Origin of the sequence: Pseudoalteromonas apostichopi, from assembly GCF_030297135.1 — a bacterium.
GTDB lineage: Bacteria > Pseudomonadota > Gammaproteobacteria > Enterobacterales > Alteromonadaceae > Pseudoalteromonas > Pseudoalteromonas apostichopi.
Window position 1 is genome coordinate 1,839,596 of record NZ_AP028065.1, and the last position, 115,343, is coordinate 1,954,938.

The 115,343-nt window shown below is 41.5% G+C and carries 101 protein-coding genes, 3 tRNA genes, 3 rRNA genes and 1 riboswitch (2 of these 108 running past the window's edge); of the genes, 56 read left to right on the forward strand and 51 right to left on the reverse strand.

Annotation, left to right across the window (positions count from 1 at the left end; translation table 11 throughout):
• Positions 1-471 carry the 5' end (the start) of an ATP-binding protein gene (locus QUE86_RS08210; RefSeq protein WP_250661503.1) on the reverse strand. Its footprint begins 2,895 nt before the window's first position, so the window shows 471 of its 3,366 coding nt (coding positions 1-471); the start codon lies at positions 469-471; its stop codon lies beyond the left edge, outside the window.
• 178 nt (positions 472-649) lie between these two features.
• On the opposite strand from QUE86_RS08210, the gene QUE86_RS08215 reads away from it, so the two are divergent.
• Positions 650-2,932: a penicillin acylase family protein gene (locus QUE86_RS08215; RefSeq protein WP_178926460.1), complete on the forward strand. Its 2,283-nt coding sequence runs from the start codon at positions 650-652 to the stop codon at positions 2,930-2,932.
• Here QUE86_RS08215 and QUE86_RS08220 read toward each other — a convergent pair.
• Positions 2,925-4,025 (reverse strand): GGDEF domain-containing protein, encoded by a 1,101-nt coding sequence (locus QUE86_RS08220; RefSeq protein WP_175580476.1) that lies wholly within the window; start codon positions 4,023-4,025, stop codon positions 2,925-2,927. The two genes, QUE86_RS08215 and QUE86_RS08220, sit on opposite strands and share 8 nt — an antisense overlap.
• 263 nt (positions 4,026-4,288) lie before the next feature.
• On the opposite strand from QUE86_RS08220, the gene QUE86_RS08225 reads away from it, so the two are divergent.
• Positions 4,289-5,821 (forward strand): carbon-nitrogen hydrolase family protein, encoded by a 1,533-nt coding sequence (locus tag QUE86_RS08225; RefSeq protein WP_130050058.1) that lies wholly within the window; start codon positions 4,289-4,291, stop codon positions 5,819-5,821.
• The gene (locus QUE86_RS08230) at positions 5,821-6,138 is read left to right on the forward strand and encodes a DMT family transporter (RefSeq protein WP_130050057.1); all 318 of its coding nucleotides are present in this window, start codon (positions 5,821-5,823) and stop codon (positions 6,136-6,138) included. The genes QUE86_RS08225 and QUE86_RS08230 overlap by 1 nt, the downstream gene beginning before the upstream one ends.
• A 46-nt stretch (positions 6,139-6,184) precedes the next feature.
• On the opposite strand, the gene QUE86_RS08235 is transcribed toward QUE86_RS08230, so the two are convergent.
• Positions 6,185-7,063, reverse strand: coding sequence for a DMT family transporter (locus QUE86_RS08235; protein WP_175580477.1), 879 nt, complete (start codon positions 7,061-7,063; stop codon positions 6,185-6,187).
• A gap of 235 nt (positions 7,064-7,298) precedes the next feature.
• Between QUE86_RS08235 and QUE86_RS08240 the strand changes: the two genes are divergently transcribed.
• Entirely contained in the window at positions 7,299-7,682 is a 384-nt protein-coding gene (locus tag QUE86_RS08240) for an MAPEG family protein (RefSeq protein WP_286256512.1), read from the forward strand.
• Between the two features lie 79 nt (positions 7,683-7,761).
• Here QUE86_RS08240 and QUE86_RS08245 read toward each other — a convergent pair whose 3' ends face one another.
• The 3 genes from QUE86_RS08245 to QUE86_RS08255 form a co-directional block, all read right to left on the reverse strand.
• Positions 7,762-8,967, reverse strand: a complete 1,206-nt coding sequence (locus tag QUE86_RS08245; RefSeq protein WP_250661506.1) for a M56 family metallopeptidase — start codon at positions 8,965-8,967, stop codon at positions 7,762-7,764.
• 9 nt (positions 8,968-8,976) lie between these two features.
• The gene (locus tag QUE86_RS08250; RefSeq protein ID WP_167658808.1) at positions 8,977-9,351 is read right to left on the reverse strand and encodes a BlaI/MecI/CopY family transcriptional regulator; all 375 of its coding nucleotides are present in this window, start codon (positions 9,349-9,351) and stop codon (positions 8,977-8,979) included.
• 69 nt (positions 9,352-9,420) lie between these two features.
• A complete protein-coding gene (locus tag QUE86_RS08255; protein ID WP_130052216.1) occupies positions 9,421-10,107 on the reverse strand; it encodes a pseudouridine synthase in 687 nt (228 codons plus the stop codon).
• A gap of 81 nt (positions 10,108-10,188) precedes the next feature.
• Here QUE86_RS08255 and QUE86_RS08260 point away from each other — a divergent pair, with 81 nt between their 5' ends.
• The gene (locus QUE86_RS08260; protein WP_063700650.1) at positions 10,189-10,494 is read left to right on the forward strand and encodes a DUF6482 family protein; all 306 of its coding nucleotides are present in this window, start codon (positions 10,189-10,191) and stop codon (positions 10,492-10,494) included.
• Between the two features lie 47 nt (positions 10,495-10,541).
• Complete coding sequence (locus tag QUE86_RS08265; RefSeq protein WP_178926466.1) at positions 10,542-10,949, forward strand: GNAT family N-acetyltransferase; 408 nt, start codon at positions 10,542-10,544, stop codon at positions 10,947-10,949.
• Between the two features lie 14 nt (positions 10,950-10,963).
• On the opposite strand, the gene QUE86_RS08270 is transcribed toward QUE86_RS08265, so the two are convergent.
• The 8 genes from QUE86_RS08270 to lptM all read right to left on the reverse strand — a co-directional run bounded on the left by QUE86_RS08270 (position 10,964) and on the right by lptM (position 17,121).
• Complete coding sequence (locus tag QUE86_RS08270; protein WP_130050052.1) at positions 10,964-11,323, reverse strand: HopJ type III effector protein; 360 nt, start codon at positions 11,321-11,323, stop codon at positions 10,964-10,966.
• A 9-nt stretch (positions 11,324-11,332) separates the two neighbouring features.
• Positions 11,333-12,445, reverse strand: coding sequence for a retropepsin-like aspartic protease family protein (locus tag QUE86_RS08275; RefSeq protein ID WP_239976700.1), 1,113 nt, complete (start codon positions 12,443-12,445; stop codon positions 11,333-11,335).
• A 66-nt stretch (positions 12,446-12,511) separates the two neighbouring features.
• A complete protein-coding gene (locus tag QUE86_RS08280; RefSeq protein ID WP_286256522.1) occupies positions 12,512-13,222 on the reverse strand; it encodes an HAD-IA family hydrolase in 711 nt (236 codons plus the stop codon).
• 12 nt (positions 13,223-13,234) lie between these two features.
• Positions 13,235-14,188 carry a tyrosine recombinase XerC gene (locus QUE86_RS08285; RefSeq protein ID WP_178926468.1) on the reverse strand — a complete coding sequence of 318 codons (954 nt, stop codon included), beginning with the start codon at positions 14,186-14,188 and terminating at the stop codon, positions 13,235-13,237.
• Positions 14,185-14,796 (reverse strand): DUF484 family protein, encoded by a 612-nt coding sequence (locus QUE86_RS08290; RefSeq protein WP_130050048.1) that lies wholly within the window; start codon positions 14,794-14,796, stop codon positions 14,185-14,187. The genes QUE86_RS08285 and QUE86_RS08290 overlap by 4 nt, the downstream gene beginning before the upstream one ends.
• Positions 14,793-15,623 (reverse strand): diaminopimelate epimerase, encoded by an 831-nt coding sequence (dapF, locus tag QUE86_RS08295; protein WP_130050047.1) that lies wholly within the window; start codon positions 15,621-15,623, stop codon positions 14,793-14,795. Before dapF ends, QUE86_RS08290 begins: the two co-directional genes overlap by 4 nt.
• A 64-nt stretch (positions 15,624-15,687) precedes the next feature.
• Positions 15,688-16,941 (reverse strand): diaminopimelate decarboxylase, encoded by a 1,254-nt coding sequence (gene lysA / locus QUE86_RS08300; RefSeq protein WP_130050046.1) that lies wholly within the window; start codon positions 16,939-16,941, stop codon positions 15,688-15,690.
• Positions 16,942-17,121, reverse strand: a complete 180-nt coding sequence (lptM, locus tag QUE86_RS08305; protein WP_130050045.1) for an LPS translocon maturation chaperone LptM — start codon at positions 17,119-17,121, stop codon at positions 16,942-16,944.
• A 148-nt stretch (positions 17,122-17,269) separates the two neighbouring features.
• On the opposite strand from lptM, the gene cyaY reads away from it, so the two are divergent.
• From cyaY to add, 8 genes are all read left to right on the forward strand, one after another.
• Complete coding sequence (gene cyaY / locus QUE86_RS08310; protein ID WP_036974421.1) at positions 17,270-17,593, forward strand: iron donor protein CyaY; 324 nt, start codon at positions 17,270-17,272, stop codon at positions 17,591-17,593.
• The gene (locus tag QUE86_RS08315; RefSeq protein ID WP_130050044.1) at positions 17,590-18,246 is read left to right on the forward strand and encodes an alpha/beta hydrolase; all 657 of its coding nucleotides are present in this window, start codon (positions 17,590-17,592) and stop codon (positions 18,244-18,246) included. The genes cyaY and QUE86_RS08315 overlap by 4 nt, the downstream gene beginning before the upstream one ends.
• A 21-nt stretch (positions 18,247-18,267) precedes the next feature.
• Positions 18,268-19,158, forward strand: coding sequence for a DUF2914 domain-containing protein (locus QUE86_RS08320; RefSeq protein WP_130050043.1), 891 nt, complete (start codon positions 18,268-18,270; stop codon positions 19,156-19,158).
• A gap of 36 nt (positions 19,159-19,194) precedes the next feature.
• Positions 19,195-20,133: a hydroxymethylbilane synthase gene (gene hemC / locus QUE86_RS08325; protein ID WP_130050042.1), complete on the forward strand. Its 939-nt coding sequence runs from the start codon at positions 19,195-19,197 to the stop codon at positions 20,131-20,133.
• A 1-nt stretch (position 20,134) separates the two neighbouring features.
• Positions 20,135-21,955, forward strand: a complete 1,821-nt coding sequence (locus QUE86_RS08330) for a uroporphyrinogen-III synthase (protein WP_130050041.1) — start codon at positions 20,135-20,137, stop codon at positions 21,953-21,955.
• On the forward strand, positions 21,952-23,061 hold the full coding sequence (locus QUE86_RS08335) for a heme biosynthesis HemY N-terminal domain-containing protein (protein WP_167658814.1): 1,110 nt from the start codon (positions 21,952-21,954) through the stop codon (positions 23,059-23,061). Before QUE86_RS08330 ends, QUE86_RS08335 begins: the two co-directional genes overlap by 4 nt.
• Positions 23,062-23,091: 30 nt before the next feature.
• Positions 23,092-25,788 carry an ATP-binding protein gene (locus QUE86_RS08340; RefSeq protein WP_286256538.1) on the forward strand — a complete coding sequence of 899 codons (2,697 nt, stop codon included), beginning with the start codon at positions 23,092-23,094 and terminating at the stop codon, positions 25,786-25,788.
• A 103-nt stretch (positions 25,789-25,891) separates the two neighbouring features.
• Positions 25,892-26,893, forward strand: coding sequence for an adenosine deaminase (gene add, locus QUE86_RS08345; RefSeq protein ID WP_130050038.1), 1,002 nt, complete (start codon positions 25,892-25,894; stop codon positions 26,891-26,893).
• 9 nt (positions 26,894-26,902) lie between these two features.
• On the opposite strand, the gene QUE86_RS08350 is transcribed toward add, so the two are convergent.
• The 4 genes from QUE86_RS08350 to QUE86_RS08365 form a co-directional block, all read right to left on the reverse strand.
• The gene (locus QUE86_RS08350; RefSeq protein ID WP_286256541.1) at positions 26,903-27,319 is read right to left on the reverse strand and encodes a CBS domain-containing protein; all 417 of its coding nucleotides are present in this window, start codon (positions 27,317-27,319) and stop codon (positions 26,903-26,905) included.
• Between the two features lie 145 nt (positions 27,320-27,464).
• Positions 27,465-28,178, reverse strand: coding sequence for an NAD(P)H-flavin reductase (fre, locus tag QUE86_RS08355; protein WP_167658816.1), 714 nt, complete (start codon positions 28,176-28,178; stop codon positions 27,465-27,467).
• 87 nt (positions 28,179-28,265) lie between these two features.
• Positions 28,266-29,732 carry a 4-hydroxy-3-polyprenylbenzoate decarboxylase gene (gene ubiD / locus QUE86_RS08360; protein WP_286256542.1) on the reverse strand — a complete coding sequence of 489 codons (1,467 nt, stop codon included), beginning with the start codon at positions 29,730-29,732 and terminating at the stop codon, positions 28,266-28,268.
• An 82-nt stretch (positions 29,733-29,814) separates the two neighbouring features.
• Positions 29,815-30,105: an MliC family protein gene (locus tag QUE86_RS08365; RefSeq protein WP_250661515.1), complete on the reverse strand. Its 291-nt coding sequence runs from the start codon at positions 30,103-30,105 to the stop codon at positions 29,815-29,817.
• A 113-nt stretch (positions 30,106-30,218) separates the two neighbouring features.
• On the opposite strand from QUE86_RS08365, the gene QUE86_RS08370 reads away from it, so the two are divergent.
• Both QUE86_RS08370 and QUE86_RS08375 read left to right on the forward strand, forming a co-directional pair.
• Positions 30,219-31,124, forward strand: a complete 906-nt coding sequence (locus QUE86_RS08370) for a DUF808 domain-containing protein (RefSeq protein ID WP_286256546.1) — start codon at positions 30,219-30,221, stop codon at positions 31,122-31,124.
• 108 nt (positions 31,125-31,232) lie between these two features.
• Entirely contained in the window at positions 31,233-33,191 is a 1,959-nt protein-coding gene (locus tag QUE86_RS08375) for an alpha/beta hydrolase family protein (RefSeq protein ID WP_286256548.1), read from the forward strand.
• Positions 33,192-33,469: 278 nt separating this feature from the next.
• On the opposite strand, the gene QUE86_RS08380 is transcribed toward QUE86_RS08375, so the two are convergent.
• The gene (locus QUE86_RS08380) at positions 33,470-34,426 is read right to left on the reverse strand and encodes a tetratricopeptide repeat protein (protein WP_286256550.1); all 957 of its coding nucleotides are present in this window, start codon (positions 34,424-34,426) and stop codon (positions 33,470-33,472) included.
• Between the two features lie 187 nt (positions 34,427-34,613).
• Between QUE86_RS08380 and dbpA the strand changes: the two genes are divergently transcribed.
• Positions 34,614-36,002 (forward strand): ATP-dependent RNA helicase DbpA, encoded by a 1,389-nt coding sequence (gene dbpA, locus QUE86_RS08385; protein WP_130050031.1) that lies wholly within the window; start codon positions 34,614-34,616, stop codon positions 36,000-36,002.
• A gap of 9 nt (positions 36,003-36,011) precedes the next feature.
• On the opposite strand, the gene QUE86_RS08390 is transcribed toward dbpA, so the two are convergent.
• Entirely contained in the window at positions 36,012-36,593 is a 582-nt protein-coding gene (locus QUE86_RS08390; protein ID WP_130050030.1) for a DNA-J related domain-containing protein, read from the reverse strand.
• Positions 36,594-36,751: 158 nt separating this feature from the next.
• Here QUE86_RS08390 and QUE86_RS08395 point away from each other — a divergent pair, with 158 nt between their 5' ends.
• Positions 36,752-39,586, forward strand: coding sequence for a tetratricopeptide repeat protein (locus QUE86_RS08395; protein WP_286256555.1), 2,835 nt, complete (start codon positions 36,752-36,754; stop codon positions 39,584-39,586).
• Here QUE86_RS08395 and QUE86_RS08400 read toward each other — a convergent pair.
• From QUE86_RS08400 to trxA, 3 genes are all read right to left on the reverse strand, one after another.
• On the reverse strand, positions 39,559-40,809 hold the full coding sequence (locus QUE86_RS08400; protein ID WP_130050028.1) for a methyl-accepting chemotaxis protein: 1,251 nt from the start codon (positions 40,807-40,809) through the stop codon (positions 39,559-39,561). The two genes, QUE86_RS08395 and QUE86_RS08400, sit on opposite strands and share 28 nt — an antisense overlap.
• 162 nt (positions 40,810-40,971) lie before the next feature.
• Entirely contained in the window at positions 40,972-42,231 is a 1,260-nt protein-coding gene (gene rho / locus QUE86_RS08405; protein WP_062566226.1) for a transcription termination factor Rho, read from the reverse strand.
• A 181-nt stretch (positions 42,232-42,412) separates the two neighbouring features.
• Positions 42,413-42,739 carry a thioredoxin TrxA gene (gene trxA / locus QUE86_RS08410; RefSeq protein WP_054554679.1) on the reverse strand — a complete coding sequence of 109 codons (327 nt, stop codon included), beginning with the start codon at positions 42,737-42,739 and terminating at the stop codon, positions 42,413-42,415.
• Positions 42,740-42,829: 90 nt separating this feature from the next.
• Between trxA and rhlB the strand changes: the two genes are divergently transcribed.
• The 5 genes from rhlB to rrf all read left to right on the forward strand — a co-directional run bounded on the left by rhlB (position 42,830) and on the right by rrf (position 51,105).
• Complete coding sequence (gene rhlB / locus QUE86_RS08415; protein ID WP_130050027.1) at positions 42,830-44,107, forward strand: ATP-dependent RNA helicase RhlB; 1,278 nt, start codon at positions 42,830-42,832, stop codon at positions 44,105-44,107.
• 45 nt (positions 44,108-44,152) lie between these two features.
• On the forward strand, positions 44,153-45,646 hold the full coding sequence (gppA, locus tag QUE86_RS08420; protein WP_250661520.1) for a guanosine-5'-triphosphate,3'-diphosphate diphosphatase: 1,494 nt from the start codon (positions 44,153-44,155) through the stop codon (positions 45,644-45,646).
• A 519-nt stretch (positions 45,647-46,165) separates the two neighbouring features.
• Positions 46,166-47,706, forward strand: a 16S ribosomal RNA gene (locus QUE86_RS08425).
• Between the two features lie 277 nt (positions 47,707-47,983).
• Positions 47,984-50,866, forward strand: a 23S ribosomal RNA gene (locus QUE86_RS08430).
• 124 nt (positions 50,867-50,990) lie between these two features.
• Positions 50,991-51,105, forward strand: a 5S ribosomal RNA gene (gene rrf, locus QUE86_RS08435).
• Together the 16S, 23S and 5S rRNA genes form the textbook arrangement of a ribosomal RNA operon.
• A gap of 247 nt (positions 51,106-51,352) precedes the next feature.
• Here the strand turns inward: rrf and QUE86_RS08440 are convergent.
• The 4 genes from QUE86_RS08440 to uvrD all read right to left on the reverse strand — a co-directional run bounded on the left by QUE86_RS08440 (position 51,353) and on the right by uvrD (position 57,568).
• Positions 51,353-52,201: a CZB domain-containing protein gene (locus tag QUE86_RS08440; protein ID WP_178926481.1), complete on the reverse strand. Its 849-nt coding sequence runs from the start codon at positions 52,199-52,201 to the stop codon at positions 51,353-51,355.
• Between the two features lie 67 nt (positions 52,202-52,268).
• Complete coding sequence (locus QUE86_RS08445; RefSeq protein WP_130050024.1) at positions 52,269-53,393, reverse strand: ABC transporter substrate-binding protein; 1,125 nt, start codon at positions 53,391-53,393, stop codon at positions 52,269-52,271.
• Entirely contained in the window at positions 53,356-55,425 is a 2,070-nt protein-coding gene (locus tag QUE86_RS08450) for a GNAT family N-acetyltransferase (RefSeq protein WP_286256570.1), read from the reverse strand. The genes QUE86_RS08445 and QUE86_RS08450 overlap by 38 nt, the downstream gene beginning before the upstream one ends.
• Positions 55,403-57,568, reverse strand: a complete 2,166-nt coding sequence (uvrD, locus tag QUE86_RS08455; protein ID WP_054563945.1) for a DNA helicase II — start codon at positions 57,566-57,568, stop codon at positions 55,403-55,405. Before uvrD ends, QUE86_RS08450 begins: the two co-directional genes overlap by 23 nt.
• A 258-nt stretch (positions 57,569-57,826) precedes the next feature.
• On the opposite strand from uvrD, the gene QUE86_RS08460 reads away from it, so the two are divergent.
• Together QUE86_RS08460 and QUE86_RS08465 are read left to right on the forward strand one after the other, a co-directional pair.
• Complete coding sequence (locus QUE86_RS08460) at positions 57,827-58,051, forward strand: hypothetical protein (protein ID WP_054554878.1); 225 nt, start codon at positions 57,827-57,829, stop codon at positions 58,049-58,051.
• Between the two features lie 121 nt (positions 58,052-58,172).
• Positions 58,173-58,541 carry a YacL family protein gene (locus QUE86_RS08465; protein ID WP_130050022.1) on the forward strand — a complete coding sequence of 123 codons (369 nt, stop codon included), beginning with the start codon at positions 58,173-58,175 and terminating at the stop codon, positions 58,539-58,541.
• A 32-nt stretch (positions 58,542-58,573) separates the two neighbouring features.
• On the opposite strand, the gene QUE86_RS08470 is transcribed toward QUE86_RS08465, so the two are convergent.
• Positions 58,574-59,203, reverse strand: coding sequence for a peroxiredoxin-like family protein (locus tag QUE86_RS08470; RefSeq protein WP_130050021.1), 630 nt, complete (start codon positions 59,201-59,203; stop codon positions 58,574-58,576).
• Between the two features lie 111 nt (positions 59,204-59,314).
• On the opposite strand from QUE86_RS08470, the gene QUE86_RS08475 reads away from it, so the two are divergent.
• Complete coding sequence (locus QUE86_RS08475) at positions 59,315-59,935, forward strand: dUTP diphosphatase (RefSeq protein ID WP_286256584.1); 621 nt, start codon at positions 59,315-59,317, stop codon at positions 59,933-59,935.
• Positions 59,936-59,947: 12 nt separating this feature from the next.
• On the opposite strand, the gene yrfG is transcribed toward QUE86_RS08475, so the two are convergent.
• Positions 59,948-60,607, reverse strand: a complete 660-nt coding sequence (gene yrfG / locus QUE86_RS08480; RefSeq protein ID WP_130050020.1) for a GMP/IMP nucleotidase — start codon at positions 60,605-60,607, stop codon at positions 59,948-59,950.
• Between the two features lie 61 nt (positions 60,608-60,668).
• Here yrfG and nudE point away from each other — a divergent pair, with 61 nt between their 5' ends.
• From nudE to QUE86_RS08515, 7 genes are all read left to right on the forward strand, one after another.
• Entirely contained in the window at positions 60,669-61,241 is a 573-nt protein-coding gene (gene nudE / locus QUE86_RS08485) for an ADP compounds hydrolase NudE (RefSeq protein ID WP_205987937.1), read from the forward strand.
• Positions 61,234-62,031, forward strand: a complete 798-nt coding sequence (gene cysQ / locus QUE86_RS08490) for a 3'(2'),5'-bisphosphate nucleotidase CysQ (protein ID WP_130050018.1) — start codon at positions 61,234-61,236, stop codon at positions 62,029-62,031. Before nudE ends, cysQ begins: the two co-directional genes overlap by 8 nt.
• 138 nt (positions 62,032-62,169) lie before the next feature.
• Positions 62,170-62,246, forward strand: a tRNA-Met gene (locus QUE86_RS08495).
• Positions 62,247-62,309: 63 nt separating this feature from the next.
• Positions 62,310-62,386: transfer RNA gene (locus QUE86_RS08500), tRNA-Met, on the forward strand.
• 63 nt (positions 62,387-62,449) lie between these two features.
• A tRNA-Met gene (locus QUE86_RS08505) sits at positions 62,450-62,526 on the forward strand.
• A gap of 454 nt (positions 62,527-62,980) precedes the next feature.
• Positions 62,981-63,676: a hypothetical protein gene (locus tag QUE86_RS08510; RefSeq protein ID WP_286256585.1), complete on the forward strand. Its 696-nt coding sequence runs from the start codon at positions 62,981-62,983 to the stop codon at positions 63,674-63,676.
• A gap of 69 nt (positions 63,677-63,745) precedes the next feature.
• Positions 63,746-64,060: a hypothetical protein gene (locus tag QUE86_RS08515; RefSeq protein ID WP_130050015.1), complete on the forward strand. Its 315-nt coding sequence runs from the start codon at positions 63,746-63,748 to the stop codon at positions 64,058-64,060.
• Between the two features lie 60 nt (positions 64,061-64,120).
• Here the strand turns inward: QUE86_RS08515 and QUE86_RS08520 are convergent, their stop codons facing one another.
• The gene (locus QUE86_RS08520) at positions 64,121-65,761 is read right to left on the reverse strand and encodes an endonuclease (RefSeq protein WP_286256587.1); all 1,641 of its coding nucleotides are present in this window, start codon (positions 65,759-65,761) and stop codon (positions 64,121-64,123) included.
• A gap of 347 nt (positions 65,762-66,108) precedes the next feature.
• Here QUE86_RS08520 and QUE86_RS08525 point away from each other — a divergent pair, with 347 nt between their 5' ends.
• The 5 genes from QUE86_RS08525 to QUE86_RS08545 all read left to right on the forward strand — a co-directional run bounded on the left by QUE86_RS08525 (position 66,109) and on the right by QUE86_RS08545 (position 71,828).
• Positions 66,109-67,920, forward strand: coding sequence for an assimilatory sulfite reductase (NADPH) flavoprotein subunit (locus QUE86_RS08525; RefSeq protein ID WP_178926486.1), 1,812 nt, complete (start codon positions 66,109-66,111; stop codon positions 67,918-67,920).
• 49 nt (positions 67,921-67,969) lie between these two features.
• A complete protein-coding gene (cysI, locus tag QUE86_RS08530) occupies positions 67,970-69,667 on the forward strand; it encodes an assimilatory sulfite reductase (NADPH) hemoprotein subunit (protein ID WP_130050012.1) in 1,698 nt (565 codons plus the stop codon).
• Positions 69,668-69,705: 38 nt separating this feature from the next.
• Positions 69,706-70,446 carry a phosphoadenylyl-sulfate reductase gene (locus QUE86_RS08535; RefSeq protein ID WP_130050011.1) on the forward strand — a complete coding sequence of 247 codons (741 nt, stop codon included), beginning with the start codon at positions 69,706-69,708 and terminating at the stop codon, positions 70,444-70,446.
• A 101-nt stretch (positions 70,447-70,547) separates the two neighbouring features.
• A complete protein-coding gene (locus QUE86_RS08540; protein ID WP_286256592.1) occupies positions 70,548-71,273 on the forward strand; it encodes a substrate-binding periplasmic protein in 726 nt (241 codons plus the stop codon).
• A gap of 12 nt (positions 71,274-71,285) precedes the next feature.
• A complete protein-coding gene (locus QUE86_RS08545; protein ID WP_130050009.1) occupies positions 71,286-71,828 on the forward strand; it encodes a DUF4124 domain-containing protein in 543 nt (180 codons plus the stop codon).
• Here QUE86_RS08545 and QUE86_RS08550 read toward each other — a convergent pair.
• From QUE86_RS08550 to QUE86_RS08570, 5 genes are all read right to left on the reverse strand, one after another.
• Positions 71,825-72,070, reverse strand: coding sequence for a hypothetical protein (locus QUE86_RS08550; protein ID WP_130050008.1), 246 nt, complete (start codon positions 72,068-72,070; stop codon positions 71,825-71,827). The genes QUE86_RS08545 and QUE86_RS08550 overlap by 4 nt on opposite strands.
• 81 nt (positions 72,071-72,151) lie before the next feature.
• Positions 72,152-73,039 carry a DUF4097 family beta strand repeat-containing protein gene (locus QUE86_RS08555; RefSeq protein WP_286256596.1) on the reverse strand — a complete coding sequence of 296 codons (888 nt, stop codon included), beginning with the start codon at positions 73,037-73,039 and terminating at the stop codon, positions 72,152-72,154.
• Positions 73,040-73,225: 186 nt separating this feature from the next.
• Positions 73,226-75,976 (reverse strand): aconitate hydratase AcnA, encoded by a 2,751-nt coding sequence (acnA, locus tag QUE86_RS08560; protein WP_130050006.1) that lies wholly within the window; start codon positions 75,974-75,976, stop codon positions 73,226-73,228.
• A 219-nt stretch (positions 75,977-76,195) separates the two neighbouring features.
• Positions 76,196-76,615 carry a hypothetical protein gene (locus tag QUE86_RS08565; RefSeq protein WP_130050005.1) on the reverse strand — a complete coding sequence of 140 codons (420 nt, stop codon included), beginning with the start codon at positions 76,613-76,615 and terminating at the stop codon, positions 76,196-76,198.
• Positions 76,616-76,685: 70 nt separating this feature from the next.
• Positions 76,686-77,060: an RNA-binding S4 domain-containing protein gene (locus QUE86_RS08570; protein WP_130052215.1), complete on the reverse strand. Its 375-nt coding sequence runs from the start codon at positions 77,058-77,060 to the stop codon at positions 76,686-76,688.
• Positions 77,061-77,295: 235 nt separating this feature from the next.
• Here QUE86_RS08570 and QUE86_RS08575 point away from each other — a divergent pair, with 235 nt between their 5' ends.
• Both QUE86_RS08575 and QUE86_RS08580 read left to right on the forward strand, forming a co-directional pair.
• Positions 77,296-77,583: a hypothetical protein gene (locus QUE86_RS08575; protein ID WP_062566674.1), complete on the forward strand. Its 288-nt coding sequence runs from the start codon at positions 77,296-77,298 to the stop codon at positions 77,581-77,583.
• Between the two features lie 57 nt (positions 77,584-77,640).
• Positions 77,641-78,303, forward strand: coding sequence for a hypothetical protein (locus QUE86_RS08580; protein WP_130050003.1), 663 nt, complete (start codon positions 77,641-77,643; stop codon positions 78,301-78,303).
• Here the strand turns inward: QUE86_RS08580 and QUE86_RS08585 are convergent.
• The 5 genes from QUE86_RS08585 to glnA form a co-directional block, all read right to left on the reverse strand.
• Positions 78,300-78,758 carry a Crp/Fnr family transcriptional regulator gene (locus QUE86_RS08585; RefSeq protein WP_130050002.1) on the reverse strand — a complete coding sequence of 153 codons (459 nt, stop codon included), beginning with the start codon at positions 78,756-78,758 and terminating at the stop codon, positions 78,300-78,302. The two genes, QUE86_RS08580 and QUE86_RS08585, sit on opposite strands and share 4 nt — an antisense overlap.
• A 25-nt stretch (positions 78,759-78,783) precedes the next feature.
• Positions 78,784-80,169: a nitrogen regulation protein NR(I) gene (ntrC, locus tag QUE86_RS08590; RefSeq protein WP_250661528.1), complete on the reverse strand. Its 1,386-nt coding sequence runs from the start codon at positions 80,167-80,169 to the stop codon at positions 78,784-78,786.
• An 18-nt stretch (positions 80,170-80,187) separates the two neighbouring features.
• The gene (glnL, locus tag QUE86_RS08595; protein ID WP_130050000.1) at positions 80,188-81,258 is read right to left on the reverse strand and encodes a nitrogen regulation protein NR(II); all 1,071 of its coding nucleotides are present in this window, start codon (positions 81,256-81,258) and stop codon (positions 80,188-80,190) included.
• A 79-nt stretch (positions 81,259-81,337) separates the two neighbouring features.
• Complete coding sequence (locus tag QUE86_RS08600; protein WP_233786779.1) at positions 81,338-81,862, reverse strand: DUF4124 domain-containing protein; 525 nt, start codon at positions 81,860-81,862, stop codon at positions 81,338-81,340.
• A 133-nt stretch (positions 81,863-81,995) separates the two neighbouring features.
• The gene (gene glnA / locus QUE86_RS08605; protein ID WP_130049998.1) at positions 81,996-83,402 is read right to left on the reverse strand and encodes a glutamate--ammonia ligase; all 1,407 of its coding nucleotides are present in this window, start codon (positions 83,400-83,402) and stop codon (positions 81,996-81,998) included.
• 507 nt (positions 83,403-83,909) lie between these two features.
• On the opposite strand from glnA, the gene typA reads away from it, so the two are divergent.
• Both typA and QUE86_RS08615 read left to right on the forward strand, forming a co-directional pair.
• Entirely contained in the window at positions 83,910-85,733 is a 1,824-nt protein-coding gene (gene typA / locus QUE86_RS08610; RefSeq protein WP_130049997.1) for a translational GTPase TypA, read from the forward strand.
• Positions 85,734-86,246: 513 nt separating this feature from the next.
• The gene (locus QUE86_RS08615; RefSeq protein WP_286256612.1) at positions 86,247-86,672 is read left to right on the forward strand and encodes a BLUF domain-containing protein; all 426 of its coding nucleotides are present in this window, start codon (positions 86,247-86,249) and stop codon (positions 86,670-86,672) included.
• 15 nt (positions 86,673-86,687) lie between these two features.
• On the opposite strand, the gene QUE86_RS08620 is transcribed toward QUE86_RS08615, so the two are convergent.
• A complete protein-coding gene (locus QUE86_RS08620; protein ID WP_286256614.1) occupies positions 86,688-87,779 on the reverse strand; it encodes an MBL fold metallo-hydrolase in 1,092 nt (363 codons plus the stop codon).
• A 133-nt stretch (positions 87,780-87,912) separates the two neighbouring features.
• The gene (locus QUE86_RS08625; protein ID WP_130049993.1) at positions 87,913-88,569 is read right to left on the reverse strand and encodes a DUF2959 domain-containing protein; all 657 of its coding nucleotides are present in this window, start codon (positions 88,567-88,569) and stop codon (positions 87,913-87,915) included.
• Between the two features lie 86 nt (positions 88,570-88,655).
• Here QUE86_RS08625 and QUE86_RS08630 point away from each other — a divergent pair, with 86 nt between their 5' ends.
• From QUE86_RS08630 to dtd, 3 genes are read left to right on the forward strand one after another with little or no spacing between them, the layout of a single operon-like run.
• Entirely contained in the window at positions 88,656-89,528 is an 873-nt protein-coding gene (locus QUE86_RS08630) for a virulence factor BrkB family protein (protein WP_055198935.1), read from the forward strand.
• Between the two features lie 25 nt (positions 89,529-89,553).
• Entirely contained in the window at positions 89,554-90,507 is a 954-nt protein-coding gene (locus tag QUE86_RS08635; protein WP_286256620.1) for an alpha/beta fold hydrolase, read from the forward strand.
• A complete protein-coding gene (gene dtd, locus QUE86_RS08640) occupies positions 90,495-90,932 on the forward strand; it encodes a D-aminoacyl-tRNA deacylase (RefSeq protein WP_130049991.1) in 438 nt (145 codons plus the stop codon). Before QUE86_RS08635 ends, dtd begins: the two co-directional genes overlap by 13 nt.
• Positions 90,933-91,101: 169 nt before the next feature.
• Here dtd and QUE86_RS08645 read toward each other — a convergent pair whose 3' ends face one another.
• Positions 91,102-91,791: a spermidine synthase gene (locus QUE86_RS08645; RefSeq protein WP_130049990.1), complete on the reverse strand. Its 690-nt coding sequence runs from the start codon at positions 91,789-91,791 to the stop codon at positions 91,102-91,104.
• Positions 91,792-92,019: 228 nt separating this feature from the next.
• Here QUE86_RS08645 and QUE86_RS08650 point away from each other — a divergent pair, with 228 nt between their 5' ends.
• A complete protein-coding gene (locus tag QUE86_RS08650; protein WP_130049989.1) occupies positions 92,020-92,913 on the forward strand; it encodes a bifunctional GNAT family N-acetyltransferase/hotdog fold thioesterase in 894 nt (297 codons plus the stop codon).
• Between the two features lie 44 nt (positions 92,914-92,957).
• On the opposite strand, the gene QUE86_RS08655 is transcribed toward QUE86_RS08650, so the two are convergent.
• The 5 genes from QUE86_RS08655 to dapA all read right to left on the reverse strand — a co-directional run bounded on the left by QUE86_RS08655 (position 92,958) and on the right by dapA (position 98,150).
• Positions 92,958-93,995 (reverse strand): phospholipase A, encoded by a 1,038-nt coding sequence (locus tag QUE86_RS08655; RefSeq protein WP_130049988.1) that lies wholly within the window; start codon positions 93,993-93,995, stop codon positions 92,958-92,960.
• Between the two features lie 186 nt (positions 93,996-94,181).
• Positions 94,182-95,300, reverse strand: a complete 1,119-nt coding sequence (locus QUE86_RS08660; protein WP_286256626.1) for a succinylglutamate desuccinylase/aspartoacylase family protein — start codon at positions 95,298-95,300, stop codon at positions 94,182-94,184.
• Between the two features lie 5 nt (positions 95,301-95,305).
• Entirely contained in the window at positions 95,306-96,511 is a 1,206-nt protein-coding gene (locus tag QUE86_RS08665; protein ID WP_286256628.1) for a PLP-dependent decarboxylase, read from the reverse strand.
• Positions 96,511-97,251, reverse strand: a complete 741-nt coding sequence (locus tag QUE86_RS08670; RefSeq protein WP_130049985.1) for a 2,3,4,5-tetrahydropyridine-2,6-dicarboxylate N-succinyltransferase — start codon at positions 97,249-97,251, stop codon at positions 96,511-96,513. The genes QUE86_RS08665 and QUE86_RS08670 overlap by 1 nt, the downstream gene beginning before the upstream one ends.
• 14 nt (positions 97,252-97,265) lie before the next feature.
• Positions 97,266-98,150, reverse strand: a complete 885-nt coding sequence (gene dapA / locus QUE86_RS08675; RefSeq protein WP_130049984.1) for a 4-hydroxy-tetrahydrodipicolinate synthase — start codon at positions 98,148-98,150, stop codon at positions 97,266-97,268.
• A gap of 137 nt (positions 98,151-98,287) precedes the next feature.
• Positions 98,288-98,484, reverse strand: a riboswitch (Lysine riboswitch).
• Between the two features lie 183 nt (positions 98,485-98,667).
• Here dapA and QUE86_RS08680 point away from each other — a divergent pair.
• The 7 genes from QUE86_RS08680 (at position 98,668) to QUE86_RS08710 (ending at position 108,659) form a co-directional block, all read left to right on the forward strand.
• On the forward strand, positions 98,668-99,363 hold the full coding sequence (locus tag QUE86_RS08680; RefSeq protein WP_286260358.1) for a DNA-3-methyladenine glycosylase I: 696 nt from the start codon (positions 98,668-98,670) through the stop codon (positions 99,361-99,363).
• A gap of 8 nt (positions 99,364-99,371) precedes the next feature.
• Positions 99,372-100,784, forward strand: coding sequence for a protein adenylyltransferase SelO (locus QUE86_RS08685; protein WP_286256631.1), 1,413 nt, complete (start codon positions 99,372-99,374; stop codon positions 100,782-100,784).
• A 325-nt stretch (positions 100,785-101,109) separates the two neighbouring features.
• Positions 101,110-102,168 (forward strand): OmpA family protein, encoded by a 1,059-nt coding sequence (locus QUE86_RS08690; RefSeq protein ID WP_130049982.1) that lies wholly within the window; start codon positions 101,110-101,112, stop codon positions 102,166-102,168.
• 451 nt (positions 102,169-102,619) lie between these two features.
• Positions 102,620-103,690: an OmpA family protein gene (locus tag QUE86_RS08695; RefSeq protein ID WP_130049981.1), complete on the forward strand. Its 1,071-nt coding sequence runs from the start codon at positions 102,620-102,622 to the stop codon at positions 103,688-103,690.
• Positions 103,691-103,984: 294 nt separating this feature from the next.
• Positions 103,985-106,582 (forward strand): bifunctional aconitate hydratase 2/2-methylisocitrate dehydratase, encoded by a 2,598-nt coding sequence (gene acnB, locus QUE86_RS08700; protein WP_130049980.1) that lies wholly within the window; start codon positions 103,985-103,987, stop codon positions 106,580-106,582.
• A 196-nt stretch (positions 106,583-106,778) separates the two neighbouring features.
• Positions 106,779-107,411 (forward strand): 2OG-Fe dioxygenase family protein, encoded by a 633-nt coding sequence (locus tag QUE86_RS08705; RefSeq protein ID WP_286256639.1) that lies wholly within the window; start codon positions 106,779-106,781, stop codon positions 107,409-107,411.
• A gap of 9 nt (positions 107,412-107,420) precedes the next feature.
• Positions 107,421-108,659 carry a cysteine desulfurase-like protein gene (locus tag QUE86_RS08710; protein ID WP_178926497.1) on the forward strand — a complete coding sequence of 413 codons (1,239 nt, stop codon included), beginning with the start codon at positions 107,421-107,423 and terminating at the stop codon, positions 108,657-108,659.
• A 110-nt stretch (positions 108,660-108,769) separates the two neighbouring features.
• On the opposite strand, the gene QUE86_RS08715 is transcribed toward QUE86_RS08710, so the two are convergent.
• Positions 108,770-109,351 (reverse strand): hypothetical protein, encoded by a 582-nt coding sequence (locus QUE86_RS08715; RefSeq protein ID WP_130049977.1) that lies wholly within the window; start codon positions 109,349-109,351, stop codon positions 108,770-108,772.
• A gap of 148 nt (positions 109,352-109,499) precedes the next feature.
• Positions 109,500-111,542: a glycoside hydrolase family 97 protein gene (locus QUE86_RS08720; protein WP_286256643.1), complete on the reverse strand. Its 2,043-nt coding sequence runs from the start codon at positions 111,540-111,542 to the stop codon at positions 109,500-109,502.
• Positions 111,543-111,703: 161 nt separating this feature from the next.
• On the opposite strand from QUE86_RS08720, the gene QUE86_RS08725 reads away from it, so the two are divergent.
• The 3 genes from QUE86_RS08725 (at position 111,704) to QUE86_RS08735 (ending at position 115,213) form a co-directional block, all read left to right on the forward strand.
• Entirely contained in the window at positions 111,704-112,318 is a 615-nt protein-coding gene (locus QUE86_RS08725; RefSeq protein WP_286256646.1) for a methylamine utilization protein, read from the forward strand.
• Entirely contained in the window at positions 112,308-113,537 is a 1,230-nt protein-coding gene (locus tag QUE86_RS08730) for a hypothetical protein (protein WP_178926499.1), read from the forward strand. Before QUE86_RS08725 ends, QUE86_RS08730 begins: the two co-directional genes overlap by 11 nt.
• A gap of 74 nt (positions 113,538-113,611) precedes the next feature.
• Positions 113,612-115,213 carry a methyl-accepting chemotaxis protein gene (locus QUE86_RS08735; RefSeq protein WP_130049973.1) on the forward strand — a complete coding sequence of 534 codons (1,602 nt, stop codon included), beginning with the start codon at positions 113,612-113,614 and terminating at the stop codon, positions 115,211-115,213.
• Positions 115,214-115,268: 55 nt separating this feature from the next.
• On the opposite strand, the gene speE is transcribed toward QUE86_RS08735, so the two are convergent.
• Positions 115,269-115,343, reverse strand: partial view of a polyamine aminopropyltransferase gene (gene speE / locus QUE86_RS08740; RefSeq protein ID WP_178926500.1) — the final stretch only. The gene runs 789 nt beyond the window's last position; the window shows 75 of its 864 coding nt (coding positions 790-864); its start codon lies off the right edge, out of view — the gene reads right to left on this strand; it ends in the stop codon at positions 115,269-115,271.

A 115,343-nucleotide genomic window follows, 5' to 3' on the forward strand; every position in this document is an offset into this window, starting at 1 on the left:
CTCTAATGGGCCAGCCATAACAATACGGTTTTCATCTCGTGCTCTAATTGCATCATCGCGTTGCTGAGGGGCTTCTAAAAAGTTTAGTCCAATAGATTTCTCATTCCCCGCAAGAGGGTAAGTCATCTGGATAATCATATCTGGGGCTGCGCCGATGTTTCTGAGCTCTGAGGAGGTTGAAAATAAGGGGCTAGCTATTTGCGTAAAGCGAGCTTGGTCTAAATTTGGCTCGGCAGCAACGGCAACAGCAAGGCCGCGCACAAGTTGAATGTTAGAAACCATCTTTGCTTCGAGTTCTGCGCGATAAGCGCTTATTTTCGCTAGTTCTTGAGAGCGAAAAGCATCTTTTTCACGATTGTAATTAATTTGCTCGATTAAAAGACCAATTACCACGATACAGGCAAGTGATAACCAGAAGGCTAGCTTCAATTTTTGTAGTTTTTTATTATCTGCTTCGGTCGCTAGCGGCATGAGAAATATCAGGTTTTATACTATCTACCTACTATAGACAATTTCTGTGGTAATTAACAATGAACAGCTAACCTAGGACGTTAAATTTAATTATTTGTATCGCAACACTATTTTTTCATAAAACTCAGGTTAATATACCAGGTTAATACAGTGTTACTTCAGCGCAAGGAAAATTGGCATGTTTAAGATAATCAAATGGTTACTCATAGGCCTGTTTGTATTGGTGTTACTGGCAACCGGGCTTGTTTATGGCGTATTAAATTTAAGTTTACCGACACTTGATGGCCGGGGTAAAAGTGATGCTATTTCGCAATCAGTAAAGATTGAACGGGACTCCTTAGGGCAGGCTGTTATTCATGCCGAGAACCGTTTAGATGCGGCCTATGCCTTAGGCTTTGCTCATGGTCAGGACCGATTCTTTCAAATGGACTTACTGCGCCGCAATGCGGCAGGTGAACTTAGTGAGTTATTTGGTAAAGCTGCTGTTGGGCTTGATAAAAAAATGCGTTTTCATCAATTGCGAAAACGTAGCCAGATTGCAGTCGCGCAATTACCTGCTAAAGATAAAGTGCTATTGCAAGCATATGCAAATGGGGTCAATGAAGGCCATGCACAAGTTGGCTATGATAGCTTTGAATATTTGCTCACTGGCGCTGAAGCAAAACCTTGGCAAAGTGAAGACAGCTTACTAATCATTTTTAGCATGTACTTAGATTTACAAACTGCTACGTTTGAGCGTGACCAAACGCTGATCGAAATCGAAGACCTATATGGCAAAGCGATGGTCGACTTTATTACTCAGCCAAGCCAATATCAAGCCGCGCTCGATAACAGTCAGCTTGCACCTTATAACGGCGGTATTCCTGCGCTTAAAGACGCTTTATGGGCTTCGACCGAGATTGCAAACCGTAAAGAGCTTGGTAGTAATAACTGGGCAGTCACTGGGCAGCTAACTGAAACGGGTGCTGCAATGCTATCTGACGATATGCACTTATCATTTGCAGTGCCAATTATTTGGTATCGTGCGCAGCTTAATTACCCATTAAATGGTGAAATGCAACAAATAACTGGTGTGTCATTACCCGGGGCTCCAGCCATTGTTGTTGGTACCAATAATAAAATAGCTTGGGGATTTACTAATGGTTATCTAGATACTGCCGATTGGATTGCTCTTGAGAGTAAAGAGAAAACTTGGCTGATAGATGAACCCATCTTACTTAATGATGGCAACGTTGAAAATTATGCTTTAACCATGAGTGAGTATGGCCCTGTTAAAGAAATTAACGGCAAACCTTATGCCTTAAGTTGGGTTGCTCACCATGAGTATGCGGTTGATATGGAGTTGCTTAAGCTTGAGCAAGCAAACAATGTTGATGATGCATTAACGCTTGCTGCGGACGTTGGTATTCCAGTACAAAACCTGATAGTTGTTGATGATAAAGGTAATGCTGCTTGGAAAAATATGGGAGCAGTTCCCGCTCGTAAAATACCGCATCAATTAGCTGTTTCTGAGCAAGCGTATCCTGCTGCTTGGCATGAAAACGAAACGCAGCGTCCATTTGTAAAAAACCCAGAAAGTGGTCGGTTATGGACAGGAAACTCACGGGTTGTTTCTGCGCAAGATAATCAGCGTTTTGGTAATGGTGGCTATGCAATGGGGGCTCGCTCTGCACAAATTCGCGATCGCTTATTTGAAAAACAGCAGTTCAACGAACAAGATTTTTATGACTTACAACATGATAACGAAGCACGCTTCTTAACTGCTTGGCATCAATTACTAGTCAAACAGCTTAGCGCTGCAGGCGATAAATATGCCTTATATTTAAATGAATTAAACAATTGGCAGGCGTGCGCTTGTAGTGACTCAGTTGGCTATACCTTGGTAAAACGTTATCGCAGTGAAGTGATCAATGGTTTATTTAGTCCAATTGAGAATAAGCTAAAAGCTCTCGATAGTAGCTTAAAGCCAGTAAAACGAGACTTAGAGCCTGCCGTTTGGCAACTTATCAAAGCTCAGCCTCAAACATGGTTAAATCCTAAGTACGAAAATTGGCAGCAACAAATGTTAGGCGCCTTTGATCGCGTGATTACTAAACTCACAGAGCAGTACGGCAACAATCCACACAGTTGGCAATGGGGTAAGGTCAACGAATTAGTGATTGAGCACCCGTTTGCCAAACAAATACCCGTACTTAAAAGCTTGTTAAATATGCCTGTAGCCCCTGGTTTTGGTGATACCTTTATGCCTGCGGTACAAGGGCGTAGCTTTGGTGCTTCGCAGCGTTTTATTGTACAACCAGGACACTTAGATAATGCCATTATGGCTATACCTGGTGGTCAATCGGGACATCCATTGTCGGAATTTTATAGAGCTGGATTCAACGACTATGTCAGCAATGGTTTAACGCCATTATTGCCTCAAGAGATTGCTCACAGTATCACCATTGATGCGGTTAATTAACCGCATCAGCATCCTTAAAAGCAGGACATTCTCCCTTGGCAACGGTCGTTTGGTTGCGTCCTGCATGCTTGCTTCTATAAAGAGCCTCATCGGCATGTTGCAACATTTTTTCTATCGAAGCGAGTGGTTGCCACTCAATGAGTCCAAAGCTCATAGTTACATTGATATCAGGGAAATCAGGATGCGCTTCTAGCTCGGCGATTTTTATACGCAAAGTTTCAATTTTTGCGTAGGCTTGTTTTGCATCTGTATTGGTTAATAATAATAAAAATTCTTCGCCGCCCCAGCGTACAGCAATATCTTCATCATTGATGAATTGGCTAATTAGTTTGGCAACATTAATGAGTATCGTATCACCCTTATCATGGCCGTAGTTGTCATTGATATTTTTAAACTTATCGATATCTGCCATAACAATACAAATATTGCTATCTTGCTCAATACTTTTCTTATGTGCTGAGGTAATTAATTTTTTTGCAAAACGACGATTATAAAGTTTGGTGAGAGGATCGCGGGCTGCCATTTCTGTTAACTCAATTCGTTGTGATATGGTGATTTCTCTAATTAAACCCATGCCGTATACCATGGGTAAGCCAGCAATAATAATATTTATCACATTAACGTGTGGAAGTAATTCTGGGTAAGCAAAGCTGTACTGAACGTCCGCAAAAAACACATAGAGAAGGGCGAATGTGGCAATCATTACTAAGCTATAGATTGCCGCTCGTTTAAAAGTTAATTGGTAGTCGATCATTAAAATACAAGAGACTGTCCACAAGTAAAACTGAAACCCCGCACCTAAACCAAGGGTGGCACAGACAATCACAGCATGAATAATTACTTCAAGGCAAAATACTCGAAGTGCCAGGGAAGTCAGTCCTTGCTTAATTAAAAAGATGCCGCTGGCCCAAGCGAGAACACTCAAAATATTAACTAAAGCAAGCATGTTTGCACCTATATGGGCAAACGCGGGGATTAGCAAGACATGAACAATGAGCGCGAAATAGGCAATTTTACAAATAATTAGAAACTTAACGTGCTCAATCTCTTCTAAGCCAGATTGCTTTGATTGTTTTAGTAGACGTTTGATCAATCCCACCTCAAATACACATGGAGTGTAGCGTAATTATAGATGAAAAGTTGAGCAATGCAGGTTTATAATTGATCGCTTTTGCTGTGTAAACGCTTGCAGCGAATGTTTATCAGTGAAGATAAGCGTTTGTTCACATCACGTTTGTTAAACTTTGGGTCTTGGCAGAGTGGGGATTTGATGCCACTCTAGTTAAAGCTAATCTAGAAACATGCTGACTGAATGTTTGCTTTGCTTGTTATCTCGTGCCTAAAAAAGGAGTATCTATGCCGGCCGAAAAAACGCATTTAGAGATCTGTAATCTAACTAAAGAACAGTACCCACAAATAAAAACTCTTATGGACCAAGCATATCCAGGGCTTGGCGGTGCATGGCCAAGCCACACCATTTTTAGGCTGATAGATCAGTTTCCAGAAGGACAAATAGGCATTGTTGACGATGGTGTTTTAGTGGGCATCGCGTTAAGTGTTCAGGTAGATTACGCTCGTTTTTCGAACCCGCATACCTATGAAGATATTGTTGATGGCCATGACCGAGTATTTAGTGACCCTGAAGGCGATGCGCTTTATGGTTTAGATGTGGTTATATCATCAACTCACCGAGGGATGCGACTTGGGCGCCGTTTATACGATGCACGTAAAGAGCTGTGCCGTCAGTATAACTTACGCGCTATTTTAGCGGGTGGGCGAATTCCGCGTTATTACAATCACAGTGCAGAAATGTCGCCAATGGAGTACATCGAAAAAGTTGACCACAAAGAGCTTTATGATCCGATTTTAAGTTTTCAGCTTTCTAATGACTTCCAAGTAAAACGTTTACTCAAAAAGTACCTTCCTGAAGATCAAGAATCTGTCGGTTATGCCACTTTACTAGAGTGGAATAACATTATGTTTGAGCCGACTGATACGGTACTTGAGTCAACCAAGTCAATTGTCCGAGTCGGTGCCGTACAATGGCAAATGCGTTGTGTTGAGTCTGTTGAAGAGCTTCTCAAACAGGTGGAGTATTTTGTTGATACGGTATCTGATTATAAAAGTGACTTTATTCTGTTTCCGGAATTCTTCAATGCGCCATTAATGGGCCTCACTGAGCAAAGTAATCAAACTGAGGCAATTCGTTATTTAGCGGAGTACACAGAAACTTTTCGTGATGCAATGTCGCGTATGGCAGTTGAATATAATGCCAATATTATCACCGGGTCTATGCCGCTAGCTGAAGGCGATAAGATTTATAATGTCAGCTATTTATGTCACCGAAGCGGTAAGATTGATGAGCAGCGTAAAATTCATATTACGCCTCACGAACAAAATGACTGGGTGATCCAAGGGGGTGACAAAATTGCTGTATTTGAAACAGATGCAGGTCGTGTCGGTATTCAAATTTGTTACGATGTCGAGTTTCCTGAGCTTTCACGTATTCTTGCAAAGCAAGGGTTGGATATCTTATTTGTGCCATTTTGGACTGATACTAAAAACAGTTACCTACGTGTTCGTCATTGTGCACAAGCGCGTGCAATTGAAAATGAATGTTATGTTGTGATTGCGGGTTCTGTTGGTAATTTACCTGAGGTAGAGAGTTTAGATGTACAGTATTCTCAATCGGCTGTTCTTACCCCTTCTGATTTTTCGTTTCCGCATGATGCAACCTTGAATGAAGCAACACCTAATACTGAAATGCTGTTATTCAGTGATCTAGATATGGATAAGCTGAAAATCCTTCACAGTGAAGGTACAGTTAGAAACTTAAAAGACCGCCGTGAAGACTTATATGACGTGATCTTGAAAAAACGAGACCAATAATGGCGTGGTTGTATTTAATTGTTGCTGGACTGCTAGAGATTGGCTGGCCAGTTGGTCTTAAAATGTCTCAAGAAGCTGACAGTCGATGGTTAGGTATTGCGATAGCCGTTGCCTTTATGGTCGCAAGTGGCTTTATGTTGTGGTTGGCGCAAAAAGATATCCCAATGGGAACATCCTATGCTGTATGGACTGGTATAGGGGCAGCAGGCACCTTCTTGGTGGGTATTTTATTTTATGGTGATGCTGCGACATTTGGCCGCATTGCCGGAGTACTTTTAATAATAAGTGGTGTGATAACTCTTAAAATTAGTCATTAACGAAATTAAAAGCGGCATAGCCGCTTTTTTAATGACAAAAATGTAACTAATTAGGTAGCATAACAAGAATGGCTGCCAGTGCAATTAACAGAAGCCCTGCTGTATCTTGGCGTTTTAATGGCTGCTTTAGCCAAAGTATCGATACCATAATGGTAAAGAAAACTTCAACTTGTCCTAGTGTTTTTACATAAGCAACGTGCTGCAAACTCATAGCACTAAACCAACCTATCGAGCCTAAGCAGCTACAAACACTGACTGCCGTGGTAGTGCCTTTGTGATGCCACATCTTTTTAAACGTATCGCGCTCTTTGAATGCAATATATACGCACAGCATCAACGTTTGTAAGCTAATTATCAGCAGCAATACCCACGCAGCTGAGTGCGGGAAAGTCAGTCCTGAATTTAAGCTTGCCTCACGGATCCATGAAGATGAAAGCGCAAATGAAGTGCCACAAGCCAGCCCAAGTAGGGCAGTGCCTAAATTAAAGTGTTTAACATTCGCGATGCCACTCAATAGCAGTACGGCGATAGCACCAATAAATACCCCAATCCAGCCAAGTAATGAAAGTGCAGAGCCAAAAAACATAACACCTAAAATCGCTGCCATTAGCGCTTCACTTTTGGCAAGCCCGGCACCCACAGCAAAGTTATTCATTTTAAAAAGCTTTACCATCAAACCAGTGGCAACGATTTGAACAATACTGGCACCAACAATGTAGCTAATAAAAGCTAAGTTAAAGTCAGGAAAAGCTGCATCTTGGTATTGATATAGTGCTAATAAATAAAGGGCCGCTATAGGACTGGCAACAATGAAGCGAGCAAGTGTTACCCCAGCAACACTGACCGTCGCACTGAGTTTACTTTGCAGCGCATTGCGCCATGACTGCATAAATGCTGCAAAAATGGTTAAGAAAATCCAAGTCATATTGAAAATAAATTAATTAGGAGAGGCAATTAGAGTAACAAAACCAAAGAATGAGAGCATTAGCTTATCGACCAACTTGAGAAAAACTCAGCTGTGACAATATGCCGCAGGGCTTTTAGGTAAGCATTAGGCTATAGTGACAATGATGCTATTGCTGGCCGCTGCTGTTATAAGTAGCGGCTTTTTTTTGTTTACGATAGGGTAGAGAGTAATTTAAACAAGATAAGGAAATATCATGACAACACTGATTATCTGCGCACTCATCGCAGTACTCATTCCCTATTTAGCTAAAGCACCTGTGGCTTTTGCACAAAATAAGTTGTCAGGCTATGACAACAAGCACCCACGTGAACAACAAGCAAAACTAACCGGCTTTGGTGCTCGTGCATTGGCTGCACACCAAAATAGCTTTGAATCGTTGATTATTTTTGCAGTAGCGCTGGCGGTCGTAATCGGTAGCACTAATATCTATCAGGTGACTGAAACCCTTGCGATTATGCATGTTATTGCCCGTGTGTTGTATTGTATTTTTTACTACTTAAACCAGGATATTTTGCGCTCACTAGTCTGGCTAGTGGGTTATGTTTGTGCTGTGGCTATGATTGCACTTTGCCTCTAGTCACAAGGCTATGAGTTAAAAACCACAAAGCAAGCGGCTTAAATAAGGCGCTTGCTTTAGGGTCTTAAGTTGTTACTGCTTATTTCGAACTAACTTTAATTTTCTCAATTAAATCATTTGCTTGATAGTTTTCGTCTAAGGCAAAGTCGAGTTGTACTAAGGCGTTTTTAAAGCCAGATTCAGATGGCGCATATTGCCATTGTTTTAAGGCTCTTTTCGCTTCTCGATTGAAAACATCTTCAGGCTCCGCACTTACCACACTAACATTGCTGGTGGCGCCACTTGGTAAAATATCGTATTTCAAAACGACTGAACCGCTAATGCCTTGCTCTGCAGCTTGAATTGGGTATATCGGCTCTACGCGCATAACCGCTTGATAGTCTTTTGTCTTTTCAACTGACATAGGCTGTTTTGCAATGGCAAAGCTGCTAAGCATGCCCGCTGTAAAAATAACTAACGCTGTTTTTGCAATAAATGAGCTGTTATCGATCTGCTTTATTTGATTTAGACGTTGTAACATGGTGTTTTTATCTCCGTATTGTGAATAAGCCATTAAGCCTGCTCTACTAAAGCTTGCACAGTGCACTAATGCCTTACTGTATAAAATTCGTTGTTCTGTCGATTTATTTTTGAGCACTTGCTCATCACATGAAAGCTCTTGTATACGGCGCAAGCTCGCATAACCAAGCCACGCAAGAGGGTTAAACCACAGCAAAATAGTGGCACTTAAAGCGATGGCGTTTATTAGGTTGTCTTTGCGTTTAATGTGCACTGATTCATGTTCTAAAATAAGTGCTAAAGCAAGGTTGTCGTAGTGACTATGGTAATTTGTTGGCAGCACTAACTTGGTGTTAATAACGCCCACAACCATAGGTGAACTTATTTGTTTACTTTGATATAAGCACAGACTTTGGATACTGTGATGGTCGACTGTAATCTGCTCTAATTGCAGTTTGGCTAAAAAGCGGTAATGAAAGTAAACGGCAGTGAGTAGCAGCGCAGCAGTTACAAGGGCATAAACAGCGAACCAAGTTGGTGTAAATTGCGGCATTATTGCTGTGTTTGGCGTGATAGTCAGCTTACTGATAAAGTTGTTTTGTATCGGCTTTAAGTGATCTGGTAGGTTCGCTAAAAATAAACCAATAGGTAACAGCGCCCAAAGTGTATAAACCAAGCGTGCCGACAGCTGACTTAGTAGCTTTCGCTCTAGCAGCAATAAAAACATAATTGCAGATGAGATCAAAAGCTGTTGATCTAACAGCCAATTAAAAAATGCATCTAACATAACAAAGCCTTACTTTTGCTGTTTTTCCCAATCATCAATGACCTTTTTTAGCTCATCAATATCATGTTGCGAGAGTTGCTCTGATTTAGCAAAACCACTCACTAATGGCGCAATACGGCCATTAAAGAAGCGTTCAATAAAGCTTTGGCTTTCTTTTAATGTGTATTCTTCACGGGCGATGCAAGGGGTGTAGTTATATTGGCGACCTTGTTTTTCGAAGCTTATTGCGCCTTTTTTAACTAAACGGCTCAACAGTGTTTTAATGGTTTTTTCGTGCCATTCTTTATCGTCACTTAAACGCGCAATTACTTCACTTGCAGTGGCAGGGTAGCCAAGCCATACCGCATCTAATACTTCGAATTCTGCTTTAGAAAGTTCAATCATTTTTATACCTACAGATGTAATCTTTATTTTAAGATTACACTTGTAATCAATTAATGCAAACTTTTTTTGTTAGAGAATGTCACTTTTTTTGATACTGACTATGTGCCCTTCGGGCAAATTCAGCGTGGTGAGTGAAAGCTTTGCGATATCTGTGCGGTAAAGGTCTATGACTTTGTAGCCACAATAACGTGTCATTTTTCGTATTTGCCGGTTTAAGCCTTGTTTTAAGACGATGTAAAACTGCGTTTCGGTCACTTGAGTCACCTCACAAGGAAGGGTTATTTGCTTATCTACGGGTACGCCATCTGCCATTTTGTCACAGAAGACGCTATCAAGAGGCTTATCTACCGTAACTAAATAGCGTTTGGGTTGATGATAATCAGGGTGGATCAGTTGATTACAAAACTCACCGTCATTGGTCAAAATTAACAAACCTCGGGAGTCTTTGTCGAGCCGGCCAATTGGGTAAACGCGAGTGGTTTTAGGCAGACTATGAATAAGACTGGTTGGGTCGTCAGCATTTAATTTGCAATCAATACCAACGGGTTTGTGATACGCAAAGTAGGTTAGTGGCGCTTTTTCTGAAATTTTTTCGCCACGTACAATCACATCATCATGTTCATCAACGTGATCTATATGATTTGCAGCACGGCCATTTACTGTTACCTCACCTTGATCTATCAAGCGCGATGCTTGTTTTCGAGAGCAAACACCTGCATGGGCAATAAATTTGGCAAGTCGTACTTTTTCAGTCATGAGTGATTTTTGTACAATTAATTTGATCACAGTATATCAAACCCGCGTATAAGAAGTACTACCATACAAAAGGGGTTCGACATGGCAATTAAGTTATCTGAACTTGCAGCGCACCAACCACTGCAAAAGGTTATCCTTCATTCGTTGGAAATGGCGCTGTATCAGGTGTCTGTGGTGATCAATAACGTTGAATATTATGTTACTGATGAGCAAGGTGAGTTTATCCGCGATATTAGCCCGTTGCACATTCAAAAGCGTCTCGATCATTTAAGTTATGGTGACATGGTATTACGCCACACAAGTGCTTATGATGAAATGTGTGGTCAGCCAGAAAAGCTGGCTAGTAATATGCTCGAAGTTCCTTATGGTAAGAACCACTTATACTGATTAAGGATATAAGCGTATACTGAGTCATAACATTTTAAAGGTATGCTATGTATCAATTAAAAAGTGATGACTCAGCTGAACTAAACAACCAGCTAAGAGAACATATTGTTGCTTACAATGCTGGGCATTTTAATGCCGAACGTATTCCTCTTGGTTTTAAGTTCATAGCTAAAAACAGCAGTGTTGTAGCAGGTATTCACGGCCAAGTGTTTGGCAACTGGCTGATAATAAGTTGGCTTTGGTGTGATGATAAGACGCGTGGTAAAGGGCTTGCGACACGATTGTTAGCCGAATTAGAGAGTAAGGCTAAAGCGCTTGGTGCAAACACCGCGCAACTCGATACTCTCGATTTTCAAGCCAAACCTTTCTACGAAAAGAACGGCTACCAAGTAAAGTATGAGATGAGAAATTACCCGCTCGACGGTTGCCGTTATTTTATGGAAAAAAGCCTTTGATTATTGTGCTTAGATTACTTCGCTTTAAGTACTTCTTGCTCGGTAAATGTAATTCCTAAGAAAGGGGTGGCTTCAGGAGCAAGCATAAAGGTACGAATGTTCATGTGGTCTTGCCCTTCAGGGTTCTTTAATACTTCTTCACGATAAAATGCGCCAAAACAATCTAGGGTATTTTGCTTACTTAGTTGATTAAGTTTTGCAAAGGCAAAAATTTTGCACGAGCCATTATTTTCATTTGCTTCGCTAAGCAGCCCATGATTGTTAAAACCGCTTGGGATAAAGTCATAATTGTTGTCTATTACTGCCATTGTATCGGTAAACTCAATCTGTTGCGGTGAGCTTGCTAATTTCGAAAGAAATTCATTAAGAGTCATTGCTTGTCCTTAAAAATTGTTCTTTGTTAACTCTAACTCATTCACTTGCTGATTGATATTAAACTTAAAATTCTCTAAAAAGTTCATACCTAGTAAGCCATAACCAGCATGATTTTCTATTACCAACACTTCAAAATTACTGATGCGCTGTTGTCCGATTTGAAACGACTCGAGCTGATAACGCTGAGCTTCAATAACGCCGTTAGCTGTGTTTACTTGCAATGTGCCAAGGTAATTAGGAGGGGTATTAAGCGAGTTTAATAATGTTTGGTTTATCACCGTAAAACTAGCGCCAGTGTCGATCATTAGCTCGGTTTCGACATCATCATTGATGATGCCGGTTATTAGATAGTGTGAACCTCGAGCGGTTAATTTTATAACGTCAACACCTGCTAAGGCTTGTTGTATCAATTGGCGTAATTGCTCAGCTTGCTGTTTAAATTCATGATTTTCAGGAAGTTGATCTAGGGTGATTTGACTAGCCACATAATCTTCTAAATGATAGTTTGCTAATGCATTGGCATATAAGTAATGTGCGTTACCTGGGGCGTAATCAAGCCAGTGTTGACTGCTACTATGTAATACCTGCCACTGTTGTGCCGCTATAAGCTCACCAATAAAGGATGTGCTTAGCTCGTCTATTTGTTTGCTAAGTTGTTGCTTTTTATTGCTGTCTAACTGGTTGCTAAGAGCCAGTAAATTGATAATTCCCTGTTGGGTATCACCTTGTGCTATTAAACGCTTAGCATCAAATTCAAGCATGCTGACATCGTATGGGTGGCTATTTAAAAAAGCCGTTAAAAATAGCTCACTTAAGGTGAAATTTTTATGGGAAAGCCATGACTCAAGTTGTTGTTGCCAAGCTTGTTTAAGTTGTTTTGCATAGTGTGGATCATTGGTGAGTAGTTGCGTGTATTCAGCAACAGCTTTGTCGAATAAGTGGTTACTAAACAACACAACCGCTTGCTGAAAGTGGGCTGGTAAAACAGCGCTTTTCTTTACTTTAGGCGTTGGTGCGTCTGCCTCTAGTATTACTGGTTTTTCAGGGGAAAATAACTGCCATATGAAGTAACCATTTAAGCTAAGAGAACACAGTAATATTAATTTAAGTAGAGCCTTCATTCTTCTGCCATAAGCTTTCTATTTTTGTTTGTTATTTACTCAGCATAAAGCAAATTTTGAAAGAAGTTACTTTTTAACTAAATGATTGAGTGCCATGATATTGCGTATCTCAATATCAGCTAACCCAAGATAACGATATTGAGTTGCTTGGTTGTTTAGCCAAACACTTTGGCAACCTGCATTATTTGCACCTTGTACGTCAGTATCTAGGCTATCGCCGATATGTAAAATTTCATTATGAGTAACCTCTAACTGTTTTGCAGCGTTATCAAATAAAGCGCTGTGCGGCTTCGCTTTTCCGTGTGGACCGGCTTGTAGTACTAACTCAAAAACGCCATGAAGGTTAAACTTTTCTACCTCGACATTGCCATTGGTGATGGCGATGAGGCGGTAGTGTTTGCTGAGATTAGTAAGTAATTCAAGTACCTCATCAGATACGGTTATTTTACTACGGGCATCAGCGAATGCCTGATATGCATTTTCGGCATGAAACTTAGCTTGCTCAGCAGAAAAACCAAGGTTGGTCATGGCATAGTGTAAGGCTGTTTGTCGCCAGCGCGTAACGTCATCGATTAGAGTCGCATCTTGTCTTAAAGCATTATCGCGGCACTCTAACCAATAGCTCATGCTATCCGCTGGCCATTGTTCTAACGCCTCAAGGTAATCAGCTTGTGCTTGCAAGGCTGATTTAATGATCGGATGGTTGTTATAAAGTGTGTCGTCTAAATCAAAACTTAAAACAGAAACTGGCGATAAGGCACGGTTAAATCGGATCATAATTACAAGAGTTTACTCTGATGTTGGGCGCTTTTTAGCGCGTGGATGGGTGTTATCGTACACTTTAGCTAAATGTTGAAAATCTAAATGCGTATAAACTTGAGTTGCAGACAAACTACTGTGTCCTAATAATTCTTGTACGGCACGTAGATCTCCTGACGACTCTAAGATATGTGAAGCAAAAGAGTGGCGTAACTTATGTGGATGCACTTGCGAGCTGATCCCTTGTTTGATACCCCATTCTTGCATACGAAGGCGAACTTGGCGCACGGAAATTCGCTTCTTTTGGCTGCTAACAAATACCGCTATTTCATCTGGATGCGCAAATTGAGGACGAATTTTCAACCATGCTTTTAATGCACTGAGTGCTTTACTGCCAACAGGTAATAAACGTTCTTTGTTACCCTTACCACGGACTAAAATTTCACCTTCAGTAGGGTTTATATCCTGTATGTTAGCGCCAACTAACTCGCTAATTCGCAGACCTGATGAATACATTAATTCCATCATAGCTTTGTCACGAATAGCTAAAGGATCATCATCTGGCAATTCTAGTAGTTTAGCCATTTGATCAACGTCTAAATTTTTGGGTAAAGGCTTGGAAAATTTAGGCCCTTTAATGGCTTCTGCCGGATTATGATAATGTGCCTGACTGGCAATATTTTTGGCTTTTAAAAATTTATATAAACTGCGAATACAGCTCAGTTTTAAACTGATTGTGCGGCCGCTTAATTGTTTGCTACGCATTTGCATGCTGTAACGACGAATATGCTCACCTTGTACCGCAAACCAGTTTTCACAGAGTTTACTAAAGTACAACGCTGCAAAGCCTAGTTGGCTCGTGTATTGGTTAACTGTGTGCGCTGAGTATTGTTTTTCGTAGCGTAAGTAGTCTGCAAAAAGTTGGATGGGTGTTCGCCAAGCATCACTTAATTCATCAATGTCTGGCGTCTTCACATCGCTCATGCAAGTTCCAATAAGCGCAGTTGTAATGAGCGCACAAACTCAAGGACAAAAAAGCTGTCTTTTGCCGGTTCAAAGTGACTTACGTCATCGCTACCAAACGCCAAAATTGCGACAGGGTGTTTCGTGTTACCAATTAGATATAAAGCAGTCGATTGAGTCGTGTCTGAGAATAGTAAGTCTCTTTCTTGCTGACTTACTCGGCCCAAGTAAATGCCGTCGTTTTGCAGGCGGTGAGCAATTAACTCATCAAACTTTTTATCGTACTTAACTAAGTGGCATTCGTTAATGGATGGATTTGTGCAGATAATATTGCGCAAGTTGCTAGCCAGTGTCGTAAAGTCATAGTTAGTCCATAGCTGACGATGACAGTCGCTAAATAAGCGGTAAATTAACTCGTTTTCTTTTGCTTGTTCAACGAGCTGCTCAATCTTATTTTTTAATAACGTATTGTGTTCACGTAATTGGCGCTGTTGAATATGCACCAAAGACGTTGCACCAGCTGTTTGCTGTTGTAGTTCAACTTCAGCGAGTACATCAGGATTTTTAATAAAAAAATCAGGGTGTGCTTTTAAATATTCAGCAATTTGTTGTTCTGTTAGTTTGCTCATAATGCCACTTGTCCATCAAATACATGCTCAGCAGGGCCAGTCATCCGAACAGGATGGCCTTCGCCTTGCCAGCGTACTTGCAAACTCCCGCCTGGTAAGTCGACTTGTACGGTACTTGCGAGTTTACTTTGAATTTGTCCAACCACGACTGCGGCACAGGCACCTGTACCACATGCTAATGTTTCACTTACGCCACGCTCCCACACTCTAAGTTTAATGTGATCTTGTGAAATTACCTGCATAAAACCAACATTTGCGCGTTGTGGAAAACGTTCATGATTTTCAAGCAGTGGTCCTAGAGTGGTAACTTCTGCTGTATGAATGTCATCAACTTCTAAAACGCAATGTGGATTACCCATTGAAACTGCGCCGCTAAATACAGTATGTTCCTCAGTGCGAAGAATATAAGTTAGCTCACGCTTGCTGGCTTTAAATGGGATTTTGTTCGGCTCAAAATTTGGGTGGCCCATATTCACCGTAACTTGGCCATCTTTTTCAATATAAAGAGTGAGGTTGCCAGATTTTGTTGAAACTGAAATCTTATGCTTATTGGTAAGACCTTTCATACGAACAAAGCGGGCGAAACAACGCGCACCATTGCCACACTGTTCAACTTCGTTACCATCGGCATTAAAAATACGATAATGGAAATCTAGATCAGGAGAGTAAGGGGCTTCAACCATAAGTAGTTGATCGAAGCCAATGCCGAAATGGCGATCTGCCAGCTTCTTTATTTGGTCACGAGATAAGAAAACATTTTGAGTAATGTTATCAATAACAACAAAGTCATTACCTAGGCCGTGCATTTTTGAGAAATTAACTAACATAACGCTCTAATTCAGGATTGCTCTGAGCTAATCATGCCACAGAGCTGCCCGGTTATAAAAACGTTTATGGTAAAATTTTCTCGCCTTGCCATAGGCTTTCTAAGGTTTCACGTTGACGAATTAAATGACTTTGCTGACCATCCACCATAATCTCTGCAACACGAGGGCGCGAGTTGTAGTTAGAGCTCATGGTAAAACCATACGCACCAGCGCTGCGCTGCGCTAAAAGGTCACCGGCTTGTAGCGCTAGTTCGCGGTCTTTACCCAAAAAGTCACCGGTTTCACAAACAGGGCCTACAATGTCGTAGTTGTGAGTAGGCGTATCATCTACGCGAGGTTCAACCGGCACAATATTTTGCCAAGCTTGATATAGCGATGGACGTAACATATCGTTCATACCCGCATCAACAATAGCAAAGAACTTATCTTGGTTTTGTTTAATAAACTCAACTTTGGTGACTAAAATGCCTGCGTTTGCAGCAATTGCACGACCAGGCTCAAAAATCAGCTCTAAATCTTGGTAATCTGCTAATCGAGCGGTAATTTTATCAACATATTCACTTGGATGAGGTGGTGTTTCGCCGTTATATGGCACACCCAGTCCGCCACCAATATCGAGGTGTGAAAGTGTTATGCCAGCGGCTTTTAACTCTTCGATAAGTGTTAGCACTTTTTCAAGTGCAGCTAAGAAAGGTTTAATTTCTGTTAGCTGCGAACCAATGTGGCAATCTACACCGGTAATTTTTAAACCAGGCAGAGATGCAGCGTGTTGATATACTGTCACCGCAGTTTGAATATCAATACCAAATTTATTCTCTTTTAAACCTGTTGAGATATAAGGATGCGTTTTAGCATCAATATCTGGGTTTACACGAATCGAAATAGGCGCTACATGGTTAAGAGAAGTAGCCACTTCTGAAATACGCTCAAGCTCAGCCACTGACTCAACGTTAAAACATTTGATCCCCAATTCAAGTGCATACGCAATTTCATCGGCTGTTTTTGCAACGCCAGAAAATACCACTTTACTGGCGTCCCCTCCAGCTTGGATTACACGAGCAAGCTCACCCTTTGAGACGATGTCAAAACCTGAACCAAGCCGCGCTAAAATATTGAGCACTGCAATATTAGAGTTGGCTTTTACGGCATAGCACACCAAACTTTTATGCGATTTTGCTGCATCAGCAAAGGCATGGTAATGGCGCTCAAAGGTTTTACGCGAATAGATATAACACGGTGTACCGTATTGCTCTGCCAGCTCTTTGACAGCGATGTCTTCAGCGAACAGCTGATTATTATTGTAGTTAAAAAAGTCCATCTATTGGTCCTGTTTTTGCTCTGGTTGTTCGGATGGATCAGCCTGCGGCTGAGATTCTTTAGGCTGTGCAGTATCATCTGGTAGATAAAGAGCACCACTTTGTCCGCAACCGGCGAGGGTTAGAAGTAGGGCGCTAAGTGGTAAGATTGTTTTTAATTTTTGGCTATGAGTCTCTTTCATTAGATTAATACGATTGCTGGCTTTATAATCGCAGAGTAACAGAATATTTAAAAAATGCAGCTATTCGCGGATGAATTTATTCCTGTTACACTTGATGTACACAATCTGCCTCCAGATCTAGGCTTAAAGCCAGTTAAAGGACATTAAAATGACTGATCATGAATACCACACACTAGCCGATGCATTAATGCTAACTATTGAAGAGCAAATCGATGAATGTGATGCCGACTTAGATTATGAATCAGCGTCAGGTATTTTAGAAATCATCTTCCCAGATCGCAGTAAAATAGTGATCAACAAGCAAGCACCACTTCATCAAGTTTGGGTTGCGACGAAATTTAATGGTCACCATTTTGAACTACGCGATGATAAGTGGATTGATAACCGCTCGGGTGCTGAGTTTTGGCAATTTATGTGTGATGCAGCAACACGTCAAGCGGGGCAACCTATCGAGTGGCGCTCAGAACTATGAGTTTAGAGTTTGTTGAATATCCAGCACAGAGTGAACATAAAGCAACAGTCATTTGGTTACACGGGTTAGGTGATTCAGGCGATGGTTTTGCGCCAGTGGCACCACAACTAGCACTACCAGCAGAGCTTGGAGTGCGTTTTGTGTTTCCTCATGCTCCTGTGCAACCAGTCACCATTAATGGTGGTATGGCGATGCGCTCTTGGTACGATATTAAATCAATGGATTTAGATAAGCGTGCCGATGAGCAAGGGGTTCGTGAATCCGCTGCAAAAGTGGCTGCGATTATTGATCAAGAAATTGCAAAAGGGATTGCTGCTAACAAAATTATTCTTGCAGGTTTTTCTCAAGGTGGTGTGGTATCGCTACACTTAGCGCCACGACTCGACTATAAATTAGCGGGTGTAATGGCACTATCAACCTATATGTGCGTGCCAGATAAATTAGCCGATGAAATCAAGCAGCAAGGCTTAAACATCTTTATGGCCCATGGTCGATTTGACGATGTGGTACCACATAATGCAGGTAGGCAGGCATTTGATGTGCTTAGCGCTAACAACATGGAAGTAAGCTGGCAAGATTACCCGATGGCGCACCAAGTTTGTGGTGAAGAACTAATCGCTATTCGTGAGTGGTTAATTGCTCGCTTGAGTTAATTTTTGGTTTTAGAGGCCAACATGACAAAGAAACTTGTAATTACAGCAAATATGAATACTGTTGAAGCAGTTAATTCAACTTCTACGGCGGTCACTTATCAATGGCATTGGCGACGTATTTTTATGGTCAGCAGTGTCATCTTAGTTGCACTGGCTATATTAGTGTATAGCTTTATTGGGGCTGTAAATGCTGAGCAATCAGCACAGGATGAGCCGCAATCGGAGCTTGCAAGTGTTGAGTTACAAGCTCCTTTAAATGATGCCAAACAAGAAGAACCAAAAGAAGTGACTGCATCACCAGTGAATGAGCAACCAGCGGTTACTGATAGTAAACAAAGTGCTATTACAGAGGTCGTTATCGCAGACGTAGCTGAACCTGAAGCAAATACAGTAGATACAGAGATCGTGAGTGAGCCGGTTTTTGATGGGCAACAGCTGCCTGAAACATCAGCTGTCACTCCCGATGAAGAACCACTGCAAACTGAAGAGCAAATAGAGGTTGCTGCAGTACCCGATGTTCAGCAGCAGTTTTCACACTCAGCACATATTGCCAGTGTTGCAATTGGCGCTAAAATAGATACAGATAAAGTAAGTCGCGCAGTATTAACAACCGATGTTGTTGATCGAGAACCAGTCAATGTTCTAAAAAACGATGTAAAATTAGCGCAAATTAGTAATAGCTTAAGCTTTTTTAGTGAGCTTAGAAATATGCAGGGGCAAACTGTTCGTCATCAATGGTATTACCAAGGCCAGCAGCTTGCTTCTATTGAATTAGCTGTAAGTAGCCCGCGTTTTCGTACTTATTCAACAAAAAACATCATGCCAGAGCAGCTCGGTGATTGGCGTGTTGAGGTTATTGACGCAGATGGCAACTTGCTGGCCCAAAAAGAGTTTAGAATTTTAGCTGAGTAACATTTAGTATCAGCCTGATAATTAATTGGATTTTTCATGACACAGACAACAAAACTAGTTCGTATCGCTACCCGTAAAAGTGCGCTTGCTTTATGGCAGGCAGAATTTGTTAAAGCTCAATTAGAGCACTTCCATGACGACGTAACGGTAGAGTTGGTTCCTATGTCGACGCAAGGCGATATTATCCTTGATACGCCACTGGCAAAGATTGGTGGTAAGGGTTTATTCGTAAAAGAGCTTGAACAAGCCATGCTTGATGGCCGCGCAGATATTGCGGTGCATTCAATGAAAGATGTACCTGTTGAGTTTCCTGAAGGCTTAGCCTTAAACACAATTTGTGAGCGTGAAGACCCTCGTGATGCATTTGTATCTAACAACTACAAAAGCTTAGATGAGTTACCACAAGGTGCTATTGTTGGTACGTCAAGCTTACGCCGCCAATGCCAAATTCGCGAAGCGCGTCCTGATTTAGATATTCGTGATTTACGCGGTAATGTTAACACCCGTTTAGCAAAACTAGATGATGGTCAATATGATGCAATTATCCTAGCTGCTGCGGGATTAATTCGTTTAGAAATGCCAGAACGCATCACTGCCTTTATTGAGCCTGAAGTATCATTACCTGCAAATGGTCAAGGCGCAGTAGGTATTGAATGTCGTATTGACGATGAAGTTACAAAAGCGCTACTAGCTCCGCTTGAGCATAATGAAACACGCATTCGTGTAAATGCCGAGCGTGCGATGAACCGCCATTTAGAAGGTGGCTGTCAGGTACCAATTGGTGCATTTGCATTAGTTGAGGGTGAGCAAGTGCATTTACGTGGTTTAGTGGGCGCTATTGATGGCAGCCAAATGCTGCGTGATGAAGTGACAGGTCCAGTGGCTGACGCAGAGCAGTTAGGTATTACACTTGCTGAAAAGCTACTTGAGCAAGGTGCCGATAAAATTTTAGCTGAAGTATATAGAGACGCTTAATATGCATATTTTGATAACTCGTCCAGAAGGAAAAGGCACTGAGCTTGCTCTTGAGCTTCAGCAGGCGGGTTATCAAACAACCCAATGTCCAGTCCTTACCTTAGATTACCTCACGGTTAATAGTAGTGAGCTTGCGCCGCTAGAAAATGCCGATAAAGTTATTTTTATCTCGCAAGATGCCGTACATGCCTTGTTAAAACTCACACCAACAATTAACAAAGCAGCCCAACTTTATGCGGTTGGTCAGCAAACTGCTGATGCGGTTTATGAGGCGTTTGGACGTCGAGCTGCTGTGCCAAAAAAACATGATTCAGAAGGTCTGCTCGAGCTAAAAACGCTGCAAGATGTAGAGCTGAGTAACATTGTATTAGTGAAAGGTGTAGGCGGGCGCACGACGATAGCGAAAACCTTAAAACAACGTGGTGCTTTATTGAATCAGTTGGTTGTTTACAAGCGTAGCGCAATTGAGAGCGAGCCTGGTAAGTGGATGGACCACTGGCAAACAGTTGATGTAGAAGGTATAGTCATTACTAGTAATGCAGCGGTGGATGCCATTTTTAATGGCTTAAATGAGCCTCAGCTTACATGGTTGAAAGAGCGACAATTTTTCGTTGCTAGTGAGCGTATCGCTGACTATTTAAAGCAACAAAAGGTCGCAAGAACACAGATACATATTGCTGCAGGGGCGAGCGATAGCGCTATGTTCACCTGCATTAATCAGCAAGGTAGCAAAATGAGTGAAGCAGAATCAAAACAACCCGCAAAGCCAGTGACTGCACAGCCAGATAAAAAAGCGCAAACGGTAAATACTGGGACGAAAGCGCCTGTGCAAGCAAAAAAAGGTATCAGCAAATCAGGTAGCTTAGCGTTACTTATTTCACTTTTAGTGGCTTCTACTGTTGGCTATGAGTTTTATCACAAATTAAATAGTGATCAGCAATCAGCTGTTGCATTTACTGAGCTGACAGATGAAAACCAACGCTTACAACAGCAGATTGATGCATTAAAAAGTGCGCAGCAAACATTACAACATTCGCTTTATAACAGTGAACAAAAAGTCTCTGAGGCGCTAAATGAAAGTGCAGAGCAAACTCAGCAGCAATTACAAGCGGCTTTAAAGCGCGCTGAGCAGCAAACTTTCACGCTTAATCCGCAAGAGGTTACAAGCCTGCAACGTATGGCCGAGTTTAAATTGTGGGCAGAGCACGATTACCAAGGAGCTGCCGCTGTGCTATCTCGCTTAGATAGCTTGCTAGCAGAACACCCGGGTACAGGAGCTATTCGCCAAGCAATTCACCAAGACTTGCAAACCTTGAATGCCATAGAGCCTGTTGCAGTTGAAGCAATTTATTTAAAACTGCATGGCATTAATCAAAAAGTTGATGAACTAGTATTTAATGCTATTTCACTACCTGAAGAAGTCGTCAAAGAAGATCCAAATCAATTGAGCGAAAATGTCAGTGAATGGCGTCAGAACCTTGCGAAATCATGGCAGCAGTTTAAAGACTTCTTTGTAGAAGTACGCACACGTGAAGATATGGTTATCGCACCATTTTTAAGTGAGCAAGAGCGCCACTTAGTTAAACAGCGCTTAAGCTTATACTTAGCTCAAGCGCAAGATGCTGTATTAAGTAAACAAAGCAGTGTGTATTTTAGCGCTGTTGATGCTGCACATAGCTTGGTAAAAGATTACTTTAAGCAAGATGATGCGCAAACAAAAGCGGCATTAAAAAGCCTCGCTGAGCTTTCAAAAGAGCAACTTGATTTCAGCCCAAAAGTGTCACTGCAAAGTACTGAGCAGGTGAAGGAGTGGGCACAATGATCCGCTTTTTATTAATCATTATTGCGATAGCCGTCTGTTTGGGAATTGCCCCCTTTTTTATTGATCAAAAGGGTTATGTATTAATTGCCTTTAATAAAACAACCATTGAAGGCACTATTTGGGGCGTTACAGCACTCTTACTGTTAGCACTTACTGCAATATATGTGCTTTATAAACTAGTTCGTTATTTATGGTCTTTGTATAGCCACACACGCCATCGCTTTTTTGCTCGTAGTGAAGAACGTAAACAAGCGGCTATTGAGCAAGGTGTATGGAGCTTAATAAATAACGATTATGCAGAGCTGGAGCTAGCCCTTGATAATAACAGTGTTGCAGACCAGTGGACCGATATACGTTATGCGCTTCTTGCTAAAGCGGCATTAGCGAGTAATGAGAACGAAAAGGCGATTAGCTACCTTGATAACATAAGTCAAAATAATCAACTAAAAGTGGCTAAGTTATGGATTGCCAGCGGTGAAACCAGCACTATTTTTGCTGATCTAAAAGCCTCAGCTGAACGCAAAAAAGCTACTCGTTTAGAGCTCAAAATGTATGCCCATGTTTTAGTGCAAGAGCAAAAATGGGCTGCACTTAATGACTTCATGCCTCGCTTATTACGCAAAAAAGCACTTTCAGAGCAGGAATGGCAGCAACTGTTTGATCGCTACTTTGCAGCGCAGTCAAGCGAGGATTTAACTGCGCGCTATGAGCAATTAGCGAAAAACCTTAAACCACACGCTGAAGTAAGTTATTTGGCAGCGATGGCAAAGGCAGGCGAATTAAATAAAATAGAGTTAAGCTTAATTAAAATGGTTAAAAAACCGCTGCAGCATAAAGATTTAGCACGTATTTTACGTACCAGTGGCCCTGGCGATGCACTCAAGCTGCAAGCAAGTTTGCAAGATGTATTGAAAAAAGACACCGAGAATACAGATTTACTTCTAGCCCTAGCATGTTTAGCGAATGCTCATGGTGAGTACGATTTAGCTGCGCGGGTGTTTGATAAAGCACTTAATGCTGATAATCGTAATGCCTATTTGCAGCAAGCTGTACTCAGTTATAGTAAAAGTGCCCAGCCAGAAAAAGCATTGGTACTCTATCAATAATTTTACTCCAGCCAGCAAAGGAGCGATGGCTTGAAGAACTTATTTACACTGACCATAAGTATCGCACTTGCTTACTTTCTTACAGGGTATTTAAGTAATTCTTTGCTGGCGATTGATGGTTATGCGGTTGCTGCATGGCCGCCTTCAGGTATTGCTCTTGCCAGTATCTTGCTATTTCGAAATCGTGCCCTACCAGGAGTTTTGCTAGGGGCGTTCTTTGTAAACCTCATTCACCTTGATAAAGCCACTGATATTTTCCATTGGCAAATGATGCTGCAGGCTATCGGTGTAACAACAGCATCAACATTCCAAGCTTGGCTTGCCTATTACATTATTATTCATGTAGTTAAACGCCCGATTGAATTATCGTCATTAAAGCAAAGTATGCTTGGTTTAATGATTGGCGGCCCTTTGTGTAGCTTGATTGCGGCATCAATTGGCACAGCTTTACTGGTCATAAATAATGTTATTCCGAGTTATGCGGCACTTAATAATTTTATTGCATGGTGGATTGGTGACAGTATTGGGGTGCTGATTTTCACGCCATTAGTTTTAGCTGCATTTAGTTACCATCACACTCGCCAGCGGCTACAAATAATTGTGCCGTCGCTATTAATCTATATGGTTATTTGTGTCAGTTTTTATGGCGCAGCCAGTGTAAAAAAAGATAAAGACTTACAGCGCCAGCAAGCCAAAGTCAGTGCGATTCATACTAATCTTGAGCACCAAGTTGATGAAATTAAGTCACACTTAGCTTTATTAGCGACCTTTTTTGCTAGTAGCGATGCAGTTGATTTTGATGAATTTAAGCGCTTTACAGCACGTCAATTGCAATACAGTGAAGAGATACTTGCCTTTGAATGGGCGCCAAAGGTTATTCACTCGCAACTAACTAATTATCAAAATCTACTGCGTGATGAACTAGGCACCCACTATTACGTGAAAGAAAAAAATGCTGCAGGGCAATGGCAGCCGGTGAGTAAGCGAGCGGTGTATTTTCCGGTGCAATATGTTCACCCTTTAGAGGGCAACCAACCCGCTCAAGGTTTTGATTTGGCCTCAAACGAATTACGTAAACAAGCGCTTACAGACTCTCGGTTAATTAAAAATGTCACTGTGAGTGAACCAATCACCCTTATGCAAGGAGATGGCAGCGAAAAGGGCGTTTTGTTCTTTAACCCTGTTTATTCAGACATTAACCATCAAGTAGGTTTTAGAGGTTATGTTGTTGCTGTGGTCAATCTGGAAGTGTTGGCGCAAACACTTAACTTTAATCAAAACACCGAGATTGATGCCAGTTTTTTTGATGTTACCGATGGTACTAACCCTGTTGAAATTTACAGCCCTCATCGTGTTGGCACTACAGCAATCGCAAGCTTTAATTTTATTATTGGTGAGCGTGTTTGGCAGGTGAAACTATGGGAATCAGTAGCCCAGTCATCTTGGCTGTCTTATTGGCTTGCGCAAATTGTCGGAATGCTGTTTGTGTGGTTATTGATTACCTTTTTGATATCGGTAACAGGCACTAATATTCAAATTCGTCAGCAAGTAGCAAAGCAAACCCAAAGCCTTCGCGAAGAAAAACAAAAAGCCGATAAAGCTAGCCAAATTAAAAGTGAGTTCTTAGCTAATATGAGTCACGAAATACGCACGCCTATTAATGGTATTAAGGGGCTGCATTACTTAGCAATGCAAGAGCAAGATTGGCAACAAGCGCGTAGTTATATCGATCAAGCAGACGGTGCATTGAATGTTCTATTACGGGTGATAAATGATGTTTTAGATTTTTCTAAAATTGAAGCAGGGCGTCTGGAGTTACATCAAGAGCCTATTGATGTGAATGCGCTTGTGAGTGAATTAACGAACTTACTGCAGTTTGAACTTAACTCTCGCTCTTTAGAATTTAGAGTTGAGTTTGATGCTTCTGAACACCTACTGATCCATACCGATCCAATCCGTTTAAAACAAATATTATTGAATCTGTTAAATAATGCGGTGAAGTTCACTCAAGAGGGAACGATTACAGTGCGGATTTGGCAGCAGGGTGAATTTACTTACTTTAGTGTTATTGATACAGGTATTGGCATCAGTAAAGAGGCCCAGCAGCGCCTGTTTAAACCATTCTCACAAGCTGATAGCTCAACCTCTCGTCGCTTCGGTGGTACAGGTTTAGGCTTGAGTATTTGCCAAAAACTCATTGTTATGATGGGAGGCGAGATAAGCCTCAGTAGTACTGAGGGACAAGGCTCAACATTTACAATTTCGCTGCCATTTGAGTCTCCTCTTGAAGAGGTGGTTCATAGTGATGATGAGTTAGCTGATATAGATGTGACTACTGTTTCATTTGCCGATGATGCAATTCTATTGGTTGAAGATAACCCATTGAATCAACATGTGGCGAGTTCTATTTTAAAAACCAAAGGCTGCCAACCTGATATTGCTAAAGATGGCCGCGAGGCTATTAAGATGATCAGTGAAAAAAGCTATGACCTTGTGCTCATGGATATTCAAATGCCGAATATGGATGGCTTAGAAGCAACCAAAGTTATTCGCAATGAGTTGCTGATCACTGATTTACCGATCATTGGCTTATCGGCAAATGCCCAAGATGATGACCAAAAGAAAGGCTTAGCCAGTGGTATGAATGGTTATTTAACGAAGCCAATTGATGCTGATAAACTTTTTAAAACTTTGTGGCATTTCTTGCAAAATGATAGCGGTCATTAAAGCAGACATTTGACCTCAAAAAAGTAAATAAAATCATCTAAACTTGAAATATCGTCGTGGGTACGTATGATCCGCGCAAATTTACTGAACCTGAGTGCTAATTATGATCAATAACAAACTTCCATTGCTTGATATTCACCGTCATCTAGATGGTAATGTTCGCCCACAAACGATCTTAGAACTTGGTCGTCAGTTCAACCTAGAATTACCAGCTGATAACATTGAAGCGCTTATTCCACACGTACAGGTTATCGACCCTGAACCTAATCTAATGGCATTTTTGCAAAAGTTAGATTGGGGTGTAAAAGTATTGGGTGATTACGATGCATGTCGTCGTATTGCTATCGAGAACGTTGAAGATGCTATTGCCCAAAACCTCGATTACGTAGAGCTTCGTTTTAGTCCATATTATATGGCGCAAAGCCAAGGTCTACACCCGCAAGGTGTTGTCGAAGCGGTAGTTGATGGTGTTAAAAGTGCGTGTCAAAACGCACCAATTAAAGCCAACCTAATTGGCATTATGTCGCGTACTTATGGTACTAAAATTTGTCAGCAAGAGCTTGATGCTCTGCTTGCTTTTAAAAATGATTTAGTGGCTGTTGATTTAGCTGGCGATGAAATTGGTTTTCCTGGTGAGTTATTTGTTGATCACTTTAAGCAAGTTCATGATGCATACTTAGCTGCCACTATTCACGCTGGTGAAGCGCGAGGTAGCGAAAGCATTTGGCAGGCAATTAACGAGCTTGGTGCTACGCGTATTGGTCATGGTGTAAAAGCGATTGAAGATGCTGCGCTAATGGATTACTTACGTGATAAGCGCATTGGTATTGAGTCTTGCTTAACCAGTAACATTCAAACCAGTACTGTTGCTGAGCTTGCAAAGCACCCGTTAAAAACCTTCTTAGACCATGGTATTTTGGCATCAATTAATACTGATGATCCAGCAGTTGAAGGTATTGAAATAGCGTATGAGTATCAAGTAGCAGCACCTGCGGCAGGTTTAAGCCAAGCCGATATGGAAAAAGCACAAGCTAATGCGCTTGAAATTGCTTATTTAAGCGATGCAGATAAAGCTGCTTTAAAACAGTTAGCTGCTAATCGTTAAGCAGCTAACTTATACTTGGTGCTCTTGGCATGAGACATAGTTTTCATACAATGCCTTGAGCACATCTCCTCGGCTGATCATGCCAACAACCTTACCATCCTCAATAACCGGGTAATTTTTTGGCTTACCAGTTTGCATACCACCTGCCAGCTCAATGATGTTTTGATCGCTACTCACCGTGACAACATCGGTGCGCATTAGTTGTTTTACCTTTACCACGCCATCGCAGAAATAACTGTTTTGCATAAGCGGTTGTAGCAGCTCTTGTTCAGAAATAAAGCCAACTAGGCTTTTGTTGTCATCGAATACTGGTGCGCCTAGTAATTTAAACTTTTGCAGCTCGCTAATCGCGGTGGTCATTTCAGTTTCAGGCGTAATGTGTGGCAACTTACGTTGCATAAAGTCTTGTACTTTTGTATTTAGCATTTGGGTCTCTCCCCATCATTATTCTAAACAAAGTATGGTCAAGGAAATGCAGTTTGTGAAATCGTTTAGATGGATTAAGGCGATAGGTAAAACAAATAAAAAAGGCATCCAATTGGATGCCTTAACAATAACCTGTATGAGTTAGTTATTTAATGAATGCAAATGCGTCGGCGTACATGTTCTCACGTACCGCACCATGATTGATAAAATCATCGCGAACCACGCCAATCATGTCGAAGCGGCCTGCCATGTAAATATCGTATGGTTCTAAAGACACGATATCTTCCATAACGGCTTTGTGGACGTAACCGGTTTTGCCTGTCCAGCTTTGCGGTGCATTTTCAACCACAGGAATATATTGGAAATGTGGGTTGCTGTTTGCCCATGCTTGCATTTCATCATGTGCATAAAGTGCAGCTTGTTCACGTACACCCCAGTAAAATAATACAGGACGCTCACAGCCAATTTCAGCAAGGTGATCAGCCATTGATTTGGCATAAGAAAAACCAGTACCGCCAGCAAGTAGAATAATTGGGCGCTCACCCTCAACTCGCAACTGTGATATACCTAAGCCCACTTCAACATTAACTTGCTGTTGCTCTGTATGTGCTTGACGTAAATGATCAAGCGCTTGCATTGCATACGAATCAGCACCCGCGGCACCAATGTGTAGTTCAATTTGGTCAGTTTGCGACGGGCGGCTTGCAATAGAAAAGGCACGCTTATCTTTTTCGCCTAATACTAGTTGCATATATTGGCCTGCCTCGAATGACACAGGTTGCTGTGGTTTCAAAATGACCTTATGTACGTGGTCTGTAAGCGGGCTGATCGCAACCACGTCAGCGAGTAATGTTTGCATAGTTTACCTTTATAAGCACAGAAGCAAATTCGGTTATGAATCGCACTCATAACCGTTAAATTTTGAGCAGTTTAACATAGACACAGCCTAGAGAATATCTAAGCTGTCCCATAATTCATCAACACGTTCTTTGATTTTTGGGTCCATGACAATGGGTTCACCCCATTCGCGGTCTGTTTCACCAGGCCATTTATTAGTCGCATCCATGCCCATCTTTGAGCCAAGGCCAGATACTGGCGATGCAAAATCTAAATAATCAATTGGTGTGTTTTCGATCATTGTCGTATCACGAGCAGGGTCCATACGTGTGGTGATTGCCCATATCACGTCGTTCCAGTCGCGTGCATTTACATCATCATCGCAAACGATCACGAACTTGGTATACATAAATTGACGCAAGAAAGACCACACACCCATCATTACGCGCTTGGCATGACCTGGGTATTGTTTCTTCATCGTGACCACAGCCATGCGATAAGAGCAGCCTTCAGGCGGTAGATAAAAATCTACAATTTCAGGGAACTGCTTTTGCAGAATTGGCACGAACACTTCGTTCAATGCAACCCCGAGTACTGCTGGCTCATCTGGTGGGCGGCCAGTGTAAGTGCTGTGATAAATTGGATTTTCACGATGTGTAATGTGAGTGACCGTCATCACCGGAAACTCGTCTACTTCGTTGTAGTAACCTGTGTGATCGCCATAAGGGCCCTCAGGGGCTGTTTCACCCGGCATAATATAACCTTCAAGCACGAACTCTGCGGTAGCTGGCACTTGTAGGTCATTTGAAATCGATTTAACAACTTCAGTTTTACTACCGCGTAGTAAACCAGCAAACGCATATTCACTTAGGGTATCAGGGACGGGTGTTACAGCGCCTAAGATTGTCGCAGGATCAGCACCTAATGCCACAGACACAGGGTAGGGTTCGCCAGGGTGCTCTTTACACCATTCACGAAAATCTAATGCGCCACCGCGATGCGATAACCAACGCATAATAATTTTGTTTTTACCCAGTAGCTGCTGACGGTAAATACCTAAGTTTTGACGCTTTTTATAAGGCCCTTTGGTAACCGTTAAGCCCCATGTAATCAATGGGGCTGCATCACCCGGCCAGCAATGTTGGATAGGCAGCTTGGTTAAGTCGACATTATCACCTTCAAGTATGACTTGCTGACAAGGCGCTTTTTTTACTTCTTTTGCAGGCATATTCAATACTTGTTTGAATACTGGGATTTGCCCTAATGCCTCTTTAATGCCTTTAGGTGGCTCAGGCTCTTTTAGAAAAGCTAATAACTTACCGACTTCGCGCAGTTCACTAACATCATCTTGTCCCATACCCATGGCAACGCGTTTGGGTGTACCAAAAAGGTTGGCAAGAACGGGAATAGTGTGGCCTTTAGGGTTTTCGAATAACAGAGCAGGGCCTTCGGCACGTAACGTGCGGTCGGCAATTTCGGTCATTTCAAGGTAAGGATCAATTTCGTGTTTGATCCGTTTTAGTTCACCTTTTTGTTCTAATAACTCGATAAATTCGCGAAGATCTTTGTATTTCATTATAGCCGCTTAAACGCTGAATAAACTGTCGCTATTATACTCAAAACCACTGATTAAGCTAATTTAGCCGCGATAGGTTTTGCTATTGCTGAATTAAGCTACATTGGTACTTTTTACCTTTTAAAATCAGCATAGCTTCATCGCCTTTAGACCAAAACAGCACATTATCGGCACTGTATTTAACTCCTGAGCCACTTACTTGGCGATTGAGTAAAAATTCATTGTCCTTAAATGTCAATCTTGCTTCCTCATCATTGTTTTCAACAATACTGGCACTGAGGGTCCCATCGCACAGATAATTGCTTGGTGCACTTTGCTCAGCACATGCGCACAAGGTAATTAAAGCGAGCCCCGAGAGAAGTGGTTTAATCATAGAAACACCTCTATTTTTGAATGAGCTATAAGCCTAACAAAGAAAAATTAACCGTTGGTGAAAATGGCAGGATAAGTTATGTTGATAATGTATTTAATGGGCAAGGAACCACCATGGCAGGCACTAATTTACTAACCTTACTTGATGATATTACAACACTTTTAGACGATATTGCGACGATGAGTAAAGTCGCAACAAAAAAAACAGCAGGGGTGTTAGGTGATGACCTCGCTCTGAATGCTCAGCAAGTCACTGGGGTAACCGCCGATAGAGAGTTGCCCGTGGTTTGGGCTGTGGCAAAAGGGTCATTTATCAACAAAGCCATCTTAGTGCCGGCAGCGTTATTGATTAGTGTTTGGTTACCTTGGTTAATCACTCCGCTGTTAATGGTTGGCGGGCTGTTTTTGTGCTTTGAAGGTGCAGAGAAAATTATCGAAAAGCTGTTTGGTCATGCTCAACAAGAAGATGAAACTTTGGCTGAACAACTGGACTTACAAGAATACGAAAAGCAAAAAGTGAAAGGGGCGATCCGCACCGATTTTATCCTCTCTGCAGAAATTATCGTGATAACTTTAGGTACAGTTACTGGTGCAACGCTGGTTAATCAAGCTTTAGTGCTAAGTGTAATTGCAATTATTATGACCATTGGTGTGTATGGGTTAGTTGCAGGCATTGTTAAACTTGATGATGCTGGTTTGTATCTACTGCAAAAAGCGCAGCAAAGTGGTGGTAAATTTAAAGAGCTAGTGGGTAAGTTTTTACTTGCGTCAGCACCTAAGTTAATGCGCTTTTTAGCCTTTGCAGGAACGGTAGCTATGTTTTTAGTTGGCGGAGGCATATTGGTACATGGGATCCCCGTTTTGCATCACGCCCAACAGGGTAGCGCTGAGTTTGTAACAGGTTTACTTGGTAAAACAGGTGAGTTGGCTACGCCAATTATATTTGATGGTTTATTGGGCGTTGTTGCTGGAATTATCGTTGTGTTAGTGGTTGAATTTTGGCATAAAATTCGTCATTAGAAAGTATCAAATTAACCATTTTTGTTGATTTTTTGTATATAAAATAGGGGCTTTGCTTTATTATTGCTCAGCTAAATATAACAATTAAATCGTTAAATGGAGTTAATCATGTCTCGATACCTCACTTTTATGCTGGGGCTCGCGTTATTTACGCTGTCATTTACCAGTTTCGCTAAATCTGCAAAATTATCGGTAGAAGATTTTAGTAAAGGTAATGACTTTAGTCGTGTAACCATCTCTCCTGATGGCAATTACGTCGCTGCTATTAAAAAGCACGAAGGTAAAAATTCACTCATCATTGTTGATACAAGCAAGTTTGCAGTAACTCACGCGGTTGCTTTTCCGGGTAATGCACAGGTTGGCGAATACCATTGGGTTAACAACGAGCGTGTTATTCTTGAAAAAGAGTATTTAAAAGGTTGGCAAGATACCCCCATCTATTATGGTGAGTTATTTGCCGTGAACGTCGATGGTAGCCGTGGCGCATACGTAATTGGTTATCATGGTGAACAGCAAACGGGTACTCGGTTAAAAAAGCAAACACCAGTTCAAGGAACGTCATACCTTTTAGATCCCCTACTTCATGATGATAAAAAAGTTTTGGTTGTCACTTACCCGTGGACTGCAACCAATGAACCAACTACCGTTGTATATGAAGTTGATGTTTATCGCGGCCTTCGTACTTTAATTACTCGTTCACCAGCACCTATGGGTGAATTTCTAACGGACCATGATGGTAACGTTCGTATCGCTGAATCAAGTGACGATTACCTCAATGCGACAATTCATGTTCGAGAGCCTGAAGGCGGTTTTTGGAAAGAGCTTGATTTAGAAGGTATTAATTACACCGATATCTCATTAAAGGCGTTTGATAAATCTGGTGAGTCTGTATATGCCACTGCATCAAAAGGTGGAGAAGCAGAGAGTCTTATTAAAATTAACCTAAAAACCAAAGAAGTGACGAAAATCTTTCAAGATAAACATGTTTCACCGTCGCATATTTGGGTTGATGAAATATCCAAAGAGTTATTTGCAATAGAAACTGAGGCTGACTACCCAAGCTATGCGTTTGTTGATAGCAATTCGCCTAAATCACAGCGTCTTAAAGATTTATTGGGTGCACTGCCAGGCAGTCAAGTACAGCTAGTTAGTAGTACAGAAGATGACTCAAAAAATATTATTTTCGCATCGAGCGATATAAACCCTGGGCAATATTATCTTTATGATGCGAATACCAATAAGTTAAGAGCGCTTTTCTCTGCGCGAGGCTGGATAAATCAAGATGAAATGGCGCAAACCACACCACTGCGTTTTAAAAGCCGCGATGGTTTAACAATTCTTGCTTATTTAACTGTGCCAAATGGCAAAGCTGAGAAAAACTTACCTTTGGTTGTTATGCCGCATGGTGGCCCAATCGCTCGTGATTACTGGGGCTATGATCCAGAAGTACAAATGTTAGCGAATAAAGGTATGGCAGTGCTCAAGGTTAACTTCCGTGGTTCAGAGGGGTTTGGTATGAACTTCCAAGAAGCCGGTTATCGCCAGTGGGGACAAAATGTTCAGCACGATATTATTGATGGTGTAAAACTATTAATAAAAGATGGCACGGTTGATAAAGATAACATTTGTATTATGGGTGCCAGCTTTGGTGGTTACTCTGCTCTACAAAGCGCGATAATCGAACCAGATATGTTCAAGTGTGCAATAGGCCTGATGGGGGTTTACGACTTGCCTCTTATGTATGAAGAGGGTGACACGCAAGCGCGCAGTCATGGACTTAATTACCTAAAAACAGTGATTGGTACTGATGAGGCAGAACTAAAAGCATTCTCGCCTGCTTATAATGTCGATAAGCTAAAAGCACCTGTTCTTATTGTACATGGTGGCGAAGATGAACGTGCGCCCATTGAACAAGCTGAATCATTAGAAGCTGCTTTGAAAAAAGCTAAGCATCCATATGAAATAACTATTCTTGATGATGAAGGTCACGGTTTTTATAAAGAAGAGCACCGTGCTTTATACTACAAAAAAGTATTGGCCTTCTTAGATGAACATTTAAAGCTTTAAAAGAAAAATGCCGGCGAGCAAGCTCGCCGGCAAGGATTTAGCACGGGAACGTAAGCGTGCTAGTGTGCAAGGTCTTCCTTCAAGTTATACAAACTCAAAAGATGATTCTTTCATCAGGCTGCGTAATCTCAAAAACAGAGCAGAGAGAGTAACTCGGCTTTAAAAGAGTATAAATATTACGCCAGTACAAAAATGTTATAACATAACAAATTAAAAGTAAATAGCGAGTGTCATGTTATTAGGATGGTTTCTGCTGAGTGATGTTTATGGGTAATAGATTATTGAGTATTCAATTTACTACAATCGTAACTCAAGCATAGCTCTGCGAGCTCAATCTTTGCTTTAGGATTCCCTTGTAAGGTAGCTTTGTTGAGCCAGTAAGCTGCTTTTTCGTTATTCACTTCTGTCCCTTGGCCATCACGATACATCTGACCCAAGTTTAATTGCCCCCATGCATAACCATCTTCCGCAGACAGAGTAAAACTTTTCAACGCTTCCTCGTATAGGCCATCTTTGAAGTAAGTAATCCCTTCCTGGTTATGCTTATCTAGCTTAACGCCCGTATATAAAGGCTTAGGTCTAGGCGGGTGCATAACAAAACCACCAAATAAACTATAAAGTTCAGGTCGCATAATTTTATAAATGCTGCCTTCATCATAAAGCTGCTTTATTTGTGACTTACTGAAAGTCAGGGTTTTACTAGAAAAGTAATCATCTTGAACTAGCATGCTGGTACGCATGGCAATTTCGATGTCTTTATTGTACTTGTAAGTGTAGTTAGCAACTCTAAAAGTCATGCTTTTATCATCAAATTCAACGAGCTGAGCTACTTTTAAGTTGTTAATACGTTTTGGTTTGCCAGTAAATTTATCTGAATAGACAAAATAGGTATCAAATAACTTTGGCTCGTTTAAGTAAGTTTGCTCATTTTCAGTTTGTTCATTCGCACCGATAAATGCATTTGTTAATAGGTAAACGATGAAGAATAGACCAATAAAGTATTTTATAAACGACACTAATTCTAAGGCTGGCAATGAATACCAAGGTGCAGGAGTAACATAGCCACAGTCATCACATTGTCTTTGATAATTAATAGATAATGGGATGATGGGCAAAATAGTAAAGCGTAAAACTTTACTATGATTGCTTAAAGAATAATGTTCGCTATGGCAGTGAGGGCACGTTTTTTGTTTTTTATAAACAACATCAGCTGCAGCGGTATTAAATAGAAGCATAGTTTCTTCCTGAAGATTGCTATCAATAAACTAGAACAAATGCAGAGAGTTAGAAAGCGGCAAACTGTAAGCAAATATGAATTAAACATGTCGAACGGTGTTTTCGTTTAGAGAAACAGCACATTCTCTGCTATGATCCACAGCATCTTCGAGGATGTCCCTCAATTATCAAGTTTGGAATATTACTGTGACTGCTACTGCTTTTTCATCTTTGGCTTTGCCGCGAGAGTTAACCGATAACTTATCAACTTTAGGTTATACGCAAATGACGCCAGTACAAGCGCAAAGTTTGCCAGTGATCTTACAAGGCAAAGATATTATTGCCCAAGCAAAAACGGGGTCGGGTAAAACGGCTGCATTTAGTTTAGGTGTGTTGGCTAAGTTAAATGTGAAACGGTTTCGAATTCAGTCTCTAATTTTGTGCCCTACTCGAGAGCTAGCAGAGCAGGTAGCTGAAGAAGTGCGTAAGCTTGCACGTGGTATCCATAATATTAAAGTTTTGACTTTATGTGGCGGTGTCTCTATTGGTCCACAAATTGGTTCGCTAGAACATGGCGCACATATTATTGTCGGTACCCCTGGTCGTGTTGACGATCATATTCGCAAAGGCACATTACGCTTAGATGATGTCGAAACCTTAGTGTTAGACGAAGCTGACCAAATGTTAGATATGGGCTTTCAAGATACCCTTGATGCTATTGTTGAGTGCATTCCAAATCAACGTCAAACGTTATTGTTTAGTGCGACTTATCCAAAATCAATAGCAGCTGTTGCTGAGAGAGTACTTAGCAATCCTGAAATGATTAAGGTAGAAGAAGAGCAAACCAAAAGCACAATCAAACAATACTTTTACAAGCTAGATAACAACAAACAGCGCTTTAATACATTGAAGCTGTTGTTATTGAAGTTCCAGCCAGAAAGCTGTGTGGTTTTTTGTAACACCAAGGTTGAAACACAACAGATTTGTGATGACCTTTATGCTGAAGGGTTTAGTGCGGTTGCCTTACACGGTGATTTAGATCAACGTGAACGTGAACGTACCTTAATCCGCTTTGCTAATAAAAGCGCCTGTATTTTGGTGGCAACGGATGTTGCAGCACGAGGCTTAGATATCAATGACATGGACATGGTAGTGAACTATCATCTAGCACATGACCCACAAACCCATGTTCACCGTGTTGGCCGTACTGGTCGAGCAGGTAAAAAGGGCATAGCATGTTCTATTTATGGTGAAGCTGAGCAATTTAAAGTGGCACAAATTGGTGACCACTATGAGCGTGATTTTGACCCAGAACCTATTCCTCCATTTAGCTTGCTCGAAAAACCCGCTTATAAGCCTACTATGGCAACGATTATGATTGATGCTGGTAAAAAGCAAAAAATTCGTGCCGGTGATATTTTAGGTGCATTAACAGGCAAAGAAGGGATTGCAGGTCATCAGGTAGGTAAAATTAACGTACTTGATAATGTGGCTTTTATTGCTGTGGAGCGAGCTGCTGCAAAACCTGCATTACGTAAATTGACTGAAGGTAATATTAAAAAGCGTAAAATTCGTGCGCGACGTTTGAGCAGATAAATTGTTGAGTTATGAGCAGCTAGCTTTAAGTTGCTCATATTCAAGTTGTATTTTCTTAAACTCAATTGCACAGCCTTGGCGGTCTGGGTGGTGTTTTAGCGCCAGTTGTCGCCAACGCTTTTGTAACTGTTTTTCCGAAAAATCAGTAGGTAGCTGCCACGCCTGTTGTAATTCCAACAGCTGCTGCTGAGATAGCGAGAGAATGACCCTTTTTGGACTATATGATGAAAAGCGCTGCCAAAAATCAGTTAACATCGCATCAATCTCATCGCTCGTTGTATCATAGTTTTGCCAATCTAAATAATAATCTCGCAGCGGATCGTGATTTTCTAATGCGTTACTTATCTGCTCATTAACAAGCTCAATATGTAATGAGGCAATTTGTAGCTGTTGCTCTGGTGCAAGTTGTGTTTGCAGCTGATATAGAGCATTCATAACTAGAAAGTTGCGCTTAAACAGATCTTTTTGTGGGTCATTATCTAATTGCTCAATTTTTCCTGATTCGCTAAGTGCGCTGGTAAGCGTATGAACCTTCCAAACAGGTTGTTCCAAAAGAAGGTAAAAAATCTCATCAATCAGTGGGTTAACCATTGTTCGCAAGCCTATCTTTAGTGTAATCTACAGTGGTATACGCTATCACAGCTGCTTTTTTGAAACTACGCTAATGTTTTTAGATACTAGGGAATGCATTTAGCCGAGCTTAAATAACCTCATTTTCAGGCTAAGTTGATATTAAGGGATTTCGCCATATGTTCACATCACTGCGTGTTAGCTTGCTCACTTCTTTAATGTTCAGCTGTAGTTTGTTTTTTTCGCAGTCTAGCTTTGCATCCACTTCGTTACTTGAGCAATTTAGCCAATCCGAGCAATGGCAAGAAAAGCAACAGCTTGCCAAAAAACTGCTTAATCAAAATACAACAAATCAAGAAAAAAGCCTCGATATATACATGCAGCTTGGGGACTTTGCTCTAGCTAAAGGTAATTTCTCAGCGGCCGTAAAAAATTACCAATTGGCAGAGCAAGCAACTAGTTTTGCTGCGACCCCAAAGCGCTATTTCCTTGCCCTAAAAATGCAGGGCGTAACTTATTATTATCAAGGCTTGATGCAGCAAGCGGTAATTGCTTACAGCAGAGCATTAAGTATTGCCAAAAAGCTACCTGAACCAATTGCTGAGGCTAATTTGCTAAGTAATATTGGCCTTGCCTACTTTGATATGTTCAATATGGAGCAAGCGCTGAAATATTACAAAGAAGCGAAAGATATTTACGAAGAACATGGTAATGCACAAGATAAAGCCGATATATTACACAACATTGCAGGTATTTATATTCGTTTATCTAGTTATGATACTGCATTAGAAATGTATCGAGAAACGCTAGAGATTTTCCAAAAGTTAGGCGATGAAGATGGCATAGCTCAGTCTTATGGCAATATGGGGGTTGCGTATTCTGAACTTGGTCAGTATCAACTTTCTTTGCACTACTATCAGCGAGCCTTGAGATACTACCAAGAAACGAATAATGCTTACTTTCTCTCATCTCGCCACGCTAATATCGCCAATGTATATTTACGCACCGGTGATTTAGAGCTTGCCTTAAGTCATGCAGAAAAAGCAGTTGAATTTGCAAAAAGTATTGATAATAAAACCTTAGAGCTTGCAGGCTTATTGTCACAGGCAAAAATCGAGTTATTACAAGGTAAGCTAAATAAAGCTGAAGCAACTCTCACCACCTCTGTTTCTATGGCTAAACAATATAAAGACGATCTTAGAGTGCAAGATGGCGCCGGAATGATGGCCCTGATTAAATCCGGAAAAGGAGATTATGCCGGAGCTGTTGCTAGTTTTGATGAGTTTGTTCGTTCATTTAAAAGTGAGCAAAGCATCAGATTATTAAAGTCAATGAGCGAGCTACAAAGCCAAATCCAAGCAAGTCAGCTCAGTCAAGAAATTGTTGAGTTGAAGCAGCTACAGCATGTACAAGAGCTCGAAATGTCAAAACAGCGTCAGTTGGGCATTATGTTGTTTATCTTATTTGTGATGATAGTGGTAACGGGTATTACTATTTACCGTCGCAGTATTGAAAAAGGTGCAAAAGAGCAACTTTCGTTAATGGTTGCTAAGCGGACCAAGGAGCTTGAAGAAACGGCAGAGCAACTACGTAGTGCTAACGAAATTAAAAGTCAGTTTTTAGCAAATATTAGTCATGAAATTCGTACTCCTTTAACCGCAATACTGGGCCAAACTGATAATTTAATGAATGGTTATTATAAACCAGAGCAGTTAAACGATGAGCTTGCCGTGATTCAAAAACAAAGCGATCATTTAAAAGAGCTGATTAACGACGTTCTCGATATTAGTAAAATCGAGGCTAACAAGCTTGAGTTAAGCCTAAAAGAAGGTGATTTAGTTCGATTACTCACCGACGTCCACTCGATGCTCAGTGGTCAGGCTAAAGATAAAGGCCTTAACTTTACTTTTCATAATGTGCTTGGCGAGCAGTTTTACTGTCAGCTAGATTTTACCCGCATAAAACAGATACTCATCAACCTATGTGCAAATGCAATTAAATTCACTAACCAAGGCGAAGTAGACTTAAAAGTCTCTAAAGTAGAGCAAGGCGTGTGGTTTCGTGTAACTGATACCGGTATTGGTATGAATACCGAGCAACTAAAACAAATATTTGAGTGTTTTAGGCAAGGAGATAACAGTATTAGCCGACGCTTTGGGGGGACAGGGCTTGGGTTAAGCTTATCGCAACAGCTTGCAATGATGATGGGGGGTTATATTAGTGTTGAAAGTGAGCTAAATAAAGGCAGCATATTTTCGTTTTACTTACCATGTAAAGAACGTACTCCAAGCTCTGATGTGATAGAGTCTGAAAAGTTTGTACAGCCAGTTGTAAAAGGTTTATCTGGGAAAGTTCTACTCGCTGAAGATCACCCTGATAATCGCCGTTTAATTGCTCGTTATTTAGAATCTATGGGCCTTGAAGTAATTGCGGTAGAAAATGGTGAGCAAGCTGTAGAGCAGTGCCTTAAGGAATTTCCTGATGTGGTACTGCTGGATATTCAAATGCCAGTACTTGATGGTTTAAAAGCGCTCAAGTTATTACAAGAGTGCGGCTTTACACAGCCAGTATATGCGTTAACGGCTAATGCTATTAGCCACGAAATCGACAGTTATCTTCAAGCAGGGTTCACCGGTTACCTTGCTAAACCAATTGATAAGAAAGTATTTTATACGCAACTTGCTAAGCATTGTAAAAAGGACAGCGCAGTAGCTAAATCTCAGCAAGATATGAGTGATTTGGTTGCAAGCTTTATTAATAGCTTTGAGCATGAAAGCGCGTTGATACAGCAGCACTTTGCAGCCCATGAGCTATTTAATTTACAACAGGATGCTCACCGAATCGGTGGTGCTGCGAAAATGTTTGCACTGGATGGTATCGCGGATAGTGCTATGGCACTTGAATCGGCATTGAAGCAAGATAAAACTGCTGACTTAACTAGTTTGGTTGCTCAATTACTAGAGCATCTACACAACGCTTCGGTTGATCAAAACAGCTCAATATCACCGTCTTGAACTTGTTCAACCTCTTGAGTCATTTCAAACCTAGAATGATCAATACGCTGCTCTTGATCGGTTTCTGTTGGAGTGATAAGAAACATTGACAGTTTTTCGTCCAGAGAGTGTGCAAGGCGTACTAAGTCTTTACTCGACACCGCTTGTATTTGTGAACTTGAAAGTGCATCAGAGTTAAGCTCAACCATTGCATCTATACTAACTTGTGCTTCATCTGACATCTGGCTTTGCATAGCTACCTGCTCATGGACACTCTCAGAAAACGCATTAATTTCTAGCATTGCTTGCTCAATTTTATTGGTTTCTTTAGTAGAAGCCTCAGAAAGCTCAACCGTGCGCTCCGTTTCTTTAAGTGCTGTTTGCATTAATAGGTTTGCTTGTTCAGTACTATGTTGAATTTTAGATACCATCTCACGCACTTCTTGTGTCGACTTACTAGTACGAGCAGCTAGGTTTCGTACCTCATCAGCAACCACTGCAAAACCGCGGCCTTGTTCACCAGCTCGAGCGGCTTCGATTGCAGCGTTTAGCGCAAGTAAGTTAGTTTGCTCTGCAATACTGTTAATTACATCAATGACTGAGCCTATCGCATCACTATCTTGTTTAAGTAAAATAATCTGTTCACTGGTGAGGTTGATATTATCGGCAAGTTTTATGAGACTTGCTTGGCTTTTATCAGTGTCTAAACGAGTTTGTTGAACTGATTTAGTCGCATCTGATACCGAGCTTAATATTTGTTCAAGACTTCTATCCAGTTCTTTAGATACCTCAATCATACGATTAATTGTGTTTGCTAGGTCAATGCCATGGGCATCTTGAATTGTCGCTTTTTGAGTCATTGACGCATAAGTATCACGTAATGCATCGGCCATTGGTAACAAGCGGGCTGATGATACATATATTTCACTTATCATATGCTCAGCCATTGTTAAACCTGCGTTAAGTGCATGACACTCTTTTGGTAATTGGGTGTCATTTTCGTCAAAGCGAAAAGTAAAATCGATCCCCTTTTCAGAAGCGGTATGCGTAATAAAGTAGCTTAAATAATCTTGTTGCTTTTGATCAGTTGTATAAATAAAGCTAATTAGAACAAGCCATGGGATTACGACAACAAGCATAAGTACAGCCATAGCAGTGATAGAAAAATCAAATATGGCAAAACTAGCAATACAACTAAGTAAGCTTATTATAAATAGAGCTACAACTACTCTAATGCGAGTCATTGAGGAAATCCTTAGCGTTTAATCCTTTAATATATAGAACAAATTTCTATAAATTACCAATAAACTAACACTTTAAAAGTATAACTTTTAAAGAGTTATGTCCTAGTTTTACATAAAAAAAATGCCTGTATTAGACAGGCATTTGTAAAAACAAAGTAATTTTTACTGACGTTTCATTGAGTCAAAGAATTCATCATTGGTTTTGCTCATTGAGAGCTTATCAATTAAGAACTCCATTGCGTCAATTTCTGACATCTCATGAACGATTTTTCGTAAGATCCACATTTTTTGTAGTTCATCAGGTTTAGTTAGTAATTCTTCACGACGGGTACCTGAACGGTTAAAGTCAATCGCTGGGAATACACGCTTTTCAGCAATCTTACGATTTAAGTGTAATTCCATATTACCTGTGCCTTTGAACTCTTCGTAGATAACTTCATCCATCTTCGAACCAGTGTCGATAAGCGCTGTTGCGATAATTGTTAAGCTACCGCCTTCTTCTACGTTACGAGCCGCACCAAAGAAACGTTTTGGCTTGTGTAATGCATTCGCATCAACACCACCGGTTAATACCTTACCTGATGATGGGATAACAGTATTATAGGCACGAGCAAGGCGTGTAATTGAGTCAAGTAAGATAACTACATCTTTCTTGTGTTCAACAAGACGCTTCGCTTTTTCAATTACCATTTCAGCAACTTGAACGTGACGGCTTGCTGGCTCATCGAACGTTGAGGCAATTACTTCACCTTTAACAAGGCGCTGCATCTCTGTAACTTCTTCTGGACGTTCGTCAATTAGAAGCACCATTAGCTCACAATCAGGCTGGTTGTAGCTGATTGACTGCGCAATGTTTTGCAGTAGCATCGTTTTACCCGCTTTTGGTGGAGCAACGATGAGTGCACGTTGGCCTTTACCAATTGGTGATGCTAAATCTAGTACACGAGCCGTGATGTCTTCAGTACTACCATTACCACGCTCCATACGTAAACGTTCGTTAGCGTGAAGTGGGGTAAGATTTTCAAATAGGATTTTAGTGCGAGAATTTTCAGGTTTGTCGAAGTTTACTTCATTTACTTTTAATAGTGCGAAGTAACGCTCACCGTCTTTAGGTGGGCGAATAAGGCCTGAAATTGAGTCACCAGTACGCATGCTGAATCGACGGATTTGACTCGGTGATACATAAATATCATCTGGGCCGGCTAAGTAAGATGCTTCTGATGATCTTAAGAAACCAAAACCATCTTGTAAGATCTCTAGTACACCGCCGCCGTAGATGTTTTCACCGCTTTTAGCATGCGCTTTTAGGATGGCGAAAATAATATCTTGTTTTCTTAAACGGGCTACGTTTTCGAGCCCCATGGACTCAGCTAAGTTTACAAGCTCTTTAATAGACTTGTCTTTTAATTCGCGTAAATGCATATTGGTGGGTTCTTTATTACAATTGTCATACTCAAAATCATCGTTTGATACATGAGTGAGGTTTGTTGGTATAACTAAGGATTAGTTGGCTTTATAAACTAGCAGGTCACTAGCAAGGCGTCCAGTCTTTAAACAAAATAAAGCTAAAAAAAGGGCAAAAAGCCCTTTTTTTATATTTTCATTAGATGTTGTTTTCTAAAAACTCTACTAATTGAGTCTTAGAAAGTGCACCAACTTTGGTTGCTGCAACCTGACCATCTTTGAAAAGAAGTAACGTAGGGATACCACGAATACCAAATTTAGGTGGTGTGCCTGCGTTTTGATCGATGTTAAGTTTACCAACGGTAACACGGCCATCAAACTCGCCAGCTACTTCGTCAAGAATAGGGGCGATCATTTTACAAGGTCCGCACCATTCAGCCCAAAAATCAACAAGTACAGGTTTGTCTGATTGTAGTACGTCAGCTTCAAAGCTATCGTCAGTTAATTGAATAATTTTCTCGCTCATTGCGATCTCCGATTAGTTAGGCGAAATATTTAATGCGTATTTAAACACTCTTGTTTCTTATTGCAAGTTTAAACGTTATGCTTAAACGCTATGACTAAGACACATTTGACCGATAAAAAGTTTTCAGACTTTGCTATCGCACCGGAAGTGGTTGCCGGTTTAACCGAAAATGGGTTTGAATATTGCACACCCATTCAAGCGAAATGCCTACCTTTTATTTGTGAAGGCCGCGATATTGCGGGCCAAGCACAAACAGGTACGGGCAAAACGTTGGCGTTTCTAACTGCCACGTGCCATCGGTTATTACAATCTAGCAAAGCACCTAGTAAACATCCAAGAGCCCTGATCATGGCCCCAACAAGGGAGCTGGCGATTCAGATACACAAAGATGCAAAAATTTTAGCGCCACACTGTAATCTTAACTTAGGTTTAGTATATGGTGGCGAAGATTACGAAAAACAACGTGCACAACTAGAAAAAGGTGTTGATATTTTAATTGGTACCACTGGACGCCTTATCGATTTATATAAACAGGGCTGCTATACCCTGAACGAAATTGAAGTTGTGGTGCTTGATGAGGCAGATCGAATGTTCGATTTAGGCTTCATAAAAGATATCCGTTATATGTTTAGACGTATGCCAGAAGCGTCTGAGCGTTTAAATCTACTATTCTCAGCAACCTTGTCTTATCGTGTTCAGGAATTAGCATTTGAACATATGACTAACCCAGAGCATGTTCAAGTTGAACCTGATGTAAAAACAGGTAAGCGAATTCAAGAAGAGCTATTCCATCCATCACAAGATGACAAAATTAAGTTACTGTTAACATTGATTGAAGAAGAATGGCCAGATAAAGCAATTGTGTTTGCAAACACGAAACACAGTTGTGAGAATGTTTATGCATGGATGAAAGCAGATGGTCACCGAGTTGGTTTATTAACCGGTGATGTAAACCAGAAAAAGCGTCAATCAATTTTGGCTCAATTTACCAAAGGTGATTTAGATTTCTTAGTTGCAACAGATGTTGCTGCCCGTGGTTTACATATCCCAGAAGTAAGTCATGTATTTAATTTTGATTTGCCAGATGATTGTGAAGACTATGTACACCGTATTGGCCGTACTGGACGTGCTGGTGCATCAGGACACGCTATTAGCTTTGCCTGTGAGCAGTATGCCTATAATCTCCACGAAATTGAGCAATATATAGAACACAGCATTCCATTATCACATTATGATAAAAGTGCATTGCTTGATGATTTAACTAAGCCTACTATTCAGAAAAAGCGGAACTATTCTACAGGCCCACGTAATCGTAATAACAACGGACGTCGACCAAATAATAGTTACCAGAAATCGCGGTCGCAATAAACGACCGTTATTGAAGACTTAGTAGTAACTAGAGGTTTTTGAACGGTGGGGCAACTTCAACCGCAAAAAAATGTGTATGCAGTAATCGACTTAGGATCAAATAGCTTTCATATGCTGATCGCTAAATCGATTGCTGGCGGTCTACAAACGATCGGTCGAGTTAAACGTAAAGTAAGGCTTGCTGCAGGGCTTGATGAAAATAACGTCCTAAGCACAGAAGCCATGCAACGAGGTTGGGAATGCTTAGCCTTGTTCGCTGAACGTTTGCAAGACATACCACAGAAAAACATCACAATTGTTGCGACCGCAACTTTACGTCTTGCTATCAATGCTGATGTATTCAAGGAAAAAGCTGAACAGATCCTTGGTCATAAAATCAATGTTATCAGCGGTGAGTTAGAAGCTAAGACAATTTATAAAGGTGTGGCGCATACCTCTGCCTGTAGCGGAAAACAACTCGTTATTGATATCGGTGGGGCAAGTACCGAAGTCGTTATCGGTAAAGGTTTTGATGCATTGCACTATAAAAGCCTGCATATGGGTTGTGTCACCTTTTTAGAGCGCTATTTCAAAGATCAAAAACTCAGCAACGAAAACTTTGCAGCTGCAATTAAAGCTGCCAGTGAAGTCGTTTCAGAAATTGTTGATGAATACCAAGCGAGCGGGTGGCAAATAGCGAGTGGCGCATCGGGTACTGTGCAAGCGATTCAAGAGATCATGGTTGCACAAAATCAAGATGAGCTATTAACTCTCGATAAACTACTCGCCATTAAAGAACAATCAGTGCAATTTGCAACAATTGCTGATCTTGAGCTTCCAGGGTTGAGTGAAGAACGCCGTTTGGTGTTTGTCTCTGGCCTCGCTATTTTAATCGCATTGTTTGAATCGCTAGATATTAAGCAAATGGGCCTTGCTCGCGGTGCCTTGCGTGAAGGTGTTTTATACAGCATGGTGCCAGAGCTTCATAACCACGATATTCGTAAGCGTACTGTTGATGGTTTAATGAATCGCTATCATGTTGATCAAAAACAAGCCTGTCGCGTTGCGCAACTTGCAGAGCAACTGGCAAAAAATGTAGCGCAGCAATGGCAATCAATCGATGATAACGCAATAGCATTATTAAGAACGGTAGCAAAACTGCATGAGATTGGCTTGTTAATAGAGTATAAGCTTTATCATAAGCACACAGCTTACATTATAGAAAATACCGATTTGCCAGGTTTCTCACAATCTGAACATAAATTGATAACGGCTGTTGCTAATGAACATCGTGCTGATCTGCTAAAAAACAGCTTTGCTCATTTAGGTTGCCATCAGCAGTTAGCTGAATGTTTAACAAGAGTCTTGCGGATTGCAGTAATCTTATCAATGCGCCGCCAAGATGATGTACTGCCAGCAATCGATCTCAGTGTTAATGAAAACACCCTCACACTGACATTTGATGGTGATTGGTTAAAATATCACCCATTAATGGCCAGTGAGCTGCAACTAGAGTCCAAGCTACAAGCAAAAGTAGGTTGGAAGCTCATAGTAAAATAACGTCAAAAGGCCCTCTGGGGCCTTTTTTAGTATTGTTTTTACGCGTTTCGTTCGTATTTTGCGCGAACAGTCATTTTTTTAATAAAAACTGCAAAAAACAGTTGATCTGAATTCGGATCTCCCTATAATGCGCATCCACCGACACGGCGGACTGCTTACAAAAAAGCAAAACGACGAGTTGGTTGAGTCAAGTAAAACTGAGTTTTGAAAAAATAAACTTTTCTCAAAATTAAGTGTTGACAAAAATAACGGCTTGCGTAGAATGCACAGCCCTTGAGACGCGAAAGTATCTCAAACGTTCTTTAACAATATAAAGCAATCATCTGTGTGGGCACTCGTACAGATTGAGTTCTAACAGCAGATTCTAGTTCGCTAGATGACGCAAACAAATTTAGAGTCTCAATTGAACTGAGTGACCAACGGAAACAAGTTTACTTGTTTCAGCACAGTCAATTCGATATCGAAAGATATCAAAATTCAGAATTCATTGAGCATGTCCTTCGGGACAGAAAAAACTTTTAATTGAAGAGTTTGATCATGGCTCAGATTGAACGCTGGCGGCAGGCCTAACACATGCAAGTCGAGCGGAAACGAAGAGGTGCTTGCACCTCTGGCGTCGAGCGGCGGACGGGTGAGTAATGCTTGGGAATATGCCTTATGGTGGGGGACAACAGTTGGAAACGACTGCTAATACCGCATGATGTCTACGGACCAAAGTGGGGGACCTTCGGGCCTCACGCCATAAGATTAGCCCAAGTGGGATTAGCTAGTTGGTGAGGTAATGGCTCACCAAGGCGACGATCCCTAGCTGGTTTGAGAGGATGATCAGCCACACTGGGACTGAGACACGGCCCAGACTCCTACGGGAGGCAGCAGTGGGGAATATTGCACAATGGGCGCAAGCCTGATGCAGCCATGCCGCGTGTGTGAAGAAGGCCTTCGGGTTGTAAAGCACTTTCAGTAAGGAGGAAAGGTTAAGTGTTAATAGCACTTAGCTGTGACGTTACTTACAGAAGAAGCACCGGCTAACTCCGTGCCAGCAGCCGCGGTAATACGGAGGGTGCGAGCGTTAATCGGAATTACTGGGCGTAAAGCGTACGCAGGCGGTTTGTTAAGCGAGATGTGAAAGCCCCGGGCTCAACCTGGGAACTGCATTTCGAACTGGCAAACTAGAGTGTGATAGAGGGTGGTAGAATTTCAGGTGTAGCGGTGAAATGCGTAGAGATCTGAAGGAATACCGATGGCGAAGGCAGCCACCTGGGTCAACACTGACGCTCATGTACGAAAGCGTGGGGAGCAAACAGGATTAGATACCCTGGTAGTCCACGCCGTAAACGATGTCTACTAGAAGCTCGGGTCTTCGGACTTGTTTTTCAAAGCTAACGCATTAAGTAGACCGCCTGGGGAGTACGGCCGCAAGGTTAAAACTCAAATGAATTGACGGGGGCCCGCACAAGCGGTGGAGCATGTGGTTTAATTCGATGCAACGCGAAGAACCTTACCTACACTTGACATACAGAGAACTTACCAGAGATGGTTTGGTGCCTTCGGGAACTCTGATACAGGTGCTGCATGGCTGTCGTCAGCTCGTGTTGTGAGATGTTGGGTTAAGTCCCGCAACGAGCGCAACCCCTATCCTTAGTTGCCAGCGATTCGGTCGGGAACTCTAAGGAGACTGCCGGTGATAAACCGGAGGAAGGTGGGGACGACGTCAAGTCATCATGGCCCTTACGTGTAGGGCTACACACGTGCTACAATGGCGCATACAGAGTGCTGCGAACCTGCGAGGGTAAGCGAATCACTTAAAGTGCGTCGTAGTCCGGATTGGAGTCTGCAACTCGACTCCATGAAGTCGGAATCGCTAGTAATCGCATATCAGAATGATGCGGTGAATACGTTCCCGGGCCTTGTACACACCGCCCGTCACACCATGGGAGTGGGTTGCTCCAGAAGTGGATAGTCTAACCTTCGGGAGGACGTTCACCACGGAGTGATTCATGACTGGGGTGAAGTCGTAACAAGGTAGCCCTAGGGGAACCTGGGGCTGGATCACCTCCTTATACGATTTAGAACTTATTTGTTCGTAGTGTCCACACAGATGATTGTTAGTTAGCTAAACCACTTGGTTTAACTAATTAATATGCTCTTTAAAAATTTGGAAAGCTGATATTAAAATTCTTATAGATATTCGTATCTATAAAGAGTTTTCAAAAGTAAAAATATGCCATTAATCGAAAGATTAATTGGTATCTACTTTAGTATTCTCATCATTATTTGATGAATTAACTTCTGGCGAAGTTAACAGCTGTCACTAACAAAGACCCGTTTGGGTTGTATGGTTAAGTGACTAAGCGTACACGGTGGATGCCTTGGCAGTTGGAGGCGATGAAGGACGTATTAACTTGCGATAAGCCTAGTCAAGCTAGTAAAAAGCGCTTGAGACTAGGATTTCCGAATGGGGAAACCCACCTGCTTGCAGGTATCGTTAACTGAATACATAGGTTAACGAGGCGAACGCGGAGAACTGAAACATCTAAGTACCCGTAGGAACAGAAATCAACCGAGATTCCGGAAGTAGCGGCGAGCGAAACCGGACCAGCCCTTAAGCTTATTATGTGTTAGTGAAACATTCTGGAAAGTTTGACGATACAGGGTGATAGTCCCGTACACGAAAATGCATCTTAAGTGAAATCGAGTAGGTCGGAGCACGTGAAACTTTGACTGAATATAGGTGGACCATCATCTAAGGCTAAATACTCCCAACTGACCGATAGTGAACCAGTACCGTGAGGGAAAGGCGAAAAGAACCCCTGTGAGGGGAGTGAAATAGAACCTGAAACCGTGTACGTACAAGCAGTAGGAGCCCCTCGAGGGTGACTGCGTACCTTTTGTATAATGGGTCAGCGACTTATATTTTGTAGCGAGGTTAACCGATTAGGGTAGCCGTAGTGAAAGCGAGCGTTAACTGCGCGTTTAGTTGCAAGGTATAGACCCGAAACCCGGTGATCTAGCCATGGGCAGGTTGAAGGTTGAGTAACATCAACTGGAGGACCGAACCCACTAACGTTGAAAAGTTAGGGGATGACCTGTGGCTAGGAGTGAAAGGCTAATCAAACCGGGAGATAGCTGGTTCTCCCCGAAATCTATTTAGGTAGAGCCTCGGACGAATACTTACGGGGGTAGAGCACTGTTAAGGCTAGGGGGTCATCCCGACTTACCAACCCTTTGCAAACTCCGAATACCGTAAAGTACTATCCGGGAGACACACGGCGGGTGCTAACGTCCGTCGTGAAGAGGGAAACAACCCAGACCGCCAGCTAAGGTCCCAAAGTCATAGTTAAGTGGGAAACGATGTGGAAAGGCCCAGACAGCCAGGAGGTTGGCTTAGAAGCAGCCATCCTTTAAAGAAAGCGTAATAGCTCACTGGTCGAGTCGGTCTGCGCGGAAGATGTAACGGGGCTAAACTATGCACCGAAGCTGCGGATTCAAACTTTGTTTGAGTGGTAGGGGAGCGTTCTGTAAGCCGTTGAAGGTGTACCGGGAGGTATGCTGGAGGTATCAGAAGTGCGAATGCTGACATGAGTAACGATAATGCGGGTGAAAAACCCGCACGCCGGAAGACCAAGGGTTCCTATCCCATGTTAATCAGGGTAGGGTAAGTCGACCCCTAAGGCGAGGCCGAAAGGCGTAGTCGATGGGAAACGGGTTAATATTCCCGTACTTGGTATAATTGCGATGGGGGGACGGAGCAGGCTAAACAAGCATGGCGTTGGTTGTCCATGTGAAAGTGAGTAGGTTGAGAGTTTAGGAAAATCCGGACTCTTAAGACTGAGACACGAGACGAGCACCCAAGGGTGTGAAGTTGTTGATGCCATACTTCCAGGAAAAGCCTCTAAGCTTCAGATTATACCGAATCGTACCCCAAACCGACACAGGTGGTCAGGTAGAGAATACTAAGGCGCTTGAGAGAACTCGGGTGAAGGAACTAGGCAAAATCGTACCGTAACTTCGGGAGAAGGTACGCTCCTATCTGTGATGAGACTTGCTCTTTAAGCGGACGGGAGCCGCAGTGACCAGGTGGCTGGGACTGTTTATTAAAAACACAGCACTGTGCAAAATCGCAAGATGACGTATACGGTGTGACACCTGCCCGGTGCCGGAAGGTTAATTGATGGGGTTAGTTTTCGGACGAAGCTCTTGATCGAAGCCCCGGTAAACGGCGGCCGTAACTATAACGGTCCTAAGGTAGCGAAATTCCTTGTCGGGTAAGTTCCGACCTGCACGAATGGTGTAACCATGGCCACGCTGTCTCCACCCGAGACTCAGTGAAATTGAAATCGCAGTGAAGATGCTGTGTACCCGCGGCTAGACGGAAAGACCCCGTGAACCTTTACTACAGCTTGGCACTGAACATTGAACCTACATGTGTAGGATAGGTGGGAGGCTTTGAAGCAGAGACGCTAGTCTTTGTGGAGCCGTCCTTGAAATACCACCCTTGTAGTTTTGATGTTCTAACGTTGGTCCCTAATCGGGATTACGGACAGTGCCTGGTGGGTAGTTTGACTGGGGCGGTCTCCTCCCAAAGAGTAACGGAGGAGCACGAAGGTTGGCTAAGTACGGTCGGACATCGTACGGTTAGTGTAATGGTAGAAGCCAGCTTAACTGCGAGACAGACACGTCGAGCAGGTACGAAAGTAGGTCATAGTGATCCGGTGGTTCTGAATGGAAGGGCCATCGCTCAACGGATAAAAGGTACTCCGGGGATAACAGGCTGATACCGCCCAAGAGTTCATATCGACGGCGGTGTTTGGCACCTCGATGTCGGCTCATCACATCCTGGGGCTGAAGTCGGTCCCAAGGGTATGGCTGTTCGCCATTTAAAGTGGTACGCGAGCTGGGTTTAGAACGTCGTGAGACAGTTCGGTCCCTATCTGCCGTGGGCGTTTGAGAATTGAGAGGGGTTGCTCCTAGTACGAGAGGACCGGAGTGAACGAACCGCTGGTGTTCGGGTTGTCATGCCAATGGCACTGCCCGGTAGCTACGTTCGGAACTGATAAGCGCTGAAAGCATCTAAGCGCGAAGCAGGCCTCGAGATGAGTTCTCACTAGACTTTTAAAGTCTCTGAAGGGCCGTTGAAGACTACAACGTTGATAGGCAGGATGTGGAAGTGGTGCGAGCCATTAAGCTAACCTGTACTAATTACCCGTGAGGCTTAACCATACAACGCCAAACGCGTTTTATGACAGCGTAACAGACAGAAGTTAAGAAACTAAAGTAGACATTTACTTGATATCAGAATTCCGAATTTTAGTTGATTGCCAAGGCGATTAACGACCCAAATTTGCTTGGTGACAATAGCGTTTTGGACCCACCTGACCCCATGCCGAACTCAGTAGTGAAACGAAACAGCGCCGATGATAGTGTGGCATTTGCCATGTGAAAGTAGGACATTGCCAGGCTCCAAATTAAAGAAAGCCCGATTCGAAAGAGTCGGGCTTTTTTGCGTCTGGAGATGTCAGCTTTCAGCCGTCAGACGTCAGCTGAAATGTGGGGTTGTATAGTGCAGAGTCTCCCTCAGCAACAAAACCTTGTAGGAGGCACGTCAGTGCCGTATCTAGACCTTAACAAACACATTCATGGCTAAAGCCATTCCTACAACTACACTTTGCCTAGAGCCTTTATGACTTTACACTCGCAACTTGCTAACTAAAAAAGCCCATACTCTTCGGTTTCTTCTGCCTCGTGGCGCATTAGGTGTTCTGGACGGAAGATGGCGCTTGGGTCTAATAATAAGCTGTGTTTATGCTTCATTTTAATTAGTCCGCGCATCATGTTTTTAGTTTGCGGGTCAACATCAAAACCAACAGAGGTTAATTGTTCTAGCGGTTTAATGTCTTCTTTCTTAACGTTGATGCTGTCTTCTACTTTGTCGACTAATAAGCCTATATGTGGCGTAACGCCATCTTTAGTAGTGAAGATGATTATTGGCTTGTAATCAAGAATGATCTGCTCACGTGCCGATTCAAATAGCCTAATAAGCTGATTGAATGTTTGGCGCTTTTTCTCTGCAAATAAGCTAATGACTTTGTCGTGAGGTTGGCTTTTTTGCAATTCTAATAACTCACCAGCCATGGCATGTAATTCGCGGTGTGGCTTATCGAACTTAGCTAATATACTTTTTAAGTCTTCATTATCTGTTTCGAAGTTATTATACCAACGACCAAAAGCACATTTATCTGGATCAGTGGCTTTTGTAAAAGGCGCGCCGGTAACTAAGCTATTTTCTAAGGCATCTAGCCAATCTAAGTGGTCTTTTTCTCTTTCAACTAAAAGGTCAGATAACTCGGCATTGGTGTCTTTGGTGGAGTGATTGTTTAATACAATTCCTAAATCAAAAATAGGCGTAGGAGTTTCCATGTAATCTTTAACCCCAATGAAGCTTTTATTTTCATTTGGCAAAGACGTGAGATTTCCTTCGTAACGCTCAGTTAGAAGAATATCGAGAATTTTTAGTGAAATGGTCTTTTGCCCAACTCGAAAATTAATCAGATCCATATTTCCCTCAAAGCCTTGTTAAGTCTCTATAGCATAGAACATTATTGTATTTTAGTCGTAGTTTAACCTAATTACTTTTAAAATATGAGCGGTAGATTTTTTTGTTATTTCCTGCGGAGTGGGTGTTAAATAAATCAGCGAAATCAGACGTGTCAGTAAACAAACGATTTAATTCGGTAAGTAAGCATTGATTGTTTAATGGTGTTGGACATTTCTTGGCAGCGCTAACCAATGCAACGGCATTCAAATAACCTTCAAAAATAATTCTATTTGCACTAGTGTGATATGGCTCGATATCTTCAATAAACTGCTTACACCAAGAGTTTTTACAGTTATTTGGGTCGGGAACCACTTCGGTGACCATAATGTTGGCGGGTTGTTTGACACGCTTGTATAAATCATGACTGGAAACGAAAGACACAGAAGTATAGTCAGGGTTGAAGCCTTGTTTGTTTGCTGCATTAATAAATTCAGCGAGAGGCTCGTAGGTGCCAACTAAACAAATTGCGGTTGCATTACTTTCCTTTAACAGAGTTAATGCCTTAGAGATATCCTGACTATTACGCTTAAATCGAGCAACTTCTACTGGCTTAATTCCATGTATTTTTAGTGCGTTAACCAGGTTGCTCTCAACCATATAACCAAATTCATCAGCCTGGATCATTAGCCCAATTTTTTCATGCTTTTGCTCTTTGATTAAATAGTTAATTTGCTCAATCGCTTCATCTTGGTAGCTGGCACGGAGGTTAAATACATTTGGCATTGAACTGTTATGTAAAAAGTCAGCGCCCGTAAATGGCATTAGAAATGGAATGCGGTGCCTATCTAGCAGGGGTTTAATTGCATGGGCTGTCGGTGTTCCCATTGAGCCAAAAATTGCATGGATCTTTTGGTCAAATAAAAACTCGCGGGTATTCACTACGGCATTTTTTGGCTCATAGCCATCATCAGCTAATATTAGATCGATACTTTGCCCATTAATACCGTTTTCTTTGTTGATTTTATTGAAGTAAATATTACTGCCAAGCGCTAGTTGTTCGCCTATTTGCTTAGCAGGTCCAGTCAGTGCTGTAGACATGCCAAGTTTAATAGTTGGTTGTTTAAGCTCAGCGAAAGCGAACTGAGATAGCAGTAAGGTATATATACAGAAACACTTAATGGCTGTTATTTTGAAGAGATTTATAGTGAGCATACCAACCTTGCACTGCGGTTTTGAACTTTAAGTCTAAGTCTTTTTTACCTGTAAAACCGGCTTCTTCGATCAAGCTATTTACAGAGGTTTGCTGTAATACTAGTCGAATTAGGATGAATTTTGTATTTTCATCTAATAAATTTAGACTAATTGGTGTGCACCAAATCATTTGCCATAGCAATGGCTGTACTTGAAAGTGGTTAATATCGCTTGTTAAGAGCCGTTCAGCTCTTTCATTTAAGCCTTCAGGACAGTCACTTCTAGGGAGGCCTTTAAATAGTTCCATAATAAGCTGCCAAGGAAGTGAGCTAAAATGGCTGAGTAGTTGCAAAGAGAGGTCTTGTTTAAATTCTTCAATGAATTGTGCAGCTCTATCTTTGCTTTGCTCATCTAAAGCTTTCATCACTAAGGCAGCATGTTCCGCGGTCGCTTTATCGTGACTAAATCCAAGTTTAACAACATTAAAGCCATTACTTTGCCAAAACTTAACTAAAGCAGCGTTTGCCCCAAAGCTGGCTCCGAAATAACTACAATCTTTTAATTGGTTCTCACAAAAGTTTAATAGGGCTGAACCTATACCTTGTTGATGGGACTCTGGTGCGACCGCTATTCTTACCACTCTCGCTGAGCGTTTACACAAATCTTCTGTATTTCGGCTCAATTGAGTCAGAGTTTGCGCCATTAAATGACCATGTGGTCGACGCTTTCCTTTTATTACTTGCTCTGCGATTTCTGCTGTTAAGCCACCCTCAATAGCAATTAAGCAAACGGCTTTTAACGCATTTTCTTGTTTACAGATAGATAGCTGTAACTCAGGGGCATCAAGCAATTGGCGTAAGTCGTTAACCGTGGTTTGGTAATGAGCCAACGCCAATAGCGCCATAATTTGGCTAAGTAGCTGCTCATCATCAATAAGTTGTTCTTTGCTTATATTTTCAAATTTGTATGCTTCACTACTTTGTGTGTCTAGGTACTTTGCATCGAGTAGTAATAGTTCACGTATGATATTTTCTAGCGGATCATGGTTGGCAAAACGAATTGGTTCGCCCAAAGTAATTGTCTTTAGTGATTTAAATTGGCTACGTAAATAATGTAAAAAGCGTAACGTGTAACCACGCCCATTCCCTTCATAACCAATCATAGTGCTAGCAAATACGATTCGTGGGTAATTTTTCAGGATCTGCAATAACATTGGTACAGGAATAGCGGCAGCTTCATCGACAAATAGCAGATCACAGTCTGGTTTTTCGTTTAACAGTGTATCTGGCGCAACATAGCTGAGGTTAGCTAGTTGTTTACAGTTTTGTTCTTTGCTGATACCAAGCTTAGCGGCTAAATGTTTAAAGCTTGTTTGTACGGCTTTAGCTTGTGTTGCACAAATAAGGATTTTCTTATCTTGAAGATTTGCTGCTGCAAGCCCTAAAGCGGCTGACTTACCACGACCTCGATCTGCACTAATAACTAAAGGTCGATTAGCGCGCCCTGTCGCGGTTTTAATTATTTGCTCTACACATAGCTGTTGTTGCTGATAGTTTATCTCAGCAGTTGCTGGCGATACCGGCTGGTAAGCTGGGAGAGAATGCTCAGTTAAATAATGTGGCTGCAACTTTAGCTTGGCGAAAAAACGCTGATTAAAAAAACTGTGTGTAATCTCTTCGCCATAGGAGGTAATACTCCTTAGTGCAGGGTCTTGCCAATGACTGTCATTGGGCAGTAATAATATCAGTACACCACCTGCTTTTACGGTACCTGCAAGCGCTGCTAGTTTATCGATATATAAGCCGCTAAAACCATCAAAAATTGCGTGCTGAAACTCTTGGCCAAGAATTTGGTGAGCATGTTTTGGAAACTCACTACTCACTAATTGTGAGCTACTGCTGAAAACATAGCTATTTTTAAGCGCTAGTTGGCTAGCAAACTGATAGCACCAAGTTTCGCTTCCTTGCACTATGACAAGCTGGCGATGCTTTGCAATCGTCAGCTCGTTACACAGTGCTGTTATATACTCATTATAAGGCTTGAAGTCTTGCATACTGTGTTACAAGCCATTTGCTGCCTAAGTCATCAAAGTTCACTTGAATACGTGACTGTGCGCCGCTACCCTCGTAATTGAGTACGGTCCCTGCACCAAACTTGGCGTGCAATACACGTTGTCCTAAGTTAAAGCCGCTATCTTCAAATGCTGCATGCGTCACTGATGGACTAAAGCGACCTGCCGCAGGTGGTCTTGAGACCTGGGTTTTAATACGAATTTCTTCGATACAGTCTTCAGGCATTTCACGTAAAAAGCGTGATGGACTATGGTATTTTTCTTGTCCGTATAAACGGCGACTTTCCGCGTGGCTAATGTATAGTTTTTCCATTGCGCGAGTCATACCTACATAGCACAAGCGGCGTTCTTCTTCTAAACGGCCAGATTCTTCATTACTTTGCTGTGACGGGAACATGCCTTCTTCAACACCGACCATAAATACCAGCGGGAACTCTAAGCCTTTTGCTGAGTGCAGGGTCATCATTTGAACCGCGTCTTCGTGCTCATCGGCTTGGCCCTCGCCTGATTCTAGTGAGGTATAAGCCAAAAAGCCCTGTAGTGGCGAGCTGAATTCTTCATCTTCCGGTAGTTCATATTGGCCACACGCACTAATAAGCTCTTCTAAGTTTTCTACGCGAGCACGGCCTTTTTCACCTTTTTCAGCTTGATACATAGCCATTAACCCAGAAGTTTGAATGGCGTATTTAGCTTGCTCTTCTAAGGTCAGATCGCTGATTTTATCTTCGATATGTTCAACAAGTTCTAAGAACTTAGTGACTGCACTTGCTGCACGGCCAGATAAGTGCTGCTGCTCTACAATTGCTTTTGCGGCATACCAAAGCGGCAGTGACTCATTCCGCGCGCAATCACGAATGTGGCTTAACGTTTTATCACCAATGCCGCGTGCTGGGGTGTTAATAACACGCTCGAAAGCGGCATCATCTTGGCGGTTACCGACTAAACGTAAATACGAAAGTGCATCTTTGATCTCTTGGCGTTCGAAGAAGCGCATACCACCGTATATGCGGTATTTTAAGCCTTCTTGCAACATTGCTTCCTCGAGTACACGAGATTGCGCGTTGTTACGGTATAAAATGGCGGCGTCTTGTAATGCATTACCTGCATTTAGCCAGCTACGTAGCTTGCTGCTAACAAAGCGTGCTTCGTCTAATTCATTAAAAGCGGCATAAACAGAAATAGGCTCACCATCATTGCCGTCTGTCCAAAGGCTTTTGCCCATGCGTTCAGCATTGTTTTTGATCAGCGCATTTGACGCTTTCAAAATGGTTGCTGTTGAGCGGTAATTTTGTTCAAGGCGAATGGTTTCGGCTTCGAAGTCAGTTAAAAAGCGTTTGATATTCTCAATTTTTGCGCCACGCCAGCCATAAATACTTTGGTCATCATCACCTACGATCATAATACTATTCGTATTACCCGCGAGTAATTTTAACCAAGCATATTGAATAGTATTGGTATCCTGAAACTCGTCTACCAGCATGTGGGCAAAACGCTGTTGATAGTGACGTAAAAGTGTCGGATGATTCTTAAGTACTTCGTAGCAGCGTAGCAGTATTTCTGCAAAGTCGACTAAACCAGCGCGGTCACAAGCCTCTTGATACGCAGCATAGACTTTCAACATCATTTGCTCGTTAATATCGTAGGCTTGAATGTCTTTAGGACGTAGGCCTTCATCTTTTTTCGCACTGATATACCAGCCAAACTGTTTTGCAGGCCACTTTTTGTCATCGATGTTCATCGCTTTAAGCAAGCGTTTGATCATACGTTGTTGATCATCAGAATCTAAGATTTGAAAGCTTTCAGGCAAGTTCGCTTCACGGTGATGGGCGCGCAAAATACGATGAGATAAGCCATGGAAAGTACCAATCCACATACCACCAACCGGTGCTTTTAACGTTTCTTCTACACGGGTGCGCATTTCTTTCGCGGCTTTGTTAGTGAACGTTACCGCAAAGATGCTATATGCAGAAGCTTGCTCAACTTGCATAAGCCATGCGATGCGATGAACAAGTACTCGAGTTTTACCAGAACCCGCACCTGCAAGTACTAGCATGTTTTGCAATGGGGCTGCGACTGCATCCCGTTGTTTGTCATTTAAGCCATCGAGTAATTCAGAAACGTCCATCGTTACGCCTTTTCAATCTATAATGAGTGGAGTATAACAGGTGTTTATGCAAGGCTAAATAAAATACTGTTTTTATAAACAGCTATTTTGGCAAGTCATTAAAATTGTAAATAAAAATTGTGAATTTGACCGATTTTTAGCAAAAAGAACTAAAATCAAAAAAACGCTATTTTTTAACGCTTTGATTTGTAAGCCATAATAAGTTGGCATAAAGTATGTTTACTAAAAGTATAATCATTAAAAACTATAGAGGTTAGTATGGCAGAGCAAGGTTCTGGCGGTAATGTAATCGCAGCAATATGTAATATCTTTTTTCCTGGTTTAGGGCAATTGGTACAAGGTCGTTTAATGGCGGCTATTGCATTCTTTTTAGCATGGGTTATTAGTGGTGCACTAATTTATGTGGCAGTTGGTTTTATTTTACTGCCAATCGTATACCTATGGGCGATTATTGATGCTGCACGCTTCAAATCGCGACTCTAGCTATTTAAATAGCACAAACACGAGCGCCACTTAGGCGCTCGTGTTGTTTTAAGGTTGCAAAACTCGCCACGTTTAGCTGCAAACGGTATAATTAGCAGATAATGTATTATGAGTACCCTCCATGGAATATCAATTTATCCGCGACCCTATTAGCGGTTTACGCATTAAAATTTCTTCTGAACATGCCATCATAGGCCGTTGGCTAAACGAAGAAGTTGGTAAAGAAAAAATAGCGATGGTGCAAGCTTTGATCGCTGCGGTTAACAGCTGCCATGAGCCTTTAACCTTACAAGGTCAAGAAATTGATTTGATCTTAAGTAAAGACGAAGCATTATTCGAAGCACATGCATTACATCAAGATAATGAAGACTTAGTTGCCTACCAAGATGATGATTTAATGCTTGAAGAAGAAGGCCTGTGCAGTGGCTGCGGCTTTGAAGACTTTGTTGATTTAATTGAATCTTGGCAAGAATTTACACAAGGCCGATAAGCAGAAGCATGTTCTGCTTATCCCTTGCTAATTTATTGTTCGCTCACTGATTTAACAGCTGCTAGTAATAAATCCTCTGTTAAACGTACTTTGTAATTTGGGTTAGCATATTGAAAATGAACTAACCCATTTGTGTCGATTACAAACACTGCAGGTACTGGTAACGCTACTTTCGCTTCACCATCTAGCGACACAAAGTTAACCCCAAGCTTATTGCGGTAAATCTTTGCTGTTTTGTCATCTAAGTAAAATGCTAAACCTAACGTTTGCGCCAAAGTGAGGCTGTCGTCAGAAAGCAATTGATAGCTAGGAGCTGTAATTTTTGTTTCAGCAAGTTTTTCAGGACTGTCTGGCGAAACGGCAATTAATTGCGCATCTAAATTAGCTAATTCTTTCTCTATTTTTTGTACGCTGGCCAATTGTTTTGAACAATATGGACACCAGCCACCACGATAAACAATCAGCACTGTGGTTTTTTCTTTAAAGCGCTCACTTAATGAGACGGTTTTGCCGTATTGGTCTTTTAATTCAACATTTGGCACCGCTAATCCTGGTAATAATGGACTGACTTGCTCTGCAGATTCGGCAATATTAGAGGCAGTTGCAGCAACAACTTGGCTTGATAGCACAAACAGTGCGCTAATAAGTAGAGATTTAAACATGGGCTTCCTCGGTTATTTTTATCAACTGCAAAGATGACCTGATTGTTGCGGTATTTATTTCATCTTTACTGTAATATATAGGCAAATAAAAAATGCAAGTTGGGATAAAAAATGTCTGCTAATTTACAAAAACTCGTTGTCATGCTCGAGATGCAAAATGCGATGAATACCAAAGTACATGAGCAATGGTTTAGCCAAGGTTTTGAATGGTATCGTGCAATTTGGGTTGAGTGTGCTGAAATGCTTGATCACTATGGTTGGAAGTGGTGGAAGAAACAAACTCCAGATACTGAACAAGTTATTTTAGAGTTAGTTGATATTTTCCATTTCGGTTTATCTTTACGTATCGATGGTGAAACCAGCTATGAACAGTTAGCAGCACAACTTGAAGCAGAGTTAAGTGCGCCAGTTCAAGCTGATGACTTTAAACAAACACTCGAATTATTAGCTGCTTCAGCTGTCGCTGAAAAGAGCTTTAATGCTGCTGCATTTGCTGGTTGTATGGCACAAATCGCTATGGATATCGACGATTTATACCGTGGTTACGTAGGTAAAAACACTTTGAATTTTTTCCGCCAAGATCATGGCTACAAAGACGGTAGTTATATCAAAGTGTGGAACGGTCAAGAAGATAATGAGCACCTAGTTGAAGTGGTAAAAAGCCTAGATACAGAGCATGCGGATTTCGCAAAGCTTGTATACCAAGGCTTAGAGCAGCGTTACCCTAAATAAACGTGTTTATGCTCATTTTATAACGGGCATAAACTCTCGAAAATCGATGGTCGATAAAAAGCCATCGAACTGCTTGTGCGGTTGCTGACTATCTGGGTTGGCAACCGCAAGAATATGACCAATACCAAACTCTTTTGCCGCATCGAGTACTGCCGGGCTGTCATCCACAAATAAAGTCCGTTCCTTATCAAACTGCCATTCTTGGTGTACTTGTTGCCATAATGGTTGATGCTCTTTACTCACGCCATATTGGTGAGTTGAGATCACGCCATCTAAGTAGTTATCGATCGCAGTTAGTTCAAACTTTAACATGGCACAATCTGGGTGTGCGTTAGTGAGCATGATCAATTGCTTGCCTGCTTTTCTTAGTTCCGTTAGAAATGGCGGAACATCTTCACGAATTCTGATTAAATGTTGAATGTCACGTTTTAACGCCATAATTGGTAAGTCAAGTTGCTGTTGCCAATAATCTAAGCAGTACCAATTAATTTGTCCGTGAACTTGTTGATAACGGTGCAAAATGTCAGCTTTTGCTTCGTCTAAACTGATTTTATGTTTATGCGCATATTGCTCGGGAATAACAGTAAGCCAAAAGTAATTATCAAAATGCAAATCGAGTAGGGTGCCATCCATATCTAACAACACAGTATCGATTTTTGACCAATTTAACATAGGCAATTCACTTTAAAAGATTTATGATGAGCATAACTGCCATGATAGCAAATTAATGCCAATGACACAGAAAAAGCATCCTACACCACCGCAAATTTTGTCTAATGAAGTTGTCGCTAAAAGCCGACTATTTACTGTTGAATCTCTCGAATTGAAGTTCTCAAATGACGAGCAAAGGCAATACGAAAGAATTCGTGGCGGTGGCAGAGGTGCCGTTATGATTGTACCTGTAACGGCCGATAACGAACTGTTATTAGTGCGAGAGTATTGTGCGGGTACCAATGATTATCAGTTGGGTTTTCCAAAAGGTTTAATTGACCCAGGTGAGACACCTGAGCAAGCTGCCGACCGCGAGCTCAAAGAAGAGGTTGGCTTTGGTGCTAAGCATTTCGCTGAACTTAAAAAAGTCAGTATGGCACCTAGTTACTTTAATGCCACTATGCATATTTTGTATGCCGAAGATCTTTACCCTGAAACCTTGCCTGGTGATGAGCCAGAACCGCTTGTTGTGGTGAAATGGCCAATGAGTGATTGGCAATCATTATTGCAACAAGAAGACTTTACTGAAGCACGAAGTGTCGCAGCTTTGCTATTATTAACAAAGTACTTAGAGTCGGGAGCGGGCAATGAATGATTTTTTAGAACCGTGCATTCGGTTAGCTGAGCAAGCGGGCGATGCCATTATGGCAATTTATCAGCAGGATGATATTGGTGCTGAGCAAAAGTCAGATCATACTCCGGTCACCAAGGCCGATTTAGCATCTAACGATGTATTAATGGCAGGCTTAAAGGCTATAGCACCTGATATTCCAATTATGTCAGAAGAAACACCCATTCCAGCACTTGCAGACAGAAAAGATTGGCATCGTTATTGGTTACTTGATCCAATGGATGGTACGGGTGAGTTTATTCTCGAAAGTGGTGATTTTGCAGTAAATATCGCTTTAGTTGAAAATAATCGTCCAGTTCTTGGCGTTATTCATTGGCCAGCGAAACAAATAACTTATTTTGCAAGTTACCAAAATGGTGCATTTAAACGTGAAAATGGCCAAGATCAGCAAATTTCAGTAGCAACACCCGATAATTTAACCTTAGCTGTAAGCCGCAGACAAAAAATTGAAGCTGTAAGCCAGTATCTAAATACTCAGTTTGCGACTGTGGCATTAGGCTCATGTTCACTAAAAGCTTGTATCATAGCAGAAGGTAAAGCCGATTGTTTTTTACGAATAGGGCCAACAGGTGAGTGGGATACCGGCGCTTCGCAAGTGATTGTTGAAGAAGCCGGAGGATGTATTACGGATGCTGAATTTAACCCACTCACTTATAATCAACGTGAAAGTACCGAGAATCCAGACTTTATCGTCATGGGGCACCCTGATTGGGAATGGCAAAAAATGATTAGTCCTCATCAGCGCGGATTTTAGTGTAGTTTTGTGTGCTTTTTGTTCGGTTGAGGCTCTATTTCAATTATAACGCTTGATTTCTAATTTAATTGCTATATTATAGCGCTCTCTTCGGAACAAGGCATGGTTAACATGTTAACGTTACTTAGAGATTACAGGCGCGGGATGGAGCAGCCTGGTAGCTCGTCGGGCTCATAACCCGAAGGTCGTCGGTTCAAATCCGGCTCCCGCAACCAATTTTCTGAATTGGCTGACTTCTTAAATTAAGTGAGAAGTAAAATAAACTTAATAATTACAGGCGCGGGATGGAGCAGCCTGGTAGCTCGTCGGGCTCATAACCCGAAGGTCGTCGGTTCAAATCCGGCTCCCGCAACCAATTTTCTGAATTGGAAGCCAAGTTGTCATGTAAAGCAACTTTAAATAAATCTACAATTTCAGGCGCGGGATGGAGCAGCCTGGTAGCTCGTCGGGCTCATAACCCGAAGGTCGTCGGTTCAAATCCGGCTCCCGCAACCAACTGAAATTAAAATTTATAGTAATCAGGCACGCGAAAGCGTGTTTTTTTATGCCTGAAATTTAGGAGCCATGAGCCGAAGGTCGTCGGTTCGCTCTCATTAGCCACAGCTCCCGCAAGCAACTGAAATTAAAATTTATAGTAATCAGGCACGCGAAAGCGTGTTTTTTTATGCCTGAAAAAGTTTTAAGCCCTAAGCCCTAAGCCCTAAGCCCTAAGCTTTAAGCAGATCGAATGGGTGGGTTTTAGATAGAGAACACTTGACTCAAGTTTGTTATTAGTTAGTTTTTTACCGCTTACCGCTTACCGCTTACCGCTTACCGCTTACCGCTTACCGCTTACCGCTTACCGCTTACCGCTTACCGCTTACCGCTTACCGCTTACCGCTTACCGCTTAATTTCCGATGAACTTATTCGTTCATTTGTCACTCTTATAAACAAAAACGGAGCGCTTGGGTGTTAAAAAGGAATTATAAAGCATGGATCATTTCAATTACGCTGCATGTTTTGTTATTGCTGCTATTTATTCAACATGGCAAATTTGTGAAGCTGCCTTCAGTTGTCGAGCGACCAAAAGTAATCAACGCTTATGTGAGTGTTGATTTAACTGCGTTACCGAGTGTGAAGAAAACCCAAGAAAAACCTTCACCAGAACAGCCACAAATAATGCCAGATGAGGCTAAGCCTGTGCCGCAAAAAGAAGGTATACCGAAGAATGGCTCTGAACAGGTAAAAGATGCTAAAGCACTTGAAAGCTTGGTTAGTGAGCAGAGACAAGTGAGCACTGAAAACTCAAAAACAGCTGCGATACCCTTTAAAAAGCTCAACCCTTATGCGCCAATTCCACAGCTTAATTTTGAAAATAGCGCTACTAGTGCCTCTGCATTTGGACAGGTTGAAGCCGCACATAATAATTCGTCTGTAGGCAGGGTTACAGTGCCTGCGCAATTAACCGTCTCTGATAAAGCAACCGTCGTTTGGCAAAGTGGCGATGGCAGCAAGCGTACCGAGATGCTTAATGGTCAGTGCTATGACATTGACCTTAATTCGGTGTTTGGTAAATCTGGAGTGCCAAGCGGATCCCCAAGACCCTGTGAAGATAAAGAAGCAAAACTATTTAAACAAATTATGAATAAATGGGGTAAAAAATAATAACAAAACACTTTACCTCAACTTAACTTGAGCTTTTAAAGTGATTTTTTTTTTGTTATGGATATCCCTATGAGCTCACTAGAAAACTATTTATTAAGCCTACAGATCAATTGCTATCACACGTCAGTGATACAGGTTTATCAAGTGCAAAAGCACATTTGGCAGTCATTACAAAATAATTCTAGTTATGCGCAGAATGTAATCGAAGAGTTTCAATTAAATGGGCAACCTATGGGTTACCAGCAGAAAGCGCTATTTACACTGGTTTTACAGCACCTCGGTTACAAAATACAGCCAACACCAGAAAACACTTTGTCGGTAAGGCATAACCATTTGTTACATGACATTCGTCTCGTCGAGCAGTTAAACGTATTCGAGGGTTAGGTCATCTTTTGTCGTTTAAAAAGGCACTTAGCCGAAACTAAGCGCCTTGGCTTAACGAAGTTACCAAATCATTTCTACAAATTCTGGGTGATCCACAAATGGGTTGCGGTTACCTTGATGTTCATAAGCAGCTTGGTTACGGTCAAGCTCTAATTGGCTAACAGGATCCTCATTATGCCATTTTAATAACATAGCAACGACCCAGCTCTCAAATACCTGATTTGATGAACCATTCAGTACAGCGTTACTGTAGGTTGTGTTGTTTTGCCATGAGCCAATCACATTTTCATAGCGTGTTGCCATATAGAAATACGCTCTTGCAAAGTCACCTTTAAATTCATCAATAGGTTCAAAAACCGTTCCTGAGTAATTTAATGAGCTAGCAGCGCTGCCTAATTTGCTGCCGTTACTAGAGGTAAAGCTTGCACTAGCTACTTCACCAAATGGGTAGTTACTGCGTTTTGAGTTGACATAACCATCAGTGGCAAAAATGTGATGTACGTCTGAATTCATTGGTTCAACTGTTCCACCAAACCAACTTTTCGGGAAAGAATGCTCACGGTTGTAGCAATCTGCTTCGCTGTTGTATGTACCACATTGATCGCTCACAGCAACATAGTTGTAGCTGTCTTGGCCTGCCGGGTTTTCTGAATAACGGTCTAAAATTGAGTTGTCATTTTCAAAATACTTATCGCGTGAAGCAACATCGTAAAAACTCCAAATTGCTGAATAGCCTTGCGAGTTGTGACCTTTAATGATGTTGTGTAACTCTGTTTTCAGTGCATAACCACTAAGGCCTTGCGTTGTAACATAGTATCCAGTTGGCTCAGTTGGTGTCGTACCACCACCGTCACCGCCGCCTGAGCTATCACCTAAACTAAACGGCGTAGCTTCTGAGCTTTGGAAGCTTGCACCACTAGCAAGTACTGTTTGACCTGACGAAAGGCTATAGCTACCGTTACCGTAAGAGCAACATATGCCATCACCATAGCTATCAAAAATAGTAAAGGTATAGTCACCATCAGTTAAACATGCTTGCTCAATGTACTGAGTATTTGCTGCATAGTTGCCGCCTGCTGCTACTGCACTACCTTGGCTATTAGTGATTTGCCAGCTGGTTTCTTCCCCATAGTTATCGGTAGTGAGGGTCAAAGATACTTGGTTATCTGCGCAGCTGCCCATAGGAGGTGGGGTTGAGCCTGTGCTTGGTGCCAAGTTATCTACATAAACTACTTCGCTGCCATCAAAACCTGCGACGTCGTAAAAGCGTAAGCCAACATTAATAGACGTTGTTGCAGAGGCTGTATACTGGTAACTGACTTGTTGCCACTGATTTGTTAATGCTGAATTAGAATAGCCTTGATAGCCATCAACCACTAAGCGTGCTTTTACGCCGCCTTCTGTATGGTAAACCCAAGCAGAAAACTCATAACTTTCGCCCGCCACAACATCAACTAATTGTTGTAAATCGGTATTACTTTGCGTGCCAGTATTTACCACGACTTGCGCTGAGTAATTACCTGAGTAAACCACATTACTATTAGCGCTAAGACTAATACCGCTATCTATGATGCTCCAGCTTGCAGGGCTATTTGCTGACCAAGTTTCGAAGTCGGCATTATTAACATTTGCAAATGCTGAACTCGCTAGACACAGTAAGCCACTGGCTAGCATATATTTATTACATGTCCCGTGTGACATTGTAGTTTCCTTTTTATATTTTAATAGTTTTTGCTGTTCTCAAAATGAACACAGCGAGTATAGGCTAATTGGCTTATGTTGCAATAATGTTAATTAATAAAAGTTTCTTATTTAGGAGTTTTTGCTTTTAACATGTTTTTTTTGGATAAATGCTAAATTAATAACTAAATGGAATATAAAAGCAGATTCTATTCTTTTTTAATCGCATCAGACCTCGTTATTCTTCACGCTCAGATAAACCTTTAAAGCATTTCTATTTGGTCTTTAAAGTCGAAAAAATTGTTCGCGAAATGACAGTAGCAAGTTCATTTCGCAGTTAACTTTTCAGGGTTACGAGGAATAAATTCATGTTGTTAAGTCAACTAAATGCAGCGGCGAGCCCGCTATCGCAAGAGCAAGTACAAAAGCTGCAAGGCTTAGTGGCTGAACTTAATCCAATTCAGCAAGCGTGGGTAAGTGGTTACTTAGCTGCTAATGCCAACGCAGGTGCAATAACGGGTGGTGTTGCTGCCGCTCCAGCTGCTAGTGATGCTGCACCGTTAACTATTTTATACGGCTCTCAAACGGGTAACGCAAAAGGCGTTGCGACTAAGTTAAAAGAGCAAGCAGAGTCGCGCGGTCTAACTGTTAAGCTAGTAAACATGGCTGATTACAAACCAACTGCCCTGAAAAAAGAAAAGTTCATTACTGTTGTTGTTTCAACCTATGGTGAGGGCGAGCCACCAGAAGATGCTGAAAGCCTACATGAATTCTTAACGACTAAAAAAGCACCAAAACTAGATGGTGTTAAAGTGGCTGTGATTGGCTTAGGTGATTCAAGCTACGAGTTCTTCTGCCAAACAGCAAAAGATTTCGAAGAGCGTTTTAACAAGCTTGGCGCAGAAACTATTTTCCAGCGTGCTGACTTAGACGTTGATTACGATGATGAAGCTGCGAAGTGGATTGATGGTGCTCTCGATGCGTTCGAGCCAGATCTTAAAGCGCAGCAAACGAGTAGTGGTCAAGTTGTAGCTATGCCATTTGGGGCAGCTGCACCAGCAGCAAGTCAGTACACTAAGCAAAATCCATTTGCTGCAGAACTAAGTGTTGTGCAAAAAATTACGGGTCGTGACTCAAGCAAAGATGTTCGTCATGTTGAAATTTCTTTAGAAGGTTCAGACATCACCTATACACCGGGTGATTCGCTAGGTGTTTACTTCTTAAATGACGAAGCACTTGTAGATGAAGTACTTTCGCTTACACAAATCGATGCATCTAGCACGATTAAATTAGGCGACGAAGAGCTGAGTATTCGTGATGCATTAATCGAAAAATTAGAATTAACCCAGTCATACCCAGGTTTTGTTGAAAAATACGCAACAGCAACTGGCAACCCTGAATTATTAAAGTTAGTTGAAGATAAAGCAGCAATGCGTGAGTACATCGAACCTCGCCAAATCTTCGATATTATTCGTCAAAACCCAGCTCAGCTTGAAGCGCAAACTTTAGTAGATTGCTTACGTAAACTACAAGCACGTTTATATTCGATTGCATCTAGCCAAGCCGAAGTTGAAGAAGAAGTTCACTTAACTGTGGGGCTGGTTGAGTTTGATGCATTCGGTAGCGAACACTTAGGTGGTTGTTCTGGCTATTTAGCACGTCGTGCTGAAGAAGGCTGTAAAGTAAAAGTATTTAGCGAGCATAACGATAATTTCCGTCTACCGGCTAATGATGAAACGCCAATTATCATGGTAGGCCCGGGAACTGGTATTGCACCATTCCGTGCGTTTTTACAAGAGCGTGATGCCCGCGAAGCAAGCGGTAAAAACTGGTTATTCTTTGGTAACCCACATTTTACTCAAGACTTCTTATACCAGGTTGAAATTCAAGGTTACTTGAAATCAGGCTTGCTCACTAAAGTGGATGTGGCGTTTAGTCGCGATCAAGCCGAGAAGGTATATGTTCAAGATAAACTTCGCAAAAACAGCCAAGAAATATTTGCTTGGCTAGAAGCGGGTGCTCATTTCTATATCTGTGGTGATGCAAACCGTATGGCGAAAGATGTTCATCAGGCGCTTGTTGATATCATTAAAGAAAATAGCGGTAAAGATGACGAACAAGCAGAGCAATATTTAAAAGATTTACGTAGCGCAAATCGCTATCAGAAAGACGTGTACTAATCACGTTTAAAAGCTAACAGCCGTCACTGTAACAAATTTAGGAAATACCATGAGCGAACAAGACAAAAACGTAAAGCTTTCTGATAACGAGCGTTTGAAAAGAGAAAGTAACTTTTTACGTGGCACAATTGAACAAGATTTAAAAGACGAGATCACCGGTGGTTTCACTGCTGATAACTTCCAACTGATCCGTTTCCACGGCATGTACCAGCAAGATGACCGTGATATTCGTCCTGAGCGAGCTAAACAAAAATTAGAGCCGTTACATAACGTTATGTTACGTGCTCGTATGCCAGGCGGCATCATCAAACCAGAGCAATGGTTAGCGATTGATAAGTTTGCTGAAGAGAAAACCAGCTATGGCAGTATTCGTTTAACGACGCGTCAAACGTTCCAGTTCCATGGTGTGCTTAAGCCAAACATTAAAGGCATGCACCAAATGCTTAATAGCGTGGGCATTGACTCAATTGCAACTGCTGGCGATGTAAACCGAAACGTATTATGTACGACGAACCCAGTTGAATCTGAGCTTCACCAAGAGGCTTACGAATGGGCTGCTAAGATCTCTGAACACCTATTACCAAAAACCAAAGCGTACGCTGAAATTTGGTTAGATGGTGAAAAGAGTGAAACCACTGAAGAGCCAATTTTAGGTTCAACTTACTTACCGCGTAAGTTTAAAACCACAGTAACAATTCCACCGAACAATGAAGTGGATGTTCATGCTAACGACTTAAACTTCGTGGCGATTGCAGAAAACGGCAAGTTAGTTGGTTTTAACGTGTTAGTCGGTGGTGGTCTTGCGATGACTCACGGTGATACAGCAACGTATCCTCGTAAAGCGGATGACTTTGGCTTTATTCCACTTGAGCACACCCTAAAAATTGCTGAGCACGTTGTGTCTGTACAGCGTGATTGGGGTAACCGCTCAAATCGTAAAAATGCGAAAACTAAGTACACACTAGACCGTGTAGGTTCTGATGTATTTAAAGCAGAAGTTGAAAAACGTGCCGGTGTTCAGTTCGAGCAGAGCCGCCCGTATGAGTTTACTCACCGCGGTGACCGTATCGGTTGGGTTGAAGGTATTGATGGTAAGCACCACTTAACGCTGTTTATCCAAAGTGGACGTATTTTAGATTACCCAAATCAACCTCTTAAAACAGGCTGCCGTAAAATTGCAGAAATTCACCAAGGTGATTTCCGTATGACGGCAAACCAAAACTTGATCATCGCAGGTGTTCCTGCGGATCAAAAAGCCGTAATTGAAGAAATTGCGCGCAACCATGGCTTAATTGATGACAGTCATACAGAGCAGCGTAAAAATTCAATGGCGTGTGTGGCATTACCAACTTGTCCATTAGCGATGGCAGAAGCTGAGCGTTATTTACCAAGCTTAATTGAGAAGACTGAAGCGCTATTAGCTAAGCACGGCATTAGTGATGACAATATCATTATGCGTGTTGTTGGCTGCCCGAATGGCTGTGGCCGAGCAATGTTGGCTGAAGCGGGTCTTGTTGGTAAAGGTCCGGGTAAATACAACGTGTACTTAGGTGGTAACCGTGAAGGTACGCGTATTCCTAAATTGTATTTAGAAAATGTTGGCGAAGAGGTATACCTAGACGCATTCGATAAGCTAATCGGCCAATGGGCAAGTGAGCGTAATGACGGTGAGTGTTTTGGTGATTTTGTAATTCGCAAAGGCATTGTTGCTGAAGTCAAAGTTTCAGTAACCGATTTTCACGCATAATTTTATAAGCGACACCGCTTTAAGGTTTGGAATTAACCATGAGTGAATTTAAAGACATCTTAACGATGAGCAAAGAAGACCAAACAGCCATGCTGGCTGATATTAATGGTCTTCTGGCTGATAAAAGCGCTGAGGAGCGTGTTGCGTGGGCACTTGAAAACTTACCAAGCACGCACTTTTTGTCGTCTAGTTTTGGTATTCAAGCGGCTGTGATGTTGCACTTAGTGACATCACAGCAGCCAGATATTCCAGTGGTACTGACTGACACTGGTTATTTGTTTCCTGAAACCTACCAGTTCATCGAGCAAATGACAGAGCGACTTGCGCTTAATCTTAAAGTTTATAAAGCTGAGCTTAGTCCTGCGTGGCAAGAAGCGAAGTTTGGTAAACTTTGGGAGCAAGGTGAAGCTGGCATCAAACAGTACAATCAACTTAATAAAGTTGAGCCAATGAGCCGCGCATTAAACGAACTGGAAGCCGGTACGTGGTTTAGCGGTTTACGCCGTGACCAATCATCAAGTCGTGCTGATAAGCAGATTGTTGAAATTAGCCGAGGTACAGTGAAAGTGTATCCACTTATTGAGTGGAACAACCGAGATATTTATCAGTACCTAACTAAGCACGATTTGCCGTATCACCCACTTTGGGAGCAAGGCTATGTGTCGATGGGGGATGTACACACGACCCGTAAACTTGAGCCTGGAATGACAGAAGAAGAGACTCGTTTCTTCGGTTTAAACCGTGAATGTGGCTTACATATTGATGGTGATGGTATCTAATCCTAAATTCCTATCAGAATTTTCGTAAAGCGCGACCTAGGTTGCGCTTTTTTTGTATTATTTATATACAATTCTCAGGCGTAATTTTGTGAGAGAAATCTATGACTCGTGTTGTTGCTTTATTACTGTTAATTATTGCGCCATTGACTCGGGCTGAAATGCTCAAAGTTGCGCTGTATGACACAGATTATCCCCCTTATCACTTCGCCGATAGTGGCCAGAAGGGACTTGTTGATGAGCTATTAATTCGTTTTGCTGAAAAATACAATCATAATATTCAATATATCCTTGTACCAGAGGTGCGCTCGCAGCACTTACTTGATGAAGGCAAAGTCGACGCTCGTTTAGAGTCTGAACAATGGTATCGAGGAAACAACCAATATTATTGGAGTGATAGTATTTCCGTTGTTGAGGATATTCTTGTAATGCCATCTGGTTGCCATATTCCTAAACTTGATATGCTCAATGGCTATGTTTTAATGGCTCGGTTTGGTTATACCTACCCGCAGTTTGAATCTATGTTTGCTTCAGGAGAGCTACATCGCGAGGACTTTTATTCTGAGATTGAAATGCTTAACGCTTTGGTTGATATGGAACAAAACCAACGCGTTGCCGTCATCGCAAAAAATACACTACAGTGGTATAAATCGAAGAATAAAATTTTTAACAAATTCACTGTGAGTGATTACAGTGTTGGCAAAGCGCCGATGCAACTACAGTTTGCTTATAATGAAAAAGGAAAACGAATGAGTGAGCAATTCAGTAAGTTTATTAAAAATCTTAAATCAACTGGTGAATTTGCTAAGATTGAGAGTAACTACCAATAATAGGTAAATGGAATGATTAAGCGTTTTTGTTATCTTGCCGTTATGATGTTACTGACCAGTGTGGCGCTGCTATTTTACATTAAAAAGCCAGACGGTAGGCCTTACCTAGAGCTTAGTATGTTTGAGCGTTACTCAGAAAAAGTCAGCGATGATGTGAGTGATTTTGCTTCGCAGGGGGCCGATACCTTAAGCATTCAAGCTAAAAAACTAACTGAGAAATTGAACTTTAACAAAGATGTAAATGCACCTGTTTTAGTTTATAAATGGCAAGATGAACAGGGTCAGTGGCACTATGCTGATACACCTCACCCAAATTACGCTAGTACCGCAGTAAGTTTAGATCCGAACGAGATAACGGTGCTACCTGCAGAGACTTTTCAGGCTGATGAAAAGCAACCAGCAGTAGTTAAAGCTGACGAAAAATCTTCAGCACTTGGAGTATACGACCCTAAAAATGTACAAAAGATGATGCAAGAAGCCGAGCAGGTAAAACAGCTCATGGAGCAGCGTACTAAGCAGCTTGAAAAGCAGCTAAAAGAGCAAGGTGGCAATTAGCTTTGCTTGTTCTGTGCGGTGAGGTCACTTTCCATTTTCATCAGTAAAATAGTGAGATAAATTTTTGTTGGCAGTGAGAATAGCACACCAACAGCAATACACGCTGCGCTGATCATTATGCCATGCACACCCATGCTATCACCTAAGTAATTGCCGGCTAATAAAGAATGCCCCAAAACGATTAAGCATAAACCTAAAATGATGAAGGTTTTTAAGATTCGAATGATGTTTCGTTCAGTCATACAAGCACCTCACTTTAGCCTTAATTAAAGTGTAGGTGCTGTGGTTATTTAATAGATTGTTCTAAATCAAGCAATTGTTGATTATCTATCCAGTTTTACAGGACCGTTGATGTTATCGATACTTAAATCACCTGAACCTGCTTCGATAATTGTCAGGCCAAGTGTGTCATCAACATAAATACTGCCAGAGCCATCGGTAATAATAACAAGTCCTTTGATTTGTCTTACATCTATATCACCAGAGCCGTCTTCTATAGTAAGTGCACCCGCCAGTGTTTTAACGCTGATACTACCTGATTCATCAATAATACGTGCTGGACCTTGGCTGTTCTCGATGCGGATATCTCCTGAGTCATCTTCAATATCAATACGTCCTTGGCCTTGGTCTATCATAATTGAACCAGAGTCATCTTCAATGTTGATATTTCCGCTTACATTGCTAATGCGAATATCGCCCGAGTCATCATCAATATTAATATTGTGACCACCTTCGATCAAAATTGATCCTGAGTCATCATCAATGCTGATATTGTTTTGCATTGCACGTATAACGATGTCACCTGAGTCATCATCGATATCCAGTTTAAGGTTGCTAGGTACAGAGACAATTAAATCAATATGAGGTGATGAACCACTGTAAAACGACAAGCTACCATTATTGAGCTTGCTGATAAGCTCTGCGGTGTCGCCGTGCTTTTCGAGGGTTAGTGTATAGGTTTCATCGCCTTTAGCCGCATAGATATTGGCATTCACAGTGATAGCTGTGGCGTTATGGTCGCCTTTGATGATCAGAGAACCTGCTTCGGCATCAATTTTTAATTCGCTTATATCTGCAGCCGAAACGTTTAAGTCTTGTTGTTTTTGTTCTGCGATTTGACCCGGAGAGACATGAATAACACAGCCAGTTAATAATAAACTTGATGAGATGGCAGTCGCGCAAATTGCGCGTTTGAATGAGGCAATAGTCATATGGATTCCAAAATTATTGTGATTTTTATCTGGTTAGTATTTGCAAACTATGGTCCAATTTTAACATGCTGATTTTATGTGCTTTTCATTTTTTGTAAATAATTGTGTTGGTCTAAACTGCAATTAATTGGTGTTTTAAACAAAAAAAGGGGCTGAAAATTCAGCCCCTTAGTTAACTTAAATCAATTACTGCTCAGCCAGCATATTACGCAGTACATACTGTAAAATACCGCCGTGCTTGTAGTAATCCCATTCTTTAGGGGTGTCTATACGCACATCAACACTAAAGCTAATTTGTTTGCCTTCACTGTTAGTGGCAATCACGCTGACTTCATTGGTTTTGTCATATAAGCCTTCAAAATCGAATGACTCTTGACCTGTTAGGCCCAGTGATTCATAGCTTTCACCTTCTTTAAATTGTAAGGGTAAAACACCCATACCAATGAGGTTAGAACGGTGAATACGCTCATAACTTTGTGCAATAACGGCTTTAACACCAAGTAATAGTGAACCTTTAGCTGCCCAATCTCGTGATGAACCTGTGCCATATTCCGCGCCTGCTAAAATAATGAGTGGCGTGCCATCTTGTTGATATTGCATGGCTGCATCATAAATACTAGCGAGCTCATCGTTTGGTTGTATACGGGTAACACCGCCTTCAGTACCCGGTGCTAATAGATTACGTAAACGCACATTAGCAAAGGTGCCGCGCATCATTACTTCGTGATTACCACGGCGCGAACCATATGAGTTAAATTGTGCTTTTTGTACGCCATGCTCTTGCAAGTAAAGACCTGCTGGGGCATCTGCTTTAATCGCACCCGCTGGTGAAATATGGTCAGTGGTTACTGAGTCACCTAGTTTAGCTAAACAGCGTGCACCACTTATGCTTGGGATCCCTGGAGGCTCAATCTCCATGCCATCAAAGAATGGCGCTCTTTTAATATAGGTTGACGCATCATCCCAATCATAAAGTTTGCCATCAGGAATTTGAATTTTTTGCCAACGATCATCGCCTTGATACACATTGCTATAGCTTGATGCGAACATTTCTTTGGTCACTGTTTCACGGACTAGCTCGCTAACTTCACTGACACTTGGCCAGATATTTTTTAGGTAAATGTCATTACCATTAGGATCTTGTGCAAGGGGCTCGTTATAAACGTCTATATCTGTACGACCAGCTATAGCGTATGCAACCACAAGTGGTGGTGACGCTAAGAAGTTCATTTTCACATCTTGGTGAATACGGCCTTCAAAGTTACGATTACCCGATAAAATAGAGCTGACTACTAGTTTATGTTTTTGAATTGCATCAGTGATTTCATCAGCTAAAGGTCCAGAGTTACCGATACAGGTTGTACAACCATAACCAACAAGATTAAAGCCTAAAGCATCTAAATCATCCATTAAGTCGGCTTTTTTCAAGTAATCAGTCACGACTTGTGAGCCTGGAGCAAGTGAGGTTTTTACCCATGGCTTAACCTTTAAGCCTAATTGCTTGGCTTTTTTAGCAACTAAACCTGCAGCTAAAATAACACTTGGGTTTGAGGTGTTTGTACAGCTCGTAATTGCTGCAATCACACAAGCACCATCTTTAAGCTCAAACTCTTCGCCTTTAAAGTTAACTTTAGCTGCACCCATATATTGCGCTTCGTTCACTGGCTCATCAGGATTGGTTGCTGGGCCTTCATCTTCAATGCGAGCCTCTTGAACATCGCTTTTATCACGGTGTTGCATGCGCTCATCTTGGAAGCCTTTTAAGTGCTCACCAATGATATCACCAGCTTTGTCTAGGGCGATTCTATCTTGCGGGCGTTTTGGGCCGGCAAGGCTCGGCACTACATCATCAAGCGATAGCTCAAGTGTGTCGGTATAATGAGCTTCATCGCCAGGATTACGCCACAAGCCTTGATGCTTCGCATAGTCTTCGATGAGTTTAAGTTGTTTGTCATCGCGGTTTGTTAAACGCAGGTAGTTAATGGTTTCATCATCGATTGGGAAAATACCGCAGGTTGCTCCATACTCCGGCGCCATGTTTGCGATAGTTGCACGGTCTGCAAGTGGTAAATCAGCAAGACCATCACCATAAAACTCAACAAATTTACCCACGACGCCATGCTTGCGCAGCATTTCTGTCACGGTTAGCACAAGATCTGTTGCGGTCGTACCTTCAGGCAGGCGACCATTGAGCTTAAAGCCGACGACCTGTGGAATGAGTAAGCTGATTGGTTGACCAAGCATTGCGGCTTCAGCCTCAATACCACCCACTCCCCAACCAAGTACCCCAAGACCATTGATCATGGTGGTGTGCGAATCGGTTCCGACTAGGGTATCTGGGTAGGCGAGTGATTTACCATTTTTACTATCGTTAAACACCACACGGGCTAAATATTCTAAATTAACTTGGTGTACGATGCCGGTAGCTGGTGGCACGACTTTCAAATTATCGAAGGCGGTTTGTCCCCAGCGTAAAAATTCGTAACGCTCTTTGTTACGCTCATATTCAAGTTTCGCATTTAAGTCGAATGAGCCATCTTCACCATAGCCATCAACTTGCACTGAGTGGTCTATTACCAGCTCGGCAGGCGATAGCGGGTTAATTTTCGCAGGGTCGCCACCAAGTTTTTCCATGGCATCACGCATCGCAGCTAAATCAACAATGGCTGGAACACCTGTAAAGTCTTGCATTACAACACGAGCAGGCGTAAACGCCACTTCTGCTGACGGTTTGGCTTGTGGGTCCCAGTTTAATAAGGCATCGATGTCTTGCTTTTTAATATTTACGCCGTCTTCATTGCGCAATAGGTTTTCAAGTAAGATTTTTAATGAGAATGGCAGACGTTTTGCTTTGTCGCCTAACCCTTGTAAAGAGTGAATATGATATTGCTCACCATTAATCGTAAGCTGCTTTTGGGTATCAAAACTGTTATTCATTATTTGCCCCTGTGGTTTGAGCAAGCAGTTTGGCTTGCCTTGTTGTTTCCTTTTCGAAATTGACACAGCGTTATTGCAAACTTAATACCAGCTGAGAAATTCATCTAGCTGATGAAAAAATATGCTATCTAATATAGTTGATGCCGATGTGATTTATTTCAAGGGATAGGGACAGATAAATGGGTAGTTATTTTAAACTACCCTCAGAAATAAGTGCTTTTAGTTGAGCCAGTTTTGTTGTTTACCTTTATGGCTAATAAACAGTAATAGTAAACCAATAACGATCACGCAGAATGGCATTGCTAATGCGCTAGTACCAAACATGGCAAGGCTATCTATCACCACAAAATTATAATATTGCTGGACTAATACAGCGATAAACGAGATTAAAAATAACTCTCTGGCAAGGGCTTTTTTGGCGAGTAATAAAATGCTCGCAAAGCTTGCTGCAAACACGGCTATTGCAAAGGCAGCCGTTGACCAGAGCGGGATGTCGCGGTATGCGGCTTGTTGTGCTTCTGGGAGTTGGCTAATCATTTCGGGTGTTATCAACAGCTGCATTACAAATGCAATGACGCCTAAAAGATTCCAAACAAATGCTGCCCAAGCAAGTGGCTTGAGCCAAGACGGAGGAGCCATAAATCACCTTTTATTGTTGTTATTATCGCATCCAATTAAAGGTGATTTATGCTAACTAAGCAAGATTTAGTTAACCAAAAGAGATAGGGCGGCGGCCGGTTTTTTCGTCCACTTTTGGCTTTTTAGTACGTTTACGCTTTGATTTTTTTGGCGCTTCTTCACTGTTTTGTGGTTGTGCTTTTTGAACAGATTCCGGTGGGCGAGGGTTCGGTGTAGCATCTTCACTTAATGTAAGTTGGAACAACTCACCATCAAAAGCCAGCACGTCACCACTGTATAATTTTTTCCGCTTTATTGTACAAATTTCATAGTTAACCCCAACATAACCCTCACCAATTAAGGCTTTTGCTTGGCCACCTGTTTCGACTAGGTCGAGCACTTTTAGCAAGTTGCATAGTTCTATTGGCTCTTCTTCTAGTTCAATTTCGATGAAATCTTCGTTCATGTTGGTCTCTCTTAATTCAATCGCAGCCATTATAAAGCCTAGCACTCAATTGAACCAAGATTAAATTTTTAAGCTCTCCAAGCGGTTAAAATTTACAGTAATAAATAATCTTAAATTTTTACAAACAGTAAAAAAACTGCAGTATTTACTGGGTACACTGCGCGCGTTTGGAATTGGTGTACAAATTGCTAAATGCATGTCCGTTTCATTTTTTATTCGTTCAGGAGAAGTTGTAATGGGCGTAAGATCAGCGCTAAGAAAAGAGTTAATGGGTTTGCAAGATTCGTCATTGCTTGCAGCAGATGATGTGCGAGCTTTGTTAACACAAACAATTAAGTCTCAGCCTGAAAAATCAGAACAAGGTTTTGCGTTAATTTCGCGATTTAATGATAATCATAGCCAGCTGAGTTCAGGGGAAACAAATAAAGAAAAACTGCTCCAGCATCAAACCCACCGTTTATTTAAAGATATTCTATATACCCGTCAAAGTGTTAATAGTTGGCTGAAAAAACATCTTAATTAATTGATTTATTGTTTTTCTCACTTTAGACTACAGTTGTAATCCAAAGTGAGAAAGAAAATGAAAAGGATAATTTCAGCAGCCCTATTTTTAATTTTGGCAGGTTGTCAGCAACCAACAGTGTACGTATACACTGAAAAACTTGATGAACAACAGCTGCACACATTAGAGCAAGCTTTAAATAAGCAAAGCTTACCTTATGAATACACAAAGCTACCTATTCCAAGAGACTTTGCTGATGCGACCTTAATGTTATCGAGCGATAAAATTCTGACTCATGAAACCGAGCAACTTGCAGAAATTATGCAGGGGCTGGGTTATCAAGCTGAAATTAAGTACACCACAGATGCCAATCACTTTTACAATCATGGAAATATTGGCTTTTACTTAAGAGCTAAAAATACTGCAACTAGTTTTACTATGCCGACTCGTGTACTCACCACTGGATGTGTTGAAGACAAGTACAATGATCTTGCTGTTACATTTAATGACAAGCAGGCACACTTTACCCTTGCAAGCGGTAGAAAAGTCTCGCTAGATTGGGATTATTTATATGGCTACTTAGTCATTTATTATAAAAATTACTCGCAAACATACAGTCATTTAACGCCAAAAGTGAGTACCCCTTTTGGTCTAAAACCATCTGATACTTATCGTTATACGGCTCGCGTTAATAAGCCCAGTTGGTTGAATTGCTCATTGCAAGTGGTGTATATGGACTAACTACCTGATTCGAGGTAATTACTGAGTTTAGTAATACGTTCACTCATGCCTTCGATTATGCGATCTTTAATTTTCTCGCGGATCACATTGGGTAAGCGGATGAGTGCTTCAGGGGTGATAGCTAACAAAATGGTATCGACTCTAGCGCGTGCACTGGTGCTGTGCTCTCGGTTATTAATAAATGCGCCTTCACCGATAAACTCACCGGGCTCGATTGTGCCAAGTTCAAGTAAGTGACTTTGTTTGAACACCATGAGTGAGCCACTTAGCACAATATAAAGTCGTTTATCAGTATCATATTGTTTGAAAACTGCGCGGCCCTGTTTGACCAAATATAAATGACTGAAGGACTCTAATAACACTTGTCGCTCACTGAGAGTAAACTCCCTAAAAAACGGCAATCTGTTAATAATTTCCATTTGTTTAATGAGTGGAATGTGCTCGATTAAATTCATTGACTCACATCGGTATAACTTAAAATTAGCTAATATTGCGCTCTTTTAGCTTGCGGGTCAATGTATTGCGACCCCAGCCAATCTTTACTGCGGCTTCTTGCTTGTGGCCAGCACAGTTGGCAAGAGCTGTTTTAATCAAGCGAGTTTCAAGTTGAGCTTGAATGGCTGGCCAAATATTTTCTTTGCCTTGTTTAAGTTCAAGGTTAAGCCATTGTTGAAATGCATCCAGCCAATCACCTTCTTGCTCAGTAGGCTCGACAGCAACAATCTCCGGTGGTAAATCTTGTTCACTGATAAGCTCACCCGGTGCCATTACGGTTAACCAGCGACAAGTATTCTCTAGTTGTCGCACGTTACCAGGCCAATTAAACAAGCGTAGCTGCTCTGTGGCTTTTGGGCTTAATATTTTGCTTTCAACTTGTAGCTCTTTGGCACTTTTATGTAAAAAGTGTTGTGCTAGTCGTTCAATATCTTCAGTACGTTCGCGTAGGGCAGGTAAGCGTAAGCGCACAACATTCAAACGATGAAATAAATCGTCACGAAATTTGCCTTGTTTTACTAAATCTTCTAGATTCTGGTGCGTAGCAGCAATAATACGTACATCAACTTTAATGCTTTGATGACCACCAACACGATAAAACTCGCCATCAGCTAAAACGCGCAATAAACGTGTTTGTACGTCGAGTGGCATGTCACCAATTTCATCTAAAAATAAGGTGCCGCCATTTGCTTGCTCGAAGCGGCCTTTACGGATGCTGTCTGCCCCTGTAAATGCGCCTTTTTCGTGACCAAATAGCTCTGACTCTACTAACTCTTTAGGAATTGCAGCCATATTCAGGGCGATGAATTGGTTTTCTTTGCGTGGGCTATGATTATGAAGGGCACTGGCGACAAGCTCTTTACCTGTCCCTGACTCACCGTTAATCAACACACTCATACTTGATGCTGATAATTTACCAATCGCGCGAAACACCTCCTGCATAGCGGGTGCTTCACCTATTATATGTGCATTAGTTTGTGGTGCTTGTTTTCGCTTAGTTTTTTTCGTGGAATTAGCTCGGCATGCACTTTCTACCAGCGCTACAGCTTCATCTAAGTCAAACGGTTTGGCAAGGTACTCAAATGCGCCCTTTTGGAATGCATTAACCGCCGAATCTAAGTCAGAGTGAGCAGTCATGATGATCACCGGTAAGCCCGGGTTTTGTTCAGCAATGGTTTCAAGTAACGCCATACCATCCATACCTGGCATACGCACATCAGATACCAATACCGTGGGCTGGCTAAACTTTAATGCATTAAGCACATCTTGTGCGTTTGCATAGCTTTCAGTTTCAAATCCTGCACGTGCCAACGCTTTTTCTAGTACAAAGCGAATTGAGGCATCATCATCAACTAACCAGACTGTTTTCATGACTACTCCAAAAAACCATTAATCCGTAAAAGGCAAATAGATATTAAACTCTGTATGGCCTGGCCAACTGTCACAATCAATGTGGCCGTCATGTTGGTCAACCAAGGTTTGCGCTATCGATAAACCAAGCCCTGATCCATTTTCTTTGTTGGTGATCATTGGGTAGAACAAGGTTTCACGTAAACTCTTGTCTATACCTGGGCCGTTATCTGAAATTTGTATCAGCAAGGTCTTTTTCGGTGCTTTACCAGGGCGTCTGTGTTGATGATTGATGCGGGTTTTTATTCTTATCTCACCACCATCAACGAGTGCCTGTTGTGCATTACGAATAATGTTCAGTACCACTTGTTGAATTTTACTTTGATCGATGTATACGCTTGGTATACTTGGATCATAGTCTTTCACTAAAGTGATATTGGCATTGTTGTCTAACATGCTCAGTTTAATCACTGACTCTAAAGCTTGGTGAATATTGCCATAAGATTTATGTGGCAATTGATTCGGACCAAGTAAACGGTCTACAAGCTCGCGTAAACGGTCGGCTTGTTCAATGATTAATTCAGCACATTGATCTCGTTCTTGCTGATCAACCTCATACTGCAATAATTGCGCCGCTCCGCGAATTCCACCTAAAGGATTTTTAATTTCGTGTGCTAAACCACGAATTAAGTTTCGTGCAGCTTGATATTGATGCATTTGATTAGAGGCTTGATCGTGACGGATTTCATCATCCATTTGACGGCATTCGAACAATATATAGTGACTATCGTTGTGACTTATACGTCGTGTACTAATGGTCAATTTTGCATGACGAGAATCAACGAACACTACGTCAGCTCTATGCTGATGGCAATCGACACCATCGAATAATGAATACTGAGCTATGCGCTTTAAGTCTATTGAGTGGTAGTTAAATAAGTTGTCAAAAGGTTGATTGATGATTCGCTTCGGGCCTAAACCTAAAAGCTCACTGGCGCTATCATTGGCATAAACCAGTTTAAAATCATGGTCGAGTAGAATAACGGCAGTACTTAAATTTTTCCAAATACTGTCGAGCAATTCAGAATTAAAGTGTGTATCACTGAGCATGGTTGCACCATTTTAGTGCGTTTCGATTTATTGCAGCTTAGCATATTCTTTTTGCGTTGCGAGACGTTAAGTTGAAATATTAGTTTCCACTAATTACAGAAGCTCTATGCATGAAAAAGGTGCTGATTGGGCTAACCGAAACGAGTTTATTATTAGCATCATAAAGTTTTGCTTGTAATGTGTGTTCACCGCGGTTGACCTCTCTTAGTGCAAAGGTCGTACTATTACTAGGTTCACTATGGGGCGTACCGTCAAGTAAAAGCTGTACTTTAAACCCTGTTTCAAAGCGTGGGCTAATTCGCGCAGTAACGTATACAGAGCCGGTATTTTCGCGAACAGTGGCTTCGTTTTTAGGAGATGAAATACTGACTTTAAATTTAATAGGTGTGGTGTTTGGCGCGCCCCTATCAAGTATACTGGTATCGGTAGCTGGCATAGTCAAATTTTGGGTATTTATTTTTACTTCGATAGCACCAGGTCGCGGTGTATCAGAAAATACTAAAACGCCGTTCTTATCTTTCCAAGAATATACTTTTTGCGCTGCGCTATAGCCAAAAAAGCTTATAAAAATCAGCAATAATACTAATAAAGTTGTGCTTTTCACCCTGCAACCCTGCATTTTTTATTTAAATAAAACTGTAGAGTAGAACCCGCTCAATTACCATTAAAAAAGCCCGCAAAGCGGGCTTGAGAACACACATTTATTATCTTTCAGATAATTCTGATACAGCGTTAAATTAAACGCTGTAGTACATTTCGAACTCAACTGGGTGAGTTGTCATGTTAAGCTTTTCAACTTCTTGGCTCTTAAGAGCAATGTAAGCATCGATTAGGTCATCAGTGAACACACCACCTTGAGTTAAGAACTCACGGTCAGCGTCTAGTGATGCAAGTGCTTCAGATAAAGAAGATGCAACTTGTGGGATCTCAGCAGCTTCTTCAGCAGGTAGATCGTACAAGTCTTTGTCCATTGCATCGCCAGGGTGGATCTTGTTTTTGATACCGTCAAGGCCCGCCATAAGCATTGCTGAGAATGCTAAGTATGGGTTTGCTGTTGGATCAGGGAAACGAATTTCGATACGACGTGCTTTTGCAGACGGTACCACTGGAATACGGATTGAAGCAGAACGGTTACGTGCAGAGTATGCAAGCATTACTGGTGCTTCGAAGCCTGGAACTAGGCGCTTGTATGAGTTAGTAGACGCGTTAGCAAATGCGTTGATTGCTTTAGCGTGCTTGATGATACCACCGATGTAGTAAAGAGCTTCTTCAGAAAGGCCAGCGTATTTGTCACCAGCGAAGATGTTTACACCATCTTTACCTAAAGATTGGTGACAGTGCATACCTGAACCGTTATCACCTACAATTGGCTTAGGCATGAAAGTCGCTGTTTTACCATATAAGTGAGCCATGTTATGGATAACATATTTCATCTCTTGGATTTCGTCAGCTTTTAATACCATTGTATTGAAGCGCGTTGCGATTTCATTTTGACCTGCAGTTGCTACTTCATGGTGGTGAGCTTCTACAACTTGACCAAGTTCTTCAAGAACTAAACAAGTTGCTGAACGCCAGTCTTGTGATGAATCAACAGGTGAACACGGGAAGTAACCGCCTTTAACTCCTGGACGGTGACCCATGTTGCCACCTTCGTAATCTTTATCTGAGTTCCAAGCTGCTTCTACAGAATCGATTTTATACATAGAACCAGACATGTCTGATTTGTACTTAACATCGTCAAATAGGAAGAATTCTGGTTCAGGGCCGAATAACACAGTGTCAGCAATACCTGTAGAACGCATGTATTCTTCAGCGCGTTTTGCAACAGAGCGCGGGTCACGCTCGTAACCTTGAAGTGTTGAAGGCTCAACTACGTCACAACGTATGATTAGTGTAGCTTCTTCAGAAAACGGGTCCATTTTCGCAGACTCAGGCACAGGCATAAGTACCATGTCTGATTCATTAATACCTTTCCAACCAGCAATTGAAGAACCGTCAAACATTTTGCCGTCTTCGAAGAAATCTTCATCAATTTGGTGATGAGGAATAGAAACATGCTGTTCTTTACCTTTGGTATCAGTAAAGCGTAAATCAATGAACTTAACGTCATTTTCTTTGATAAAATCTAAAACCGATTGTGACATGTGTCCTCCAATTGTTGGGTTTTATTTTTGCTGCATTATTGCTTTTCGCTATTGTAAGCTGGTTTCGTGCCATGTTTTTAACACATTGTTTAGGCTTATAAAAATAAACACGGCTCAGTTTTGTTAACTCTTCAAGCACCAAGTTGGTGCATAAAAAGTTCATTGTGGTGCATAAAAAGTGCAACCTTATTTTTGCACAATTATTGCGCGTGCCAATTTTTCTGCTACGAACACGATTTAGTGCCAAAATATGGTTCAAAAACTAAATTTTCGCCAGTTTTGCGTTCAGATTCACTTTAATTTTCATAAATTTGTCATTTATAAAACAGATACTTATAAAAAGCCTGAAGAAAGTTTATAAATTTATATTGGATAAACTTTCATCCATGCCATTATTAAGGGATAATATGCGCCCTTTTAAATCCTATGCTGGGACATCTGGTGAAAACGCAGGTGACTGCGTAGATCTTGCAGGATCAATGAGATTCAATTTCTCTGAGAAAAAATATGAGCATCGAAAAGTTAAGAAATATAGCGATTATCGCCCACGTTGACCACGGTAAAACAACTTTGGTTGATAAACTGCTTGAGCAATCAGGCACATTAGAAACGCGCGGCGGTAACGAAGAGCGCGTAATGGACTCAAACGACATTGAGAAAGAGCGTGGTATTACCATTTTAGCTAAGAACACAGCTATTTCTTGGAACGACTACCATATCAATATCGTAGACACCCCAGGACACGCCGACTTCGGTGGTGAAGTAGAGCGCGTACTTTCGATGGCTGACTCAGTATTACTACTTGTTGATGCTCAAGAAGGTCCAATGCCGCAAACGCGTTTCGTAACGCAAAAAGCATTCGCACAAGGTTTAACGCCGATTGTTGTTATCAACAAAATCGACAAACCAGGTGCACGTCCTGACTGGGTTATGGACCAAGTTTTCGATTTATTCGATAACCTAGGTGCAACTGACGAACAGTTAGACTTTAAAGTAATCTATGCATCAGCGATCAACGGCTGGGCAACAATGGATTTAGACGAGCCATCAGATAACATGGAACCAATGTTCAAGATGATCGTTGACGAAGTATCTCCACCGGATGCAGATCCTGAAGGTGCTTTCCAAATGCAAATTTCTCAGCTTGACTACAACTCATACATCGGTGTTATCGGTGTAGGTCGTATCAAGCGTGGTACTGTTCGTCCTAACCAACAAGTAACAATTGTTAGTGCAGACGGTACTAAGCGTAACGGTAAAGTTGGCCAAGTAATGAGCTACTTAGGCCTTGAGCGTCATGAAGCAGAATCTGCAGGCGCGGGTGACATCATTGCTATCACAGGTCTTGGTGAGCTGAAAATCTCAGACACTATCTGTGATGTAAATACCGTTGAAGCATTACCACCGCTAAGCGTTGATGAGCCTACAGTAACAATGACGTTCTCTGTAAACACATCACCATTTGCTGGTAAAGAAGGTAAATTCGTAACTTCACGTAACATCCTTGAGCGTTTACAAGCTGAGCTTGTACACAACGTAGCACTACGTGTTGAAGAAACTGACAATCCAGATAGCTTCCGTGTTTCTGGTCGTGGTGAGTTACACTTAGGTATCTTAATCGAGAACATGCGTCGTGAAGGTTACGAGCTTGCGGTTTCTCGTCCACAAGTAATCCTTCGTGAAGTTGATGGTCAAAAAGAAGAGCCATACGAAACACTTACAATCGACTGTCAAGAAGAGCACCAAGGTTCTATCATGGAACAAATTGGTCTTCGTAAGGGTGAACTAACAGACATGTCTCCAGATGGTAAAGGCCGTGTACGTATGGACTTTATGATCCCAAGCCGTGGCTTAATTGGTTTCCAAACTGAATTCATGACATTAACGTCTGGTTCTGGTCTTCTTTACCACACATTCGATCACTACGGTCCACATAAAGGCGGTACTATCGGTGCGCGTAAGAATGGTGTAATGATTGCAAACGCAACAGGTAAAGCACTTACTAACGCATTATTCAACTTACAAGACCGCGGTAAGTTATTCATCGGTCACGGTGTTGAAGTTTACGAAGGTATGGTTATCGGTATCCACAGCCGTGATAACGACCTAACAGTAAACGCACTTAAAGGTAAGCAACTTACTAACGTTCGTGCATCTGGTACAGATGAAGCACAAACGTTAACACCACCACTTAACTATACGCTTGAACAAGCGATTGAATTCATCGATGATGATGAGTTAGTGGAAGTTACACCTCAGAGCATCCGTATTCGTAAACGTCACTTAACTGAAAGTGAGCGTAAACGTGCGAGTCGTGCAGCTAAAGACTAATAAGGTCTTTTAGTTTTTCAAAATTAAAACCGCCGTATTGAAAAATACGGCGGTTTTTTGTTGTATGATTAGCCGTCAGCCGTCAGCCGTCAGCCGTCAGCCGTCAGCCGTCAGCCGTCAGCCGTCAGCCGTCAGCCGTCAGCCGTCAGCCGTCAGATCGCAAGTGACTTACACTATGTGTCGCAACTAATGTCCCAACCTGAGTGGGATGGTAATCCTGACCTTGATATTACTTTTCTTGTTGGCGTAATATTTCGTACCACAGTGATTAATGTTTTATCGCTACCTACAGGAATTTTAGGAAAATATTTCCATAACAAAGTTAATGCCACTGGAATTTAGCCTAAGCTCATTCACTAGGAGTGAATTGTTCCAACATTGCTATTAGAGCTATAGCTTTGCTTATTTTTTGTATTTCTAACCTAACTATTTAGTTTAATGAGCAACTCGCAACTTTTTACTAACCCCCCCACTTGTACTATCTTTTCTAAATCTACCTTGCAGGAGAGTAAGATGTATTTAGTTAGACTGATTTACACAAGTGAAATTAGCGATGGATTTGGACCTAATGACATCGAAAATATTCTAGAGAAAGCTAAACAGAATAATGCTAAATGTAATGTAACAGGGCTACTTTGTTTTAATAGTTCTCATTTTATGCAATGCCTCGAAGGGTCACGGAAAGCAGTGAATGAGACTTATCATCGTATTCTTAATGACAAGCGTCATCGTAAAATTATCATGCTGAATTATTGTGAAATTTATGAAAGGGAATTTGAAAATTGGTCTATGGGTTATATTCCTTACACTAAACAAGTAAGCCCTATTAATCTTAAATATTCAGGGACCAGCGAATTTAACCCATTAGCCATGTCTGCAGGAAGCGCGCATAAACTTATGCTAGCTTTACGTGACTCATTGCTCAAACATACGATGTAATGCTTGCAGGTGTCACTACAGTGACACTTGCTCGCCTTCATTTAATATGTAAAGAGGAACTTGGCTGTTCATCTGCTTTTGCATATGTAGTAATCTCAATAACGCAGAGTGACTCGAGTGATCACCCATTTGCCAGCTTGAGTTGCCATAACCCCATGGGATCATCACTTTACAGCTTAGTTCCTCTGCCGCGTTTAATGCATCTTCTGGCGTTGTGTGAACATAACGATACCATTTGCCATTTTCTTCATGGTAATAGGAAGCTATCGGCAGCAAACACACATCAATCTCGCCATATTTTTGGTTAATATCTTGAAAATGTTTTGAGTAACCGGTATCGCCAGCAAAAAATAAGGTTTTACCATTTTGTTCTAGTAACCAGCCATTCCAGAGATCTTTGTTGTGGTCGTCGTAAATGAAAGGCACCATAATACGGCTACTAAAATGGTGCGCTGGCACCGCATTAACAGTTAAGTCATTAATTTGTGTACTTGCGTACCATGCCATTTCTGAAATATTAAAGCCACCCGTCGGGAAGTTATCTGCAAACCCTAATGGCACTAAATAGCGCGGAGCATTGCCAATTTCTTCTATATCCGCTTTGTTAAAATGGTCATAGTGAATATGTGAGTACATTACCGCATCTAAGCCATTAAGTTGTACTTTTGATGGCCAAAAACCGGGTTTGCGATAGATGCCCCCTGCTAGCTTAAAGGCTAAGTCTACGGGTGAATCAAACTGATCCTTAACAGGGTCAAACAACAGCTGTTCACCATTGGGTGACTGAATATAAAAGCTAGCATGGCCTAACCAACGAACCTTAAAGCCTGAGTTGATTGCAGGTACATTTTGCTGTGCTTGATATTGGCATTGTGAGTTGCTGTCGTCGCACACGAGTAGTTCTGACGCTTCATAGCAATTGTCAGTGCAGGTTGTTGGGTATTCTTTATCACCAGGATAAAGGTTGTGGTAGCGACCTTTGTACTCACCCTCGGTTTTTAATGGAGTGATGGTGCCTTCACCGGCAATAACATTAACAGTGTTTGAATTACTGCATGCACTCAAGAGTGCTGCTGCAATAAGTGTTGAGAGAGTTTTTAAATGCATACCATGCTTACTTTTTATTCTTTGCCGTGAGTTTAGCAAAATAAAATTTAAGATAAATCATTAAAAAGTAACAAGAGGTTACACAAAAAAGCCTACGTTTAAGTAGGCTTTTTTTACTAATAGCTTGAGTTGGTTAGCCCGCTTTATTCATTTGCTCAATGAACTTATTAGAGTCTTCAATTGATTTGTTCATGTCGTCCATTAACACTTTTATATCGCGTTTTAGGCTTGTGAACTCACCTTTGATTGCAGTAACAGCCTGCGCATTGAGGTTATGTTTTAAATACAGAACATTATCATGTAGTGATGATAATACCGGCTCCATTTTGCTTTCTGCACTGCGCATTGAGCGAAGTAGTTGATCAAATTGGCGCTTAGTTGCATTGAGCTTTTTGCTGCTTTCACGTTTTAGTGAGGCGCTTTTGTATTGCTCTAGCTCATCGGCCCATTCATCAAATAGGGCTTCAGCTACATCTTCTACTTTATTGATATTACTTGTTACATCATTCGCTGCCGCTAAGCTCGACTCGTAGTCATCATTAAGTTGATTGTAGGCATCTTGTAGTTCACCACCTTCAAAGTTGATTAGTGTGGTTAATCTATCTAATGCTGATTGAAACTCTTCTTGCGATTCTTGCTGCGCCTCTTTTGTTTCTTCTACGCGATCAACTAAAATGTCGCGCTTATGCACACCGACAGACTCCATGGCTGAGTAATAAGCTGACTGACAGCCTGTTAATGCCATTGTTACTGCAAATAGTGGTGCACTTAAAAGTGTCAGTTTTTTCATTGAGAATCCTTTTTAGGTACCTGTCATTTCAAATTATGTGGTGGATTGCTATGATTATCAAAACATTTTAGCAGAAATTAGATTCTATGGATGAGAAGCTCAGTCGTTATAAGCTGCAAATAAGCATTTTCTTGAAGCAACAACCTACTTGGTGGATGCAGTATCTTAATCGTTGTATTGACGATCAAATAACTGTAAATGCTGGTTATTTGGCTTATGTAACCCTGTTATCAATCGTACCTTTAGTGGCTGTCGGTGTGGCAATCTTTTCTGCTTTTCCTGGGTTCGAAAGCACATTGGTGACCATAGAAAACTTTTTGTTTACTAATCTTGTGCCGACCTCTACAGATGTAATTAAAGAGCATATCAGTGCTTTTGCAGGTAATGCTAATAAAATGACTGCTGTCGGTGTGGGCTTTTTAGCAGCGGTTTCCTTACTACTTATCCGGAATGTTGATGCTACATTAAACCGAATTTGGCGTATTAAGAAAAAACGCCCAATGATGATTTCGTTTGCCGTATACTGGATGGTGCTCAGTTTAGGCCCTGTACTACTAGGTGCAAGTATTGGTGTGACCTCATACATTGTCTCTTTAGTGTCATTTGCTGATCAGGGGATTCCCGGGTTTAGCGGCTTTTTATTGAAATTATTACCTTACATAATTTCAATGATTGGCTTCATTATGCTCTATACTTTAGTTCCTAACACACGAGTTCCATTTAGAGCGGCAATTCCGGGCGCTTTGTTTGCAGCTATGTTGTTTGAGCTGACAAAAAAAGGCTTTGCTTTGTACATCAGTCACTTCCCATCGTACGAGGTTATTTATGGGGCGTTGGCAACAATACCTATTCTGTTTGTATGGGTGTATTTGTCGTGGATTGTCGTATTACTCGGTGCAGAATTTACTGTATGTATCAGCCCTGAGAATATTGAGGACACGCCTGATATAGAGGTTTAAATATACTGCACCTAAGGAGAGCGAGGTGCAGTTACATCCACATTATGTTGCTAACCGTGACTATCATTTGAGTGTTGGTGATGGTCATCAAATCCATGTTCAAGAATATGGTGCGTCTACGGGAATTGCAGTGGTGTTATGTCATGGCGGTCCTGGCGCGGGGCTGTGCCCAGAAAATTGCCGCTTTTTCGACTTAGAACGTTTTCGGGTGATCATGTTCAGCCAGCGTGGCTGTGGTCATTCTACACCTCATGATATATCTAAAAATACCACTTCCGAATTAGTCGCAGACCTTGAGTTGTTACGCAACCAGTTAGGTATTGATAAGTGGCTTGTTTGTGGCGAATCTTGGGGCGCCACGTTGGCACTTGTATACGCAATAAATCATCGGGAACATATTGCAGGACTTATTTTACGGGCCAGCTTTCTAGCTTGTAATAGCGACTTTGAATGGCTCTATACAAAAAATGGAGCCGGCGCGCATTTTTATCCAGAGTGCTTCAATGAGTTTGCGCACAATTACTCCGATTGGCATGCCTTACTCGATTTTTATCAGCAACAGTTAAACAGTGACGATCAAATAAAAGCAAGTAAATTTGCCAAACTATGGTGTCATTGGGAACAGGTGCTGTGCCATGGTGAGCCATTAACAAACTGGGGTTTACAAGAGCCCCATGTAGGGTTAAATCAAGCAAGGTTAATGGTGCATTATTTTCGTAATCACTGCTTTATCGAAGAGGCTTTTATCGCAGAAAATGCACATTTACTTACTCATTTACCTATTTGGTTTATTCATGGCCGCGCCGATTTGATCTGTCGATATAGTGCGGTACAGCAGCTTGCTGAACAGTTAAATGCACAATTATTGATTTTAGATGGCATTGGGCACAGCAGCGATAATCAGGTATATTTGGCGGCAATGCGACGTGCCGCAGATTTAATGTATATCAAGTTATCGAGGGATCAATGCAAGGCTTAATTCAAAGAGTAAAACAGGCAAAAGTAGAAGTGGCAGGCGAGGTAGTGGGTGAAATTTCACAAGGTATTTTGTTGTTATTAGGTGTTGAAAAACAAGACACCGAGCAAAGCGCTCAGAAGCTTTTACATAAAGTCAGTAATTACCGCATTTTTACCGACGAACAAGGAAAGATGAATTTAAGTTTGAAGGATATTAAGGGTGAGCTATTAGTGGTTTCGCAGTTTACGTTAGCAGCTGACACTAAAAAGGGCATGCGTCCGAGCTTCTCAAGTGCTGGCACACCTGAACAAGCAAATACGCTCTATGAGTATTTTATCGCTGAAGCTAAAAAATCGGGCCTAACAGTCGCTGCTGGGCGTTTTGGTGCTGATATGCAAGTAAGCTTATGCAACGATGGTCCAGTTACTTTTAATTTAGCTGTGTAATACCAACTCGCAATAATACTTAATCATTTTGAGGGATTAAACCTGTCGCTAACTGCGTTAAAAATTTCTCATTTAGAACAACTAAATAACGAAATTTTTGCCTTGTTATCAACGAGGTTTTATTGCCTCAAAATAGACTACTTAATTAAGCGGGTTGGTATAAGTATTTTTACTTTTTGATCATCACTATGTGGTTCACATAGTCTGGGATTTTCACAATACTTGGGCGCTTACCAAACTCGGTGATCAGTAGGTGCTCAAGTTGCTTTAGTTGCGATGGGTGATTAGATAAAAAATTAATAAACAATAAACCACCTTTTGCCATTGCAGCTCTTAATTTAGTGTAAAACTGGTGCTTATATAAAAATAGCGGTGCGTCTACTTCACTGAATAAATCTAAGATAATCCAATTGTATTTGTTATTTTGCTCTAAAACTTGTTGCGCATCAAAACAGTGTAGATTATTGGCATGATCGCCACCAAAGTAGCGTTTATAGCAGTGGATTATGTCGGGATTTTTATCAACTGATGTCAGCTGGCTGTCGGGGTAGGTGTGCTGTAAGTAGTTACGAATAGCACCGCCACCTAACCCTAATTCTAAAATTTTTTTAGGCTCTTCTAAGTCTTGCCAAAGCTTTGCAAGGTATTGTAAATGAGGAAAAAGCAACCTCGCAGGGCGACGTTTCTCAATGACGGATTGTAGAGTTTCGTTGATCAGTAACCAGCGTAATTGGTTAAGTTGTCTAACTTGAATACTGTAATTGCCTTGCTTATGCCAATAGATGAGTTGCCCTAATCGGTGGCAGTCCTCAATAAAACTATGTTTTACTGCGCCACTGGGTTCAATAAAATGTTCCATATTTCGGGCCTTTAGCTATTTATTTATAAAAATAAGACAATTATTTCAGCATAGACCAGTAGGCATAAAGTGCAATTGTGCATTAGTTTTTACAGCTTGGAATAATAATTTAGACTGGGTCACCAAAGTATTATTCCAACTTGTTAGAAGATCGCGTATCGTAATTCGCATTCCAAAGGCCACGTGAGAAAAACAACAGACAGTGGCTGAATTATCACAGGAGTTTTTATGTTTAAAGTGACCACCCCACAAAGCAGCGAAGATTGGCAAGCGTATTATTCACTACGTTGGCAGGTTTTAAGAGCGCCTTGGGGCGAGCCGCGTGGTTCTGAGCAAGATGACTTGGAGCAAGACGCAGAGCACCGCTTTATCAAAAATAATGACGGCGAAGTTTTAGGTGTAGCTCGCCTACATTTTAATAATCATCAGCAAGCGCAAGTTCGCTATATGGCGGTGGCTGAAGGTAACCGTAACCAGCATATCGGTAGTCGTTTATTACATGAATTAGAAAAAATAGCATGGACTCAAGATGCCGATGAATTGGTATTGTTTGCTCGTGAACGCGCGCTTGATTTCTACAAGCGCCATGGCTACGAAGTAAAAGAAAAAGCGCATCTCGCGTATGACGATGTGCAGCACTGGAAAATGGTAAAACAAAAACCGTCTGAACCGGGTTGGTTTCGTCATCCAAACTGGACACAAGTACTACAAAATACTTGGCGTGAGTCGATTCCAATCAGTGATGCGATGGGGATTAAAGTTGAAAGCTATACTGATTGGCAGTTTACTACTCGTGCTGATTTAGATGCGAACTTAAACCTTCATAATACAATGTTTGCTGGTTCTATTTATAGTTTAGCAACGCTAACAGGGTGGGGGGCAACTTACCTTGCGCTGAAAGAAGCAGGCCTTGAAGGAAATATCGTGTTAGCTGATGCTAATATTAAATACCTTAAGCCACTGAATAACGACCCTCGCGGGAGCGTTGAATTGGCTGGTTGTAAAGGTAAGTTAGCGGATTTAGAGTCTAATGGTAAAGCAAGCTACCATGTGCCAGTGAATGTATATGATGGTGATGTGTTAGTTGCTGAATTTGAAGGCCACTTCATCGTTAAAAAATAACGACTATTTAGAGCGAGCTAACTAAAGCTCGCTCTTTATTACAGTTAAAGCAAGTCAGTTAACAGAATACCGACACCAAAGCGTTCAATATCAGCATTGTAGTCAATCAAGCTCTCGCCATAGCCATTAAAGTATTGTGCGTAACCACGTAACCTGCCCCAAAGAGGAAAAGACCAATCTAACTGGATTGCACCACGGTTATCTGAGTTTAAGTTATTACGCGTCATAAAGCTGAATTCATGCTCGTTGTAACGGTATGCACCTGAGAATTCAAAATAACCCATGTATTTGTAGATATCTGGATTATCATCGCCACGTGCTTTTAGCTCATCATCTTTTTTATCTTCAGGAATGCGATACCACGGCTTAAAGCTAAATACAAAGCCATCTTTTTCCCATAAGAAATCAGCATAGATACGGTTCCACGAGCGTGAATTAGGTTGGCTTCGACCATTAGATTGATGCGAGGCACCAATTGCGATTGCCATTTCATCACCCCACAGTACATGCTCAGGATCAAGATAGTTCATCCAGAATATCTCCGGTTCGTAATTGGTTTCACGAAATGGTGATGAAATATCTTTGTTATAAAACTGCCAAAACGACTGCAATGTAAAAGCAAAAAAGATACCTTGGTCTTTATCTGAGAAGCCTTCGAAGATAGGTACTTTAATTGATAGTTGGTATTTCACTTCAAGGTTATCGAGTGGCTCGCCATCGACCTCTTCAGCAAGGTCTTTTAAACCATCAAAAGGGCGCTCATTAGGGTTAGACACGTAAGAGAGCGGTAAAATGTAGTTACGCTTATGTGGAGTGATTACATTACGGTTTTTCTTGCTCACTTCTTCACGAGCTTTGCGTTTGTCTAAAGCCGTGAGCTTTTTGCTCTCGTCTAAGTCAGAGCACTTTTTACGAAGTTCTTCGAGTGTTTGTTTACCGTCACCGCCAATAGCTTCGTTCAAAATACACTGCTTTACGAGTTCTAGCGCGTCATCTTGTTCGTTAGTTTGTGGTTGTTCAGTTTGAGCGAATACAGGTACAGAAAATAAGCCAGCGGCTGCCAGCCAAATGCGCCATCCCATTGCAGTTCCCTTTCAGTAGACTTGTAAGTAGGTATAATTATAACGATTTTTACATAAGTAACCGTGAACTTGTACTGAATTGTTGAAATTTTGGGTAAATAGAGAGCCCCAAGCTAAGCTTGGAGCTCTACTGTAACGGCCTAAGGGCATAAGCCGTCGACTCTCACGCAATGAGAAGGTGTGAGCTTATAGCTCAAATACGTTTGTAAAAAACTTATAAAGTTCAGTGCCTTGATTCACGCTTGCTGAAGCAAAATGCAAAATAGCGATGGCGTCTTTATCAAAACTTAATGTTTGAAGGGGTTGCTCAGAAAGGTAGCGCTCCATTCGTAAAATGTGGGCTATAGGTTCGCCTGCTTTTACATGGCCTCCAAGCGGGGCAAGGTATTCCACCATGCCACCCATAGGCGCATAGTAAGCAACATAATCTTCAAGCATACAGGCATAGCGTGTTATCGCTTTTGGTTTATAAGCAGCATCTACAAATACCTCTTTGTGAGTGAGGTAACTTAAAATACTATTTGCATCTTCAAGGGCTGCACTTAAATCGATTTTTTCTTGGCTACCTAATTCAACGGTAAATGCTTCAACTTGAACTGCAAATTCACGGCCTTGTTTGGCAAGTTCTTCAGAAAGCGACCACCAAGGACAGAAGCTCGCTTCATCCATCGCTCCATCAAAGTCACTTGGAATCAATAAGATATGTTCAATGTTGAAATAGCTTGCGCTGTCTTTGGCATATTCTGGGCAATAGAGGTGCTGACTTGAGATAGGTCCTGTGTGTAGGTCTAAAACAATATCCGCCTGATGCGCAAGCTTTTGCAGGTTCAGAGCAATGCGCTTACCTGTTGTTAGGCTGTAGTCAGGACCGGTTAGTTGGCTGTCGATGTCAGTAACGAGTGCCTCTTTGAATGCAGCTTTAAGAGTCGCATCATCACTGCCTTTGTGCAGTTCAGCAATCTGTGAGGGTAATGCTTTGTTAAAGCGGTACATGCGGTTCCAGTTGGTACCAGTAATTGGATCGAAGCGACCCAGAGTAAACTCACCTGATTTTTGGTTACAACCAATTGGGTTGGCATAAGGCACAAGAGTAATGTCGCCACGTAGCTTTAGAGATTTTAGCTGTTCAAGTAACTGATAAATTACTGCATTACCTTGTACTTCTGCGCCATGCATATTAGCTTGTATATACACGCTTGGTCCTGTGCCATCGCCTTTTAAGCGATACACAGGGATTGTCAGTGGAAGGCCGTTGGCAATCTCGCCAACCACAATATTCTCTTGGCTGATTAGTTCTTTACTCATGGCGATTACCTTAAATAATAGCTAGCATCTTCAACGCTACGGATGCACTCAATACTGCCTTGTTCAAGGATGTATTCAGCCGCTAATTCGTGGCATAAAAAGTACGGCATACTTTCGGTAAAGCCGTATGCGCCACACTGGCTGAATACCAACCAGTCTTGCTCATTTAAATCGCTAGCTAAGAGGTGCTCACCTAAGCAATCAAGCGCGGTGCAAAGTGGGCCGTATAACGTCATTGCTGCAGGCTCAGCCGTCGATTCGCGTAGTAACGCCGCAGGAAAATCTTGGCTTGTCACAGCTGGGCGAAGTAAATGGTTAATACCGCCTGATAAAATCACCTGCTGTTGATTGTAATTTTCTTTACGCTCAACAATCGGCGTTACGTAATGACCACATTCGCCCACTGCATAGCGACCAAGCTCCATCCAAAGCTCATTGACACCGGCATCCGCTTTAATGCTCGCCAGAGTCTCGATAAGTGCAGACCAATCAAGTCGGTTAGCATCTTGAGTATAAGGAATGCCTAGGCCACCACCCAAATCGAGAACATTAAGGTTAATATTTAATGAGTTAGCGAGTCGTTGTAATGGCTCAATCATGGCACGCCATAGCTCAGCGAGTTTATCGGTGCTGAGCATGTTGCCCCATTGGAAAATATGCAGACCATCAAAGTTAAGTGCTGGGTAATTACTTACTGTTAGTGCTTGCCATTCATCACAGCCCAAACCAAAGGGGGTGAGACTATCGCCGCCAAGTGGGTTCTTTTCACTGTCTGGCCAACGTAGTTGTACACGCAATAATACTTGCAGATGGCAATTTGCTTTTGTTGCTTGTTCGTTTAACCAGCGAACTTGGTTAATGCTCTCTGCCACAAAAGTACGTACACCGCGAGCAATAAAATGTGAAATTTGTTTAGGGCTCTTTGCAGGCCCAGTATTGAGCACGCGCTCGCTATCGATGCCTTGAGCAAGTACTTGCTCAAGTTCACCTTTACTTGCAACATCAAAATTAAACCCTGCGCTGTCTAAACATTGAATAATGCGAGACAGCGGGTTGGCCTTGACTGCGTACCAAAGTTTCACATCGGTTTGCGCCGTCAGTTGATTTAAATGTGCAGTTAATTTATCTAAATCATAGATAAAAAATGGCGTATCAAGGTGCGTTGCTACTTGTTCAACTGCTTGCTTGATGGGCGTGCTCATAAAGCTCATTAACGTAAAACCTCTTCTAACAGTAATGATGCATCGCTTTGTTCATCTCGGTATTTCACGATCAATGCACAAGACATGCTTAGGCCTTGCTCACGAGCCCATGCGTTTGAAGCAGGACGAGAACCTGGGATCACAATCGCGTTTTCTGGGATTGCTTCACCTTTGTTTAGCTGGCGCTCATTAATACAGTCGTAGACTGGAATGGTTGCAGATAAACGCACACCCGGCGCAAGTACCGCGCCTCTTTTCACAACTACACCTTCAACAATTACGCAGCCTGCGCCGATGAATGCATCATCCTCAATAACCACTGGGCTTGCACCAATAGGCTCAAGCACGCCACCTAATTGTACTGCTGCACTTAGGTGAACATTTTTACCCACTTGTGCACATGAACCCACTAATGCGTGGCTGTCGACCATAGTACCTTCGTCGATGAACGCGCCAATATTCACATACGCTGGTGGCATAATAATAGTGCCTTTAGCAACGTGTGCACCACGACGAACACTGCTACCACCTGGTACCATACGTACGCCTGCATCTGCTGCAAAGCCTTGTGGTGCTAAGTTGTGCTTATCAACAAAACCACCTGGGAACTCGGTGTTAGTGCCATTTTTAAATGCTTCTAAAATGCCTTGTTTAACTTCAATATTAGCATGCCAGTTGCCGTTCTCGTCTTGTGTTGCTGCGCGAACTGCGCCTGATTCTAAGTTGTTTAATAATTCTAACCAGCTCATGATAAAACCTGTTTTTAGTTCCAAGATAAAATAGTGTTATTTGCGTGGGTGATGCCGTCTGTTTGCTCAAGCTCTAAATGCGTAAGTGGCGGACGTAAATGCGGGGTATTTATTTTACCTTGCAGGTGCATCAGTACTTTTACGGGGATTGGGTTTGCTACAGCAAATAGACTTTGAATTGCTTGCGACCAATCAGTGAATAGATTTGGGTATTGACCACTTAAACAGCGTTTAACAAACTCATGGGTTTGGCTTGGCCAAGCATTAGCGGCAACCGAAACTAAACCTTTTGCACCGGCTTGAGCAAAATACGGCATAAGTGCATCATCGCCACTGAAAATGGCAAGTTTTGGTGATGCCGTTCTAAAGCCTTCAAACTTGCTAATATCGCCGCTGGCTTCTTTTAAAGCCCAAAGGTTTTTGTGGTCGGCAAGGTTTTTAATTACCTGTGGTGAAATTTCAACTGCGCTGCGCCCTGGTACGTTATACAACATACAAGGGTGATGACTTGCGTTAAGTAGGCTTTCAAACCAATGTGTTTGACCCACAACACCAGGTTTTGCATACAGAGGTGAGCCTAACAGGTAGCCATGAATTGGCAGCTGATTGCAGTATTCAACCCATGCAATTTGCTGCTTTAGGTTCATGCCACCCACAGCGATCATCAGTGGCACACTCGGTGCCAATTGGCAAACATGCTCGACAATGGCTTGTTGTTCTTTAAGTGAAAGCGCTAGTCCTTCACCGGTACTGCCAAGCAATAAAATGCCGTTATTTGCGGCTTGCTGTTCAGTGACCAGTTGCTCTAGGGCCGTGTAATCGACCTCGCCAGATTCAGAAAATGGCGTGACAAGCGCTGTCCATAATGGATAGTCATTTAAATCAAAATTGTTGATCATCTCTCACGAACTTATAAGGTATTCGAAGAGTATATGCGGGAACATTTGAATGGGGCCGCATGTCGTCATTCGAACAAGGTATAATTCGAAGAGCGAATGGGCTTAAAATAATAAAGACGCGACGGCCTTATTATACTAAGACCAGAAGCTCTCCACCAAACTAATCAATAGCGCTTTGCTATTGTTGGTGACAGTCGCTGGGATTCAGCCCAGTCGCCCGAAATAAGCACCTCACAAACGGTGTTACTTCTCGGCGTTAATTCCCCTCACGTATGATCAACAGAGTCTGTGCTCTTCCCATACGTTACCTGAATAACGCACCTCTTCCAGCCCTTTATGCTCGCTTTTAAGGTAAAAGCCAACATAGTTAAATAGGGTATTGGCGGCGATTAAAGCATTTTAGCCATCTAGGTGTCAAGCTGATGAGTTTGTTTTTTAGTGACCAATTTTGCAACATGGTTACGTATAACCGTGTTTTTACGTACACTTAGCGTTAACCAAATAAATTGGAAAAATGATGGAAAAATTTAACGATATTTATCAGCGAGCCGTATCTCGAAAGGGTAGCGAAGACATGCTGCGAGCACTGCTATCAAACCCGCTCGATGATACTGATATTGCCAAAATGCATGATGATTTATGGTTAGAAGAGTTTACTCGTAAAATCTTTCAAAGTGGTTTTTATTGGTCAGTTATTAACAATAAATGGGCTGGTTTTTGCGAAGTGTTTTGGGATTTTAGCATTGAAAAATTGTTAATGATGCCGCCGGATATGCTCGAGCAAAAAGCCAGTGATGAACGAATTGTTCGTAATTTTAAAAAAGTACAAACAATCCCTGAAAATGCGTATATGATCCATGAAATCGCGGAGAAACATGGCAGCTTTAGTCAGTTTATTGCTGACTGGCCAAGTGATAATATTATTGGGTTATGGGCTTATCTCAAAAAGCATGGTGCACGTTTAGGCGGGAATACTGGCCCATACGCTTTACGGGCGCTAGGTAAAGATACCTTTTTGCTTTCTCGTGATGTAGAAGCCTACTTGCGTGCCCACGAATTGATAGACGGTGGCTTACAAACTAAAAAGTCACTACAGTCAGCGCAAAACTTCTTCAATGAATTACAACAGCAAAGTGGCTATAGTCTGCAGGCGCTTAGTCAGCTTGTTGCCTATGGTGTGGGTGATAACCGCGTAGGTGTAGCAACGCGTTAAGGAAAATTATGAAACTGCAATCTCGATACACAGACATTAGTGAACTGCTCACGATTGAAGATATGCCTAGTGCTGTGGCTGAGCCTAAATTGCTACTGTTTAATGATCAGTTAGCTGATAATTTTTCGATTAATCATGACAGCGAGTTTTTAGCTAAATTCTTAACTGGTTCAACAATAAGTAACGACGTTGCACCAGTTGCACTTGGTTACTCAGGTCATCAATTTGGTCATTTTTCACCGCGTCTGGGTGATGGCAGAGCACATTTACTTGGTGCTATTGCAGATCAAGATGGCACATTGTGGGACTTACAGCTAAAAGGCGCTGGCGCAACTGTATTTTCTCGTGGTGGTGATGGTCGCTGTGCAATTGGTCCTGCGGTGCGAGAATATATTATGAGTGAAGCTCTTAATGCTCTAGGTATTGCTACTACACGTTGTTTAGCAGTCGTTGCTACCGGTGAAACCGTTTATCGCCAACCGCCTCGTCCAGGCGCCGTAGTTACTCGTTTAGCTAAAAGTCATATTCGTGTCGGCTCATTTCAATACTTAGCAACGCAAGGGGATATTGAAGGGCTAGAAAAGCTGGTCGATTACGCAATTAATTGTCATTTCTCTGAAATTAGCAGTGCTGGTGAGCAACGCTACATTGAGTTTTTAACTGCTGTATTAGATAAACAAGTTGAGCTGGTCGTAAGTTGGATGCGAGTTGGCTTTATACATGGTGTAATGAATACCGACAACACTTTGATTAGTGGTGAAACTATCGATTATGGCCCATGTGCGATGATGAACCAGTTTGACCTAGACACGGTGTTCAGTTCGATTGATCACCAAGGGCGCTATTCATTTGGTAATCAGCCCAATATTGCCAATTGGAATGTTGCGCGTTTAGCTGAAAGCTTGATTCCTTTATTTGATGAGCAAGATGGTGCCGTAGAAAAACTTTCGTCGGTTGTGAATGGTTTTGCTGATAAATTTAATGATGCATTTAATGCTATGTGGCAGCAGAAATTAGGGTTAGCAGGTCAGCAAGAAGGTGATCATGTTTTGGTTTCAGAATTACTTGCTTTAATGAAGCAGCATCAACTTGATTATACCAATACATTTAATGCACTCACTGAATCTTTAGTAAGTGATTTTACTGTGGATTGTAGGTTGAAAGGGTGGGTTTTAAAGTGGAAGCTAAGAACAACTGCTGAAAGTTACAGCATCATGAGAGCCGTTAATCCTGCAGTCATCCCGCGTAATCATAATATAGAAAGCATAATAGCTGAATTTGAAAAAGCAGGTAGTAGCTTATTATTAAATGATTTTCTTGAAGTGATTTCAGAGCCATACACATACTTTAAAGAACATCAAAGTTGGTACGAGTTGCCAAGTGATGGTGACAAAAACTATCAAACTTTCTGTGGCACATAAATGATAGTTACACCTCTGAAAGAAAAAAGTTATTTATCGCTTTAAAATGTTCGTAGATTGAGCGGGACATTGACTGGTGATATCATTGATTTAAAGTAAATTATTGCTTTAAGTGGTGTTACACTACTATGCTGGTAGTTTGAAAGTTTTAATTAGTATAAATTGCCACTGAATAGATTACTTTTATTAATAGTAAAGTATTAGTAAATATAAAATATAGCTGTTTATAAAATTTCATTAAATTAGTTTTTAAGCTGCTATATAGTTTTAAGTACTCGAAATACATTAGCTTCAATAGCTTTATTGTGAAAATGGGAAGGAAATAATGAAACTAAAATCACTTACTATTGCGTTAGCACTTGCTGCAACTAGTACAACAGGCTTCGCTGCCGAAAAAGAAGGTTTTTATATTGGCGCATTCGGCGATTACTATGATAACTCTTGGGAAAATGTTCGCGATTATCCGCCAGGTGGATTAAATGTAGATGATTCAACTGGATGGGGTCTGGAATTAGGTTATCGTTTTAGCGATTATTGGAGCGCTCGTTTAGAGTACGCTGATATGGACTTCGATTGGAATGCAGAGCTTAATGATGGCACATCTGTAAGTGGTTCAGAAAGCGGCAAGCGCTACGGTATCGATGCGCTATACCATTTAGGTGGCGGCCCTTTCTACGGTATTTTCGGTCTTAAAAATCTGGATGCAGTTGACGAAGATCTAATGTTCGCAAACGTAGGTGCTGGTTACCAGCACTACTTCACAGATAACTTTGCTTTTAATGCTGAAACATCTTTATACCAAGGTCTTGATCGTGGTTATACAGATGTTGGTGCTAAACTGGGTATTAGCTATATCTTTGGCGATCAAAGTGCGCCTGCTCCGGTAGAGCCTGCACCTGTAGTCGCTGCACCAACTGACAGTGATAATGACGGTGTAATGGATGCAGATGATCAGTGTGCAAACACACCGATGACTGATGCTGTCGACAGCACTGGTTGTACTCTATATGAAGAAAAAGAGGCAACTATAACTTTACTAGTTACGTTCCCGCATGACGTTGCAGAAGTACCTAATCAATACTTTAGCGACATTGCAGATGTTGCAGCCTTTATGAAAGAAAATGAAGGTACTTCAGTAGTACTTGAAGGGCATGCATCAGCAGTTGGTGACGCTGATTACAACATGATGCTTTCTGAAAAGCGTGCTAAAGATGTTGCTGAAGAGCTAGTTAAAGACGGCATTTCTTCAGATAGAATCTCTACGGTTGGCTATGGTGAAGAGCGTTTGAAAAATAAAGCGTATACACTTGAGGCACATGCAGAGAATCGTCGCGTAGAAGCTCAAATCACGAGCGTTGAAAAAGTTAAAGTACTTCGTAAGTAAGTTATTATATTTAAGGTAGAAATTCCTTATTTAATTAATAATATATAACTAGGCCGGACTAATTTTATTAGTCCGGCCTTTTTTTGAATGAAATTCAATATTTACTTTCCTAAGAAACAAGTTAATCTTAATTTGTACCAATTTTAGATGTAATAACCATCATATATTGATATGAATCACCTAATCAAAGTTCAAATTATTGTAGTATGGTGTTTAATCTCCTTGTTGAATTATTATTAGGTTATATAATTATTTTTAATGACGTGTAATTTGCACCAGTCCGACATGGATTATTAAGGTGCTTTATGTCGCTGTATTTAGTTGATGCTATGGAATTATAAAAATTTACTAGTTGTTTGAGTTTATTAAGTTTGGATTAATTACTCATCACCTATCTTGACTGAGTGTAGGCTACACTGCCTTTAGTTACTAAAATGGAAGGGAATGAAACATGAAACTAAAATCACTAACTATAGCTTTAGCGCTTGCTGCAACAAGTGCTTCAGGTATCGCTGCAGAAAAACAAGGTTTTTATATAGGCGCATTTGGCGATTATTATGATAACTCTTGGGAAAATATCCGTGACTATCCACCTGGCGGTTTAGATGTAGATGACTCAACTGGGTGGGGTTTGGAATTAGGTTACCGCTTCAGCGATTATTGGAGTGCTCGTTTAGAATATGCTGATATGGATTTTGACTGGAGCGCTGAAACCACAGCCGGTACCACTGTAAGTGGCTCTGAAAGTGGTAAGCGTTACGGTATTGATGGCTTATATCATTTTGGCGGTGGTCCTTTCTACGGTATTTTTGGTTTAAAAAATCTTGATGCTGTTGATGAAGATCTAATGTTTGCTAACGTAGGTGCCGGTTACCAACATTACTTCACCGATAACTTTGCATTCAACGCTGAAACATCTTTATATCAAGGTCTTGACCGTGGTTACACAGATGTTGGTGCAAAGCTAGGTCTTAGCTATATATTTGGTGATCAAAGCGCTCCTGCTGAGCCAGTAGAGCCAGCTCCAACTGTTGTTCCTGTAGCTGTTGAGCCAGTAGATAGCGATGGAGATAATATCCCAGATGCTGATGACCAGTGTGCAAATACACCAATGACAGATGCTGTTGATGGTACTGGTTGTACATTGTATGAAGACCGTGAAGTGTCTAAGACTTTACTAATCACATTCCCTAACAATACATCTAAAGTATCTCAACAATACTTAGACGATATTGATGCTGCTGCTGCGTTTTTGAAAGAGCACCCAGGAACAGACGTAGTACTTGAAGGTCACTCTTCGTCAGTAGGTAAAGCTGACTACAACAAGTGGTTATCTAAAAAACGTGCTGATGCTGTTGCTAAGAAACTAATTGAAGATGGCATTGACCCAATGCGTCTTACTACTGTTGGTTTAGGTGAAGAGCGTCTTAAAAACCCAGCAAATACGCCAGAAGCTCACGCTGAAAACCGTCGTGTTGAAGCGAAAGTGACTGTTATTGAGCGTGTTAAAGTAGAGCGTTAATCTAACCCTTTACGCAAATTTTAAAACCCAGCCTAGTGCTGGGTTTTTTCATTTTAAAGCCCTAGAAATTGATAGATAGGAATGATTCTTAATAAATATTCATTTGAATAGCGTTTTTTTCTAGTACTATTCATGCTATTTATAGTGAGTATTAAAGCCTCTAACTACAGCATGGATTTTCATCTATACTTAAAAGCTTTATAATTAACCGTCAGAATACTATAAGTACTGGGTCTTAATTGGTATTTAGCTTACTACTACCGAGTACTTTCACGTCACCAAGAGGGCAATATTGTGCTACAAGAATATCGTAAACACGTAGAAGAACGTGCCGCGTTAGGTATCGTACCAGCGCCATTAGATGCTCAGCAAACGGCTGATCTTATTGAACTAATCAAAAATCCACCGGCAGGCGAAGAAGAATTTATTGTTGATCTTCTAGTTAATCGCGTACCACCAGGTGTTGATGATGCTGCTTACATCAAAGCAGGTTTCTTAGCTGCAGTTGCAAAAGGTGAAGCGAGCTCTCCACTTGTATCAAAAGAAAAAGCAGCTGAGCTACTTGGTACTATGTTAGGTGGTTACAACATCGCACCTATGATTGATCTTTTAGATGACGAAGCGCTAGCACCAATCGTTGTTAAAGGTTTATCAAACACATTATTAATGTTCGATGCTTTCTACGATGTAGAAGAAAAAGCGAAAGCAGGTAACGAGTTTGCTAAGCAAGTAATCGAATCTTGGGCAAATGCTGAGTGGTTTGTAAACAAGCCTGCAGTTGCTGAAAAAATCTCAGTTACAGTATTCAAAGTAACTGGCGAAACAAATACTGATGACCTTTCTCCTGCACCTGATGCATGGTCACGTCCTGATATTCCACTACATGCTTTAGCAATGCTGAAGAATGAACGTGATGGCATCAATCCTGACAAACCAGGTGAAGTTGGTCCAATCGCACAGCTAGAAGAGCTTAAAACGAAAGGTTTACCTCTTGCATACGTTGGTGATGTAGTTGGTACGGGTTCTTCTCGTAAATCTGCAACTAACTCTGTACTTTGGTTCATGGGTGATGATATTCCTCACGTACCAAACAAACGCGTTGGTGGTGTATGTTTAGGTGGTAAAATCGCTCCTATCTTCTTCAACACAATGGAAGACTCTGGTGCGTTACCAATTGAGCTACCTGTTGATGAGCTAAACATGGGTGACCAAATCGATATCTTCCCATACGAAGGTGTTGTTAAGCGTCACGGTACAGATGAAGTTATCTCTACTTTCTCTCTTAAATCAGACGTAATTCTTGATGAAGTTCGTGCTGGCGGTCGTATTCCACTTATCATCGGTCGTGGTTTAACTGATAAAGCGCGTGCATCACTAGGTATGGAAGCTGAAGATATCTTCCGTAAGCCAGCTCTTGTGACTGATTCTGGTAAAGGCTTCACATTAGCTCAGAAGATGGTTGGTAAAGCATGTAACATGCCTGGCGTACGTCCTGGTCAATACTGTGAGCCGAAAATGACAACTGTTGGTTCGCAAGATACAACAGGTCCTATGACGCGTGACGAACTTAAAGATCTAGCGTGTTTAGGTTTCTCTGCAGATTTAACAATGCAGTCTTTCTGTCATACGTCAGCTTATCCTAAACCAATCGACGTAAATACTCACCACACACTTCCTGATTTTATCATGAACCGTGGCGGTGTATCACTACGTCCAGGTGACGGTGTAATCCACTCATGGTTAAACCGTATGTTATTACCAGATACAGTAGGTACTGGTGGTGACTCGCATACTCGTTTCCCTCTAGGTATTTCATTCCCTGCGGGTTCTGGTGCGGTAGCATTCGCAGCAGCAACTGGTGTAATGCCTCTTGATATGCCAGAGTCAATCTTAGTACGTTTCAAAGGTGAAATGCAGCCAGGTATCACATTACGTGACCTAGTTCATGCTATCCCTTACTACGGTATCAAAGAAGGACTTCTAACTGTTGAGAAGAAAGGTAAAATCAACGAATTTTCTGGTCGCGTGCTAGAAATCGAAGGTGTTGAGCACCTAACTGTTGAGCAAGCTTTCGAACTTTCTGATGCGTCAGCTGAGCGTTCAGCTGCAGGTTGTACAGTTAAGCTTTCTAAAGAGTCTATCGCTGAATACCTAGAGTCAAACATCGTAATGCTTAAGTGGATGATCTCTGAAGGTTACGGTGATGTGCGTACTATTGAGCGTCGTATCAATGCAATGCAAGAGTGGTTAGCTAACCCTGAACTTATGGAAGCTGATGCTGACGCAGAGTACAAACATGTACTTGAAATTGATCTTGCTGACATCAAAGAGCCAATCCTTTGTGCTCCAAATGATCCTGATGATGCACGTCTTCTTTCAGACGTAACAGGCGAGAAAATCGACGAAGTATTCATCGGTTCTTGTATGACTAACATCGGTCACTTCCGTGCCGCAGGTAAATTACTAGATGGCTTCAGTGGTCGTATCCCAACTCAACTTTGGGTTGCACCACCAACGAAGATGGATAAAGACCAGCTTACTGACGAAGGTTACTACGGTATCTTTGGTCGCGTAGGTGCACGTATCGAAACTCCAGGGTGTTCACTATGTATGGGTAACCAAGCACGTGTTGCTGATAAAGCAACTGTTGTTTCTACCTCTACGCGTAACTTCCCTAACCGTCTAGGTACTGGCGCGAACGTATTCTTAGCATCAGCAGAGCTTGCTGCAGTAGCAGCAATCCTAGGTAAATTACCTACACCTGCTGAGTACCAAGAGTATGCAGATAAGATCAATGCAACGGCAGCTGATACATATCGTTACCTGAACTTCCACCGTATGCCTCAATACACTAAAAAGGCAGACCAAGTAATCGTTCAACAAGCTGTTTAATTAGAGATAAATTAAATTGCAAGAAAAGCCCGCATTAAGCGGGCTTTTTATTTTAGATAAAATTTCTAAATTACTTGTTTATTCGATCTTAAAACTACATAAACAATCATTGCTGTTTACATAATAACGCAAAAATTTCCTATCAATTGCATTAAAATCCTCGCCAATATTCTCAACGTATTAAGGCGAGATCTAAATGACTACATTAAACAACCAGAACCTTCTACAACTTCGTTTTGTAAGCCAAACGCATATTGACGCAGTAAAACCTTCTTTTGCTAACCTACCTGCGAATCCATACGCAGATGGTGAGTTTCGTAAGCGTCGTTATTCAGTAATTAAAGTTGTTGATGGAGAATTAAAATTACAACCAACAAAAGCATTCGTGCAAGATGACTCAATTAATACCTTTCAAGGTAATGTTGAGCGTACTTATGAAAATCTAGAAGATAGCTTATTAGCGACTGTTGGCATGAAGCAAATCGTTAATCAGTTTCGGGATATGACAGGTATTAGCGATGACCGCATTATTGAAATTCACCAATTTAGAATGCTTGCTATCGACAGCGACACACCTGCTGCGCCTGAAGGTGTTCACCAAGATGGTTTTGATCACGTTTGTGTATGTGGTGTATCACATGAAAACCTAGAAGGTGGTGAGCTACTTGTTTATGAGCACCAACAAGCTGAGCCATGTTTCAAAATGGAAATTAAGGACGGCATGTTTGCGCTTATTAATGACCGTGAAGTATGGCATAACGCAACCCCAATGAATAAATTAGACGCAAGCAAAGAAGGTTACCTTGATTGCTTCGTACTAACTGCGTAAGGGTATATCATGAACTTAACGCAATTACGTCGCCAATTCCCTGCGCTTATGCAACAAGTTGCCGGTCAGTCACCGATTTTCCTTGATGGCCCGGGTGGCTCTCAAGTGCCACAGTCAGTTTTAAGTGCCATGACTGCTTATTTGGGTTACTACAACTCAAACTTAGGCGGTGCATTTTTCTCAAGTGACAAAACAGTAGAGTTAATGGCAAACGCTCGCCAAGCTGCAGCCGACTTATTAAATGCGCCATCTAAAGAGCAAATCGTGTTTGGTGCAAACATGACAAGCTTAACGTTTAGCTTTAGCCGTGCAATCTCGCGTGATTGGACTGCAGGTGATGAAATTATCGTCACCAATGCTGATCACTTCTCAAATGTATCATCTTGGCAGCAAGCTGCTGAAGATAAAGGTGCTACTGTAAAAACTGCCCTTATCAACGAAGCTGATTGCAGCTTAGATATGGCACACTTGGAAAGCCTTTTATCTAACAAAACAAAGCTTGTTGCAGTGACATATGCATCGAACACTACTGGCTCAATTAATGATATTAAACGCATTGTTGAGCTTGCTCATGCGGTTGGTGCGTTAGTTTATGTTGATGCCGTTCATTACGCACCTCATGAGCTTGTGGATGTACAAGCACTTGATTGCGACTTCTTAGCCTGCTCTGCATACAAGTTCTTTGGCCCTCACCTTGGTATTGTATATGGCAAACGTGAGCACCTAGAAGGTTTCAGGCCATATAAAGTTGAGCCTGCAAAAGATGTTGCGCCAGGTCGCTGGGAAACTGGAACACAAAGCTTTGAAGCATTGGCTGGCTTAATTGCTGCTGTGGACTACATTGCTGCAATTAGTGAGCTTGATGATAGTCACTCACGCCGAGATAAATTAGCTGCTGCATTTGCTATCACTAAACAACACGAAATGGCATTAAGTAAGCATTTCTTAACGCGTTTGGCTGATTATCCGCGTATCAAGTTGTTCGGTATTGATGCTTTAGATCGTTTATCTGAGCGTACACCGACTTTTGCACTAACTTTTGCAGACATTGAGCCACGTATTGTTTCTGAGTTTTTAGGTAAGCAGCACATTTGTGTGTGGGATGGTAACTTCTATGCCCAAGGCTTATGTAAGCAGCTAGGGGTATTAGAAACCGGCGGCGTAGTTCGCATTGGTTGTATGCACTACAACACTATTGAAGAGCTCGATAAAGTTTTTGATTTATTTGATCAATTACTAGCAGATTAAAGCCGAGCTTTTAGCTTCAAACCTTAAGTTATAAGCAGCCCTAGTAGGCTGCTTTTTTATGGGGGGAGATCTACAGAGCAGTCAGTTACTTATAGTTTAAGTTGTTACAGTTATGAGTTATCAAGAAAACTAGTTTTAAAGTGCTTTCTGGCTTTGAAAGGTGCTGAAGCAATGATGAAATTTAAAGAAAGTAACAAGATAACTATTAAGATGGTTAGCCAGTTTAAAGCCATCTGAATGAGAGTAGGAGGTTCATAAAATCCAAAATGCATGAAATCGGCAATTAAAATTTTATTTTTATAAATTAGGCTGTTACAAAAATTGCCAAGTGCAAAAAAAGATATACTAACCAGAAATAGCATAGTAGTTATAGTTGCCACTTTGAGCTTTAAAATATTTACCTTTATATATTTCGTTAAAAAATATAGCAATACTAAAAACGCAATACTGCTTACAAAGAGCGTGGCACCTAGCCCCAGAGTTAGTAGATTTGAAACCACCCATACTGGCTTTACAGTTATTGGCAAATCATTCGGATTTATGTCGTCAGTCACTAAAAAGATATAAATAGACATATAAGTCAAAATACTGATTACAGTGATCGGAATATGCCAAAGTAATTCACGTTTTTCTTTTTTACGAGCTGTTTTATGTGCGGTATTTCTCTGTGCAAGTCTTTCTAAAGGATCCATTCTTTACTTACTTGAGTAATCATTCAAAAAATTTACCTTTGAGAAAGGTAAATTGCAAGTGAGCATAGCCATTACTAGTGCTCCTATTTCTCAAAGCAAATAAAAAAGCGCGACATCAAATGCCGCGCTTTTCATAATTTTTAGCAACTTACATCGCTTTAAATCTAATCGCTGTGCCGCCACTGGTAGCAAGCTTTAACGTCAACTTATCATCAGCAGTAACAATGCGTTTTTCTACTTTTAAGTCGTAAGGGTTATTAACCCACTGTGCTTTATCACCGTCACGGTAGATTTGCGCTTCAAACTTTTTGCCTTTATCTAAGAAGTCTAATTTCACTTCTAAAGTGCGGGCTTTTTCGTCTGTGACAGCGCCTAGATACCAGTCGTTACCTGAGTATTGCTCACGCTTGCGCTCTTTACGTGCAAATACAACGTAATCGCCAACTTCGCCTTGTAGTGCAATACTTTGTTGCCAATCAGTTGGTACGTCCTGAATAAACTGAAATGCATCTGGCTTGGCCAAGTAATTACGTGGTAAATCAGCGGCCATTTGAATTGGGCTGTACATTACAACATATAGCGCTAATTGCTTCGCTAGAGTTGTTTGTGGGCGATTGGTATCGGCACCTAGACCGTTAAAGCCCATATCAAAAATACCTGGTGTGAAGTCCATTGGGCCGGCAAGCATACGGGTGAAAGCAAGCATTGGAATGTGCTCAGGTGGGTTCGGCGGTGTACCCCATGCGTTAAACTCTTGGCCACGAGCACCTTCACGAGCAATCCAGTTCGGGTATGTACGACGTAGGCCAGTATCTTTTACTGGCTCATGGGTATTGATACTAATCTTATGCTTAGCAGCAAGTTTCACGTTGTATAGGTACTCGTTTACCATGAACTGACCATCGTGCCATTCTTTACGCACAATGCCGTTTTCATCGATACGCTTGATGTTACCACCGTCAGCTACATAACCTGTTTTAACTTGGCTTACATTTGATTTTTCATATAACGCAAATGCAGCTTCCATTTGGTTACGGTAGTTAGTCACGTTACCTGAAGTTTCGTGGTGACCAATTAATTGCACGCCTTTTTCTTTGCCGTAACGTGTTAGCTCTTCAATATCAAAGTCGTCATAAGGTTGAGTAAAGCTAAATACATCACCGTTATAAAACCAGTCGCCATCCCAGCCAATATTCCAGCCTTCGACTAGCACGCCATCAAAGCCATATTTAGCAGCGAAATCCATATAATATTTAGTGTTTGCAGTGGTTGCACCATGAATTTTACCGCTACCCCAAGTATTTTCATTGATGTGCATACCCCACCAAATACCTACGTATTTACCCGGTTTAACCCAAGATACATCACCGAGTTTATTCGGCTCGTTTAGGTTTAAGATGATATCAGAATTGATTAAATCAACGGCTTCATCACCAATTTGAATTGTACGCCAAGGTGTATTGAATGCGCCGTGCTTTTTAACTGCTACACCGTCTGACCAAGGTGTTAAATCTGCTTGGAAAGTACCATCACGACGTTGATTTAAAACCATGCCTGCATAATCAACAAGGGCAGCTTCGTGAATACTGATATGCACACCATCTTTATTTTTTAAAGTAAATGGTGTGTGCACAAGTGCGGCTTGATGAAGTGGGGTAGTGTTATAAACATACTCATAACGGTTCCAACCTCGGGCGGGGATCCACCAAGCTGTTGCATCTGATGAATCTGTAATAGCAAACTCTGTAAGCTCTTTAGTGATTTCTACATCATCATAGCCAGCTTGTTTTGGTAATTCGTATCGAAAACCTACACCATCATTAAAAGCGCGAAAACGTACTGTAAACGTGCCACCTTGTGGTTGTGGCTTTTTAAAGGTAACAGCGACTTCGTTATGGTTATCAACTACCGTTTGGCGTTCACCCCAAGGTTGCTCCCAGCTGCTTTTTACCGAATCAGTGGTTTGGCTGCTAATTTTGTAACCTTCGCTCATTGCTGGTTGTTGTTTAAAAACAAGGCCTAACGAAGAGTTAGCAATGACTTGTTTACCTGCAAAGCTGATTTCGTAGCTAGGTGTGTGTTGCTCATCTGAGATAGTTACTTTGATCTGCCCATCAGGTGAACTGACGGTTGTGGTTTGTGCTAGGCAAGTACCTGAAAAGGCTGCTAACATTAAGGCAGTTAATCGCATTGTTGTTCCTTGGCGGCTTATGGTTATGGATTGTTGTCACGTATTCACATACATCCTTAAAGCATAAAGTGACTTGCCGGTTAATACGAGAGATCTGCATACGTATTCAACAAAGTGAACGTTGCGATACCAAGTCCAGCACCTAAAAAGGTTTAGCAAAAATGACAAGAATAACCCTGTTGCTACTACTATTGTTTAGTCAATGTTTATTGGCACAGCAAATACAGATAGTTGATAAGCAGAATCAACCTCTCAAAAATGCCGTGGTTTGGCTTAAAGGTTCAAAACAAGTTACAGCTTTTGATAGTCATTACACTATGAGTCAAAAAAAACGTGCCTTTGTGCCTCATGTGCTGGCAGTGCCACAAGGGGCTAATGTTGAGTTTCCTAACCTTGATTCAATCATGCACCACGTTTATTCATTTTCTAAAACAAAGCAATTTGAGTTAAAGCTTTACCACGATAAACCAGAAAAACCGATTAACTTTGCACAAACAGGCGTTGTCGAGCTTGGCTGTAACATTCATGACTGGATGCTGGGTTATATTGTAGTCGTTGATGGCGGTATTTATGGGCAAACCGATGAGCAAGGTATGGTTGAACTAAGCTTACCTAAAGGTAAGTTTACTTTGGCTGTTTGGCATGACCGATTTAATGATATCAGCACACCAGAAACCATCGAGATCAAAAACACGGCTAAGCAATTAAGTTATCAGTTAAAACAAACTTTATTACCAAAATTAGAACTAAGCAGCGACGAATTTGATGATTATTAATAAATGGCACGCCTTGGCATTATTTAGTGTTGTGGGGTTACCTATACAGGCCTTTGCCGAGCATGATGGGCAGCTAACCGTAACGGCTGTGCGTGGCGACCAACTGTCGAGCTATCAGCGTAAGGGAATCGGCTTATACCGTTATGACCAAGAGCATGATGGTGTCGTAATATCACAAGCTATGCTAAGTAGTCGTTTTGAATTAAATAGCGATTGGTCTGCGCATACTGTGCTTAACGCTCATCCAGATCCTGAACTGACAGTAGGCTTTACTCAGGCTTATTTACAATATCAGCCTCTCACTGCAAGTCGCTACAAATGGGCTGTTAAAGCTGGTGGCTTTTATCCAAAAATGTCACTAGAGAATCCACAAAGTGGCTGGATGTCACCTTATAACTATACTAATTCTGCGATTAATACATGGATTGGTGAAGAGGTACGTGCTTTTGGTTTAGAGGCAAGCATTAAGCGCCCAGGTCGACAGTTTAGAAGTAACCACAGCTTTGAAGGGGTTGCCTCGGTGTTTAAAGGCAATGATCCCGCCGGTACTTTATTGTCATGGCGGGGCTTTGCTATGCATGATAGGCAAACTACCTTTAATGAACGTATTGATTTTGCAACCCCTAATTCATTTAATTGGTATCAGTTAAGTAAGCAAGCTGAGCATGTTGAGCCTTTCGAAGAAGTTGATGGCCGCTTTGGTTATTACGTTGGCGCGCATTGGGATTATCAGAAGCGATCGCAATTACGTGTTTATTATTATGATAACAATGGCGATCCAGGTGCTTTGAATACCGATACTGGTCAATACGCATGGGATACTCGCTTTTTAAGCGTTGCTTGGCTATATAAAGTTAATAAGCAAACACGCATTATTGCGCAATTGTTAGATGGTAAAACTTCAATGGGCCCTCACCGTGGGGTAGATAATGATTTTTATAGTCATTTTGTTTTATTAAGCCACAAGTTAGACCAGCATCGTCTCACAATTAGGTATGATTATTTCAAGGTTAGCGATCATGATGATTGGCAATTTGATCCTAACCAAAGTCGTGGAGAAGCTTTAACCGCAAGTTGGCGTTATCAACTGTCAACTCAGTGGCAAGTAGGTGCTGAATATTCAGTGCTGAGCAGTGACGCTCAAAACAGACCCGGTATGGGATTTAATGAGCATAACTCGCAGCAGCAATTGCAATTTTCAGCGAGTTGGTTTTTTTAATTTCATACACTTTTTTAGTTTTTCTACTAACATTCTAATGAACGTGCTGATTAGAATTTGAATTGGGATAATGTATGAAGTTACAAAGCATTCGCGTCAAAAGCTCTTTACCAATTGTGCTACTTGGCATTGCTGTCGTCATTTTAATTGCCGGCTATACCTATCTAATTAACCTTCAAAAAGAAGCGATTGATGCACAGTCAGAACGTTTCTTAAATGCGGTTTCTGTGGTTGTTAATGCTGACCGAGACCTGTACCAAGCTAAAGTGGCAGAGTTGCATCTTGTTACTCAAATGAAAGGTGATAAAGAGCAACTAACAGATCACCAAGAAAATGCCGAGCAAGTTAAAGAACGATTTAAGCAATATCTATCTTATATGTCGCCATACTCTGAGATTACGAGTCAATTCCGTAACTTTGATAGCGCATTTGATGCATGGTACACAGCATCAACAAGTTACATAAATAACCCTGCTGATGCTTCGCAAAGACAAGCTGCAGAGCAATCCTTTTCGGCACTACGTGATATTTTAGATAAAGCCGGTGAAGCGGCAGATAAAACCTCTCAAGCAGAAACAGAAAAGCTGATGGATAAAGTAATGGGCTTTAAAGTGATGCTTATGCTGATGATTGCAGTTGTTCTGGCAGTTGCTGGTTGGTTTAGTTATTTTGTGCCACGCCAGCTTACAAAACAAATTAACTTTGTCACAGAACGAATTAACGAAATTGCCTCTGGAGATGGAGATTTAACAGGTCGTATTAATGTTAAAACGCAAGATGAATTTGCTGAGTTGGCTACTGCATTCAACCGCTTTTTAGATAACTTACAACAGTTAATCAAAGATATTTTAGAACAAGCGAAAGAGCTACATAATCTTGGTAATGATTTAGACAACTTTGCTAATCAAAACCACCAAGTAAATCAAAAGCTCAGCCAAGCGTCTGAGTCGATAGTCAGTGCTGTACACGAAATGAGTGTAGCAAGTCGCGAAGTGGCCAATGTGGCGCAAAACTCATCTCATGAAGCCGATAATTCACAACAGCTAGCTAAACAAGGCTTAGCTGCGGTTGATAATTCAAGCCGTAAAATTATTGCGCTGTCAGACAACATGGAGCATGCCAGCCAGCGTTCAACAGAATTGCAGCAAAGCTCAGACAACATCGCCAAAGTGCTTGAAGTAATTCGGGCAATAGCTGAACAAACAAATTTGCTTGCTCTGAATGCTGCAATTGAAGCCGCGCGCGCCGGTGAGCAAGGTCGCGGTTTTGCGGTCGTTGCTGATGAGGTTCGTACCCTAGCAACTCGCACACAAGAAAGTACTAATGACATTCAAACTATGGTTGAACAGTTTGCTACAAGCGTTGAGCAGTCACTGCAAGCTATTAACAGTGGTAAGCGCTATGCCGATGAAGCGGTTGAGTCATTTACACAAACCAATGATGTGCTTAACTCAATGCAAGAGTCATCAGTTAAGGTAAATGATATGGCAATGCAGACAGCGCAAGCGACGGAAGAGCAAACTGCTGTGGCAGATGAAATTAGCCAAAATTTATCAGACTTAAACGATCAAACCCAACAAGGGGGCGGCTTAGCTAGTTCAACACAAGAAGTAGCTAATCGTATGAACCAACTCACTGATGAGCTCAATCATTTAGTAAATCGATTTAAAGTCTAATCATAAGCCAACAAAAAAGGGCTCAATGAGCCCTTTTTACATCTAACTAAAACGCTTACTTTTTCTCAAAAGCACGTTTCATATAATTTGGTGTTGCTAATGCGCCGTGGTGAATACCTGCATTATAGTA

Coding starts and splice junctions, on each gene's coding strand:
- cysQ (WP_130050018.1), top strand. CDS start 61,234: ATGAATGATTTTTTAGAACCGTGCATTCGGTTAGCTGAGCAAGCGGGC.
- QUE86_RS08400 (WP_130050028.1), bottom strand. CDS start 40,809: ATGACTCGCATTAGAGTAGTTGTAGCTCTATTTATAATAAGCTTACTT.
- QUE86_RS08690 (WP_130049982.1), top strand. CDS start 101,110: ATGAAACTAAAATCACTTACTATTGCGTTAGCACTTGCTGCAACTAGT.
- rhlB (WP_130050027.1), top strand. CDS start 42,830: ATGACTAAGACACATTTGACCGATAAAAAGTTTTCAGACTTTGCTATC.
- QUE86_RS08725 (WP_286256646.1), top strand. CDS start 111,704: ATGACAAGAATAACCCTGTTGCTACTACTATTGTTTAGTCAATGTTTA.
- QUE86_RS08375 (WP_286256548.1), top strand. CDS start 31,233: ATGTCTCGATACCTCACTTTTATGCTGGGGCTCGCGTTATTTACGCTG.
- QUE86_RS08570 (WP_130052215.1), bottom strand. CDS start 77,060: ATGAACGAAGATTTCATCGAAATTGAACTAGAAGAAGAGCCAATAGAA.
- QUE86_RS08450 (WP_286256570.1), bottom strand. CDS start 55,425: ATGCAAGACTTCAAGCCTTATAATGAGTATATAACAGCACTGTGTAAC.
- dtd (WP_130049991.1), top strand. CDS start 90,495: ATGCAAGGCTTAATTCAAAGAGTAAAACAGGCAAAAGTAGAAGTGGCA.
- QUE86_RS08665 (WP_286256628.1), bottom strand. CDS start 96,511: ATGAGCTTTATGAGCACGCCCATCAAGCAAGCAGTTGAACAAGTAGCA.
- QUE86_RS08245 (WP_250661506.1), bottom strand. CDS start 8,967: ATGTTAGATGCATTTTTTAATTGGCTGTTAGATCAACAGCTTTTGATC.
- lysA (WP_130050046.1), bottom strand. CDS start 16,941: ATGGACTTTTTTAACTACAATAATAATCAGCTGTTCGCTGAAGACATC.
- QUE86_RS08535 (WP_130050011.1), top strand. CDS start 69,706: ATGAGTGAATTTAAAGACATCTTAACGATGAGCAAAGAAGACCAAACA.
- QUE86_RS08275 (WP_239976700.1), bottom strand. CDS start 12,445: ATGAAGGCTCTACTTAAATTAATATTACTGTGTTCTCTTAGCTTAAAT.
- QUE86_RS08550 (WP_130050008.1), bottom strand. CDS start 72,070: ATGACTGAACGAAACATCATTCGAATCTTAAAAACCTTCATCATTTTA.
- QUE86_RS08585 (WP_130050002.1), bottom strand. CDS start 78,758: ATGAATTTAATCGAGCACATTCCACTCATTAAACAAATGGAAATTATT.
- add (WP_130050038.1), top strand. CDS start 25,892: ATGATCAATAACAAACTTCCATTGCTTGATATTCACCGTCATCTAGAT.
- QUE86_RS08615 (WP_286256612.1), top strand. CDS start 86,247: ATGTATTTAGTTAGACTGATTTACACAAGTGAAATTAGCGATGGATTT.
- QUE86_RS08710 (WP_178926497.1), top strand. CDS start 107,421: ATGAACTTAACGCAATTACGTCGCCAATTCCCTGCGCTTATGCAACAA.
- QUE86_RS08390 (WP_130050030.1), bottom strand. CDS start 36,593: ATGGTTAACCCACTGATTGATGAGATTTTTTACCTTCTTTTGGAACAA.
- QUE86_RS08240 (WP_286256512.1), top strand. CDS start 7,299: ATGACAACACTGATTATCTGCGCACTCATCGCAGTACTCATTCCCTAT.
- QUE86_RS08320 (WP_130050043.1), top strand. CDS start 18,268: ATGACAAAGAAACTTGTAATTACAGCAAATATGAATACTGTTGAAGCA.
- QUE86_RS08685 (WP_286256631.1), top strand. CDS start 99,372: ATGAAACTGCAATCTCGATACACAGACATTAGTGAACTGCTCACGATT.
- cyaY (WP_036974421.1), top strand. CDS start 17,270: ATGACTGATCATGAATACCACACACTAGCCGATGCATTAATGCTAACT.
- QUE86_RS08620 (WP_286256614.1), bottom strand. CDS start 87,779: ATGCATTTAAAAACTCTCTCAACACTTATTGCAGCAGCACTCTTGAGT.
- QUE86_RS08315 (WP_130050044.1), top strand. CDS start 17,590: ATGAGTTTAGAGTTTGTTGAATATCCAGCACAGAGTGAACATAAAGCA.
- QUE86_RS08735 (WP_130049973.1), top strand. CDS start 113,612: ATGAAGTTACAAAGCATTCGCGTCAAAAGCTCTTTACCAATTGTGCTA.
- QUE86_RS08255 (WP_130052216.1), bottom strand. CDS start 10,107: ATGACTGAAAAAGTACGACTTGCCAAATTTATTGCCCATGCAGGTGTT.
- QUE86_RS08555 (WP_286256596.1), bottom strand. CDS start 73,039: ATGACTATTGCCTCATTCAAACGCGCAATTTGCGCGACTGCCATCTCA.
- hemC (WP_130050042.1), top strand. CDS start 19,195: ATGACACAGACAACAAAACTAGTTCGTATCGCTACCCGTAAAAGTGCG.
- trxA (WP_054554679.1), bottom strand. CDS start 42,739: ATGAGCGAGAAAATTATTCAATTAACTGACGATAGCTTTGAAGCTGAC.
- QUE86_RS08225 (WP_130050058.1), top strand. CDS start 4,289: ATGCCGGCCGAAAAAACGCATTTAGAGATCTGTAATCTAACTAAAGAA.
- QUE86_RS08680 (WP_286260358.1), top strand. CDS start 98,668: ATGGAAAAATTTAACGATATTTATCAGCGAGCCGTATCTCGAAAGGGT.
- typA (WP_130049997.1), top strand. CDS start 83,910: ATGAGCATCGAAAAGTTAAGAAATATAGCGATTATCGCCCACGTTGAC.
- fre (WP_167658816.1), bottom strand. CDS start 28,178: ATGCAAACATTACTCGCTGACGTGGTTGCGATCAGCCCGCTTACAGAC.
- QUE86_RS08655 (WP_130049988.1), bottom strand. CDS start 93,995: ATGGGATGGCGCATTTGGCTGGCAGCCGCTGGCTTATTTTCTGTACCT.
- QUE86_RS08470 (WP_130050021.1), bottom strand. CDS start 59,203: ATGTTTAAATCTCTACTTATTAGCGCACTGTTTGTGCTATCAAGCCAA.
- QUE86_RS08350 (WP_286256541.1), bottom strand. CDS start 27,319: ATGCTAAATACAAAAGTACAAGACTTTATGCAACGTAAGTTGCCACAC.
- dapF (WP_130050047.1), bottom strand. CDS start 15,623: ATGTTAGTTAATTTCTCAAAAATGCACGGCCTAGGTAATGACTTTGTT.
- yrfG (WP_130050020.1), bottom strand. CDS start 60,607: ATGTTAAATTGGTCAAAAATCGATACTGTGTTGTTAGATATGGATGGC.
- QUE86_RS08370 (WP_286256546.1), top strand. CDS start 30,219: ATGGCAGGCACTAATTTACTAACCTTACTTGATGATATTACAACACTT.
- acnA (WP_130050006.1), bottom strand. CDS start 75,976: ATGAATAACAGTTTTGATACCCAAAAGCAGCTTACGATTAATGGTGAG.
- ntrC (WP_250661528.1), bottom strand. CDS start 80,169: ATGAAAACAGTCTGGTTAGTTGATGATGATGCCTCAATTCGCTTTGTA.
- cysI (WP_130050012.1), top strand. CDS start 67,970: ATGAGCGAACAAGACAAAAACGTAAAGCTTTCTGATAACGAGCGTTTG.
- QUE86_RS08540 (WP_286256592.1), top strand. CDS start 70,548: ATGACTCGTGTTGTTGCTTTATTACTGTTAATTATTGCGCCATTGACT.
- lptM (WP_130050045.1), bottom strand. CDS start 17,121: ATGAAAGAGACTCATAGCCAAAAATTAAAAACAATCTTACCACTTAGC.
- QUE86_RS08520 (WP_286256587.1), bottom strand. CDS start 65,761: ATGTCACACGGGACATGTAATAAATATATGCTAGCCAGTGGCTTACTG.
- QUE86_RS08645 (WP_130049990.1), bottom strand. CDS start 91,791: ATGGAACATTTTATTGAACCCAGTGGCGCAGTAAAACATAGTTTTATT.
- QUE86_RS08440 (WP_178926481.1), bottom strand. CDS start 52,201: ATGGATCTGATTAATTTTCGAGTTGGGCAAAAGACCATTTCACTAAAA.
- QUE86_RS08335 (WP_167658814.1), top strand. CDS start 21,952: ATGATCCGCTTTTTATTAATCATTATTGCGATAGCCGTCTGTTTGGGA.
- QUE86_RS08630 (WP_055198935.1), top strand. CDS start 88,656: ATGGATGAGAAGCTCAGTCGTTATAAGCTGCAAATAAGCATTTTCTTG.
- QUE86_RS08695 (WP_130049981.1), top strand. CDS start 102,620: ATGAAACTAAAATCACTAACTATAGCTTTAGCGCTTGCTGCAACAAGT.
- QUE86_RS08260 (WP_063700650.1), top strand. CDS start 10,189: ATGGCAATTAAGTTATCTGAACTTGCAGCGCACCAACCACTGCAAAAG.
- QUE86_RS08545 (WP_130050009.1), top strand. CDS start 71,286: ATGATTAAGCGTTTTTGTTATCTTGCCGTTATGATGTTACTGACCAGT.
- QUE86_RS08730 (WP_178926499.1), top strand. CDS start 112,308: ATGATTATTAATAAATGGCACGCCTTGGCATTATTTAGTGTTGTGGGG.
- QUE86_RS08460 (WP_054554878.1), top strand. CDS start 57,827: ATGGCAGAGCAAGGTTCTGGCGGTAATGTAATCGCAGCAATATGTAAT.
- QUE86_RS08565 (WP_130050005.1), bottom strand. CDS start 76,615: ATGGCTCCTCCGTCTTGGCTCAAGCCACTTGCTTGGGCAGCATTTGTT.
- QUE86_RS08250 (WP_167658808.1), bottom strand. CDS start 9,351: ATGATTGAACTTTCTAAAGCAGAATTCGAAGTATTAGATGCGGTATGG.
- glnL (WP_130050000.1), bottom strand. CDS start 81,258: ATGCTCAGTGATACACACTTTAATTCTGAATTGCTCGACAGTATTTGG.
- QUE86_RS08625 (WP_130049993.1), bottom strand. CDS start 88,569: ATGAAAAAACTGACACTTTTAAGTGCACCACTATTTGCAGTAACAATG.
- QUE86_RS08650 (WP_130049989.1), top strand. CDS start 92,020: ATGTTTAAAGTGACCACCCCACAAAGCAGCGAAGATTGGCAAGCGTAT.
- QUE86_RS08290 (WP_130050048.1), bottom strand. CDS start 14,796: ATGAGCAAACTAACAGAACAACAAATTGCTGAATATTTAAAAGCACAC.
- QUE86_RS08270 (WP_130050052.1), bottom strand. CDS start 11,323: ATGACTCTTAATGAATTTCTTTCGAAATTAGCAAGCTCACCGCAACAG.
- QUE86_RS08575 (WP_062566674.1), top strand. CDS start 77,296: ATGGGCGTAAGATCAGCGCTAAGAAAAGAGTTAATGGGTTTGCAAGAT.
- dapA (WP_130049984.1), bottom strand. CDS start 98,150: ATGATCAACAATTTTGATTTAAATGACTATCCATTATGGACAGCGCTT.
- QUE86_RS08715 (WP_130049977.1), bottom strand. CDS start 109,351: ATGGATCCTTTAGAAAGACTTGCACAGAGAAATACCGCACATAAAACA.
- QUE86_RS08705 (WP_286256639.1), top strand. CDS start 106,779: ATGACTACATTAAACAACCAGAACCTTCTACAACTTCGTTTTGTAAGC.
- QUE86_RS08380 (WP_286256550.1), bottom strand. CDS start 34,426: ATGCTTCTATTTAATACCGCTGCAGCTGATGTTGTTTATAAAAAACAA.
- QUE86_RS08525 (WP_178926486.1), top strand. CDS start 66,109: ATGTTGTTAAGTCAACTAAATGCAGCGGCGAGCCCGCTATCGCAAGAG.
- QUE86_RS08285 (WP_178926468.1), bottom strand. CDS start 14,188: ATGAGCGATGTGAAGACGCCAGACATTGATGAATTAAGTGATGCTTGG.
- nudE (WP_205987937.1), top strand. CDS start 60,669: ATGACACAGAAAAAGCATCCTACACCACCGCAAATTTTGTCTAATGAA.
- QUE86_RS08230 (WP_130050057.1), top strand. CDS start 5,821: ATGGCGTGGTTGTATTTAATTGTTGCTGGACTGCTAGAGATTGGCTGG.
- uvrD (WP_054563945.1), bottom strand. CDS start 57,568: ATGGACGTTTCTGAATTACTCGATGGCTTAAATGACAAACAACGGGAT.
- QUE86_RS08670 (WP_130049985.1), bottom strand. CDS start 97,251: ATGAGCTGGTTAGAATTATTAAACAACTTAGAATCAGGCGCAGTTCGC.
- QUE86_RS08365 (WP_250661515.1), bottom strand. CDS start 30,105: ATGATTAAACCACTTCTCTCGGGGCTCGCTTTAATTACCTTGTGCGCA.
- QUE86_RS08465 (WP_130050022.1), top strand. CDS start 58,173: ATGGAATATCAATTTATCCGCGACCCTATTAGCGGTTTACGCATTAAA.
- QUE86_RS08515 (WP_130050015.1), top strand. CDS start 63,746: ATGAGCTCACTAGAAAACTATTTATTAAGCCTACAGATCAATTGCTAT.
- QUE86_RS08660 (WP_286256626.1), bottom strand. CDS start 95,300: ATGAGTAAAGAACTAATCAGCCAAGAGAATATTGTGGTTGGCGAGATT.
- QUE86_RS08445 (WP_130050024.1), bottom strand. CDS start 53,393: ATGCTCACTATAAATCTCTTCAAAATAACAGCCATTAAGTGTTTCTGT.
- QUE86_RS08280 (WP_286256522.1), bottom strand. CDS start 13,222: ATGATCCGATTTAACCGTGCCTTATCGCCAGTTTCTGTTTTAAGTTTT.
- QUE86_RS08720 (WP_286256643.1), bottom strand. CDS start 111,542: ATGCGATTAACTGCCTTAATGTTAGCAGCCTTTTCAGGTACTTGCCTA.
- QUE86_RS08215 (WP_178926460.1), top strand. CDS start 650: ATGTTTAAGATAATCAAATGGTTACTCATAGGCCTGTTTGTATTGGTG.
- rho (WP_062566226.1), bottom strand. CDS start 42,231: ATGCATTTACGCGAATTAAAAGACAAGTCTATTAAAGAGCTTGTAAAC.
- QUE86_RS08330 (WP_130050041.1), top strand. CDS start 20,135: ATGCATATTTTGATAACTCGTCCAGAAGGAAAAGGCACTGAGCTTGCT.
- glnA (WP_130049998.1), bottom strand. CDS start 83,402: ATGTCACAATCGGTTTTAGATTTTATCAAAGAAAATGACGTTAAGTTC.
- ubiD (WP_286256542.1), bottom strand. CDS start 29,732: ATGAAATACAAAGATCTTCGCGAATTTATCGAGTTATTAGAACAAAAA.
- QUE86_RS08580 (WP_130050003.1), top strand. CDS start 77,641: ATGAAAAGGATAATTTCAGCAGCCCTATTTTTAATTTTGGCAGGTTGT.
- QUE86_RS08235 (WP_175580477.1), bottom strand. CDS start 7,063: ATGACTTGGATTTTCTTAACCATTTTTGCAGCATTTATGCAGTCATGG.
- QUE86_RS08395 (WP_286256555.1), top strand. CDS start 36,752: ATGTTCACATCACTGCGTGTTAGCTTGCTCACTTCTTTAATGTTCAGC.
- QUE86_RS08265 (WP_178926466.1), top strand. CDS start 10,542: ATGTATCAATTAAAAAGTGATGACTCAGCTGAACTAAACAACCAGCTA.
- QUE86_RS08475 (WP_286256584.1), top strand. CDS start 59,315: ATGTCTGCTAATTTACAAAAACTCGTTGTCATGCTCGAGATGCAAAAT.